The 91,805-nt window shown below is 57.9% G+C and carries 82 protein-coding genes, 3 tRNA genes and 1 other RNA gene (1 of these 86 running past the window's edge); 51 read left to right on the top strand and 35 right to left on the bottom strand.

What is annotated here, in order from left to right; genetic code table 11:
• Positions 1 to 578: TPM domain-containing protein (locus tag CS919_RS08520; RefSeq protein ID WP_200818367.1), on the bottom strand; the 578-nt coding region annotated here is incomplete at its 3' end.
• 51 nt (positions 579 to 629) lie between these two features.
• Between CS919_RS08520 and CS919_RS08515 the strand changes: the two genes are divergently transcribed.
• Positions 630 to 1,313 (top strand): YdcF family protein, encoded by a 684-nt coding sequence (locus CS919_RS08515; protein ID WP_099299052.1) that lies wholly within the window; start codon positions 630 to 632, stop codon positions 1,311 to 1,313.
• 4 nt (positions 1,314 to 1,317) lie between these two features.
• The gene (locus CS919_RS08510) at positions 1,318 to 2,601 is read left to right on the top strand and encodes a deoxyguanosinetriphosphate triphosphohydrolase (RefSeq protein ID WP_099299051.1); all 1,284 of its coding nucleotides are present in this window, start codon (positions 1,318 to 1,320) and stop codon (positions 2,599 to 2,601) included.
• A gap of 40 nt (positions 2,602 to 2,641) precedes the next feature.
• On the opposite strand, the gene CS919_RS08505 is transcribed toward CS919_RS08510, so the two are convergent.
• Together CS919_RS08505 and CS919_RS08500 are read right to left on the bottom strand one after the other, a co-directional pair.
• Positions 2,642 to 3,112 (bottom strand): guanyl-specific ribonuclease, encoded by a 471-nt coding sequence (locus CS919_RS08505; protein WP_099299050.1) that lies wholly within the window; start codon positions 3,110 to 3,112, stop codon positions 2,642 to 2,644.
• A gap of 51 nt (positions 3,113 to 3,163) precedes the next feature.
• A complete protein-coding gene (locus CS919_RS08500) occupies positions 3,164 to 4,960 on the bottom strand; it encodes a GMC oxidoreductase (RefSeq protein WP_099299049.1) in 1,797 nt (598 codons plus the stop codon).
• Between the two features lie 185 nt (positions 4,961 to 5,145).
• Here CS919_RS08500 and dnaG point away from each other — a divergent pair, with 185 nt between their 5' ends.
• Positions 5,146 to 7,164 (top strand): DNA primase, encoded by a 2,019-nt coding sequence (gene dnaG, locus CS919_RS08495; protein ID WP_099299048.1) that lies wholly within the window; start codon positions 5,146 to 5,148, stop codon positions 7,162 to 7,164.
• A gap of 62 nt (positions 7,165 to 7,226) precedes the next feature.
• On the opposite strand, the gene CS919_RS08490 is transcribed toward dnaG, so the two are convergent.
• Positions 7,227 to 7,559, bottom strand: coding sequence for a hypothetical protein (locus tag CS919_RS08490; protein WP_099299047.1), 333 nt, complete (start codon positions 7,557 to 7,559; stop codon positions 7,227 to 7,229).
• A gap of 155 nt (positions 7,560 to 7,714) precedes the next feature.
• Between CS919_RS08490 and CS919_RS08485 the strand changes: the two genes are divergently transcribed.
• The 5 genes from CS919_RS08485 (at position 7,715) to CS919_RS08465 (ending at position 13,644) form a co-directional block, all read left to right on the top strand.
• Positions 7,715 to 8,818: an S-(hydroxymethyl)mycothiol dehydrogenase gene (locus CS919_RS08485; RefSeq protein ID WP_099299046.1), complete on the top strand. Its 1,104-nt coding sequence runs from the start codon at positions 7,715 to 7,717 to the stop codon at positions 8,816 to 8,818.
• A 78-nt stretch (positions 8,819 to 8,896) separates the two neighbouring features.
• A complete protein-coding gene (locus tag CS919_RS08480; protein ID WP_099299075.1) occupies positions 8,897 to 9,532 on the top strand; it encodes an MBL fold metallo-hydrolase in 636 nt (211 codons plus the stop codon).
• 529 nt (positions 9,533 to 10,061) lie between these two features.
• Positions 10,062 to 12,569, top strand: a complete 2,508-nt coding sequence (locus CS919_RS08475) for a heavy metal translocating P-type ATPase (protein ID WP_234990875.1) — start codon at positions 10,062 to 10,064, stop codon at positions 12,567 to 12,569.
• Entirely contained in the window at positions 12,569 to 12,883 is a 315-nt protein-coding gene (locus tag CS919_RS08470; protein ID WP_099299044.1) for a metal-sensitive transcriptional regulator, read from the top strand. The genes CS919_RS08475 and CS919_RS08470 overlap by 1 nt, the downstream gene beginning before the upstream one ends.
• Before the next feature lie 59 nt (positions 12,884 to 12,942).
• Positions 12,943 to 13,644, top strand: a complete 702-nt coding sequence (locus tag CS919_RS08465) for a siderophore-interacting protein (protein WP_099299043.1) — start codon at positions 12,943 to 12,945, stop codon at positions 13,642 to 13,644.
• On the opposite strand, the gene CS919_RS08460 is transcribed toward CS919_RS08465, so the two are convergent.
• The 3 genes from CS919_RS08460 to CS919_RS08450 are packed head-to-tail and all read right to left on the bottom strand — an operon-like array spanning position 13,598 to position 16,419.
• Positions 13,598 to 15,040 carry an APC family permease gene (locus tag CS919_RS08460; protein ID WP_099299042.1) on the bottom strand — a complete coding sequence of 481 codons (1,443 nt, stop codon included), beginning with the start codon at positions 15,038 to 15,040 and terminating at the stop codon, positions 13,598 to 13,600. The two genes, CS919_RS08465 and CS919_RS08460, sit on opposite strands and share 47 nt — an antisense overlap.
• Positions 15,041 to 15,097: 57 nt before the next feature.
• Positions 15,098 to 15,862 (bottom strand): anti-sigma factor, encoded by a 765-nt coding sequence (locus CS919_RS08455; RefSeq protein ID WP_159460969.1) that lies wholly within the window; start codon positions 15,860 to 15,862, stop codon positions 15,098 to 15,100.
• Positions 15,859 to 16,419 (bottom strand): sigma-70 family RNA polymerase sigma factor, encoded by a 561-nt coding sequence (locus CS919_RS08450; protein ID WP_159460968.1) that lies wholly within the window; start codon positions 16,417 to 16,419, stop codon positions 15,859 to 15,861. The genes CS919_RS08455 and CS919_RS08450 overlap by 4 nt, the downstream gene beginning before the upstream one ends.
• A 220-nt stretch (positions 16,420 to 16,639) precedes the next feature.
• Here CS919_RS08450 and CS919_RS08445 point away from each other — a divergent pair, with 220 nt between their 5' ends.
• Positions 16,640 to 17,329 carry a fasciclin domain-containing protein gene (locus CS919_RS08445; protein WP_099299039.1) on the top strand — a complete coding sequence of 230 codons (690 nt, stop codon included), beginning with the start codon at positions 16,640 to 16,642 and terminating at the stop codon, positions 17,327 to 17,329.
• Between the two features lie 168 nt (positions 17,330 to 17,497).
• On the opposite strand, the gene CS919_RS08440 is transcribed toward CS919_RS08445, so the two are convergent.
• A tRNA-Asn gene (locus CS919_RS08440) sits at positions 17,498 to 17,570 on the bottom strand.
• 205 nt (positions 17,571 to 17,775) lie between these two features.
• Here CS919_RS08440 and CS919_RS08435 point away from each other — a divergent pair.
• From CS919_RS08435 to CS919_RS08370, 14 genes are all read left to right on the top strand, one after another.
• Positions 17,776 to 17,849, top strand: a tRNA-Ile gene (locus CS919_RS08435).
• A gap of 179 nt (positions 17,850 to 18,028) precedes the next feature.
• Positions 18,029 to 19,348: a glycosyltransferase family 4 protein gene (locus CS919_RS08430; RefSeq protein WP_099299038.1), complete on the top strand. Its 1,320-nt coding sequence runs from the start codon at positions 18,029 to 18,031 to the stop codon at positions 19,346 to 19,348.
• A complete protein-coding gene (locus CS919_RS08425) occupies positions 19,326 to 19,982 on the top strand; it encodes a hypothetical protein (protein WP_159460967.1) in 657 nt (218 codons plus the stop codon). The genes CS919_RS08430 and CS919_RS08425 overlap by 23 nt, the downstream gene beginning before the upstream one ends.
• Positions 19,983 to 22,100, top strand: coding sequence for a glycosyltransferase (locus CS919_RS08420; protein WP_099299036.1), 2,118 nt, complete (start codon positions 19,983 to 19,985; stop codon positions 22,098 to 22,100).
• 51 nt (positions 22,101 to 22,151) lie between these two features.
• Complete coding sequence (locus tag CS919_RS08415) at positions 22,152 to 23,117, top strand: ABC transporter permease (protein WP_099299035.1); 966 nt, start codon at positions 22,152 to 22,154, stop codon at positions 23,115 to 23,117.
• Between the two features lie 4 nt (positions 23,118 to 23,121).
• Positions 23,122 to 23,991 carry an ABC transporter ATP-binding protein gene (locus CS919_RS08410; RefSeq protein ID WP_099299034.1) on the top strand — a complete coding sequence of 290 codons (870 nt, stop codon included), beginning with the start codon at positions 23,122 to 23,124 and terminating at the stop codon, positions 23,989 to 23,991.
• Positions 23,988 to 25,133: a DUF6395 domain-containing protein gene (locus CS919_RS08405; protein WP_099299033.1), complete on the top strand. Its 1,146-nt coding sequence runs from the start codon at positions 23,988 to 23,990 to the stop codon at positions 25,131 to 25,133. Before CS919_RS08410 ends, CS919_RS08405 begins: the two co-directional genes overlap by 4 nt.
• Positions 25,134 to 25,148: 15 nt before the next feature.
• On the top strand, positions 25,149 to 26,408 hold the full coding sequence (gene wecC, locus CS919_RS08400; protein ID WP_099299032.1) for a UDP-N-acetyl-D-mannosamine dehydrogenase: 1,260 nt from the start codon (positions 25,149 to 25,151) through the stop codon (positions 26,406 to 26,408).
• A 469-nt stretch (positions 26,409 to 26,877) separates the two neighbouring features.
• Positions 26,878 to 28,911 carry a glycosyltransferase family 2 protein gene (locus CS919_RS08395; RefSeq protein ID WP_099299031.1) on the top strand — a complete coding sequence of 678 codons (2,034 nt, stop codon included), beginning with the start codon at positions 26,878 to 26,880 and terminating at the stop codon, positions 28,909 to 28,911.
• The gene (locus CS919_RS08390; protein WP_099299030.1) at positions 28,901 to 29,512 is read left to right on the top strand and encodes a hypothetical protein; all 612 of its coding nucleotides are present in this window, start codon (positions 28,901 to 28,903) and stop codon (positions 29,510 to 29,512) included. The genes CS919_RS08395 and CS919_RS08390 overlap by 11 nt, the downstream gene beginning before the upstream one ends.
• Before the next feature lie 41 nt (positions 29,513 to 29,553).
• Positions 29,554 to 30,492, top strand: a complete 939-nt coding sequence (locus tag CS919_RS08385) for an NAD-dependent epimerase/dehydratase family protein (protein WP_099299029.1) — start codon at positions 29,554 to 29,556, stop codon at positions 30,490 to 30,492.
• A gap of 112 nt (positions 30,493 to 30,604) precedes the next feature.
• The gene (locus tag CS919_RS11005) at positions 30,605 to 31,354 is read left to right on the top strand and encodes a CatB-related O-acetyltransferase (protein WP_099299028.1); all 750 of its coding nucleotides are present in this window, start codon (positions 30,605 to 30,607) and stop codon (positions 31,352 to 31,354) included.
• Positions 31,355 to 32,500, top strand: a complete 1,146-nt coding sequence (locus CS919_RS08375; RefSeq protein ID WP_099299027.1) for a hypothetical protein — start codon at positions 31,355 to 31,357, stop codon at positions 32,498 to 32,500.
• Between the two features lie 45 nt (positions 32,501 to 32,545).
• A complete protein-coding gene (locus CS919_RS08370) occupies positions 32,546 to 33,709 on the top strand; it encodes a nucleotide sugar dehydrogenase (protein WP_099299026.1) in 1,164 nt (387 codons plus the stop codon).
• Positions 33,710 to 34,225: 516 nt separating this feature from the next.
• On the opposite strand, the gene CS919_RS08365 is transcribed toward CS919_RS08370, so the two are convergent.
• The 10 genes from CS919_RS08365 to CS919_RS08325 form a co-directional block, all read right to left on the bottom strand.
• Complete coding sequence (locus CS919_RS08365) at positions 34,226 to 35,476, bottom strand: hypothetical protein (protein WP_143341777.1); 1,251 nt, start codon at positions 35,474 to 35,476, stop codon at positions 34,226 to 34,228.
• Positions 35,477 to 35,668: 192 nt separating this feature from the next.
• Positions 35,669 to 36,424, bottom strand: coding sequence for a glycosyltransferase family protein (locus tag CS919_RS08360; RefSeq protein WP_099299024.1), 756 nt, complete (start codon positions 36,422 to 36,424; stop codon positions 35,669 to 35,671).
• Positions 36,421 to 37,986 (bottom strand): hypothetical protein, encoded by a 1,566-nt coding sequence (locus tag CS919_RS08355; RefSeq protein WP_099299023.1) that lies wholly within the window; start codon positions 37,984 to 37,986, stop codon positions 36,421 to 36,423. The genes CS919_RS08360 and CS919_RS08355 overlap by 4 nt, the downstream gene beginning before the upstream one ends.
• Positions 37,987 to 38,361 (bottom strand): HAD family hydrolase, encoded by a 375-nt coding sequence (locus tag CS919_RS08350; RefSeq protein ID WP_099299022.1) that lies wholly within the window; start codon positions 38,359 to 38,361, stop codon positions 37,987 to 37,989.
• Between the two features lie 52 nt (positions 38,362 to 38,413).
• Positions 38,414 to 39,562, bottom strand: a complete 1,149-nt coding sequence (wecB, locus tag CS919_RS08345) for a non-hydrolyzing UDP-N-acetylglucosamine 2-epimerase (RefSeq protein ID WP_099299021.1) — start codon at positions 39,560 to 39,562, stop codon at positions 38,414 to 38,416.
• A gap of 123 nt (positions 39,563 to 39,685) precedes the next feature.
• Positions 39,686 to 40,555, bottom strand: a complete 870-nt coding sequence (locus CS919_RS08340) for a serine hydrolase domain-containing protein (RefSeq protein WP_099299074.1) — start codon at positions 40,553 to 40,555, stop codon at positions 39,686 to 39,688.
• Positions 40,556 to 40,679: 124 nt separating this feature from the next.
• The gene (locus CS919_RS08335; RefSeq protein WP_143341776.1) at positions 40,680 to 41,018 is read right to left on the bottom strand and encodes a hypothetical protein; all 339 of its coding nucleotides are present in this window, start codon (positions 41,016 to 41,018) and stop codon (positions 40,680 to 40,682) included.
• A gap of 98 nt (positions 41,019 to 41,116) precedes the next feature.
• Positions 41,117 to 41,626, bottom strand: coding sequence for an SDR family NAD(P)-dependent oxidoreductase (locus CS919_RS08330; RefSeq protein WP_268803795.1), 510 nt, complete (start codon positions 41,624 to 41,626; stop codon positions 41,117 to 41,119).
• The gene (locus CS919_RS10960; RefSeq protein ID WP_268803808.1) at positions 41,607 to 41,741 is read right to left on the bottom strand and encodes an SDR family NAD(P)-dependent oxidoreductase; all 135 of its coding nucleotides are present in this window, start codon (positions 41,739 to 41,741) and stop codon (positions 41,607 to 41,609) included. The genes CS919_RS08330 and CS919_RS10960 overlap by 20 nt, the downstream gene beginning before the upstream one ends.
• A gap of 113 nt (positions 41,742 to 41,854) precedes the next feature.
• Positions 41,855 to 42,253, bottom strand: coding sequence for an acyl carrier protein (locus CS919_RS08325; protein WP_099299019.1), 399 nt, complete (start codon positions 42,251 to 42,253; stop codon positions 41,855 to 41,857).
• A gap of 305 nt (positions 42,254 to 42,558) precedes the next feature.
• On the opposite strand from CS919_RS08325, the gene CS919_RS08320 reads away from it, so the two are divergent.
• On the top strand, positions 42,559 to 43,566 hold the full coding sequence (locus CS919_RS08320; protein ID WP_159460966.1) for an alpha/beta fold hydrolase: 1,008 nt from the start codon (positions 42,559 to 42,561) through the stop codon (positions 43,564 to 43,566).
• Positions 43,567 to 43,784: 218 nt separating this feature from the next.
• Here CS919_RS08320 and CS919_RS08315 read toward each other — a convergent pair whose 3' ends face one another.
• A complete protein-coding gene (locus CS919_RS08315) occupies positions 43,785 to 44,702 on the bottom strand; it encodes a pirin family protein (RefSeq protein ID WP_099299017.1) in 918 nt (305 codons plus the stop codon).
• A 113-nt stretch (positions 44,703 to 44,815) separates the two neighbouring features.
• Positions 44,816 to 47,611 (bottom strand): pyruvate dehydrogenase (acetyl-transferring), homodimeric type, encoded by a 2,796-nt coding sequence (aceE, locus tag CS919_RS08310; RefSeq protein ID WP_099299016.1) that lies wholly within the window; start codon positions 47,609 to 47,611, stop codon positions 44,816 to 44,818.
• A 416-nt stretch (positions 47,612 to 48,027) separates the two neighbouring features.
• Between aceE and CS919_RS08305 the strand changes: the two genes are divergently transcribed.
• From CS919_RS08305 to CS919_RS08295, 4 genes are all read left to right on the top strand, one after another.
• Positions 48,028 to 48,471, top strand: a complete 444-nt coding sequence (locus CS919_RS08305) for a DUF3052 domain-containing protein (RefSeq protein ID WP_099299015.1) — start codon at positions 48,028 to 48,030, stop codon at positions 48,469 to 48,471.
• 151 nt (positions 48,472 to 48,622) lie between these two features.
• Positions 48,623 to 48,695, top strand: a tRNA-Val gene (locus CS919_RS08300).
• Between the two features lie 59 nt (positions 48,696 to 48,754).
• Positions 48,755 to 48,937: a hypothetical protein gene (locus CS919_RS10660; RefSeq protein WP_143341775.1), complete on the top strand. Its 183-nt coding sequence runs from the start codon at positions 48,755 to 48,757 to the stop codon at positions 48,935 to 48,937.
• Positions 48,938 to 48,991: 54 nt separating this feature from the next.
• Positions 48,992 to 50,143: an SURF1 family cytochrome oxidase biogenesis protein gene (locus CS919_RS08295; RefSeq protein ID WP_099299014.1), complete on the top strand. Its 1,152-nt coding sequence runs from the start codon at positions 48,992 to 48,994 to the stop codon at positions 50,141 to 50,143.
• A 59-nt stretch (positions 50,144 to 50,202) separates the two neighbouring features.
• On the opposite strand, the gene CS919_RS08290 is transcribed toward CS919_RS08295, so the two are convergent.
• A complete protein-coding gene (locus CS919_RS08290; protein WP_099299013.1) occupies positions 50,203 to 50,712 on the bottom strand; it encodes a low molecular weight protein-tyrosine-phosphatase in 510 nt (169 codons plus the stop codon).
• 187 nt (positions 50,713 to 50,899) lie between these two features.
• Between CS919_RS08290 and CS919_RS08285 the strand changes: the two genes are divergently transcribed.
• The 8 genes from CS919_RS08285 (at position 50,900) to CS919_RS08250 (ending at position 57,139) form a co-directional block, all read left to right on the top strand.
• The gene (locus tag CS919_RS08285; RefSeq protein WP_268803793.1) at positions 50,900 to 52,069 is read left to right on the top strand and encodes a Nif3-like dinuclear metal center hexameric protein; all 1,170 of its coding nucleotides are present in this window, start codon (positions 50,900 to 50,902) and stop codon (positions 52,067 to 52,069) included.
• A 3-nt stretch (positions 52,070 to 52,072) separates the two neighbouring features.
• A complete protein-coding gene (locus tag CS919_RS08280; protein ID WP_099299012.1) occupies positions 52,073 to 52,795 on the top strand; it encodes a zinc ribbon domain-containing protein in 723 nt (240 codons plus the stop codon).
• An 87-nt stretch (positions 52,796 to 52,882) separates the two neighbouring features.
• A complete protein-coding gene (locus CS919_RS08275; protein ID WP_099299011.1) occupies positions 52,883 to 54,079 on the top strand; it encodes a bifunctional RNase H/acid phosphatase in 1,197 nt (398 codons plus the stop codon).
• Positions 54,080 to 54,142: 63 nt separating this feature from the next.
• Positions 54,143 to 54,567: RNase P RNA component class A (gene rnpB, locus CS919_RS08270), an RNA gene on the top strand.
• 73 nt (positions 54,568 to 54,640) lie between these two features.
• On the top strand, positions 54,641 to 56,125 hold the full coding sequence (locus CS919_RS08265) for an RNB domain-containing ribonuclease (protein WP_099299010.1): 1,485 nt from the start codon (positions 54,641 to 54,643) through the stop codon (positions 56,123 to 56,125).
• Positions 56,126 to 56,209: 84 nt separating this feature from the next.
• Positions 56,210 to 56,392 carry a hypothetical protein gene (locus CS919_RS08260; protein ID WP_099299009.1) on the top strand — a complete coding sequence of 61 codons (183 nt, stop codon included), beginning with the start codon at positions 56,210 to 56,212 and terminating at the stop codon, positions 56,390 to 56,392.
• Positions 56,358 to 56,768: a YidH family protein gene (locus CS919_RS08255; RefSeq protein WP_099299008.1), complete on the top strand. Its 411-nt coding sequence runs from the start codon at positions 56,358 to 56,360 to the stop codon at positions 56,766 to 56,768. Before CS919_RS08260 ends, CS919_RS08255 begins: the two co-directional genes overlap by 35 nt.
• Positions 56,768 to 57,139, top strand: coding sequence for a DUF202 domain-containing protein (locus CS919_RS08250; protein ID WP_099299007.1), 372 nt, complete (start codon positions 56,768 to 56,770; stop codon positions 57,137 to 57,139). Before CS919_RS08255 ends, CS919_RS08250 begins: the two co-directional genes overlap by 1 nt.
• A 52-nt stretch (positions 57,140 to 57,191) precedes the next feature.
• Here the strand turns inward: CS919_RS08250 and panB are convergent, their stop codons facing one another.
• Positions 57,192 to 58,052 carry a 3-methyl-2-oxobutanoate hydroxymethyltransferase gene (gene panB / locus CS919_RS08245; RefSeq protein ID WP_099299006.1) on the bottom strand — a complete coding sequence of 287 codons (861 nt, stop codon included), beginning with the start codon at positions 58,050 to 58,052 and terminating at the stop codon, positions 57,192 to 57,194.
• A 120-nt stretch (positions 58,053 to 58,172) separates the two neighbouring features.
• Between panB and glnA (CS919_RS08240) the strand changes: the two genes are divergently transcribed.
• The 4 genes from glnA (CS919_RS08240) (at position 58,173) to CS919_RS08225 (ending at position 65,161) form a co-directional block, all read left to right on the top strand.
• Entirely contained in the window at positions 58,173 to 59,513 is a 1,341-nt protein-coding gene (glnA, locus tag CS919_RS08240; protein ID WP_099299005.1) for a type I glutamate--ammonia ligase, read from the top strand.
• Between the two features lie 62 nt (positions 59,514 to 59,575).
• Entirely contained in the window at positions 59,576 to 62,836 is a 3,261-nt protein-coding gene (locus tag CS919_RS08235; RefSeq protein WP_099299004.1) for a bifunctional [glutamine synthetase] adenylyltransferase/[glutamine synthetase]-adenylyl-L-tyrosine phosphorylase, read from the top strand.
• Positions 62,837 to 62,960: 124 nt separating this feature from the next.
• Entirely contained in the window at positions 62,961 to 63,605 is a 645-nt protein-coding gene (locus CS919_RS08230; protein WP_099299003.1) for a hypothetical protein, read from the top strand.
• Positions 63,606 to 63,682: 77 nt separating this feature from the next.
• Positions 63,683 to 65,161, top strand: coding sequence for an MFS transporter (locus tag CS919_RS08225; RefSeq protein WP_234990874.1), 1,479 nt, complete (start codon positions 63,683 to 63,685; stop codon positions 65,159 to 65,161).
• On the opposite strand, the gene CS919_RS08220 is transcribed toward CS919_RS08225, so the two are convergent.
• A complete protein-coding gene (locus CS919_RS08220) occupies positions 65,082 to 66,377 on the bottom strand; it encodes a hypothetical protein (protein WP_099299002.1) in 1,296 nt (431 codons plus the stop codon). The two genes, CS919_RS08225 and CS919_RS08220, sit on opposite strands and share 80 nt — an antisense overlap.
• Positions 66,378 to 66,455: 78 nt before the next feature.
• Between CS919_RS08220 and CS919_RS08215 the strand changes: the two genes are divergently transcribed.
• The 4 genes from CS919_RS08215 (at position 66,456) to CS919_RS08200 (ending at position 70,613) form a co-directional block, all read left to right on the top strand.
• Positions 66,456 to 67,211 carry a fructosamine kinase family protein gene (locus tag CS919_RS08215; RefSeq protein ID WP_099299001.1) on the top strand — a complete coding sequence of 252 codons (756 nt, stop codon included), beginning with the start codon at positions 66,456 to 66,458 and terminating at the stop codon, positions 67,209 to 67,211.
• Between the two features lie 216 nt (positions 67,212 to 67,427).
• Positions 67,428 to 68,111, top strand: coding sequence for a lipocalin family protein (locus CS919_RS08210; RefSeq protein WP_370737756.1), 684 nt, complete (start codon positions 67,428 to 67,430; stop codon positions 68,109 to 68,111).
• Positions 68,112 to 68,194: 83 nt separating this feature from the next.
• A complete protein-coding gene (gene thrC, locus CS919_RS08205; protein WP_099299000.1) occupies positions 68,195 to 69,649 on the top strand; it encodes a threonine synthase in 1,455 nt (484 codons plus the stop codon).
• A 10-nt stretch (positions 69,650 to 69,659) separates the two neighbouring features.
• Complete coding sequence (locus tag CS919_RS08200; RefSeq protein WP_099298999.1) at positions 69,660 to 70,613, top strand: 2-dehydropantoate 2-reductase; 954 nt, start codon at positions 69,660 to 69,662, stop codon at positions 70,611 to 70,613.
• Between the two features lie 16 nt (positions 70,614 to 70,629).
• Here the strand turns inward: CS919_RS08200 and hchA are convergent, their stop codons facing one another.
• Positions 70,630 to 71,490 carry a glyoxalase III HchA gene (hchA, locus tag CS919_RS08195; protein WP_099299070.1) on the bottom strand — a complete coding sequence of 287 codons (861 nt, stop codon included), beginning with the start codon at positions 71,488 to 71,490 and terminating at the stop codon, positions 70,630 to 70,632.
• Between the two features lie 269 nt (positions 71,491 to 71,759).
• Entirely contained in the window at positions 71,760 to 73,196 is a 1,437-nt protein-coding gene (glnA, locus tag CS919_RS08190; protein ID WP_099298998.1) for a type I glutamate--ammonia ligase, read from the bottom strand.
• A gap of 437 nt (positions 73,197 to 73,633) precedes the next feature.
• Here glnA (CS919_RS08190) and CS919_RS08185 point away from each other — a divergent pair, with 437 nt between their 5' ends.
• On the top strand, positions 73,634 to 74,110 hold the full coding sequence (locus tag CS919_RS08185; protein ID WP_099298997.1) for an RDD family protein: 477 nt from the start codon (positions 73,634 to 73,636) through the stop codon (positions 74,108 to 74,110).
• A 12-nt stretch (positions 74,111 to 74,122) separates the two neighbouring features.
• On the opposite strand, the gene CS919_RS08180 is transcribed toward CS919_RS08185, so the two are convergent.
• The 5 genes from CS919_RS08180 to sucB form a co-directional block, all read right to left on the bottom strand.
• Positions 74,123 to 74,782, bottom strand: a complete 660-nt coding sequence (locus CS919_RS08180) for a LysE family translocator (protein ID WP_099298996.1) — start codon at positions 74,780 to 74,782, stop codon at positions 74,123 to 74,125.
• Positions 74,779 to 75,552, bottom strand: coding sequence for a DUF4191 domain-containing protein (locus CS919_RS08175; RefSeq protein ID WP_099298995.1), 774 nt, complete (start codon positions 75,550 to 75,552; stop codon positions 74,779 to 74,781). Before CS919_RS08175 ends, CS919_RS08180 begins: the two co-directional genes overlap by 4 nt.
• Before the next feature lie 99 nt (positions 75,553 to 75,651).
• A complete protein-coding gene (gene lipA, locus CS919_RS08170; protein WP_099299069.1) occupies positions 75,652 to 76,695 on the bottom strand; it encodes a lipoyl synthase in 1,044 nt (347 codons plus the stop codon).
• Positions 76,696 to 76,705: 10 nt separating this feature from the next.
• Positions 76,706 to 77,404 carry a lipoyl(octanoyl) transferase LipB gene (gene lipB, locus CS919_RS08165; protein WP_099298994.1) on the bottom strand — a complete coding sequence of 233 codons (699 nt, stop codon included), beginning with the start codon at positions 77,402 to 77,404 and terminating at the stop codon, positions 76,706 to 76,708.
• A gap of 72 nt (positions 77,405 to 77,476) precedes the next feature.
• Complete coding sequence (gene sucB, locus CS919_RS08160) at positions 77,477 to 79,762, bottom strand: 2-oxoglutarate dehydrogenase, E2 component, dihydrolipoamide succinyltransferase (RefSeq protein WP_099298993.1); 2,286 nt, start codon at positions 79,760 to 79,762, stop codon at positions 77,477 to 77,479.
• Between the two features lie 219 nt (positions 79,763 to 79,981).
• On the opposite strand from sucB, the gene CS919_RS08155 reads away from it, so the two are divergent.
• Positions 79,982 to 80,368, top strand: coding sequence for an oxidoreductase (locus CS919_RS08155; protein ID WP_099298992.1), 387 nt, complete (start codon positions 79,982 to 79,984; stop codon positions 80,366 to 80,368).
• A 53-nt stretch (positions 80,369 to 80,421) separates the two neighbouring features.
• Here the strand turns inward: CS919_RS08155 and CS919_RS08150 are convergent, their stop codons facing one another.
• A complete protein-coding gene (locus CS919_RS08150) occupies positions 80,422 to 81,966 on the bottom strand; it encodes a leucyl aminopeptidase (protein ID WP_200818366.1) in 1,545 nt (514 codons plus the stop codon).
• Positions 81,967 to 82,047: 81 nt separating this feature from the next.
• Here CS919_RS08150 and CS919_RS08145 point away from each other — a divergent pair, with 81 nt between their 5' ends.
• The gene (locus tag CS919_RS08145; RefSeq protein WP_099299068.1) at positions 82,048 to 83,166 is read left to right on the top strand and encodes a branched-chain amino acid aminotransferase; all 1,119 of its coding nucleotides are present in this window, start codon (positions 82,048 to 82,050) and stop codon (positions 83,164 to 83,166) included.
• An 18-nt stretch (positions 83,167 to 83,184) separates the two neighbouring features.
• Here the strand turns inward: CS919_RS08145 and CS919_RS08140 are convergent, their stop codons facing one another.
• Together CS919_RS08140 and CS919_RS08135 are read right to left on the bottom strand one after the other, a co-directional pair.
• On the bottom strand, positions 83,185 to 84,192 hold the full coding sequence (locus CS919_RS08140; RefSeq protein WP_099298990.1) for a nicotinate-nucleotide--dimethylbenzimidazole phosphoribosyltransferase: 1,008 nt from the start codon (positions 84,190 to 84,192) through the stop codon (positions 83,185 to 83,187).
• A gap of 3 nt (positions 84,193 to 84,195) precedes the next feature.
• Positions 84,196 to 84,963: a DUF3043 domain-containing protein gene (locus tag CS919_RS08135; protein WP_099298989.1), complete on the bottom strand. Its 768-nt coding sequence runs from the start codon at positions 84,961 to 84,963 to the stop codon at positions 84,196 to 84,198.
• A 221-nt stretch (positions 84,964 to 85,184) separates the two neighbouring features.
• On the opposite strand from CS919_RS08135, the gene CS919_RS08130 reads away from it, so the two are divergent.
• Positions 85,185 to 85,529 (top strand): HesB/IscA family protein, encoded by a 345-nt coding sequence (locus CS919_RS08130; protein WP_099298988.1) that lies wholly within the window; start codon positions 85,185 to 85,187, stop codon positions 85,527 to 85,529.
• Between the two features lie 174 nt (positions 85,530 to 85,703).
• Here CS919_RS08130 and asnB read toward each other — a convergent pair whose 3' ends face one another.
• Positions 85,704 to 87,641 (bottom strand): asparagine synthase (glutamine-hydrolyzing), encoded by a 1,938-nt coding sequence (asnB, locus tag CS919_RS08125; RefSeq protein WP_099298987.1) that lies wholly within the window; start codon positions 87,639 to 87,641, stop codon positions 85,704 to 85,706.
• Positions 87,642 to 87,902: 261 nt separating this feature from the next.
• Here asnB and ctaC point away from each other — a divergent pair, with 261 nt between their 5' ends.
• Both ctaC and ctaF read left to right on the top strand, forming a co-directional pair.
• A complete protein-coding gene (gene ctaC, locus CS919_RS08120) occupies positions 87,903 to 88,997 on the top strand; it encodes an aa3-type cytochrome oxidase subunit II (RefSeq protein ID WP_099298986.1) in 1,095 nt (364 codons plus the stop codon).
• 26 nt (positions 88,998 to 89,023) lie between these two features.
• Positions 89,024 to 89,455 carry an aa3-type cytochrome oxidase subunit IV gene (gene ctaF / locus CS919_RS08115; RefSeq protein WP_099298985.1) on the top strand — a complete coding sequence of 144 codons (432 nt, stop codon included), beginning with the start codon at positions 89,024 to 89,026 and terminating at the stop codon, positions 89,453 to 89,455.
• A gap of 330 nt (positions 89,456 to 89,785) precedes the next feature.
• Here the strand turns inward: ctaF and trpD are convergent, their stop codons facing one another.
• Entirely contained in the window at positions 89,786 to 90,898 is a 1,113-nt protein-coding gene (gene trpD, locus CS919_RS08110) for an anthranilate phosphoribosyltransferase (protein WP_099298984.1), read from the bottom strand.
• A 400-nt stretch (positions 90,899 to 91,298) separates the two neighbouring features.
• Here trpD and ctaE point away from each other — a divergent pair, with 400 nt between their 5' ends.
• Positions 91,299 to 91,805, top strand: the 5' portion of a protein-coding gene (ctaE, locus tag CS919_RS08105; RefSeq protein ID WP_099298983.1) for an aa3-type cytochrome oxidase subunit III. 105 nt of this gene lie beyond the right edge of the window; the window shows 507 of its 612 coding nt (coding positions 1-507); its start codon is at positions 91,299 to 91,301; its stop codon lies beyond the right edge, outside the window.

Below are 91,805 nucleotides of genomic sequence, written 5' to 3'. Positions count from 1 at the left end.
CCGATGCCCCCCACGCCCGCCGCGCCGAGCCACGCGACGGACGCTGGGTCCGTGGTTCCTGCGGCTTCGTCGGCGGCAGCCTTCGCGCCCCCTGTGTAGTCGGTCGACACAAACTTCTCACGAGCCTTCTCGTGGATCTTGTCTCGCAGATTGGTGGGCACGCTGCCGCCAGCGTTAAAGCCAATCTGGCGCTTGACCGTATCCACCACCAGGACCATCGTGTTGCCCGTGTTGTCCTGCTGGCGAAGCTGCTCGGCATACGCCTGGGCTTCTGTCGGCATCGATTCCACAAACACCAGGTAGAGCTTGATGTTGTTCTCCGAAATGCCCTTGTGCAGCAGATCCAGAATCTCCGAGCGGGCGGAAGAATCAATTACTCCGGACTCATCCACCAGCTGGCTATCCAGCGTCACGTCCGCATCCGCCGTACTGCTAGAAGTGGCAGTGGAGGAGGACTGTGCAGAGGCGACGGGCATGGCGTCGGGAAAAAGGAACAATCCTGCCGCACCGGGAACCGCCAGCAGACCTGCGATGGCGAGGGAGGCGGCGACGCGGGAGGAAGAATTCACGGGATTCATGCAGCCCACCTTAACGGAAATTTACCCCTCGTCCGGCTAGGCTCGTTACCCATGCAAGCAATCCATACTTTCGGCCGCGGGGTGGCCGCTACAGCCAGTTTCCTGTATCGCAGCTTTGTGTATGTGGTCCTTGGAACAGTGCTCGTGGCGGCCGTAATCGCGACGGCCACGGCGGCTCATGTGTGGGCGTATGCGCGCCAGGATGCGCACCCTGCATCGGACACGATTTTTGTGTTGGGAGCTGCCCAATATGACGGCGAGCCCTCGAAGTGGCTGCAGGCGCGCCTGGATCAGGCGGCGGATCTGTACGAGGAAGGCGTGGCGCCGACCATCGTGACGGTGGGTGGCAGCCAGGACGGCGACCGATACACGGAAGCGCAGGCAGGCAAGATGTACCTGGTGGATGAGCGGGGTGTTCCATCTGATGCCGTGGTGGAGATCAACGCGGGCGTGGATACGCTGACCTCGGCTGAGGCCTTTGGGCAGTTGGCTCAGGACAACGTCTGGCAGTCTTCAGTGGTGGTGACCGACCCAGGGCACTCGTTGCGAGCCACGCGCATGGTGGAGGATCAGGGCATCACGGCGGAAGGCTCGCCGACGCGCCAAGGGCCGTCTGTGTCTAGCCGCGCAGCGCAGGTCTCCAGCATTCTGCACGAGACAGGCGGGCTGCTGTTCTACGAAGGTGTGGAGCGCGAGCGGGATAACTTCCGCAGCTTCATCACGGATACTCTGTAAGCCTATGGTTCAGAGATATGCATATAGCGCGCATGAGCTGGAGCGCATGCTGCCGGTGGGGGACAAGACACTCGGGCTGGCGGGGACGGTACGCGACGGGCGGGATGACTTCGACCGCGATCGCGCCCGCGTGCTGCACAGCGCTGCGTTGCGCAGGCTGGCGGACAAGACCCAGGTGGTGGGCCCGGGCAGCGGCGATACTCCGCGCACGCGCCTGACGCACTCGCTGGAGGTCGCGCAGATTGCCCGCGGAATTGGCAAGACCTTGGGCGCGGATCCGGACCTCACGGAACTGGCGGGCTTGAGCCATGACATCGGCCACCCGCCGTATGGACACAACGGCGAGCGCGCGCTGGATGAGGCCGCGCAGAAGTGCGGCGGCTTTGAGGGCAACGCGCAGACGTTGCGTATTCTTACCCGTCTGGAGCCCAAAACTCTAGATGCCCAGGGCCGTTCCTATGGGCTGAATCTGACCCGCTCCAGCATCGATGCTGCGTGCAAGTACCCGTGGGGGCCGGTGGACGAATCCGGGGCTCGCCGGGTGAAGTACTCGGCGTACGCCGATGATCTGGAGGTGCTCAACTGGGCCCGCCAGGGAGCGCCTGCGGGCAAGAAGTGCCTGGAAGCGCAGGTCATGGATTGGGCCGATGACGTGGCCTATTCCGTCCACGACGTAGAAGATGGCATCCTGTCCGGCCGCATCACGCTGGACGTGCTGTGGGACTTGGTGGAGCTGGCCCAGCTGGCGGAAAAGGGCGCGCGCGTATTCGGCGGCACCCCGGAGGATCTGCTGGATGCCGCGGATCGCCTCCGCTGCATGGATTTGGTGGTCCGAGCGGCTGACTTCGGCGGCTCGTTGGCGGACCTCACCGCGCTGAAAGCTATGACCTCTGAGCTGGTTTCTCGCTTCGTCACCGCGTGCGTGTCCAGCACTCGCGCGGAGTTCGGTGATCAGCCCCTAGCGCGCTACGCCGCGGATCTGGTGATCCCGCCGCAGGTGCAGGCGGAAGTCACGCTGCTGAAGTCCGTGGCCGTGCTCTACGTCATGGACGAGCGCCAGCACATGGCCGATCAGGAGCGGCAGCGCGACCGCATCTTCCGCGTCACGGAGTACCTGTGGCAGGGAGGGGAGGGCGCGCTGGATCCGCTCTACCGCCAGTGGTTTGTGCAGGCAGACGACGATGTGGCGAAGTTGCGCGTGGTGATTGACCAGGTCGCATCGCTCACGGAGTCTCGCCTGGAGCGGTTGGACCGCACGGCCTTTGGGGTCAGCGCAGCGTGGGCCTAGGGGGCCACGAGCCCCCGACGAGGCGGGGAGTGCGGGAGGTCTAGCCCTCGGCGTCGGGGATAGAACAAAAACTTTCGAAGTGATCGCTGGTGTAGTACCACACATCCGGATCCGTCTCCGAGCCGCCGCCCAACACCAGACGGCGCTCACCGCGGTGGTTCAGGCCGGGCGTTTTCACCGTGTATTCGCGGTAGTAGCTGGATTTTTCCTTGGGCAGCAGGCCTTCGTAGTTGCCGAAGTGCTTGCCATCCGCGGCGCCGTCATCGGGTTCGGCGCCCACGAGGATGTCCTCGATCTGGTCCTGCGCTTCGACCGGCAAGGAATCGTAGGTGCAGCTTTCTTTTCCGACGCCAACCTCGTCATTTCCGCCCTGGTCCTGCTGCTGGGACGAGCGGTTGGAGTTATCCGAAGAACCGTCAACCGCCTGCGAACCGATCCAACCGGTGGCGGCGAGTGCCGCGATGGCAAGAGGGGTGAGGCGCTTGAGGTTCTTCGAATTCATGGGACTCATTCAACCATGAGCCCCGTCATTCGAGAATCCGGAGCCGAGTGATGCTCTGGACTATCCCTCTTGGTCGACAGATTGCTCAATTGAGTCCGAGTTATCGGTGCTTCGATTGATCGGGGTCAGGGGCAGGCGCAGCGCTGCCGGTGCGGAGGCCGGAACCACTGGGTTCTTTGGCTCCACTGGGGTGATGCGGGTGTAGCCCTCGGACTGAGCGGGACGAGGATCCTCATCGCCCTTGTTTGGCCACATCGCAGCGGCGCGTTCTGCACCGGCGGTGATGGATAGGGACGGGTTCACGCCCGGGTTCGCCGCGATGGATGCGCCATCGGTGACGAACATGGTGGGGTAACCCCACACGCGGTTGTATCCATCCACCACACCCTTTTCTGGATTGGAGCCGATTGGGGCGCCACCCAGGAAGTGAGCGGTCAGTGGGATGTTGAAGACCTCAGACCACACGCCACCGGCCAGGCCCTTGTGCATCAGGTTGGCCAGACGACGGGTTGCCTCGTTGCCTTCAGGGATCCAGTTCGGGTTCGGATCGCCCATGCCCTGGCGGGAGCGCAGCAGCAAGAACGGGCCGACCTTCTTCACAAAGGTGGTCAGCGAGTTATCGCGGGTCTGCATTACCAAGTTGATCACGGTGCGCTGAGACCAGTGGTTCAGCTTCACCAGGCGAGGGATGTTCCGCCATTGAATAAAGACCTGCTTGAGGAATTCCAGGGCACGTGGCTGCAGCTTATCGCCGTCCGTCATCAGGGTTTGCAGCAGAGCCATGGCATTCGAACCCTTGCCGTAACGAACGGGCTCGATGTGCGTATCTGGCGCTGGGTAATAGGAAGAGGTGATGGCCACGCCCTCGGAGTAATCCACGTTCGGATCAAAGGTGCCCCGCTGAGCACCCAGGAGTGCCTCAGAATTGGTGCGGGTCAACTTGCCCAGGGAGTCCGGCAGGTTTGGCAGGTTGCCCCTGTCCTTCTGACGGTGCAGCAGGGTCTGGGTACCCCAGGTGCCAGCGGCCATGATGACGTAGTCCGCGGTGAAGGTCTTGTTGCCGGCGTTCTTCTTGCCACGCAGGCGCTTGAACAAGTTGGTTGCGGCGTTATCGGTAGGAGTGGTCTCGACTTCCCAGGTTTCGCTGTTTTTCTTGATGGAGATCACGGTGCTGAGGTCATGCACCTCGGTACCAGCCTGCTCAGCGAGGTAGAGGTAGTTCTTCAGCAGGGTGTTCTTCGCGTTGTGGCGGCAGCCGGTCATGCACTCGCCACATTCGTGGCAGGCGGTGCGGTCTGGGCCCACGCCGCCGAAGTATGGGTCAGACACGGTCTCGCGGGGCTTGCCTTCCAGGCCCACTTTCTCGCCGAAGAAGACACCCACGGGTGCCATGCGGAACGTATCGCCCACGCCCATTTCCTCGGCCACGCGCTTGGAGACCTTGTCCGCGTTGGTCATGGTGGGGTTCTCCACCACACCGAGCATCTTCTGAGCTTGCTCGTAGTACGGGGTGAGCTCTTCTTCCCAGTCGGTGATATCGGACCACTGGCGGTCCTTGAAGTAGAAATCGCTGGGCTTGTACAACGTGTTGGCGTAGTTCAGGGAACCGCCGCCCACGCCAGCTCCGGCGAGGATCATGACGTTATTAAGCAGGTGGATGCGCTGGATGCCGAAGCAGCCAATCTGTGGCGCCCACAGGAAGTCCTTGAGATGCCAAGAGTTCTTGGCGAAGTCCTTGTCCTCGAAGCGTCGTCCAGCTTCCAGAACTCCTACCTTGTAGCCTTTTTCCGTCAGTCGCAGTGCAGAGACAGATCCGCCGAAGCCGGACCCAATGATCAAAACGTCATAGTGAATCATAGCTTTGACTTTAAAACAAAGACCTGCAAACTAATGCATTATTGGAAAATCCTCAGTCAGCGTGCGGGTTTGACGGTGCGGCTGGCTGAGGGCTGCTGGCGCGGAAGGCAGCGACAGCTCAGCCACAGCTCTGGCGACGGCTCTGGCGCAGATGCCGATTTTGCACCCTGCGCTAGCATGTTCCTATGGCTAAGGGTCGGATCCCCGAGGGGGACATCGCTGCGATTCGGGAGAGGACTCCCATCGAAGAGGTGGTGGGCGAGTATGTCCAGCTCAAGCCCGGTGGAGTGGATTCTCTCAAGGGTTTGAGCCCATTCAAGGATGAGAAGACCCCGTCCTTCCACGTCCGCCCAAACAAGGGCTACTTCCACTGCTTCTCTACCGGCGAGGGCGGGGACGTGTTCAGCTTCTTGATGAAGATGGAGCATGTGACCTTCCCTGAGGCCGTAGAGCAGTGCGCCGAGCGCATTGGTTACCGCATCAATTACGAGGGCGGCGGGCCAGCCAAGCGCGAGGAGCCGGGCACGCGCCAGCGCCTGGTGGCCGCCAACAAGGCCGCCTGCGAGTTCTACCAGCAGCAGTTCACCAGCGATATTCAAGGCGCAGACGTGGCCCGCGCGTTCCTCACGGATCGCGGATTCACTTCGGAGCAGGCGCAGCAGTTTGGCTGCGGATTCGCCCCCGCGGGCTGGGACACCCTGACCAAAGCCCTGCAGCGTCAAGGCTTCAACTTCAAAGAGCTGGAGGCCGCGGGTTTGTCTCGCATGGGGCAAAAGGGTCCCATCGACCGTTTCCACCGCCGTTTGCTGTGGCCCATCAAGAACGTGGCCGGCGACGTCATCGGGTTCGGTGCGCGCAAGTTGTTCGACGACGACAAGCTCGGCAAATACATCAACACCCCCGAGACCCTGCTGTACAAAAAGTCCAAGGTGCTCTTCGGTATTGACCATGCCAAGAAGCACATTGCCGCCTCTCACCAAGCTGTGGTGGTGGAGGGCTATACGGACGTTATGGCCATGCACGCCGCAGGTGTGACCACCGCAGTGGCTGCGTGTGGAACTGCCTTCGGTGGCGAGCACCTGCAGATGCTCCGACGGTTCATGCTGGACGATAAATTCTTCCGCGGGGAGATTATTTACACGTTCGACGGCGACGAAGCAGGACAAAAGGCCGCCATGCGCGCCTTCGAAGGTGATCAGCAGTTTGCTGGCCACAGCTACGTCACGGTCGCGCCGGGCGGCCAGGACCCGTGTGATGTCCGGATGGAGCGCGGCGACGCGGCGGTGCGGGAACTGGTGGCCTCGCGGATCCCGATGTTTGAATTCGTGATCCGGACACTGGCGGCCGAATACGACACGGCAAGCATTGACGGGCGAGTACACGCGATGCGGCGCATCGTCCCTGTTCTTGCTGGTATTCGAGACGAAGCGATGCGCGATGAGTACGCGCGCCAAGCCTCGGGATGGATCAGCTGGCCAGACCCGGACGAGCTGCTGGATCAAGTGCGGCGCGCAGCCCGGGAGGGGCAGAGCGCCAAGCCGCACTTGGAGCTGAAGCAGGGCGCTGCGCGCCGGGAGCGCGTCGCCCAGCAGGACAGTGAACCGCAGCAGGAAGCTGAGTACGGTGGCCCGGGCGTGGCGTCGGACCACATCCAGGGCAACCCACAACACGCCGCACCCCGGCTGCGGGCCGTGGAGGGAATGGACCGGCCGGATCCGAACAATGACCTGCTGCGGGCCCCGCGTGAGGTGCTCAAGCTGGCGCTGCAAGAACCACAGCTGGCGGGCACGATCTTTGACCTGATGCCGCCGGAGAGCTTCGGCCACCCCACGTATGTGGCGATCGCGCGCGGTATCGCGGAGGCAGGTGGCGCGGCGCAGAGCTCGGGCGGCGCGGAGTGGATTGACCTGGTGGCCTCGCACGTGCCGGATGCGATGGGCCGTGCCGTGGTCAGCGAGCTGGCGGTGGATGACGTGCAGTGCGAGACCAAGCGCCTGCCGTATTACGCGGACGCGATCATGGCTTACATGCAGGAGCGATGGGTAGGCAACGAGATCGCGGACATGAAGTCCCGAATGCAGCGCATGCGCGGTGACCTACAGGAAGCGGAGTTCCGCGGGGTGTTTGCGGACCTGATGGCGCTAGAAAAATACCGCCGATCGCTGCAGGAGCGCGCGGCGGCGTATGGAGAGTTCACGGACTAGCGTTTAGCTTGTCGCACGCTAGCCGGGCGCGCGAGACACGAGCGGACCTAGCGCTTGCTGACCTAGCGCTTTCGGGGGCGCTTGTTCTTCGCGCTGTCCTTCGCATTGCCTTTCGGCGTAATGCGGTCATTGGGGTGCTCGTAATCGGACTCCACGATGGTCACGCCCTCGTCCAGGCCCTGGCGGGTGGCGCGGTTGAGGTCTCGGATCTCGTGCATCCGCGGATCCGGGTCCAAGCGGTTGGCCACCGCCTTGCGGCCCGCGTGAACTGCCTTGCGGGTGATTTCTGAGTTCACTGCGGTCTCGTAGCCGCGACGGATCTGCTCGTAGCGACGGCGACCAGCCTTGGTGCCCAGCAGGTACCCGGCGGCTGCTCCGACGACTAACTGAATCATTGCTGCTCCTTTAAGTGAACTGTTGGCCGAACAATGTATGCCAGCATACGTGACGGGCTTCTGAGCGGCTCCGGAAAAGCGTGTAAGCATGGGGGAGACGTGATACACCGTGTGTACCCGTGAGTACACAGACAAGCAGGAGGCTTAAGACTCTCATGACTCAGACAGTGCAAGGCATCATCGCGCGGACCAAGGGCGAGCCAGTGGAGCTCACCGATATCGTCATCCCTGATCCCGGCGCCAATGACGTAGTGGTCAAGATCCAGGCCTGCGGCGTATGCCACACCGATATGGCCTACCGTGACGGCGGCATCTCTGATAACTACCCATTCCTTCTGGGCCACGAGGCCGCCGGAATCGTGGAGACCGTGGGCGAGGACGTCACCCACGTGGAGGTCGGCGATTACGTGGTGCTGAACTGGCGCGCGGTGTGCGGCGAGTGCCGTGCCTGCAAGAAGGGCCAGCCGAAGTACTGCTTCGATACCCACAACGCCTCCAAGGTCATGACCCTGGAGGACGGCACCGAGCTGGAGGCCGCGCTGGGCATCGGCGCGTTCGTGGAAAAGACGCTGGTCCACGAGGGTCAGTGCACCAAGGTGGATCCGGATGCTGATCCTGCCATGGCAGGCCTGCTGGGTTGCGGCGTGATGGCCGGACTGGGTGCGGCCGTGAACACCGGCGAGGTGCAGCGCGGCGAGTCCGTCGCCGTCATCGGCGTGGGTGGCGTGGGCATGGCCGCCATCGCCGGCGCCCGTTTGGCCGGTGCCACCACCGTGATCGCCATTGATATTTCCGACGCCAAGCTCGAGCGCGCCAAGAATGAATTCGGTGCCACCCACACCATCAACTCCAAGGACTTAAGCGATGACGAGTTGACGGAGAAGGTTCAGGAACTCACCGGTGGGTTCGGCGTGGACGTTGCCATTGAGTCCGTGGGTCAGCCTAAGACCTACCGCCAGGCGTTCTACATCCGCGACCTCGCGGGCCGCGTGGTGCTGGTGGGTGTGCCTACCCCAGACATGACTCTCGAGCTGCCCTTCTTGGACGTGTTCGGCCGCGGCGGATCCCTGAAGTCCTCCTGGTACGGCGACTGCCTGCCCGAGCGTGACTTCCCCATGTACGTGGACCTGTTCCAACAGGGTCGCTTCCCACTGGACAAGTTCGTGGATGACCGCGTGCAGCTGGGCGAGGTCCAGCAGGCCATGGAGGAGATGGAAAAGGGAGAAGTCCTGCGCAGCGTGGTGGAATTCAGCAAGTAAACGGGCTGCCCGCGGGTGCGGGGGCGAGTGTGGCGTCGGAAAGAAAAGAAGAGGAACAACATGGAAAACATGAAGACAATGTCCGAGACGGGCCTGCGGATCGACCGCGTGGTCACCAGCGGCGTGTTCGCGCTGGACGGTGGCGAATGGGACGTGGACAACAACATCTGGGTGGTGGGCAATGACGACGAATGCGTGATCATCGACGCTGCCCACGACGCCGCGCCGATCATCGACGCGGTGGGCAACCGCAACGTGCTGGGCGTGCTGTGCTCGCATGCGCACAATGACCACATCACGGTGGCGCCGGAGCTGGCGAAGGAATTGGACACGCACATCTTCGTGCACCCCGGCGACATGATGTTGTGGAACGAAACGCACCCCAACGTGGAGCCGTTCCACCTCAAGGACGGCGAAGATTTCCATATTGCGGGCACTGACCTGCAGATTATGAACACGCCGGGGCATTCGCCGGGCTCGTGCGCGTTCTACTTGCCGGAGGCGAAGGTGCTGTTCTCCGGCGATACGTTGTTCGCGGGCGGGCCGGGTGCGACAGGGCGGAGTTTCAGCGACTTCGACACGATCATCGACTCGATCCGCACCAGCCTGCTGACGCTGCCGGGCGAGACTGAGGTGTACACCGGTCACGGCGATGCGACGTCCATCGGTGCTGAGGCGCCGCACTTGGAGGAGTGGATCCGGCGCGGAGAGTAGGGGTTCTGCTGGGTTCGCTGGTGTTGGGGGCCGGTTCGTAAGCTGGGGGGACGAGCGGTTCGTGAGCTTCATACTTCTGGCGCGCTCTTTGGGGTTCGTGTGGTTTTTGAGGTTCGCGTGGGGCCGAGCTTCATACTTCTGTACCAATTCTTGATGGGGCGCGCCACATGCGTCACATTGTCCTGGGGAAACGTGAGGGCCGTTTAGAGTTTTGGTACAGAACTATGGTGGCCTTCAGTCTGCTGGCCGGTGAGTGGCTGGGTGGCGGAGTGAATGGAGTGAGTTTCAGGCTTTCCTACTATTTCTTGCCGGTGCCGTTCACATGCGTCACATTGTCCTGGGAAAACAGGTGGAGCGTTTTCAAGGAATAACAGGAAAACATGGTCAGTCATTTTTGGCCGCCCGGCAGAGTCTCGCGAGAGCACTGCGTGGGTTACCCGGGTCTCGCGAGAATCCCGCAAGGCCTGCGGGAGTCACCTAGGCTGGCCACCCCTAGATTTTTATACCCCCTAGGGGTATGGTTGAGGTCATGGCAACCTTAGATCTGGACATCACGGGCATGACGTGCGCCTCATGTGCCAACCGCATCGAGCGCAAGCTCAACAAAATGGACGGCGTCACCGCGTCCGTGAACTATGCGACGGAAAAGGCGCACATCGACGCCGAGCAGAGCGACGATAGCCACGGCTCGCTGGAACCGCAGCCCTTCATCGACGTGGTGGAGAAGCTGGGCTACCAGGCGTTTTGGAACGATCCGCTGCAGCGCCACGGGACTAGCGGAAGCAATGCGGGTAGCGCTGACTCGGTGGACAGCGCAGGCGCCGCGGGTAAGTCAGGTAGCGCCGAGTCGGCGGTCGCTGCGTCCTCTTCTTCCAGCTCGACGCCAACCTCCTCCCACACCAGCAGCTCACAATCGCCTGCGGGTCAGCCGTCCAGCCATACCGCCAGCCCGCAGCCGTCCAGCCCGCAGCCGTCCAGCCCGCAGCCGTCCAGCCAGCAGCCCGGTAACACCACCACTCAACAACACAACCAGCCCTCCCGCCAGGAGCTGGCCCAGCAGCAAGAGCTGACGTCGTTGCGCCAGCGCCTCATCGGCGCCGCTATCCTCGCGATCCCGGTGATCCTGCTGGCGATGATTCCGCCGCTGCAGTTCACCAACTGGCAGTGGCTTTCGCTGACCCTTGCGGCACCGGTGATCCTGTGGGCCGGTTGGCCGTTCCACAAGGCCACGTGGACCAACCTCAAGCACGGCAGCACCACTATGGACACGCTCATCACGGTGGGCACCATTGCGGCGTTCGCGTGGTCGCTGGTGGCGCTGTTCTTCGGCAGCGCCGGTGAGCCGGGCATGACGCACAGCTGGTCGCTCTTCCCGGAGCACTCTCATCCGCTGGGCCAGATCTACCTGGAGGTCGCTGCGGGCGTGATCTTGTTTGTGCTGGCCGGGCGCTACTTTGAGAAGCGTTCGAAGAAGCGCGCGGGCGAGGCCCTGCGGGCGCTGACCAGCATGGGCGCGAAGCAGGTCACCGTGCTCACCGAGGACAGTACCGAGCAGCGGATTGATGTGGATCAGCTGCAGGAGGGGCAGGTTTTCGTCGTCCGACCGGGCGAGAAGATCGCTACGGACGGCGAGGTTGTTGAGGGCAGCTCGGCGGTGGACGAATCGATGCTCACTGGCGAGTCCGTGCCCGTGGAGGTCAGCCCCGGCGATGAGGTGACCGGTGCGACGGTGAACTCCTCCGGCCGCCTGGTGGTGCGCGCCACCCGAGTGGGGCAGGACACGCAGCTGGCGCAGATGGCTCGGTTGGTGGAGGACGCGCAGTCCGGCAAGGCTGAAGTGCAGCGCCTGGCGGATCGCATCTCCGGGGTGTTTGTGCCGGTGGTCATTGGTCTGGCGATCTTGACCGTGGTGGGTTGGTTGGTGGCCACGGGCGATGTGTCCTTGGCGTTCAGCAGTGCGGTGGCGGTGCTGATCATCGCGTGCCCGTGCGCCCTTGGTTTGGCGACGCCAACAGCGCTCCTCGTGGGCACCGGCCGTGGAGCTCAGCTGGGCATCTTGATTCACGGCCCCGAGGTGCTGGAATCTGCTCGTGGTGTGGACACCGTGGTGCTGGATAAGACCGGCACGGTAACCGAGGGCAAGATGAGCGTCTCTGCTATTCGCGTAGCTGGCGAAGGTGCGGTTGCAGCGGATAAGCAGGCCGAGCTGTTGCGCGTGGCCGCGGCAGTGGAGCACAACTCCGAGCATCCCATTGGCCAGGCGGTAGTGGCCGCCGCGCAGGGTTTTGAGCACGAGGAGGCGCGGAACTTCTCTAGGGCGAAGGTCAGCGATTTCGAGAACATCGCTGGCCGGGGAGTGCAAGCGCGTGTCGATGGTCAGTTGGTGCAGGTGGGCCGCGGGTTTGTAAAGCCTGAGCGCGTCGAAGAGCTGTTGGATGGAGACGCCACGGGCACGCGTGTGCCGGTGATCATCGACGGTGAATTGGCTGGCGTGCTGGTGGTCTCGGACTCGTTGAAGCCATCCAGTGTGCAGGCGATCGCACAGCTGAAGGACATGGGCCTGGAACCCGTACTGCTGACCGGAGATTCCGAGCAGGTGGCAAAGGTTGTGGGCGCGGAGGTTGGCGTCGAAAAAATAATCGCCGGAGTGATGCCGGAAGATAAGGTCACCACGGTCAAGCGGCTGCAGCAGGAAGGTCGCGTGGTGGCGATGGTGGGCGATGGTGTCAACGATGCCGCAGCGCTGGCACAATCCGACCTGGGCATGGCGATGGGAACCGGCACGGATGCGGCGATCCAGGCTGCGGATATCACGCTGATGCGCAGCGATGTGGCGGCTGTAGTGGATGCGATCCGGTTGTCCCGCAGGACTCTGGGTACCATCAAGGGCAACCTGTTCTGGGCGTTTGCGTATAACGTGGCGGCGATTCCGCTGGCGGCGTTCGGACTGCTCAACCCGATGTTGGCGGGTGCTGCGATGGCACTGTCCAGCGTGTTTGTGGTGAGCAATAGTCTTCGATTGAAGGGATTTAAGTGATGAGTGACGCGCACGCCGAAGAATGCACCTGCTCCCACCACGGTTACCTCTCCGATAAGCAGCGTTATCTCGCGCGCTTGAAGCGGATTGAGGGGCAGGTGCGGGGGCTGCACCGGATGGTGGAGGAGGAGCAGTATTGCATCGATATCCTCACGCAGGTTTCGGCCTTGCAGTCTGCGCTCAAGGGTGTGAGCTTGGCGTTGCTGGATGATCACATGCAGCACTGCGTGTTGAATGCGGCGCAGGCAGGGGGAGAAGAGGCTGAGGTGAAGCTGGCGGAGGCATCTGAGGCTATTGCTCGGCTGGTGAAGTAGGGGGTTGTTTCATAGCTTAGCCTTGCCTAAGGCCCTGTTCCAGGGTAACTTATCCCGTTATGGCGCAACGCGGATTCGATAGCCTCGTTCTGAAGGCGATGAAAGCACCGGATTATGAACTCACGGTGCTCAGCACAGAGCGAGTCACCGAGCACTACCTCCGTCTAAGGTTTGAGGCCGGTGGCCTGTTTGATTCTCACCCACCGTTTCCCACTCAGTGGGTTCGTTTGTGGGTGCCCCTTGGTGGAAACAAGGAGCGGCAGCGGGGTTACACGTTGATTGACGCCAAGCCCGAGGATGATGAAGTCACCATCGAGTTTGCACTGCATGACGGACCTGCGGCGAACTGGGCACGCGACGCCCAGCCGGGGGACACCATCACAGCGACTGTCATGGGATCGAAATTTTTGGCGCCGTCTTCAGATCTGACTGAGCTACACCTGTTTGGTGATAAGGCTTCGTTGCCGGCGATCAATTCCATTCTCGATGCGCTTGGCGAGCGCACTATCAAGGTGTGGCTGCACGTGCAGGACGCATCGGATCGGGATTTGCCGGTCCGAGCAAGCGAGTCTACCCAGGTCACGTGGGTCGAAGGAGATGACGAGGCGCTGGTGGACCTAGCGAAGACGCTGGACATTTCGTTTGATGCTTACGTGTGGGTCTCTACTAAGGCACCGGCTACTCGCGCGCTTGGCAAGTACTTCAGGAATGAACTCAAGCTTCCGAAGGATCAGATCGCGGCACTCGCGTATTGGCGCTAGTTGGTGATTGCCGGAGCGTGCCTCGCCTAGCCGCGGTTTGCACGCCGTAAATCGCCAGACCCACCAGCGTCACCACCAGGCCCGCCACCAGCGACTGCCACGGCACGCTCACGGCCAGCGCGAGACAGCCGACCAGGCCCACAATGGGGACCAGCAGGAATGGCCGCTTTTGCTCCTTGGTGAGCGTCATCGCGCTGATATTGGCGATGGAGTAGTACAGCAGAACGCCGAAGCTGGAGAAGCCAATCACCGTCACCAGGTCCGTGAACAGTACGGCCGCGATAACCACCACGGCCACGGTCAGCTCCATCGCGCGGGGGACGTGTCGCTTGGGATCAACTGCCGCCAGCTGGTGGGGCAGGTGTCCATCCCGAGCCATCGCCAGGCCAGTGCGAGAGACACCCAGGATCATCGTCAGAAGACTACCCGTGGCTGCTACCACCGCCGTGATACTCACCAGCGTCATGAGCCAGTGCACGTCGGTAGCAAAGGCCAGCTCGCGCAGCGGCTGATCGGAGTTCGCCAGTCCGCTCATTCCCAGCATCCGGTTCAGCATGAACGCCACCGCGCCGTAGACCAGCAACGTGATGCCCAGGGCGATGGGGATTGCCCGCGGGATGGTCCGTGCCGGATTCTTCACTTCCTCACCGAGGGTGGCGATGCGCGCGTATCCCGCGAAGGCGAAAAACAGCAGTCCGGCGGCTTGCAGCACGCCGTAGAGGCCGGGATCTTGGGTGACGGTGTTGCCGGAAACGCCACGGGCTCCTGCAGGGTTAGCATTCGCTGCGGCGGCCTCGTTCAAAGGAACGTACATGGTCCATCCGGCGCTGTCTTGGCCCTTCGTGAACCACGCCACGGCCAGCACAACGATGAGCGAGACCAGCACAAACGCCACGATCAACCGAGTGGCCAGCGCGGACTTCTGAATTCCCCACAGGTTCAGCGCGGTGATGGCTACTACCACCAGCGCGGCAACGAGCCCTGCGTAGTTTCCGTGAGTGAAGGGGAAGAAGATGGGGATGAGGTAGTGGGCAACCGCAAGCGCCATGGCCGCGCAGGAGGCGGTCTTGCCCGTGATGAATGACCACCCCGCGAGGTAGCCCCACAGCCGGCCGAGTTGCCGCGTTCCGTAGACGTAGGTGCCGCCGCTGGCTGGGTGGACGGCGGCGAGGCGTGCGGTTGATGTTGCGTTGCAATATGCGACGCAAGCAGCCAGCGCCAATGCCACGAACAGCAAGCTGCCCGCCGCGGCGGCTGCGGGTGCAAAGGCAACGAACACACCAGCGCCGATCATTGATCCCAGACCGATGACGACAGCATCAAAGGTGCCGAGGCGACGAGCTAACGCGGGCTGTGCGGAGGATGGCTGCGCTTCATCGGTGTGTGAGGATTCCATGCGAGGTGACGTTACCGTGTGTAACTTGACCCCGCCGAACTTCTTATCGGGGTGAGTTTACTCCTGTGCCAGCGTGAAGCTGGCCACCTGGTTATCCGATGGGGTTGCGGAACCGCCTGAGGGTTCCACGGAGATCATGAGCCTGTCCGCTTGCTGTAATCCTTCCACTGTGGCTTCCATATGCGGTTTGATGTCACTGCGTTCCATCACTCCTGCAGATGTGGAACTGTTTTCCCCTACCAGCCACATTTGGTATGCGCTACCTGGTTCTGGGGCGGGTATATTCTCTAACCGCACAATGCCGCTATCCGTGTCGGTTGCTCGTTCGAGAGAGATTTCGCCGCCTGCCACATTGACTTCGGTGATGGTGGATTCGGTTTGAGCCTTGTCCTTGGAAGGCCAGAGATTTGTTTGCCATGCGAATGCACCCGCAATCAGGAGGACCGAGGCGGCAGCCACTCCGATTAATGCTGTGACAACCGATGCCGAAGGCCGGTTGTGCGCCGCGCCTGCCACAGGCTTGGCTTTGCTTCGGGCTCGGAGCGGTGTCACTGATACTGGTTGGGATTGTTCGTGGTCATCCAACTGAGAGAAAATAGCGGCTTTCAGTTCCGCTGGTGCAGGTTCGGCCACATTCTGCGCCAGATCACCGGCCGTTTTCTCATGCTGGGCAACCAAGACATCGAAGTCTGGGTGGGTGTTGCGTAGACGATGAACGATGGCAAGATCTTCTGGATCTACGGCATGCAGCGCGGTGAGTGCGGCCCACGTGTTGAGGTCAGCGTCATTGTCCGCAGATGGGTTTGGTTGGATGTTGCTCACGCTGACATGCACCTCCTGAGGGCCAGCATTCCATCACGAATGCGCGTTTTCACCGCGGAGAGCCCAGCACCCGTGCGCTGGGCGATCTCCTTTTGAGTAAGTCCAGAATAATAGGCGAGGAATACGCTTTCGCGTTGTAGTTCTGTCAAAGCATCAAGGCATAGGGATACCTCGGTGTTTTCCTCTTGACGTTCTACACCTTCCGTGACGGGTGGGGCAACCGTTGCGGCTTCTTTATTTCCGAATGTTTCCTGCCGGCGCCGGGACGCCTCATGGTTCCTCACGGCATCAACGGCCCTGCCGTGGGCGATTCGGGCGATCCATGACTTTACCGATCCACGATTGTGATCAAAGTGGGAAGCTTTTTGCCAGATTTCCAGCCAGACGTCCTGTGTAGTCTCTTGGGCAATCTCTCGGTTCATGGTGACTTTGAGGATGATGCCAAAGACGAGTGAGGAGAACGTGTCATAAAGCTCAGAGAATGCGTCTCTTTTGCCGAGTGAAGTCTCCGCAATGAGCTCTTCTGGCGGCCTGAGGGGTTGCGCGGTGCGGTCCATTGATGTCCTAGATGATGCTGCGTGGCGGGTTAATGCCCTTGCCATACGTTAGCAAAGGGTGCCGTGAGAACCGGTAAAAGACCAGATCGAGGGGATTTATGGATTGCTGAAAAAATTTTTCCACCTCGACCCAACCTTTGTCCCTTTGGCAACGAAACATGTAATGACGGCGGCAACGGGCTGCTGTAGGAACTTCAAAGAAGGATAGGGAGTATTTCTCATGAAGCGTGAACGCAACCGTGTTGGTTTGAAAGCAGCGAGCCTTGCTGGAGCAACAATCCTGTCACTGAGTTTGGTCGCATGTTCCTCAGATGACGCAGAAGAAACGATGTCCTCTGCCTCGGACACCATGACGTCCATGTCCGAGAGTGCTACCTCTGAAACTGCTACTTCTGAGGAAGCTGCAAACGACGAGGCTCCTTTCGGACCGGGTTGCCAGGCGTATGCGGAGGCGCATCCGGATGGCCCGGCATCGTTGGATGAACTGAAGAAGCAGAACATTGCGGAAGCTGTCGCCAACATTCCGGAGTTGAAGACCCTGACTGCAGCTCTGACCGGTGGACTCAACCCTGAGGTTGACTTGACCGATACGCTCCGAGATGGCGAGTGGACGGTTTTCGCTCCTACCGAGGAGGCTTTCGGGAAGCTGGACGCGGCGACCGTGGAGAAGTTAAAGCAGGATCCGGAGCTGCTGAAGAGCATCTTGACCTACCACGTGGTTGATGGCCAGGCTGCACCTTCTAAGGCAGTGGGCACCCACACCACTGTGAACGGTGCTGAGCTCACGGTTACCAAGGAGGGGGAAGACGTGCGCGTCAATGAAGCAGGCGTGCTCTGTGGTGGCATCCAGTTGGAAAACGCCGTGGTGTACATGGTGGATTCCGTGCTTATGCCTCCGATGGATAAATAGCAGCAGGGTAAATCCCCCTAGAATCCCCCGAGAGTCCTCACAGTAACCGTGAGGAGGTTCTCGGGGATTTTCCGCGGTTGGGGGAAGGCTTAACAGGAGTGAGGGCTGTAGCGAACCTAGCGAAAAGGCAAAACCACCACCCGATGCCGGCTGGCGGTTTTTGTGTTGCTCCCCCAACTGGGCTCGAACCAGTGACCCTTCGATTAACAGTCGAATGCTCTGCCAACTGAGCTATGGGGGAAAGCGCTGGGAAAGAGTCTCACGGGGAGGTTCTCTTTGCAACGAGACTATACTTTATATGCCACGCCACGATAGGTACAAATCGGCAGGTGGGAGGGCTTAGAGGGGGAAGTAGCGAGGCGGGTTTCGGCCAGCGACGTCGGGATGGATATACTTCTTGCAGGCCAATCGCGCGCCACTTTGTAAGAAAGCGTGTGCGGTTGCCGGGGGCTATAGCTCAGTCGGTTAGAGCCGCGGACTCATAATCCGCTGGTCGCGGGTTCGAGCCCCGCTGGCCCCACAAATTGGCTTTCTATTCTAGGAATAAGTGCTTTTGGCAGGCACTTGTAAAATGAGAATTTACTAAATCCCCACGTGAGGCGTTCAATATCCCCCAAATTGATAGGGGGATTTTCTAGTTGCTCAGAGAATTACATTCATTTCGCTTAAACTGTCTTAATTGGCATAGACAGGAGGAGCATGAGGATTCTCGTTTTGTCGCAATATTGGTACCCGGAAAACGGAGTACCGCAGCGACGATGGGCATGGCTTACTGAGGTGCTGACCTCCGCCGGTCACCAGGTTGAGGTGGTCGCTCCCTCTCCTCACTACAAGCAAGCTCTGTCCCTCCGAAGCTGGATTTCAGACACCTTCCGCCGTGCGAACCGTTTGGAGGAAGGCCCAAGCGGCGAGTTCATCAATCGCGTGAGTTATCTGCCTTTTGGTACGTCAATCACCGGCCGGTCGATTAATCAGGGATTTGTTGGAGTTGCCACTCTGCTCATGGCGATTGGAATGTTCCGCCTGAGGGGAGAACCTCGTCCGGATGTCATCATTGGCACAGTACCGGCTTTGCCTACGTCATGGATCACCATGCTTACCTCCAAGGCCATTGGCGTGCCTTATGTGATCGACATTCGCGATGTGTGGCCCGAATTGCTGAAAGAAAACAGGCGATGGAATCGTGCGGTTGGGTCCCGTTCGATGCGGGAAAAGATTCTCTCTAAGGGGCCTTTGCAGATAGTGATCTGGCTGGTGGAGCGTCTAATTCGTCGCTCTCTGAAGAAGTCCGCAGCGATTATTACCACGTCCGAACGCCATGCGAAACATCTTCATGGAGAAGTAGGAATTCATCACCCAATTGTCACTATTCGCAACGTGTTTCCTCCCAAGTCTAAGGCGGAGGAGCGAAAGCCACGATGTCTAGAGGAAAGGTCACTTCGGGTGGTTTACGCAGGCACTGTCGGCCTTGCACAGAACTTGAACAACGTCGTTAACGCATATCAATTGGCTATTGCGTCGGGGACGAGGATCGAGCTAAAGATCATTGGTGCAGGTGCAGCGTTTACTGCTCTCCGTGACCGAGTGAGGGAGGAAGAAATAGATATCGAAGTGATTGACCAACTCCCCAGCCATGAGCTCGGTGACTATTACCAATGGGCAGATACAGCATTGGTACATCTCACGGACTGGTCATCATTTGATATGGCCGTGCCGTCAAAGATTTTCGAGTTGGTTTCCAACGGTATTCATATCACGGCGGCTGTAGAGGGTGAAGCTGCTGAACTCATCCATAACCTGAATGCTGGGCAAATCGTTTCACCTGAAAAACCACAGGAACTGGCGCAGTTTTGGGGTGAGCTGCAAGCTGATTTAAGTAAATGCGAAGTCTCTGACGAAGGAAGAAAGTGGGTGGATTTAGAAAGGACCGTTCGAGCTCCGGAAATTCTTCTTAAGCTCCTTGCACCTTTCGATCCCAATGCGTTGAATCAATCTATTGGGCACAGGAAGCGAGCTTAAAACAATGGACAATGAGCACAAACCCAAGCTTGTTGAAATGATTGGAGCAAGACCGCTTCTTGTTGGGGCCAGTGAAATGTCAGATACGGTCATCCCAAGCGGTATTAGAGACTTTATTTGGTGTGATAGTGAGGCCTATCCGTCTTTGGCCAAAGGTAACGGTTCATGTCCTTTAGTGGTGTCTTGGCGATCATCCACTCAGTTAGCCCAACTGATTTCCCTTTCTGAGTACAAGGGCGCATGGGTGATTGCGGACTCCATGGAGAAAGTGGCGGATGTGTCTGCGCTTGACAGTGAAATTCGATTGAGCGCAGTGGACTCTCTCGAGAAAATCCCGTTCTTGTATCTGAAAAAAGACTCTGAAGCCGAAGAATTACCGAGCCGGGTGGTCTTGGAAGCAGTGGTCGCCACAGCGAGCGTAGAAAAGCGCCGACTGTTGAGCAGGCAGGGAGTTGTCGACGAGATCACTAAGAACATTGCCACCGAAAACTCTTCCGCAGCCAACCAGCGAGTAACGGATTCGCAACTTCGCCGCCGCATTAAGTCGCTGCTCAACGGCAGAGAGAAGCAATTTGCCGCGAGGCTCCCTCGGCCACTATTCCGGGTGGTACTCAAAGTATGGAAGGCGTTGTAGATGAACCACCTTCTTCAGAAAGATCGTCTGTACGCCCCGGGGATTTCGGTAATTATTCCCACGCACCAAGGGCGCGATCGTCTGCCTTCACTCCTCGAATCGGTGGAGGCGCAGTCCCTTTCAACTGAGAAGTTCGAACTGGTCTTTGTCATTAACGGGCCTGATGACAAGACCGGCGACTACCTTATACAGATCCGCAAGGAACGCCCAGAGCTCGTTCTTCGGATCGTCCGATCGCTCAAAAGCGGAGCGGGAGTGGCTCGCAATATCGGGCTGGCTACGGCAACCCGGGAGTTTGTGACTTTCGTAGACGATGATGATCTCATCGAGCCCGACTTTCTCAAGGATTTGTTGGAAGCATCTAGTCTGCGACACATTGCACTGGCACCAATGTGTGATCGGGTTGAAAAATCAGGAGAGCTTCAAATCAGCACGCTGTCTCAGCGCATTCAGGCAATGGCAGGCAAAGAGTTTGCTATCGATGCCGAGCCGTGGACGTTGGGTTTCAATGCCTGTAAGTCACTACCCACCGTAATTGCTAACCAATTGCGATACGACGAATCCTTGACCTCTGGTGAAGATGTTGCATATTTCGCAGGCCTGCTAACGTACCCCGGTCTCACGGTGCGTGCCCTGAAGGATTCAGGCAGCAACCGATATATTCGCACTATCCGGGAACAGTCTGTCTCTCGCAAGAGCGAATCATTCCAATTCAACGTGTCAGATCGGTTGGCCTGCATCGCCAGTATCCAAATGCATTCAACGAGTGGCAAAGCTGAGGCAGCCCAACGAAGTCTGTGTGCCGCTCAATTTGGATTTGTGCAGCATTACTGGGATGCGCACTCCGAAGAACACGAGACCATCCGTGATGCCATCGCTGCGGCCCACGTGAAGTGGGTGCCGTGGGAGCAACTGAACAAGGGGAAAGCTAGACGACTCGTATTTTCCTATTGCTTCCCACCGTATGCCGACACATCGGCCATGGTCGCTGCAAAACTCGTATTGCAACAAGCGGAGTACGTGGACGTGATATCCGCGGATATGTCCCGGGTGCGAAACGTGGACAGCTCACTACTGGACCTTGCTAGCCGGTGGATCGATAGTCGCATTGAGATTCAAACTCCTGCATCTTTCGCCAATTGGAGCTTGATCCTAGAGTTCGCAGAAAACGCTGCTAAACAGGCGGAGAATTTGACCAGGGCTAGAGCCAAGCCCTACGACTCGTTGTACTCACGTGTCATGTGGCCAGCATCCCATCTCGCGGCTTACCTGTATAAGCAGAAGAATCCGGACGTTCCATGGACTGCGGAGTTTTCGGATCCCATGCGGTTGGATGCCAATGCAAAAAAGCGCGACTGTGCGTTAACCTCGGACACACCGACCCTCGAGCTGTTAGCCGCTGCAGACGCAGAGAATCCGCATATGGACGTGGACAACGGATTCGATCTGATTGAGGCTCTTACCCTTATCCATGCCGATGAGGTCGTATTCACCAATGCGAATCAACGAGACGTGGTTCTCAACGCATATGGCAAGGATTTTTCCGAGCAGGTCTTTGCCAAGAGCGTGATTCGTCCGCAACCGGTACCCACGGCAGACATGTATTCAATAAAGCCTCCGGCCGTAACGTCGCCTCGTGAGACCGTCACTATTGGATACTTCGGCAACTTCTATCCCAACCGCGGTCTTGGAGAAGTCTTCGAAACTCTCGAGCGCAGTCAATTGACCACCAGTCGGTCAATTCACTTCCATATCTTCACTTCCAATGTGGAACAGGCCCAGGCGTTGGTTCCGGAACCGTTGCAGGGGATGGTCACTGTGTCGGCGGCGTTGCCGTACTTGTCGTTCCTGTCCACGTCTGCCGTGTTTGATGTTCTTTTCGTTGGCGACGCCATGACGGAAGGAACTTTCAGTACTAACCCGTTCTTGCCTTCGAAATATGCAGATTATCGGGGGAGCGGTGCTCGAATTTGGGCTCATGTCGAATCTGGGTCGCCATTGTCTATGGAGGATGTGGAATTGAAATCCACGATTGGCAACGCGAACGAGATTCAAGAAATTGTCGAGAGCTTGCTCGCACCTGTCAGCAGCGGGTTGAAGCGGGAAGCAAGCGAATGAGAATCCTTAGTTTGCGCTTAGCCGGGCCTACGGCGGGTATCGTCGCTCTACATGGAAAAGGAGCCGATCATCGGACGTCATAGATTCCCAGATTCTGACTCCGCAGAAGTTGAGGCTGACGTCGAAACTGGAGAGGCAGCGATATCGAAGGATTCGGAGGAATCTCGCAAGCTGATCCTTGTTGAAGCCGCGGGATTGAAGAAGCTCGGTGCTCAGCCTGGGCTCTTTAAGTACTTGGCGGAATTGATAGGACGTCGAGGCTTCATCCTCGCTGATGCCAGGTCCAAGGCGTTCAGGACAACAAGAAACTACCGCTTTTGGAAGTTCTGGATCATTGCCGGTCCATTGCTTGATGCCCTGATGTATGGAGCTCTGTTTGGTCTCTTGCTGAAAACGTCGCGAGGTGTAGACAACTTTGTAGGCTTCGTGATTCTGGGCATCACCTTTTTCAGTGTGATGGTGAAGATGCTCTCCGCGGGATCGGGACTCCTAGAAGCCAATAAGAATGTAATGAAGGCATTCTCGTTCCCTCGTGCATCCATCGTGCTTTCGCAAATTCTGCGCTATGTCTATGACACCATCCCGGCAATCGTCGTGGCTGTCATCGCCGCCATTGCTTTCCAATGGGACAAAGGTCTGAGTTGGACGATCCTTCTTACCGTGCCCATTTTCATCCTCATGTGCCTGTTTGGTGGTGGACTCATGTTCATCGCTGCTCGCGCCACATTCTTCCTCGCAGACATCCGTGCCATCATCGATATTTTCTCTCGAGCGTGGATGTTTGGCTCGGGAATTTTCTACGACATTTCGCGATTTGCGGAGAACCCGACTGTGTACAGCATCATGACCTTCAACCCTGCCTATCAGTTCATCCACGCAGCGCGCGAAGTGGTGATGAACCATTCCACGCTGACAATGCACACGTGGTTGGTTCTATCTGCGTGGGGATTTGGAACTTTTTGTGTTGGACTCATCTTCTTCTGGGGAGCCGAGGCGCGCTATGCACGTAGCAAGTAGACCAATGAGGAAAGAGGATGTAGTTACAGATCCGACTGTTGTGGTGGAATCAGTCACCAAACGCTACACAGTCAGAGATACCAGGGTAGACAATTCTAAGTCGTCGTTGTTTGGCAAGAACGCGACAATGCAGGTCGAATCGGTCAAGAACGTTTCGCTGGTGGCGAGTGCCGGCGAATCTATCGGGCTCATTGGAAAGAATGGTTCAGGTAAATCGTCTCTCTTGAAGTTGATTGCTGGGGGAGAATCTCCAACTGAAGGGCGTCTACTTGTTCGATCTCAGCCTACGTTCTTGGGTGTCTCGCCGGCTCTGCAGGTGTACTTGACAGGCGAGCAAAATATTTATCTTGGTTGTTTGGCTATTGGAATGTCCAAAGCCGAAGCCCAAGAGGCAGTACCGAAGATCGCAGAGTGGGCGGAAATTGGCGACGCTATTAAGCGGCCGATGAACACATATTCGGCAGGTCAGGGCGCCAGGCTCATCTTCGCGATTTCCACGGCAATCGATCCAGAGATCCTCTTGATCGATGAGGCCTTATCCACGGGTGACGCTAGCTTTGCAAAGAAGGCAGAACGAAGGATGAAGGAACTTCTGGACGGTGCTGGAAACCTCTTCCTCGTCTCGCACAGCACGGGACAAATCGAGAAGAATTGTGAGCGCGCAATCTGGCTTGATGAAGGATCAGTGATTGCGGATGGCAAGGCAGCGGACGTCTGTAGCCTCTATTCGAAGTGGTCATCCTACTGTGCCGACAATTCTAAGAAGGATTCTGACGTGATGCTCGCTGAGATCGCGGCAGACTACCGAGCTCCAAGAATCCAGGTCGGTAGCTTCCAAATTGGGGAGAAGAATTCGGAAGGACTGTTCACATGAGGGAAGTTTCGTTTGAAAATCTGCTCCGCACCGAGCATGAGATTCGCCTAGATGTAGTGATCGGAACACAAAAAGAACCACTATGGTTTGAGTTCTCTGAGCCAGCGCCACTATCCAACTCAAATCTAGCCCACGCACTAGCTGCGATCGTGGGAACACATTTTGATCACATCAGATTTGATTTTCCGATTGCTAGTCAAGATCAGAAGCATATCGCACAGTGGACCAAGTCACGGGTGCACACCGTTGGGCATCTACAGGATCGTCAGCTGCCGCAGCTAGAAAATTCCGCGGTGCTGAACTTTAGTGGAGGCTTCGATTCACTATCTGCGCTGGCCTTACTTCCCGACGATACCGAACTGGTGTCCCTGGATTTTGGGGGCAGGTTCTCTCGAGAACGTGAATTCTTCCGGCTCTTTGATCCAAAAATCGTGTCGACTAATCTCGCGCAAACAAGTTTGAGGCGCTTTTCATGGTCTTTTATGGGAATTGGCCCGTTGCTCTACCGGGATTCACTGAAGTCCCGCTACTTCGCTTTTGGATCGATCTATGAAGCATCCGGTTTCAAGCTCAATGAGCCCTTAAAGAACAACTTTACGTTTCCCGCGTTCAGCGGGGTCGGCTATGAATCAGCAATGCCAGTTGCAGGCATCAGCGAGATCGGAACTGCACAAATCATACTGAATGAGAGCCCAGAAATTGTAGAACAATCTCTTCGTTCGCTAGCTAGTCCCGGAGAAGAAAAATACTTTAGAAAGATCGCGATTGTCCAAACAGTGGCGGATCGTTTAGCAATTGATGTAACGGTACCGTCGATGGACTTCGAACAGAAGGTGCATTACGAATTCGGTGAAAATTTTGCTGTGGATGTTACTGCACTTTATTTTGCGTCGGTAGGAAGATCTGATTTTGCAAAACGCCTCGTCACTCGCATCCCGGATGATATTCTGAGCCGCGCTACGGAAGCTGACACGTCTTTCTTGTTGAAGGCCAACCCTCATTTCTACTCAGCGTATCCCAATGCATTGAGAACTCCGTTGGAAACGGGACTTCACCTTGCGGGTATTGAATGGTATGAACAAGAAGACTTTGAGCATCTAGAGAACTTTAAGAAAATGCTAGCACGCCATTACGAATTCTAGAAAGAGTATGATTCTATGAGACCGTACGACTTTAAAAGCGTAAGTGTCATCGGTATGGGATATATAGGTCTCCCTACTGCTGCGTTTCTGGCATCCGCAGGTATTGACACAATTGGAGTTGATATTGATTCGTCAAAAATAGATGACATCAACAATGGAATCGTTCCCTTTGTGGAGCCTGACTTTGATGAATTCTTCTCTAAGGTTTTAAGAGCAGGGACGTTGAAGGCTCAAACTACTGTGCCTGATACGGACGCGTATGTTATTGCAGTTCCGACCCCGCTGACTGACCAGCATGGTGTCGATTTGAGGTATGTGAAGTCTGCGGTCGAAGCTATCGCCCCGGTCGTGCAACCAGGAAATCTCATAGTCTTAGAGTCCACTTCTCCTCCGGGGACGACGTTAAAGATTAGGGAGATGCTCTCAGACATTTGTCGGGGCTTTGGCCGTGGGCCTGATCTCATTGATGAGATTCTGGTTGCGCACTGTCCTGAGCGTGTGCTCCCGGGAAAAATCATGAAAGAGATGAAGGAAAACGACAGGGTAGTCGGGGGCATTAATCCTCAAAGTGCTGAAGCTGCACGAGCGCTATATTCTAGATTCTGCAGCGGTGAGATTATGCTTACAGATTCTAAAACTGCTGAAATGGTGAAGTTAGTTGAAAATTCCTTTCGGGATGTAAACATTGCTTTCGCAAACGAGCTTTCGTTAATCTGCGAAAGCCTCAATGTGAATGTGTGGAAGCTTATAGAGATGGCGAATCATCACCCAAGAGTGAAAATCCTAACTCCAGGCCCTGGAGTAGGAGGGCATTGTATTGCCGTTGATCCTTGGTTCTTGGTGGAGGCTGTGCCATCTCAAGCTAGATTGATACGAACCGCCAGAGAAGTCAATGATGCGAAGCCAGGACAGGTCGTCGCGAAAATCTCTCAACTTATTGAAAACCACGGAGTCCTAAGCATTGGGCTACTTGGGCTAGCTTTTAAGGCTGACATTGATGATTTGCGTGAATCGCCTTCTGTTTCTATTGCGCAGGCGGCTGCCACATTGCACCCTAATGTAGATTTTCTAATTTCAGAGCCTTACATCGAACAGTTGCCGGAAGAGCTCCGACAGCTCCCCAATGTATTTTTACGTGATACAGATGAAGTTATTAACAGTGTGGAAGCTGCGGTCTTGCTGGTAGATCATCAGGAGTTCAAAGACTCGACTCGAATTAAAGCTTTTAGCAAGTCATGGGTGGATACTAGAGGAATATTTGAACATTGGAATTAGGGTGGTGACTAGTTGGTGTCAGTTGCCCAACGGTGCGCGGCTTGACCGGTTATGCTGGGCTGAAGTCCAGTCTCAAAGTAGGTAGGCGGAAGATGATTATACAAAAAGCTTTTTCAATACCCGGTTCAAATAGAACCCTTAGTCTTTTATTCTCTGCAACAGCTGAGATTGATAGTAAACAGTACTGCTTTACGTTCTACAATGTATCGAATGCCGGCGAACGCCTGTCAGAAGACGTAACGAACCTTCCGTGGTCAGAGAGCCTCAAATCGCACTATCTATATAGTCAACAAACTGATGGCCAGTGGACTAAACTGTCGGATTTTTACTGGAACTCTTCCGAGCCATTGGTTGTCGGCGTTGAACGATGGGCAGACAGTGAAAGCAGCTCGAAGATTTCTGATTTTTGTTTGTCTTTTGAATTGAGCGGAAAAGTTCACAATCACGCGACCGTGTGGGGGGAAGTTTTATGAGCGCAAAAATTTCAGTAGTCATTGGCTTCAGGGATTGGGGTCTACTGCGCCTCACTCTAGCCGTCCAAAGCATACAGAGATCATTCGGAGCCGTACCAGGCGAAGTCATAATTTCAGACTATGGTTCAACTGAACCGTCTCCAAATAGGGAACTAGCCGAAACCCTGGGTGCTAAGTATGTTTTCACAGAAAATGATGGTCCATGGTCAAGGTCAAGGGCTCTCAATGCAGGTTTTGCTGTGGCCGAAGGCGATTTCTACGTATCGACAGATGCGGACATGTACTTTTCACCTAAGTCTTTTGACCGTATTTACGAAATCGCCAAGTCAGGTCCAGAAAGTGCCTACTTCCTGCAGTGCTGGGATCTACCCGAGTCAATGGACGATGTGTGGGTAGACGAACACCGTGAAGCGTGGGATGAAATGCTCGCCGAGAGTAGGTTGCGCCCACGCTGGGGTATGGGCGGGATGATGGCCATCTCTCGTGATGGATTCGAATCCATCCGTGGATTTGACGAGCGGTTACACACCTATGGTGGCGAAGATTTGGACTTCGCACAGCGAGCTCGCAGAGCAGGCTACCGCACACAATGGATCGATGATTCAGATGTGCGGATGTACCACATGTGGCATCCGCATTCTCTGAAGGTTGGTGTACAAACCCCAGAAGCGAAAGCAGCAGTTGAATATAATCGACAGGTTGTATACAAGGACAAGACCTTTGTGCGGAATTTTGGGGAATGGGTGCATAGGGGAGACCAGCGAAGTCCGTTGGTTACTGTAGCCATTAGCACTATGAATCGTGCGGATATCATTTCCGAAAGCATTCGGTCGGTATTGGCGCAGACGGTTCAAGACTTCGAGATCGTTGTCGTTGATGATGGGGGAGATGACAACCTGAAGGAAGTGATTGATGCTTTCGGTGATTCCAGAATTCGATACTTTTGGCAGGAGAACACAGGAATTTCCGGCGCCAGAAACAGAATTCTAGATGAGTCGCGAGGCGTATACACTGCCGTCTTAGATGATGACGACCTCATGCACCCACGACGTCTTGAATGGCATCTTCAAGGTTTGTCCGAAGGTCTGTCAGGAAATGTGGGCTCGTTCGTAAATTTTGACGACGAAGATGGAACGCTTGCACTTCATAACTCTATGGTCCCTACGGTGCATAATGCGTTTAAGGATGGCACTGCACCAGGTCACGGTACGTGGTTTGTCAAAACTGATGCTTTGAGGAAGTTCCGGTATGACGAGAGTCTGAGTAGCGGCGTCGATAACAACCTGATGTTGCGGATGCTTAGGGCAGGTATCAAGTTGGGGCATGTCGGAAGGCCGGTGTTGCTAAGGAGAATGCACGGCAGACAAGTCACTGCGACGGACTCTACTAATCAGTCGACATCGGCGAAAGAGTCGCTGACCTTCCTCACGCGACGGCTTGGCTCCTATCACCGAAAGAAGCTTGAGGAGAAACAAAAGAGCGAAGGCGCCTATCCTAGGGATATTCTCAATCCTGAACAGATGATGGCTGAAGCTAAGCCTTATTTGCCGGATCGTTTGACTTCCCGAGATCTAGTTTTGAACAGGGATCTAGTTCCTGACGAAGTTGAATGGGATGGGGAAAAGCATGTATATGGTGTTGAAGTCCAAGGCTACGGAAGCAGAGGCACGTGCCTAGTGCGGAATGCGTCTTATAGTGATCTGACAAAGGCTGTTGAATTGAGAGCACTGCTAGAGGCAAGGCTTCCTGACGAGGATATTGTGGAATCGCCGGTTGACTGGATTGCTGACAGCATAGGCATCGTATCCAAAGTTGAGGATTCAGCCGATTTGTTGATGAAGTACTTCGTCTTCTCCGATGATTCATTGGAAGGTTTCGACACTCTTGAAGTCAAACTTCATGGAAGTGAAGAGGCCGAGTCTTGGCGCCTAGCGATAGTGAACCTCGGAGAAGTTCCAAAAATACAGGAACAGAGTTCCAACTGCATCATTGTTGGTAGCGAAAGGTGGACACCCGGAAATGATAATTAAGAGAGTATCTAATCTTTCAAATCAGATCGTTTTTGAGGTGGAGCGCACCGAATACGATGCTTTTCCACCGGTTGCAGAATTCATACTTGAAGATGCGCCTACTGCCAGAAATCCAGAACGAGAGGCAGTTGCCCAAGCATTGATGTTTGGAAGGTGGACAGGCGGGGAAATGCATTTCGCATGGAAAGCTGGACCGAATACCATCAATGCCATTAGGCGATTTTTGGAGCCATTGCCCACCTACCTTTCTCCAATCGAGTACTATCCAAAGGCTCTTCCCATTGGCAAGAGATCAGCAAACTTAGTGGAAGGCTGGCCGAGTGTGTTGCCTGGCACTATTGCAGTACTTCCGCTAGATAAGTTCAATGGTGTAATCGCAACTCATGACTCTCTCGCAGTCAGTACGAATGGCTTTCTTTTCAAAATTTCTGATCAAGATATTCGCCCTTCTTTGGCGGTAGCAGTCTTGTTCGCTGAGGAGTTCGGAATTGACTCTATTACTCTGCCATACCCGGTCGAACAGGAAGAGTTTAGAAAACTTCGAGACCTCCTCCTTTCCGTCCGAATGGGTTTGAATCCTTTTTCGGAAAATAGGCAGTAAGAATTACCAATATAATTCGCCAACTGAAAGGTAAAATCGCAATGAAATGCCTGGTGACTGGTGGAGCTGGCTTTATCGGCTCACATTTAGTAGATCTACTGCTTGATAATGGTCATGAGGTGGTTGTCTTGGACAACTTCTCAAGCGGTTCGGAAGCAAATCTCGAATCAGCCCTAGAGAGTGGGCGTACAGAGGTGATCCGGGCAGATATCACAGACGCTGATTTGGAGAAGATTTTCAAGAACCTCAATCCTGAAGTCGTCTTTCATCTTGCAGCTCAGATTGATGTTCGCAAGTCGGTACAAGATCCGCTGTGGGACGCCCAGATGAATATTCTCTCCACAATTCGACTCGCACAAGCTGCCGTTGCTGCTGGTGTACGTAAAGTTGTGTTCACTTCGTCTGGTGGTGCAATCTACGGAAAGACAGCGGAGCTTCCGATATCTGAGAAGGTTCTGCCAGACCCGAAGTCTCCGTATGCAGCAAGTAAGTATGCTGCAGAAATCTATCTGAACGTTTTTTCCGAGCTGTATGGTTTGCAGGTCACACACATAGCGCCATCAAATGTCTACGGTCCGCGGCAAAACCCCCATGGAGAAGCAGGTGTTGTCGCTATCTTCTCTCAGGCACTACTAGATGGTAACCCTACTCGGGTTTTCGGTGATGGAAGCAACACCCGAGATTATGTATATGTCAAAGACGTAGCTCAAGCATTTTTCCTCGCCGCTGGGAAGCTCGGGAACGGTGAGCGTTTCAATATCGGCACTTCTAAGCAAACAAGCGATCGCGAACTTCATGACCTGGTTGCCTGTGTAGTCGGAACTGACCAGACTCCTTTGCTTGAGCCACCCAGGCTTGGCGATCTTAAAAATTCCGCATTATCTTACGAGAAGGCTAGGGAATCCCTTGGATGGGTTCCGAAATATAACCTTAGAGACGGTCTAATTGAAACCGTTACATATTTCAAACAAAAGGGCTAATCGATATTCATTTGAAACTTCCTTTAGGTTCCGAAGGAAATTAAAACGATAGTAGTGTGTTAGCTCATATTGAGTTTGGCGGAAACCAATCTCTAACCTCTTAGGAAACATTATGGCAACTAGCAAGATTACCGCAGAGTTAGCAAGTATGCTGGAGTCGTCGAGAATCTTCCTAGAATGGAAAAACGATAACTCATCGAGAGTGGGAGAGACTTTAACCTATGTAGATAGCTGTAAAGTAGAGCCGTATACGGGTTTTCACAAGGGGTTAAATCTGTGCACAATGGGTTCTTTTTCCTATTCCCATTCGATTGTCAACCCGTACTTAAATATTGGTCGGTATTGCAGTATTTCTTGGGGGCTAAACGTGGTCGGTCCGCGTCACCCGCTTGAATGGTTGAGCACCTCTAATATTTCGTTCGACTCGGCAGCCAACACGGTTAGGTCTTTCCAGGAAGATGCAGAAACTGCTGGATTCCTTAAGGGCGACCCAAGGAAGAAAGAAAAAGGCTATCCACAGATAGGAAGTGACGTATGTATCGGTCATAATGTTTCGATTAATCGAGGTGTAACTGTCGGAGACGGTGCGGTAGTTGCCGCTCATTCCGTGGTGACAAAAGATGTTCCGCCGTTTGCGGTAGTTGGTGGCAACCCGGCGAAAATAATACGATTGCGATTCAGCAGCTCGTTGATTGAACGTATAATGGAGCGGAAGTGGTGGGAAATTAAGCCGACCCTACTGACTAAGATTAACCTTTCGGATCCCTCCATAGCGATAAGTCAAGTAGAGGATATCTGGGACAAGGATAACTTATATCAACCGAGGTTATTTGAGCCTGCAAAAGAAATCAAGGAGGCCTGAGTGACTAATATTTTGACCATTAGAGACGTAGAGTACTCCCATGATGACATTTTGTCTTTCAGGGTTACCTCCGATCAATTCGATGATGTTATTTGGTTTGGTATACCCACGTTGACAAAGCCTCATGACGATCTAATCGCACTCGCGGCTGGTTGCATATTTGGAAATTTTTATGATCGAGTCGATTTTTTGCATCCAGTGTCCCCAAGTGTGCGGGTTGCTTTAGAGAAGATAACAGGTGCGACGTGGAATGCACCCATAGGCGCCCCGATGCCAATTGTGTCTCGCTCTGAAACAATTTTGAACTTCAGTGGCGGCTTTGATTCGCTTGCGGCCTTAGCTTGTCTTGGAGACGAGACCACTTTGGTATCCATGGATTTCGGCAGTCGTTTCGCGAGAGAGGTCGATTTCTTCGAACGATTTGACCCCTTGGTTGTTCGCACGAATGCGCGCGAATTCGCAAAAGCTTGGACTTTCATGGGCGTGGGCTCAATCTTGCTTTCCTCGACACTTGCCGCTGGTTATATTTCCTTCGGTTCTATTTTCGAGGCGTCCCCTTGGAATTTTATCTCACGTTCGGGTGGGCATTCAGCACATCCGATATTTCGAGCATCCGGTATGGAAGTGGTCAATCCTGTGGTAGGTTTGTCTGAATTCGGCAGTGCATTTATTGCCGCCAAGAGGTTTCCTGGCTCTATATCTGGTTCTCTCGAATCTCTTGCGGATCCACATACCGAAAAATTTATGCGCAAGACGCTAATCGTAAAAGCTCTTCAAGAATTGTTCGATTTAGATGTGCCCCTCCCCAAAGTTTTACCTACTCTAGCTAAGCCTGTTGGCTATGGATCAAATCTCGCAGTTGATTATCTGGCTCCAGGTTTCGTGCATTTTAGTCCTGTTGCCTATGAAAATTGGGTCGACGTCCCCTCGCCGGTGCTTGACCTAATCGACGGTATCGATCCAGAATTTTACTGGTTTGATAACACAGAGTCTTTTACCCCCGTGCGACCTCAGATGGCGTCAAATATTTATTCGAATAAGCTAGAGCTTGGAATGATGCCATTTCGATATCGGCATTGGGCTGAACTTCAAAAAGTGACGGGCTTGATGAAGGTATTTCATAAGTTTCCGGGCCCAGTTGTTTAAAAGAGACTTGGTTTACCTCGGTTCATAAGAGATGGGACTTTTTAATTGAAAATTACAGTTATTGGGCTCGGCTACGTGGGTCTTGCGAATTCACTTCTCTTGGCACCACTTCATGAAGTTCACTCGGTAGACCTCGATGAGAATCGCGTTGAAACTATCGCACGACGGGAAAGCCCCCTCGTCGACGCAGAGATTGAGTCGCGTCTGGCAGATCCAGGAGTGAATATTGGTCCGACTACGGATCTTGCTTCAGCCCTCCCGGGCAGTGACTTTGCAGTCATCGCTACTCCCACCAACTACGACGAGGTCTCCAATTACTTTGATACTTCGTCGGTGGAAAAAGTTCTGGAGCAGATCAACGAGATCGATCCATCCGTTACGGCGGTTATCAAGTCCACTATCCCCGTCGGGTTCACTCAATCTATTCGTGCTCGTTTCCCTGACCTGACGATTCACTTCTCCCCAGAGTTTCTTCGCGAGGGGCGAGCGTTGCATGACAATCTCTATCCAAGCCGCGTCATCGTCTCGAACGAGACTCCCGAGGGAGAGCAATTCGCAGAACTACTTGCGCGCTCCGCAATGGATGAAGATGTAGAAGTGATTCTTTGTCGGTCTACTGAAGCCGAAGCCGTCAAGCTCTTCTCCAATACTTACTTAGCCATGCGAGTGGCTTTCTTCAATGAGCTCGATAGTTTTGCCATCGCTAGGGGCCTTGACGCAAGCTCAATTCTTCGGGGTGTCAGTGGAGACCCGCGCATTGGTAACTACTACAACAATCCCAGCTTTGGTTACGGCGGGTACTGCCTGCCAAAGGACACCAAGCAGCTGCTCGCCAACTACAAAGACGACATTCCACAGTCTTTGATTTCAGCGACTATTGAGTCGAACACTCATCGTAAAAAGTTTGTCGCTAAGAAAATTAAGGATCTCCGCCCGGAGGTTGTAGGCATATTCAAGCTTGCAATGAAGATGGGCTCGGACAATTCTCGCGAGTCCGCTATTTTTGACGTCATCCGTTCTCTCAAGGAAGACGGTGTGCGGGTTGTAGTGTTCGAACCTGCAGCGGACGTTAGCGATGAAGTTGAGCAGATCGACGACCTGAAGCGCTTCAAAAAGGTTTCCGATGTCATCGTTTGCAATCGCTATGCGTCAGAGCTAGACGATGTCAACGACAAAGTGTGGACTCGTGACGCGTTCGGTCGTGATTAAACGCTAATTTCTTATTTTGCGCAGTCTGACTCCAGATGGATCAATTGTCTATAGCTCACAATAGGATGTTGTATTCCTTCAAAAACCGGAAAGCTCTGCTCGAATACGAAGGATAATTGTAAGAATGGCAAAAGCATAAAAGCAACAGTGATCGTGATTAGTGTAGAATGCCGTTGCGCGAAATAACTACTCACAAAAAACCTGCCAACAGGGCGAAGATAGCTTCCATCTTCATGTAAAAATAATGCAGAAGATATCACCTTTCTGATAAAGATTGCCAAATTGGCCCCCTACCGAGCACGTCTATACAGATAATAGAAGTAGATCGACTGACATCTGAGGCTAGATCATAAGCAGAGTTTCACACAGCTTAAGTGAAAACGAGGAACAAAGTGAATGCCATACGTTTAATCATAGATCGAAAATGGTCTAAACCATTGCGGGAAAAAACGCGGGCAACGCGATTGAATGGGCCCGTGGCAAGGGGCTCGAAAATACGAACATATATCCAGATCATTAGGGTTTCAGATGAGGTGAAAGCACGCTTAAATCTGAGATACGCTCATTACCTAAATAACCTCGATGCGTAAAGTGCATTCCCTCGGGGCGCAAACCGTCCAACCACATCTCCAGACCGATATTAGAATGGCCTAATAACGCCGGACTGGACATAAGTAATTGGCGTGTTCTTACTGATCTTGAGTCCATATTGCCAGCTGACAGAATATTAAGCATGTATGAAGTCTTGCCGTAGACTACCTGATCACCAGCGCCGAACCCCCAAGATTCAAATTTCCAGTTAGGGGATTCTGTATAGACCGAGTCTTCGGATCGACTTAGACAGGATAGATCGAGAGGAGCACCGCACTGAAGACGTAAGTCCGGCCGGAGTTTTACGATATAATCGAAGTTGGATGTGAAGTAGTCGTTTCCCAGCTTATTGACCCAAAATGAATTATGGTGGTACATCTTTTGATGGTTATTCATGGCAAGATAAGTTGGATGTTGGTCATTCTCGACATTGATATTCGATGAGGGAATGAAAGGCGCGAGGTTCCGAATGCAACTCAGTATGTCTTTTGAGTTCTTAAGGTTTTCGGCCTCCATCAGTTGACTCAATTCAGATAATTCTTCATCAGTCATATTCTCGGCCACGGCTTTCGCCTGGCTCTCAAATATTCGAGGAATCCGCGCCCGATCGAGCTTTATTGTCCCCGGCCTATCCCAGGTACTTAGGAAGTAGTCCACGTGTGGAAAATCAAAAAGATCGACGATTTTGGGCAAACCTTTTTCCATCGCTCGTAGTTGCCCTGCGATAATAATCGCCACTCGTGGAGATGACGGTGTCTCTGGAGCTGATTTTGACTTGACTACCAGGTGGTGAACGCGCTGCGAAAGGGTCCGCTTCAATAAGGTTTGCTTTGAAGAAAACGCATTGATGTTATGAACTAGCGATCTTAGAACGTGAACTTCTCTTATCGGGGTGAAGGTCGCCACAGAATGAGCGAAAGCCAAAATGAATGAAATTGATCCATACTTCGCTATCGACTGTACCTTATGATCATCTTCGATAACCATGTGGGTTATCTGCTCATTAAGAAACAGCAAGCAGGACTCACTGTAGTCAAAGTATTGAAAATATTGTACAAAATGATGAAAGTTCTGTATCCACCATTGGGGATGGAGGTATGCCGAGTTCGCAACATAATAGGAATTCGTCATTTCCTTAAGATTGGGCGTAATCTGCGAAACAACGTTAGTGTCCATTTCACTAATTATAAGGGGTACTGTTGCGCGTGTATGCGGCGCCAGATGCCGATTCATTATGCGCATTAGATCGGTGTATAGCGTACTGTTAGTCAAGACATCTACGGAATTGGAGGACTGGACCCTTTTCTGAAAGAACGCTTCTAATTCTTGAACTGCAGCTGAGTTAACCATAATCTCTTCTTCAATGCACTACTGTTGGGGTGATATCTGATTTGAGAATCCAGGCCAGCCCAACGCGTTTAAAGATTCATACTCCATCGGCGTACCACAAAAGACGTTAAATTCACGTGGTTGTAGCCGATACCGTATTTGGTGGCCTTTCGCTATGAGGCAATTATATAGCGGCGCAACATATAATTCGGCATTTAACGGCGACGTCTCACCTCGAGCACAAATAAACGCCTCTACAAAAATACTACAGCTTCTGAAGTAGTAGAATCCATTACTGCAATAATCTGATATGCGTTCCTTTTCCGTTGTTTTTAATACTGTGTTGGATGGGCCCGGTTCGATAAACGACCAGTGGTCGCCCTCTCCCTGGAAAACGTCGATGACTCCTGCATCAGAGTCTGATAGGTCGGGCATTTCGAAACTTGGCAAGAAGCTGTCTGCATTAAAAATAGCGAGTGGTATAGAAGACTCTTCCAAACATAGCGCTTTGAGAGCTTTGTATACGGTGTCTGCTTGGCCTCGCGTCTCTTGATCAAATTCCAATATTTCGTACTTAGCAATTCTTGAGCGCTGTAGAGCTTTCTGTACAGCCGTTTTCCCTTTGAAGTCTCGCCTTACTACAAATACAAAAGTCTCTATATCAAAGTATGGCTCAAAAGATTGCAGCACCCAATCGAGAACGGTTTTGCCCGCCAGCGGAAGTTCATATTTAGGTATCTTATATCCCGCATCGAAAAATCTACTTGATCGTCCCATCATTGGAATGATAATCATTTTGTGAGTCCTCTATAATTTACATAAAGTCGCATTGCATTACCTAACATTGCGGCTTGTCGCTCTGGCTTGTCGGCGTGTAACGGAAGCATAGAAAGAAATAGCAGTATTATCTGTGGTATAGTGTCTACATATTTCAACTCTCCATCAAGGAGACTTTGCTCGAGATACATATTACCGACCGCTTCGTGCCATTTGCTTACTCCAAGCTTCAGATCGTAACGGTTGTTTTTATAATCCGCTTGAACTTCAAAGTTGTCCGCAATGATTAGATCATACAAACCGTATATTGAGTGGCCAAACTTGGCGATATCGTAGGCGATATCCTCTTTGTTGAAGTCGTCTTCTAGAATTCCCCTCGGGTCGAATAAGCGTAGACGTCCATTCCTTGAGTCTAGGACAATGTTGCTGAAGCATGCATCACCGTGAAGAATCCCAGGTATAGGAGGAGTTTGAAGCGCCTCTTCAATCAACTCCTGAGTTATTTTTCTAAGGCTGGGTAACTTTATTCCCTGAAATACAATTCCCTTATCCACATCTATTTCATTTTGTTCGCTGAATTGATGAAGGCGCTGCCAGGTCTTTTTGTTTATCAAGTAGTCGCGCTTCTGTGGATCTATTTCTTGTCGTGCTGGTCCATTTTCGTGTGCTTCCATAAGATAAGTTTTGAACATGCTTAATATACGCGTCCATGTTGACATCGGGTTGCGCCCGTGGACGAATAGCTCATTGAGTGGGGTCATTGGTAGGTATTCCACTCGATATGAACCTAGTTCGCTGGAGTATCCGTAGTAAGCCGGCGTATATTTTTTCATTGCGTTCGGAAGTTTCTCGAACCATTTCGCTTCAGACATGATTTTTTCCGTTTGCTTGCCTCCTTTCGATACCTCTCCATTGCGAATTGTCAGATCATTAAATGATCGTTGCGTTGTAAAAGCTTCTCTTGATCGGAAGTATGTGTTCAAGTGGCCACAGTCGCTCCAACTTGAGATCACCTGGTAATTTGGTTCGTCCGGTCGGAAATAGTCAAGTACCGCACTGATAAAATCAGTTCTATTCAGCGCTAAGCTTCTAACTAATTTTTTGGTGTTTGTAAAGCAGTAGAACCCACACCATATTGGTTCTTGGGTGTATTCTTCGGTGGATAAAGTGATATCGGCGTGTTGCCAGATGTAGTCGTCGGTAGTTGAACTTATTCCTATGATGTTCTCGTTTTCTGGAAACATATTCATGTAAGTGTCGCCATAAAGAACCCGAAGCGTATCTCCAAGGCTGGTGGCTACGTTGAGAAAATAAAGTACCGATTCGGCCAAGCTTAGATCTTCAGGTACTCGAACAACTTCTATTTCGTTTTTATTGAGAACGTCTTCGTGAAGCATGGACAACTCAAAGGTTTCGGGAACGGTTATAGCTACCGTCTCATTTGGAAATTGGTTCCTAATTCTTTCGGTTTGCCATGATACTAGCGGTTTGTTTCCTAAGGGAAGGAAAGCTGGCGGAATCATTCCGAATTCTGCCCGTAATTCTTGTTCTATGTAGCTTCCGGATAGAATGACGAACATTTAGGCCTCGCTGGTGTTTATGAGAGCTTGGATCTCACTGTAGCTCAAATTTTTAAACTCGTTGGGTCGGATTGCTTTATCGTCGATGTAAAATCCGTCTCGACCGTTCCATGGTTTTCCAGTCCATATTTCATCGTAGGGTACGTTGTTTTTATTTAGCCACTCAATTAATATCGGCAGAGTCTTGGCGTTGATTTTTCCGATGTTTCCTTCATGGGTTCGCATGTTCCGAGCAGTGTATAGTACGATTTCGAATCCGTCGTCCTTGTAATTATGGAGCTGCTCTACAAGCTCTACGTCTACGCTCGCGTCCTGGTAGTTTCCGTCTGCTGTAAATGATATCGTATTATCTACATCTACTACGATTCGTTTCATTTTCTATCTGCCGTTCTGTAATCTTTAACTCTTGGTGTTCTAGGGTAATTAATTAGTTGTTGAAAAAGTCGGGAAGTCTATCTCCCACTCCGAGTAGCTCGGCAATTGCGGCGATGGTCCGCTCGCTTGCTCTTCCGTCGCCGTAGGGATTCACGGCATTGCCCATTGCTACGTATGCGGCGCGGTTTTCGATTAGTAGGCTTGCCTCCGCAACAATTCGTGACTGGTTCGTACCGACGAGTTTAACTGTTCCTGCGGCGATCGCTTCCGGTCTTTCAGTATTGTTTCGCATTACTAGCACTGGCTTGCCCAACGACGGAGCTTCTTCCTGGACTCCGCCAGAGTCTGTGAGTACAAGGGAAGACCGAGACAGTAAGGAAACAAATTGGTCATAGGGAAGTGGATCGGTCACGATGACGTTGTCCAAGTTCTCCACCTTCGGCATAACCACATTGCGAACCAGTGGATTGAGGTGCAACGGAAGCGCGAAGTACACGGAGGGATATTTCACCGCTAGATCGTGTACAGCAGTCCCGATTTCAGTCATGACGTTGAGATTCTCACGACGATGAGTTGTCACTAGAACCACTCGGTCCCGAGTGTTTGCTAGTGCTTCGAGTCGTTCGTCTTGGAAACTCGAGGTCCATCTGGCTGCTTCCACTAGGGCATCGATGACTGTATTTCCAGTGATTGCAATATCGTCGGAATGGAAGTTTTCTCTCCGGAGATTATCTTTAGCGGCACTTGTAGGCGCTAAATGAAGAGATGCTAATTGTGCAACAACTCGACGATTAGCTTCTTCTGGAAAAGGGTTGAAAATACTTCCAGATCGTAAACCTGCCTCTAGATGAACGACCTTGACGCCCTTGTGAAATGCGGCGTGTGCTGCGGCCATTGCTGTGGAAGTATCGCCTTGCACGATGATGGCATCGGGATCTTCCGCAGTGATGATTTCGTCGAGTCCGAGCATGCAACGAGATACGAGCTCATTAAGGCTTTGGCCGTGCTTCATTAGTTTCAGGTCATAGTCAGGATTGATATCAAACATCGAGTTGACCTGCGCCAACATCTCTTTATGCTGGCCAGTCGAAACTATTGTGGAGCGAAAACGGTCATCGAGTGCTAACCCCTTGATGACGGGAGCAACCTTGATTGCTTCAGGCCTGGTGCCGTAAACCGTCATGACCTTGGGGCGATGCATATGGCGTCCTACTCCGATTCATTCAAAATAAAGTACTAAGGCATGTAAAGTAGATACGTACTCATGGCAATGTAAAAACTACTTTAATTACAACGTTTTGTTTCGTATCAGCTTGCAACCAATTTACTTCATCTGTTCACTCATCGTCGCCCATAGAGAATTATTGAATTCCCCCCATCGCCGCTTAGCCCAGTCACCAAAATCCCTATCAGTCAGTACTATGGCAGCCCGTCTCGTGGGACGGTGAATCCACAAAAAGGTGCCTGACTGGCCGAAATGGCCAGCGGTGTCGTCTGGCATCTCGCTACCGATCCAATGGGGATCCTTGCCCCCGTGCAACGAAAAGCCCAACCCCCACGTACAAGGATTGTGACGGCCATAACCCGGAACGATGCCGGCCAGGTCCGGGTATTGGGGCGTTAACGCCTCTTCTAGCGTCTGCTCGCTGAGCAACTGTGGCTGTAGGAACTCCTGCGCCAGCACCGTCAGCGCATCCACGGAAGCGCTGAATCCGTGGCCGGCGGAACCCTCCACCGTAATCTCGATGCCCAAAGGCTGGCACAGGCCCTCGTGGACATAATCTGCAAAGGCGATGTCCGTGGTCTTTTCTAAGGCCTCCGCGAGAACCTCGTAGCCCGCCGAGGAATAGATGCGCTTGGTGCGCGGAGGCTTCTCGGGCTCCCTGTCTCTAAACCCAATTCCCGAGGCATGGGAGAGAAGCTCGCGATAGGTAGGGCTGGCGTCGAACGAAGGAAGAAGAGAAGAAGGAATATGATCATCGAGGGCAAACGCGCCCTCTTCCACGGCCAACAATACGGCGTAGCCAGTGATCAGCTTGCTGACGCTGGCCAGCGGGAACACCTGGGAGGTGTCGCCGATGGTCGCGACGTTGGGGGAGGAGCCCGACTGAGCATCGGGCGTGGTGATAGCGGCGGCCGCGACTGAATCGACAGGCCATTCCTCGGTGGACTTGAGAACTTCAAAAATGCGCATAATAGACGCGAGTGTAATGGTGAACCGAGGGGCACACAGGGGAACCGTGGTGGCGGCATGCACAAGCCCTTGCAGTCGCGGCGTGAACTGCGAGAGCAAGGGCTTTCAGTAGGAGTGGCGCAAGCTAGCTCGGCGAAGGCGTGAGCAGCAGCTCGATGAGCTCTTCCTTGATCAGCTTGGAGACCTCGGCCCACTCCCACTCACCCGCGTTAAATGCGGTGAACGCGTCGCTCAGGGTAATGCGCTCCTGAGCTTCCGGAGAATCGGACCAACCGAAGCCTAGGAAATGCCAGAAGTTATTGAGGGTCCGAGAGGTCTCAACAGGGCTGCGCGTGATCTCTGATGGCTGGCCGGTCAGTGGTCCATACGTATCGGTCTCAGCGAAAGCGGGAGAAGCGCCAGACATGGCAACGGCAGAAGCGATGCTGAGAGAAACTAAGGTGTTACTTATGATTTTCTTCATGAAGCTAAATGGAACATGAAGTGCGCAGTTTTGGGAGTTGAACTACCTCAACGTGGGCGATGGGAGCTGACCCAGTGCCCCCACACGTTAGAGCTGTACTAGAACTTCACCTTGCGCTTGGTGGTCAGCTTCGCATTGACAAAGCGCGCCATCACAGCAGGGGAGAAGTGGGACAGTGCGAACATGATCTTGGTCTGCAGTCCCACCGGCGTGTGCACCCGAGCAACCTTGCCGCGTGGCCGCTCCACCACGTCAGCCACCTCGGCGGCTACGTCGTCCGCAGTCAAACGAATACCCAAACGATCCGTGCCATCCGTGCGCACGTTATCCAACATGCCCGTCTTCACATACAGCGGCCAAATGGATTCCACCGTGATGCCGGATTCCTCCCACTCCAAATTCAACGCCTCGGTGACGCCGCGCACTCCGAACTTCGTCGCGGAATAGGTCGCCATATCCGGCGTGCCATAAATAGCGGAAGCTGAGCACATGCTCACGATCTTCGCGCCCGACTGCAAGTGCGGAAACGCCGCGCGGCAACCGTAGAGCACGCCCTTGAGGTTCACATCCACCGTCGCGGAATCCTTCTCAAAGGACCCCTCCTTCATGAACGCCCCTCCGTAAAAGAATGCCAGCGTTATTCACCAGCACATCAATCTGGCCCACATTCGCCTCAAAATCCGCGATGCCAGCCTCCCAATCCTCCGGCTTGGTCACATCCATCACGCCGGTGTGCAGTGCCTCGTGCGGATGATCCTTGAGGTCGTAAGCCCCAACCCGCCAGCCGACAGCGCAGAGAATAGGGAAACGGCTAGCGGAAGGCCGCTGAAAAACAGCTACTTAACCCGCTTTTCCACTAGCTTAACCAACTGACCCACATTCCCGATGCCATTAATGGCCTCATCCTCCACCTGGATATCGAACTCCTCCTCCAGGCGCACCGCGATATCCACCAACGTCAAAGAATCCACACCCAAGTCATCATTGAGAGAAGACTTCCGGGTGATCTCCTCCCGCTCCACCCCAGTGGCATCCTCCACGATCCCCATCACGCGATTCTCCACAAAATCAGCAGACACGCCATCCCCAGCACCCTTGGAGGAAGTCTTGGTGGAGCTGGAGTGTGGCGTCGAACCAACATCAGAGCCCGCATCAGACCCGGCCGCAGAACCCCCCAGTGCCGCTGCCAACTTCTGCTTCTGCTGCTCAGAGATGCCTGCCGTGTTTTCTGCCATGTGGGGAACCCTTCCTGATGTGGGCCAAGTGTGAGCGTGGTGAGATGGGCGCACACGCGGCCTCGCGAACGCAAAGCAATCGGATCTAGTCTATTGAACCGAGCCTACGATAAGTAAAGCGCTCCCGGAAGGTTCAGGAACTACTCAGGTTTCTTGCGCAAGGGGTGGTGGGAATGCGCAGGTGGGGAGGGGGTGTGAGGTTTATGCGGAGATGGGGCGGTTTATTGCTTTCGCGCTGGAGGCGAGGACTAGGCTATCAGAAATACACCTAAATAGAACTGTCCACTGGGTATTTTAGGAACGACGTGAGCCTTCTCAGCCCCCTTTTCGGCACCACCCGCTTCGTCGTCCGCCGCGCCGCACATCGCCTCGCCCGCCGTGTCCCCGAAGTCCCCGAGTTGCGCGACGTGGTTGCCAGCCATGTCCATTTTCCTCCCGACGCCAAACTCGTCACCAAGGAAATCCTCTCCGCCCGCCAAGACGAGGGCGCCGAACAGCTCACCGTGGTTTTCGCCCACGGCTTTACCCTGTCCTCCCGCTCCTGGGTGTTTCAGGCTGAGCATCTGCGCGAGATTCCTAACCTGCGGATGCTACTTCCAGATCTGCGCGGCCACGGCGAAAGCACCGGGCCCGCCGAAACGTACACGGTAGACACCACCGCCAGGGACATGCTGGAAATCATCGGGCATCTCGCGCCCAGCGGCCCCTTGCTCCTGGTGGGGCACTCGCTGGGAGTGCAAACCGTGCTGAGCATGATGCGCCAAGCGGACTCTGAGTTTGTGGCTCGGGTGCGGGGGATTGCGCTGGTCAATGGGGCAATCGATAGTTTCGCTTCGGCGGGCGTGACGCAAATTCTGCGGTCCCTGCCCGTGCGGTTGATGCGCAAGGACGGGCAGCGCTACCCGCGTGTGGCCGCCCGGGTGAAGGGGAGCGTGGACTGGGTGCTGGAGCCGTTCATCGCCAGCTTCGTTTATCACGGCGCGTTGGAAGAAGGGGAGTCTGCGCGGTTCGATGTGGTGGAGTACCACGCCGAGGAAATAGACCGATGCACGATGACGACGGTGCTGGGTTACATGGATGACCTCATCAACCACGATGAAACCGAGGCGGCTCCCACACTGGCGGACATCCCCGGAGTGGTGATGGTGGGGCAGAAGGACAACGTCACGCCCGCTTCGCAGACGCGCGCGATCGTGGAAGAGTGGCCGAAGGCGAGGCTGCGGGACATTCCCGAGACCGGGCACATGCTGCCGGTGGAGGCGCCGGAGATTGTGAACGAGGAGCTGGCTGCGCTGATCGCGCGGGTGCGATAGGACTGGCTGTACGTCCTCTGTGCCGGTTTTCAACCGCGTGCTAACTGGCACGTGTTGCCGGCCAGAATTCACAATTTTTCCCAAACTGCTCAGGGCACTTCCTATTTCCCCAGGTGGGTGTGACGGATGTGATTAGCGATCGTGAGTTGGGGAAAGATTGTGAATCTTCGGCGCGGATCGCGGTGTGGCGGCGCAGATTTCACTTTTGGAAACGCTCTCTAGCGCTGCGTGCGACGTTCTTTTGCTGAGTAATTCATTCGCCACACCATGATTACGGCATCTTCTGTGGAGGTGAAGGTTACTGTTGATTGATCAGAGCCAAGGACTTCTGCGCGGAGAACATCGCCTTCGCGCAGTTCCCACGTTCTATCGTCACTGGTCTCGACGGAATTGACTTCGCTGTTCTCGTTGCTGTCACCGTTACTGTTCCCGCCACCGTCACGGTCGCCGCTGTTGCCGCTGTCGCTCGAGCGATCACCATCGCCTGAGTTGCTTATGGTTGCCGTTACTGAGCCGGAGGCCAAGAAAATGTGGGAGTAGCGGGAAAGGTTCAACTGCGAGGTGGCCTGCGTGCTCAAATAGCTGATATCCAAACGCGCTCCAGCTGAACCGATGTGCAACGGAGCGGATGCTTCATCGTGCTCGCTGCCCGCGGCCACATTGAAGAATTCTCCCCTGGCCTTACTGTGCTCGATGCTTGCCGAGAAGTCAGCTTCGCCATGGCGAGGATCGGTGTTTTCCTCATCGGGTGGTAGCCACATTTGAATTACGTGCAACCGCGAAAGAGATGTATATCCCGCTGCGTTGACTTCGCTATGACTAAAGCCGCGACCTGCACTAATGGCCTGCGCATGGCCACTATGGAGGATGATGTCTTTGCCGCCGGAATCGCGGTGACGGAGAGCCCCATCGAGCACCCATGTGACGATTTCCGCGTTGTCATGCTGGTGCATATCGAAGCCCTCGCCGGGCGAGACGATGTCGTCATTATGGATCATCAACAGTCCCCACGAGTTGTCGATCAGGTCGAAATTGCCCGCGGCGGGGAAGGACTGCCGAGAGTCAACGGCGGAATCCTTCCATCGCTGGCGGTCTGAGGAAGGAATGAGTGTTGCGATAGCTGATGTAGTTGACATGTCACCTATTGTACTGCGAGCGTGTCTGCTTGGCTAGCGGGTTGAGCTAGCGGGAAAGATGAGGCCGCCCACAGCCGAAAGCCAGGGCGGCCCACACCAGAAACTAGGCCGAACTACTCGTGAGGATCCAGCACTGCCGTCGGATCGGTAATCTCAAAACGCTCCGCGGCCAGCGCTGCCACGTCCCGGTCAATCTTGCCCTCGCGCGCCAAGCCCAACAGCACGGCGACCACCACGGACTCGGCGTCTATGTTGAAGAAACGTCGCGCCGCCTCGCGGGTGTCCGAGAAGCCGAAGCCATCCGCGCCCAGCACCACGTACTCGCCCGGCACCCACTTACGCAGCTGCTCCGGAACGGCCGTGGCGAAGTCGCTGACCGCCACCTTCGGCCCTTCCACGTCAGCCAACACGGAAGCAACATATGGCGTCCGCGGCTCAGCCGAAGGATCCCGCAGCTGCTCCAGCTCCGCCGCCTGCCCATCGCGCGCCAGCTCATTCCAGCTGGTCACGGAATAGATCGCAGCATTGACGTTGTAATCCTTGGCCAGGATCTGCTTCGCCTCGATGGCAGCCTCCATGCCCACGCCTGAGGCCAGGATTGCTGCGGTGTGCTCGGCGGCTTTGGCATCTCCCACATCGCCAGCGGAATCCACACCGCTGCCCACCAACTTATCCGCAGGGGAGTAGAGGTAAATGCCCTTGAGCAGGCCCTCCACGTCCAGGTTTTCCGGCTGCGGTGGCTGGTGCACCGGCTCGTTATAGACGGTCAGGTAGAAGATGACGTTGTCTCCGCGGTCCTCGCCGTACATCCTGTCGATGCCTTCGCGGATGATGTGCGCCACCTCGTAGGCAAATGCAGGATCGTAGGTCACCACGGCTGGGTTGGTGGAGGCCAGCACCGGCGAATGGCCATCCATGTGCTGCAAGCCCTCGCCCGTCAGCGTGGTGCGGCCGGCCGTCGCGCCGATCAAGAAACCGCGTGCCATCTGATCGCCCGCAGCCCAGACGGAATCGCCCACGCGCTGGAAGCCGAACATGGAGTAGAAGATGTACAGCGGAATCATCGCCTCACCGTGGGTCGCGTAGCTAGTACCCGCCGCAATGAACGACGCCATCGATCCTGCCTCGCTAATACCCTCATGCAGGATCTGGCCGTCCTTGGCCTCGATGTACGTCAGCATCTGATCATGATCCACCGGCGTGTAGTGCTGACCGTGCGTGTTGTAGATCTTCAACATCGGGAACCAGGAATCCAGGCCGAACGTGCGCGCCTCATCCGGAATGATCGGCACCAGGCGCTTCTTGATCTCCTCATCGCGCATCAAATCCTTAAACACGCGCACCAGCGCCATCGTGGTGGCGACCTTCTGCTTGCCGGAACCCTTCAGCGCGCTCTTTATATTTTCGATGCCAGGGACCGTCAAAGGCGAGTACGTACTGCGACGCTCCGGCAAGAAACCGCCCAGCTCCTTGCGGCGCTCAAGCATGTACTGGATTTCCTCCGAATCCTCACCCGGGTTGTAGTACGGCGGCAGGTACGGATCCTTCTCCAGCTCCTCATCCGAGATAGGGATGGACTGCTTATCGCGGAAAGATTTGAGATCCTCTAGCGTGAGCTTCTTCATCTGGTGCGTGGCATTCCGGCCCTCGAAGTTGTGGCCTAGGCCGTAGCCCTTAATGGTGTGCGCGAGGATCACCGTGGGCTGGTCCTTGGTTTCCATGGCCCGGGCGTATGCCGCGTAGATCTTGCGGTAATCGTGGCCACCGCGGCGCAAGTGCCAGATCTCCTCATCCGTCATGTCCTCCACCAGCTTGGCGGTGCGAGGATCGCGATTAAAGAAGAACTCACGGACGTAGGCGCCGTCATTGGCCTTGAAGGTCTGGTAATCACCATCCGAGGTGTGGTTCATGACGTCCACCAAGGCACCTTCGGTGTCCTTCTTCAGTAGCTCATCCCACTCGCGACCCCACACCACCTTGATGACATTCCATCCGGCGCCGCGGAAGAAGCTCTCCAGCTCCTGGATGATCTTCGTATTGCCGCGCACGGGGCCATCCAAGCGCTGCAGGTTGCAGTTGATGACGAACGTGAGGTTGTCCAAGTTATTCAGCGCGGCCATCTGGATCAGGCCACGAGACTCCGGCTCATCCATCTCGCCATCGCCGAGGAACGCCCACACATGCTGCTGGGACGTGTCCTTTAAGCCGCGGTCATGCAGGTAGCGATTGAAACGCGCCTGATAGATCGCATCCATCGGGCCCAAGCCCATGGACACCGTGGGGAACTCCCAGAACTCCGGCATGCCATGTGGGTGCGGATAAGAAGGCAGGCCAATGCCCGGCTTGGAGGCCTCCTGGCGGAACGCATCCAATTGCTCCTCCGTCAGGCGCCCCTCCAGATAAGCGCGGGCGTACATACCAGGGGAGGCATGGCCCTGGAAGAAAATCTGGTCTCCGCCGCCAGCGTGGTCCTTGCCGCGGAAGAAGTGGTTCAGACCCACCTCGTACAAGGGGGCGGCGGAGGCATACGTAGAAATATGGCCACCCACACCAATGCCAGGGCGCTGAGCCCGGTGAACCATGACGGCGGCGTTCCACCGGATCCACCGGCGATAGCGCCACTCGATATCCTCATCGCCCGGGAACTCCGGCTCCATCGAGGTAGGGATGGTGTTCACATAATCCGTGGACAACAAAGGAGGAAGAGGCACCCGGTTGGCAGTGGCACGCTCCAGCAGACGCAACATCAAGTAGCGACCACGATCCGGACCCGCGGCCTCCAAGAGCCCGTCCAGCGAGTCCATCCACTCCTGAGTCTCTTCCGGATCAGAATCCCGGAGGTAGGAAGCCACGCCATCGCGGATCTTCGGGAAGTTGCTATCACTGAATTGAGGGGTGTCCTGTGCCATGTGATGGCCCTCCTTATACGGATGAAAGGTAGGTGGTTAGCGGTATTGCCCTTTGGTGAGCGAAATGCTGCAATATGCTGGTCAGCGTTCGATGGCCTAATTGCTGTTCGAGCTAACGAGTAGGACATGTTTGCTGCCAATAGTTGTGGCACCCACATTACGCCAGGGCCAAGACACTTGGTGGGGCAAAGCGAGGATCAGTTCCCAACAGAAACCCTCCCAACTGGAGAACAAACCGGCACGTCGACAAAGCGAAACACCATTGCGGAACAAGGAATTATGTTAGGTTGCACACAGAGCAAGGCCGTGTGAAGTCTGGCGTCGATTTGCCACCGCAGCATTAACGCGTAAACATCTAGGACGTGACTACACACAAAACGGCGACCATCACCGCAAATGAAAGGCAAGAAACACCAGTGGGCAACGCTTCGGGTACCGCTCCCGAGAAGGATCGAGACCAAGAAACTCCCGATTGGGCGGATCTACTGTGCGTCACTGCAGACGATGTCATCCAGGAAATCGGATGGGACGAGGATGCTGATTCCAGCATCAGTGAAGCGCTAGAGGACCTCATCGGCAGCCCGCTGCTGGAAGAGGGCACGGACGAGCTGGTGGACGTAGTTCTGCTGTGGTTCCGTGAAGAAGATGGCGACGTTGTTGATGGGTTGGTTGATGCCACCCGCAGCCTCGGTGAGGACGGACGTATTTGGTTGTTGACGCCAGCAGCCGGCACTCCAGGGACCATCGAGCCGGGAGTGATTGCGGAGTCCGCTCAGCTGGCAGGGCTGGTGCAGACCAGCTCCGAGCGCTTGGGTGACTGGCAGGGCGCGTGCTTGGTGACGTCCGGCACGAAGCGCTAGTTAGTTTTGCGCGCTGAGCTGGGGGCTGGTTGGCTGAACTTGCGCCCCGGTTTGCTGTTAATCGCGTGAGTGAAATGCTCGTTGAGCTGGGGTTTTCTTAAAAGTTAATGAGCGTGCTACTCTAATCAGCGCTGCCGAATACGGCATGTGCGCGCCTTTAGCTCAGCTGGGAGAGCAGCTGGTTTACACCCAGCAGGTCGGCGGTTCGAGCCCGTCAGGGCGCACGGTACCCAGAAGTTTGGGAAGTCCCGCTTGCGAGAGATCGTGAGCGGGACTTTTTGCTGTGTCTACCGGATTGCTGGGCGAGGGGGTGCTTGTGGCCGAAGACCGCCATCTCATTAGTTCACATGCATGGAGCTGGTGGTTTATTGGAGTGATGGCGGTGAACCTCGTGATTGTCGTCGGAATAAATTGGTACTTCAACAACAAGAGGAAGCAACAACAGCCCACCACCGCGCCCCACTAACCACCTACTCAACGAATCGGAGCTGTCCTAGGCGGCTGATAAGTTGGGGGTGTGATGAATGAACCGAAACGGCGACAAGGGTGGAAAGCCTTCCTGACCCCCGGCTGGGTACTCACAGCCGTGCTGGTGCTGACTTTCACCTACTTCGCGTTCACATTCCTCGGCCCTTGGCAGCTGAACAAGGGCGAGCAGAAGAGCGCCTTCAACCATCGCCTCGAAGCCGCGATGCAGTACGATCCCGTGCCCGCCGCCGAGGTACTCCCGCGCGACGGCTCCTCCGCCGGGCTGGAGAAGGAATGGACTCACGTCCAGCTGCAAGGTCGCTTCATCACCGACGCCGAGGTGTTGCTGCGCAACCGGCCCGTATCGAGTTCGCCGGCGTTTCAGATCCTCACCCCTTTTCAGACCGAAGCCGGCCAGACGATACTCGTCAACCGCGGATGGGTCCCACCGGTGGAAGGTGCCGATGTGCCGGAGATCCCGAATCCGCCGACAGGGGAGGTGACCGTGACTGGGTATGTCCGTATGAGCGAGGCCAAGCCGAATACGCCACCCACTCAGTCGCAGGGGTTCACGCAGGTCATGGGTATCCACACTGAGACCATCGGGGAGGAAGTGGAGCCAGAGCTGGAGGCTGCTGGTGCGTTGTCCAGTGGGCAGGAGACTCCGCTGGTGGAGGAGTACATTCAGTTGGACGAGGTGTCCGTGGATGCGATGAATGAGCAGGATTCCTCAGACGCCACCATTAACGCCATTCCGCTGCCGCAGTTGGATAACGGCCCGCACCTTTCGTATGGCATTCAGTGGATCACCTTCGGCATCGCGGCCCCTGCGGCGTTGATCTGGTTTGGCTACTCGGAGATCCGCGAGCGGCGTCGGGAAAGGCAGGAGATTGCCGAGGCCGAGACGGCGAAGGGAGTGATCGGTGCTGGCGTAAACCCTGGTGGTGCAGATTCCACTGGCGCAGAAGCGGGTGAAGCGGAGCGGGAAGCTGCTGGCAGGGTACAAGAGCAAGTCTCCGCTAAGCGTGAGCAGAACAATCAAGCCCCTGGCACAACCGAGCTGAACAATTCCAAGAAGAGTAAATCCAGCGTCGAGCAAGCCGTGGAGGAGAACAGCGCCGAGCGCAAGCTCGCCGATCGTTACGGCGGAACCCGCTCCCGCTTCGAGGAGCGCCGCTCCCAAAAGCGCGGCGAGCGCTTCTAACCCCCGCTTTGAAACAGGCCAAGGTAGCTACACCAGCCTAGCCCCCACAGACAGCGCAGCTACTTACCCAGCAGCTCGCGCATAACCCCCGGCACGGCAGCCTCGATCTGCTCCGCGGCCTCGGTAAACGCAGCCTCATCCTCGTAGTACGGATCCGCCACCTCGGGGGCCTCCATCGAGTGCAGGCCTTCGGGATGAGCTTCGGGATTGAAGGATTTGGCGTCGAACGCACGGAACAAGAAAATACGATTCGCATCCACGCCAAGATCCCGCAACCCACGCACATGGCCGCGATCCATCGCCAGGAACACATCCGCGTCCTCGTGTTCTGGGCCGAACTGTGCGGCGATGTGCTGCGAGCCGTCGTAGCCTTGCCGCTTCATCTCGGCGATGGCGCGCTCGTCGGCGTGCTGGCCAATGTGATAGCCCGCCAGCCCGCAGGAATTGACGGTCACGTCGCCAATCCCGGCATCCTGAAGCGCCGCATTGAGCATCACGTCACCCATCGGCGAGCGGCAGATATTGCCCGTGCACACCACCGTGATCTTTCGAATCTGCTGCTCAGCCATAGTTTGCCCCTTCCTTCGTGGTCTGTGTCCCTTGCGCAGCCTACCCGAGTGCCCGGTGGCGCTCCCGTGTCCTCCTTTTCTTCTGAGCGCCAACCTCGTCCCCACGTGCGCTCCCCGCGTTGTCTCGCGAATGGCTAGGGTGGACGGGGATTGTGGGAACTGAATAATTCAAGGTCAGGAGTGATCCGTGCCAGCCAATAACAGCACCGCGACCGTGGGGGACGTCATCCGCGTGATGGAGCGTGCCTACCCGCCGTATTTGGCGGAATCGTGGGACGCCGTGGGTTTGATCTGCGGCGACCCCGCCGAATCTGTGGAATCGGTGGTGTTCGCGCTGGATTGCACGGACGCAGTGGCAGACGATGCGATTGCGCGGGGCGCGGACATGCTGATCGTGCACCATCCGCTGCTGATGCGCGGGGTGAATTCCGTGGCGGCGAATACGCCGAAAGGGCGGATTGTGCACAAGCTGATTCGCGCTGGTGTGGCTCTGTTTGCGGCGCACACGAATGCGGATTCCGCGCGGCCGGGTGTCAATGACAAGTTGGCGGAGCTGCTGGGCGTGACTCCTGGGGCGCCGCTACGGCCGATCGTGGATGAGCTGGATAAGTGGGGATTCACGGTGCCCGCAGAGAGCGCGGAGGCTGTGAAGGACGCGGTGTTCGCGGCCGGTGCAGGAACGGTGGGGGATTACACCGAGGCTGGTTTCGAATTCGCGGTGACGGGCCAGTTCCGCCCGGGCGAGGGCGCGGATCCCCATATCGGTTCGCGCGGCGAGCTGGAGCGCGTGCAGGAACTGCGCGTGGAATTTGTGGCCCCGCGACGCGCCCGGGAATCCGTGCGGGCGGCGCTGGTGAAGGCGCACCCTTATGAGGAGCCCGCGCTGGACGTGGTGGAAACGCACTCCGGCACTCGCGAACTGGGCGAAAAAGACTTGGGCATCGGGCGCGTGGGTGAGTTGGATCAGCCGATGACGCTGCGCGAGTTCACTGAGCGCGTGCGCACCACGCTGCCCGCCACCACCTGGGGAGTGCGCGCCGCGGGTGATCCCGAGGCGATGATCCGTAAGGTGGCTGTGGCAAGCGGGGCAGGGGATAGCTTCCTCGGCACCGTGGCGAAGATGGACGTCGACTGTTTTGTGACCTCCGACCTGCGCCATCATCCCGTGGACGAGCACCTGCGCGCCGGTGGCTGCGCCGTCATTGACACCGCCCACTGGGCTAGCGAATTCCCGTGGTGCAACCAAGCCGCTGAGGTGGTGGCACGCGGACTAGAGGCCGAGTCAATCCCCGTTGATACGCACGTACTGGACATCAGGACCGACCCGTGGACAATCCACGGACAGGGAGACGAGTAAACCATGCATTGCTCTACAGACGACCGACGCCAGTTGGAAACCCTGCTGGCCAGCAACCAAGAACTGTCCGTCCTGCAAGCGCGCCTGGATACCCTCGACGAGCGCGAGAAGCTGGAACACCTCAAAGCCGAGCAGATCAAGGCGCGCAATGAGCAGGTGCGCAACCGCGCGGCGGGCAACGAACACCGCACGGACGTGTTCCGCCTGCGCCAGGAAGTGGCCAAGCTCAAAGAGCGCGAGCGCGATGATCGCGCCACGCTGAGCACCGCGACCGACCGCGAGCAGCGCAGGGACCTCAAGCACGATCTCAGCACCACCTTGGCCAAGCTGGAGGATTTCGAAGATCGCCTGGAGCGGGCAATCCGCACCGCGGAGTTCTTCGACGGCAACGAGTCCGAGCAGCCCGATGCCTACCAGGCCAAAATCCGCGAAGCGGAAGACAACGTGCAGCGCGCGGAGAATGCCCTGCGCGCGGACATGGACGCCGCTACCGCTCGCGTTCAATCCGCCCGAGAGAACCTGGATGACAAAGTGCTGGCAGCCTACGACCGCGGAGTGGAAGAGCAGGGAATTGGCGCTGCGTGGCTCAAAGGGCGCATGTGTCAAGGCTGCTTCATGGAGCTGGACCCAGCCTCGCTGAAATCCATCCAACGCACGCCCGCAGACGAACTTCCGCAGTGCCCGGAATGTAACGTGTTACTGCTGGTGTACCGCGAAGACGAGTAATTTTTGCGTTACCCGTTGAGCGCCCATCGAGCATTCACACACGGGACACCCACGAAACACAGCACTTAAGGAAAGGCGATAGGCACAATGCGACTTCGGTTGGAAGCTGACGGCGGTTCACGAGGCAACCCCGGACTCGCAGGCGCGGGCTCCAGCATCGTCGACCCCGCCTCGGCCATCGCAGGGCATAAGACCGAGCTGGCCTGTCAGTGGGAATACATCGCCAAGGCTACCAATAACGTCGCCGAGTACCACGGCGTGGTTAACGGCCTGATGCTGGCCAAGACCGTCGCCGAGCGTGCCGGGCACTCCCCATCCGAGACCACCGTGGACGTGTTCCTGGATTCCAAGTTGATTGTCGAGCAGATGAGCGGCCGATGGAAGATCAAGCACCCAGACATGAAGCCCCTGGCCCAGCAGGCCAAGGAACTAGAGCGCGAGTTCGCATCCGTGAACTACACCTGGGTGCCGCGCGCGCAGAATAAGCGCGCGGATGAGCTGGCCAATCGCGCCATGGATGACAAAGAATCCGGCATCTACTTTGCAGAGCCCGAGGAGCAGGACGAGACACCTGCGCAGGCTTCAGGGGACAAGGCTGTGGGGGAGGAGGTTGGCGTCGAGAAGGAAGAAAACACAAAGGAAACCTCCGCCGACTGGCACGGCGGCACCCAGCCCGCACGCTTCCTCCTGCTGCGCCACGGCGAGACCGAAATGAGCGTGTCCAAGCAATTCTCCGGCCTCTCCGACCCAGCGCTGACGGCCAAGGGCGAGTGGCAGGCGCGCCGGGCGGCCGAGTACGTGGGCGCGCGCGGAAATATCGCCTCCGTGCTCAGCTCGCCGCTGGGCCGAGCGCAACAAACCGCACGCGCCGTCGCAGATGCGCTGGGCACAGACGTGGTCACCGATGACGGCCTCATCGAGATGGACTTCGGCGACTGGGAAGGCAAGACGTTCACCGAGGTGCGCGCCGAATACCCCGATCAGCACAAGAGTTTCTTTTTCGATGCCAACTCCTGCACCCCAGACGGGGAATGCATGGAAGATGTCTACGAGCGGATCCAGGGGGTCATGGACAGGTTGGCCAGTGATTACGCCGGGCAGAACGTGGTACTGGTCAGCCACGTCACCCCGATCAAGGCCATCCTCCGCTACGCGCTGGGCGTAGACGCGACGATGTTCCGCACCCTGCACCTGGACCTGGCGGGACTGTCCATCGTGGAGTTCTACGGCGAGGGAAAAACTGTGGTGCGGCGTGTCAATGACACGCACTACCTCGAGGGCTAAAACCGAGACGGCACTCACGGGTTTTCGGTGATGGGCCAGCGCGCAGGTAGAGTAAGCACCTGCCGAGAAGACCGGGTGGTCGCGGCGAGCTGGAACCAATCCCACGCTGGGATGAGGCCGCACGTCGAGGAAAGTCCGGACTCCACAGAGCACGGTGGTTGCTAACGGCAACCCAGGGTGACCTGCGGGACAGTGCCACAGAAAACAAACCGCCCGCTTCGCGGGTAAGGGTGAAAAGGTGCGGTAAGAGCGCACCAGCACGCCAGGTGACTGGGGTGGCTAGGTAAACCCCACCGGGAGCAAGGTCAAGTAGTTGCACGGCTCGTTCCGTGCGGCTGAGTTCCAGAGCTGCTCGCTTGCTGATGAACAGGTAGACCGCTTGAGGTGCCCAGCAATGGTGCGCCCAGATGGATGGCCGCCTCGCGCTGAGGACACCTTCGGGTGGAATGAGCGTAGGACAAAATCCGGCTCATAGGTCTTCTCGGCGTTCAAAACTTCTTTCGCGTACAGTTCTGCGCTCGGCGCAGCGCGCATGTGGCTTAGTTGTGCCACTCTGGAGCAATGAAACTATTCGCCGCCGAACTGGACTTCCGCGCAATCGCTCGGGAATTCGTCCTGCCAGAGACCTTCCCTGAACAGCTCCACTCTGAGGCCATCCTGGCCACGGATAGGTACCCGGAGGGCAGACGTGACCTGCGCGAGGTGGAGTTTGTCACGATCGATCCGCCCAGCTCCATGGACTTAGATCAAGCGGTGCATGTCGAATCTTGGCAGGCAGACGGTGTTGTGGACAGTGGTGCTGCGGACAGCGGTGCTGGTGCTGCAGGCAACGCAGGTTCCGTCGCGCCGGGCTGGCGCGTACGTTATGCCATCGCGGATGTCGGGGCTTTCGTGGAACCAGATTCCGCCCTAGAGCAGGAATCCATCCGCCGTGGGCAAACGATGTATCTTCCCGATGATCCCGTACGCCTGCACCCCGCGGAGCTCTCAGAAGGCAGTGCATCGCTACTTCCGGATCAGGACCGGCCCGCCGTGGTGTGGGACATCAACGTGGACGCCGATGGAGAAATCCATGATTTCACCGTCTACCGCGCAACCGTCCGCAGCCGCGCGAAGCTGAACTACGAAGGCGTGGAAGCTGACCGCCTGGCAGGCACGCTGCATCCCTCGATCGCGCTGTTGCCGGAGCTGGGCGAAGCTCGGCAGCGCTCGGACCTGCGACGGGACGCGGTGAACCTGCGCTTGCCTTCGATCTCCGTGGAAAAGAGCGACGATGAGCAGGCTGAATACCAGTTGGTCATCGAACCGCGCCAACTGATGAATGACTACAACGCGGAACTGTCCCTGCTGGCGGGCATGTGTGCAGGCCAGATGATGGTCAAATCAGGCAAAGGCATCCTCCGCACTCTGCCGCCAGCCAGCCCCAAGGACATCGCCAAGTTTGACTCCGCTGCCAAAGCGCTCGGCTTTGAACGTGGCAACAAGAGCGTTGGCCAGCTCCTGGCCAGCATCGATGCCTCCACTCCACAGGGAATGGCCTTGATGCGCGACGCCCAGAGATTGCTGCGTGGAGCTAGCTATGTGGCGTTTGGGATTGCTGGCGTCGAAAACGAAAACGAAACGTCCATCCACGCCGGAATTGGCGGCCACTACGCCCACGTCACCGCGCCGCTACGCAGGCTGAGCGACCGATTCGCCACGGAAATTTGCCTGGCCATCGCCGAGGAACGCGAGGTGCCAGCGTGGGTGGCCGAGCGCGCGGATGAGGTCATCGAGGCGATGAAGCGCAGCACGCAGCTGGCCAACCAGGTGGACCGAGCATGCATGGGCCTGACCGAAGCGGTGGTTCTGCAGCCGTGGGTGGGGCAGAACTTCTCCGCCGCAGTGATGCATAGCAGTGACAAGGGCGCTGATATTTTCGTCAGCGAGCCGCCCGTGATTGCGGACTGCCAAGGGAATCCGGAGGAGGCCTCCCAGACGGCGGTCACCCTGATTACCGCAGATCCGGAGACCCGGACCGTGGAGTTCGCCTGGCCCGCGGACTAGGTGCGGGACTTGGGATTAACTAAGTGTGGGAGGGGCGGGGGACTAGCCACGCGAGAGCCCGCACAACTGTGGTAGGAAAGTTCTATGACCGATAGATGGTACTTTGACACCGAAACCGGCGAAGTTACTCAGGGCCAGGTTGGCGGCTGGGAATCCCGCATGGGCCCGTACGACACCCGTGAAGAGGCTGCTCACGCCCTCGAAACCGCACGTAAGCGCAACGAAGAGGCAGATGCCTACGATCGCAATGAGCTCGGCGAGGACTAAACCGGCCAAGCCTTCCCGCTCGTGGCTAGCGCGCACGCTGCTGCCCACGGGCTCTGAACCTGACCCTCGCTTCACCCTCGCCAATGAGCGCACGTTCCTCGCCTGGATACGTACCTCGTTGGCGTTTTTAGCGGGCGGGATCGCTCTTGAGGCCTTCCGTTTGCCCAACGTCCCCAGCTGGCTGTGGAGCGGCGCGGCAATATTAGTACTGCTGGTGGGCATGTTCATTGCCCTGGGTGCGGCGGTGCGTTGGGTGCGGGTGGAACGCGCGATGCGGGAATCCCGCGCGTTGCCAGTGCCGGGCATCGTGCCGTTTCTCTCCGGCGTGGCAGTGATGGCCACCGTCACCGTGCTCGTGGTGGTGCTGGCCTACTAATGGCTGATTCTCGTTCTCCCTCTCCGGCCGATCCGTCCAGGGACATCTCCCTGCACAGCGACCCGGGCCTGCAGCCCGAGCGCACCACGCTGGCCTGGACCCGCACCGTGGTGGCGATGCTAGTGGTGGGCGCGGTGATGCTCCGATGGGCGCACTTGTATGGCTCGGCCGTGATACTGGTAGCTGGGGCGTTGTGTGCGCTGGCCATCTTTATCGTGGCGACGCAAAGGCGGCGCTACCAGGGTGGATGCCGAGGAATTGTCCGGGGGAGAGCTGACCCGAATGTTGGATCCGTGGTGGCCTTGACGGGATCCTTGCTGCTGCTCGGTGCCGCCGGGCTGGTGTTCGTGCTGGCGGACGCGCTGGGATAGCAGATTTTTTTGGGGGACTAGCTGTCTTGGACTCGCGCTGGGTTGGCCAGCGCTAGCTGTTGAAGGTGTGTTCCTCGGCCGGGAATGTGCCTTCTTGGACTTCTTTCTTATACGCCGCAGCGGCGCGGGTGAGTACCTCGCCCACGTTGCCCCACTGCTTGGCGAACTTGGGGCGGTGCCCATCCTCTGGGAATGCGACCATGTCATGCCACACCAGAACCTGGCCATCACAATCCGCACCCGCGCCGATGCCAATGGTGGGCACGGGACATTCTGCGGTGACGCGCTTGGCGACGTCGGACGGAACCATCTCCATTAACACGATGTCCGCGCCGGCCTCCACCACGGCCTGCATATCCGCGATCAACTGCTCGGAGCCAGCCCCGCGCCCCTGCACCTTGAAGCCGCCCAAGTTGTTGACCGACTGCGGGGTAAAGCCAATGTGCGCGCACACCGGAATGCCCGCGTCCTTGATGGCCTTGATCCGTGGCGCGATACGCACACCGCCCTCGAGCTTCACGCAGTGCGCGCCCGAGCGGTGCAAAATCTCCGTGGAACTGCGCACGGCCTGCTCATCAGAGGCCTCGTAGCTGCCGAACGGCAAATCCACCATCACGAAAGCCTTATCCGCACCGCGCACCACTGCAGCGGCGAGGTAGCACATCTCATCCATAGAAATATGAGAGGTGGTGGGGTAGCCAAATACCACGTTGGCAGCGGAATCGCCGACCAGCAGCACCTCCACGCCTGCGGCGGCAAACGCCTTGGCGGTGGAGTAATCGTAGGCGGTCAGCATGGCAAAAGGAGAGTCCGAACCCTTGCGAGCCTGCAGGTCCGTCAAACGAACCTGCTTGGTGGGCACCATGTACCCGACGGGCGAATTATCAGAACGGTCAGCCGTGTTCTCAACCATGCATTCATAGTGCCAGAACCGCGGACACGTCACGGAATTGAGGCCAACCAACCCCATTCATCAGCCCGGCAGATGGCAAGTCCGCCCGCGTTGTCGCGGGACTCTCTACAATGGAAAACCATGAATCGCCAGCAGGAATTTGTGTTGCGGACCATCGAAGAGCGAAACATCGGTTTCGTCCGCCTGTGGTTTACGGATGTCCAAGGCTTCCTCAAGTCTGTGGCCGTGGCTCCCGCAGAGTTGGAAGGTGCCTTTGAAGAGGGAATTGGCTTCGATGGCTCGGCCATCGAAGGCTTCTCCCGCGTCGCAGAATCAGACACCATCGCCAGGCCAGATCCCAGCACGTTCCAAATCCTGCCGTTCCAGTCAGACCGCGATGGTAGCCTATCTGCCCGCATGTTCTGCGATATCACCATGCCGGATGGCCAACCGTCATGGTCGGATCCGCGGCAAGTTTTGCGTCGACAGATGAACACCGCCGCAGAAATGGGCTTCACCTGCTACGTTCACCCGGAAATCGAGTTCTTCCTGGTGCAATCCATCGAAACCGACGGGCAGCCACCGGTGCCCACGGATACGGGCGGGTACTTCGATCAAGCTGTCACAGACGAGGCCCCACACTTCCGCGCGGATGCCATCAATACCCTGGAGCGCATGGGCATCTCCGTGGAGTTCTCCCACCACGAAAACGCCCCCGGCCAGCAGGAAATCGACCTGCGCTTCGCGGACGCCCTGTCCATGGCTGATAACGTAATGAGCTTCCGCTACATCATTAAGCAGGTGGCCCTGCGCAACGGCGTGCGCGCTACGTTCATGCCCAAGCCGTTCCAGGAATACGCGGGTTCGGCGATGCACACGCACATGTCGCTGTTTGAAGGCGATGAAAACGCCTTCCACGATCCGGATGACGAAACCCGTCTGTCCCTGACCGGCAAGTCATTCATCGCGGGCATCCTGCATCACGCCTCAGAGATCTCCGCGGTCACCAATCAGTGGGTCAACTCCTACAAGCGCATTTCCACTGGTGACGAGGCTCCTCGTTCGGCCGCGTGGGGTGCTGCGAACCGCTCCGCGATGGTCCGTGTGCCGATGTACACGCAGAACAAGTCCGCCTCCCGTCGCGTGGAAATCCGCACCCCGGATTCCGCCTGCAACCCGTACCTCTCCTACGCCGTGCTGCTGGCCGCTGGGCTGAAGGGCATTAAGGAAGGCTACGAATTGGCAGCGGCCGCCGAGGGCGATATTGCGCTGATGACCGCTCGCGAGCGCCGCGCTGCCGGATTCAAGGACCTGCCGCAGGACCTGAGCTACGCCCTGCGCGAAATGGAAAACTCCGAGCTGGTGGCCGATGCCCTGGGCGAGCACGTCTACGAATACTTCCTGCGCAACAAGTGGCGCGAGTGGAACAACTACCAGTTGCAGATCACTCCGTGGGAGCTCAAGAACAACCTTGAGTTCTAGCCCCTTCGTCTTCGGGTATCCCCCCGTGTCAGTACAGCGTTTAGTTTGTGAAAGGCTCCAGCATGGATCGTCCACGGTCGTCCCGCGCCAGAATTCCCTCCGCGAAGACTCTGGGCCTGACCAGACCGCGTGCGCAAGACGATCTCAACGACCTCGGGTGGAATACCGAGGAGCACGTGGGGCTGCTGCGCACTCTGGGCGCCGCTGGCAATCCTGACCTGGCCTTGAATAACCTCGTGCGGCTGGTGGAAGCCCTGCGCGAGCGCGAGGATAATGACCAGTTGGCCGCCGTTTCTTCCTTGCCGTCCGTGGGTAAGGATGTGCCTTTTTCCGACGCCACCGCGGACACACTCATGGCCGCGCTCAAGGATGATGCCGAGTTGCGTCGGCGAGTGATTTCCCTATTCGGCGCATCCAGCCTGCTGGGAGACCACATTGTGGCTCACCCCGAGGAGTGGGTGAGCCTGTCTCTCCCTCTGCCAACTGCGGGCGAGATGACGGACACGATGCTGGACAGCGTGGGCGCTGTGCGGGTCGACGAAGTCTTGGCCATGGATGAATTCGCCGAGTTCAAGGACGATAACGGCGAGAAGGCCGTGGAACCTGCGGGGGAGAAGTCCCGCACGTATCGCGCTCGCATCATCGGGCATGAGGCGGACGTGGCGATGCGCGATGCCTACCGCACGCTGCTGGCGCGCATTGCCGCCATCGATTGCAATGGCACGTTCATCGTCAACCGGGATGACGAGCCAGACCGGCTGCCGTTTGTGACCCTGGGGCAGCGTTTGGCTGATGCTGCTGATGCTGCGCTGACCGCAGCGCTGGCCGTGGCGTGTACCACTGTGTACGGAGGTCCGGACGATGAGGACCGCAAACCACCGGCGCGCTTGGCCGTGCTGGCGATGGGCAAGTGTGGCGCCCGCGAGTTGAACTACATCTCTGACGTGGACGTGATCTTTGTGGCCGAGCCCGCCGATTCCCGCGCCACGCGCTGGGCCGGCGAGTTCATCAACATCGGCACGCGCGTGTTCTTCGAGGTGGACGCGGCCTTGCGCCCCGAAGGTAAGCAGGGCGCGCTGGTGCGCACCTTGAGTTCCCACAAGAAGTACTACGACCGGTGGGCCAGCACCTGGGAGTTCCAGGCGCTGCTCAAGGCCCGGGCCATGACGGGCGACGTAGCGCTGGGCGAGAAGTACGTGGAGACGCTGGCGCCGCTGGTGTGGAGCGCCTCCGAGCGGGAAGATTTTGTCTCCGACGTCCAGGCAATGCGCCGCCGAGTCATTGAAAACGTCCCGGATAGCATCCGTGCCCGCGAGCTCAAGCTGGGTCCTGGTGGCCTGCGCGACGTGGAGTTCGCCGTGCAGCTGCTGCAGATGGTGCACGGACGCACGGACGAATCCCTGCGCGTGCGCCCGACCGTCGCCGCGCTGAAGGCCTTGATGAAGGAAGGCTATGTGGGTCGCGATGACGGCCAAAAGCTCATCGCCTCCTATGAGTACATGCGCCTGCTGGAGCATCGGCTGCAGCTGCAGCGCCTCAAGCGCACGCACACCTTGCCGCCCAAGGATGAGCTGGAGGCTCTGACCTGGCTGGCGCGCACCTCCGGGCATCTTCCGCAGGGCATGAATACCTACGCTGAGCAGCTGGAAGACGACGTACGCCGGGTGGGCGTGCAGATCCACCAGCTGCACTCCAAGCTGTTCTACCGCCCATTGCTGACCAGCGTGGCGGCCATGAGCGAGGACACCATCCGCCTGACGCCAGACGCGGCCAAGCGCCAGCTGGCCGCCCTGGGATACGAGAACCCCAACCGCGCCTACGAGCACCTGTCCGCCCTGGCCGCAGGGTCTTCCCGTAAGCAGAAGTTGCAGGCCATCATTTTGCCGACGCTGTTGGAGTGGCTCGCCCCGACCGTTGATCCCGACGCCGGGCTGCTGGCCTACCGTCGCCTCTCCGATGCAGCCTCGGAGAAGCAGTGGTTCCTGCGGCTCCTACGCGACGAAAACGTGGTGGGCCAGCGACTGATGTTCTTGCTGGGCACGTCGCCATACTTGGCGGAACTATTGCTGAACAGCATCGATACCGTCAAATTGCTATCTGACGGTGCCACGGGGCCTAAGCTGATCAAGCGCGACGCGGCCGTAGTAACGCACTCGCTGGTGGCCGCCGCGGCTCGCCACTGCGACCCAGACAAGGCTATCGCGGTGGCTCGCTCGCTGCGGCGCGCCGAGCTGGCACGCGTGGCTGCCGCGGATTTGCTGGGCTTCATGGATATTCAGGATGTGTGCCTGTCCCTGTCCCTGGTTTGGGATGCCGTGCTGGAGGCCGCTTTGCAAGCGGAAATCCGTGCCTGGGAGGACAAGCATGATCAGAACGCGCCCGCCCGGATCAGCGTGATTGGCATGGGCAGGCTCGGCGGAGCCGAGCTGGGATACGGCTCGGACGCGGACGTGATGTTCGTGGCCGAACCCGTGCGCGAAGAGGCGGAAAACTTGTCCGATGAGGAGTTTGACGTCGGAAAAGAGGATGCGGACTCCACAACGAACAAGGCCATGAAGTGGGCGGCCATGATCTGCGACTCCATCCGCACGCGCCTGGGACGGCCCTCCCAGGATCCGCCGTTGGAAGTGGACTTGGACTTGCGGCCTGAGGGGCGCAACGGTGCGATTGTCCGGACGATGGAATCCTACGAGCGCTACTACCAGCAGTGGGGCGAGACCTGGGAGATGCAGGCGCTGCTGCGGGCCACGTGGATTGCCGGTGACAAGGACTTGGGCATCAGCTTCCTACGCATGATCGATAAGTTCCGCTACCCAGAAGGTGGCGCTACTGACGAGCAGGTGCGAGAAGTGCGCCGCATCAAGGCGCGCGTGGATGCTGAGCGGCTTCCGCGGGGCGCGGACCGCAATACCCACACCAAGTTGGGGCGTGGCGCGCTGACGGACGTGGAGTGGACCGTTCAGCTACTGACCATGCAAAACGGGCAGGTCAGTGAAGGGTTGCGCAACACTTCCACTTTGGCCGCGCTGCAGGAGATGGCCGCAGCAGAGCTGATTAGCGAGGCGGACGCGGAAGTATTGCGCGAAGCGTGGATCACCGCGACGAAGGCTCGTAACGGCATCGTGCTGGTAAAGGGCAAGCGCAAGGATCAGCTGCCGACCTTCGGCAAGCCGTTGGCGCAGGTGGCTGCAGCATCGAACTGGGATCCCACGGAATCGCAGGAATTCCTGGATGACTATTTGAAGAAGACCAGGCGTGCGCGCAAGGTGGTGGATAAGATCTTCTGGGGTGAAGACGTGGTCCACGACTATCGTGATGACTAGCCTTCTGTGCGGAAATAAGGCTATACTAACCTGCATTCGGTTCCGTGGATCACGCTCAAGAATCTGCACAATGATTGTGCACGGCCGATCCCGCACAACAACGATGAATGGAGGTGCCGCACACATGAGTGCAGTGGAAGAGTCCCCGCGCCACATCGACGTGGCACCGCTGGTCATCGAAACCGCTGGCACTGTCCGCGAAGTCCTGCACCGCTCACCCCTGTGGGAACGCATCACCGACGGCTCCATGCCCTTCGCCGGGCGCGCATCCTATTTGGAACAACACTGGGAAGGACTGCGCGTGCTCCTCGGTGCTGTAGAGCAGCTTGAGGCACGGACCAACGGTGTGGCAGAGATGCGAGACACCCTGCGGGAGACCACGGACAAGATGGGTAGTGCGTTGGACCGCTCGCACGCTACAGCCCGCTGGCGCGAGCACCACGTGACCATGCCCTCCATGCTGCAGTTCCGCCGTAGAGTCACGGAGATCACCGAAGCGGATGACGTGGTCAGCCTGTTTGCCCACTGCGCGGTACGTCTCGCGGCAGTCGGAGCTTGCCCCGTGCCCAGCACCACCGGCGCAAGTATTCCCCGCATCACCGTGGTCCGCACGGAGGAGCAGGAAGAGCTGTTTGCCGAAGAACTTTCCGCCGCGCTGATCGGGCTGCTGGCTCACGGAAGCGACGTGTGCCGCGCCTACCAAGGCCAAGAGCGCGCCCGCACCTGTGCAACCACCGCCGCGATGATCCGTAACGCACTGCGTGGTTAATCAGAGTAAGGCCTAGTCAGGCGCCTGTTTTCACCCCACTCCGGACACTGTCTCGCTGAGGAGTAAGGTGCTTTAAGGTGAGCACGCAGCCAGAGAACACTCCAGGAGAAAACAAGGCTGGCGTCGAAAAGAAGACGGCCAGCCACACCACCAACGTCTCTACGCACCCGGCCAAGAAGGCCGCACAAAGGGCAGCGCAGAAGGCGTTAAGCACGCGCGGACTGATCATCTGGCTGACCGCGGTTCTGCTGTACACGATGGCGGTCACGGGCAGGACGTCTTTCGGCGTGGCCAGCGTGGAGGCGATCGAGCAGTATCATATCGACGCCACACGCCTGGCAGTCTTCGCTTCCCTCCAGCTGGGTGCCTACTCTCTGTCCCAGATCCCCGTGGGGCTGATGGTGGACAAGTTCGGCCCACGCAAGTTGCTGATCGCCGGTGCGCTGGTGATGGGAGTGGGGCAAGTCATCCTCGCATTCGGATCCAGTTACCCGGTTGCGCTGTTCGCACGGGTGCTCGTGGGCATGGGTGATGCCACGGCGTTCTCCTCGCTGATGCGGCTGATCCCCGCATGGATCCCGATGCGCCTGGCGCCGATGCTGAGCCAGCTATCCGGAGCACTGGGGCAGTTCGGGCAATTCCTCTCGGCGGTCCCGTTCCTGGCCCTGTTGCACGCAACCAGCTGGACCACGGCGTTCTTCTCCTTGGGTGCCATGGGGCTGCTACTGGCGCTGATGGCGGCCGTGCTGATACAGGATTCGCCCGCTGCGAAGGAGACTGCGAAGGAGATTGCGCGGAGTGACGAGGATCTCGGTGAGGAGTTCGGCGAGGAGCTCAGTGAAGAAATTCGTGAGCCGGAGCAGCAGCCGAAGCTTTCTCTGACTCACACTCTGCGGGAAGTCCTCACCAATCCCACGTGTTGGCACGGCTTCTTTGTGCACTGGACTGGTCTGGGCACACTGGTGGCCTTCACGATGCTCTGGGGCGTGCCCATCTTGACCATCGGTATGGGGCAGAGCAGCGGATACGCCGGTTTAGCTCTGACCTTGGCCACGGTGGCAACGGTGTTGGCCGGTCCTTTCGTGGGCATGCTCTCCTCGCGCATGGGGCGCAAGCGTTGGATCGCCACTGTTTCCGGAAGCAGCGTCACCATTGCTTGTTGGATCCTACTGTTCCTCCCTGTAGATCCACGTGGCGCTGCATTCGGGCTGGCGTTTGCCATCGTCATGGGCACGATGGCGCCGGTATCCAACCTCGCATTCGATTCCGTCCGCGAACAGGTGGATCGCTCGATCTTGGCCACCGGCACCGGCTTGGCCAACATGGGCGGATGGACCGCAGGCATCATCATCGCCCAAACTACGGGACTGGTGCTCAGCTGGGCTGCGCCTGATGAAGACTATGCGTGGGCTGATTTCCGCCTCGCAACAATCGCCGCTGTCGCCGTGTGGATCTGTGGCGTGATCGGAATTGTGGCTACGCGCCCACGGACGTCCGCGCGCTCGGCACGGCCGATTTCAGCGTTGCGGCGGCAGAAGTTTTCCGCAGCGTCGTAAACAGAGCCACCGCCACGGAGAAGGTCATCAGCACCATCGCCAGATTGCGCACCGTGAGCACCAAGATGGGCCATCCGCTGGAATTATGCAGGATGGACTCGTAGGTCAACGGGTAGATCACGGTGGTCAGCGCAGCCACGATCAGCGTGCTGATGCGCAACGTGCGCATCGACGTGGCTGTGCACAGGATCGAGGCCACCGCCACCAGCGGTCCCACCCACGCGATGTACTGCGGACTGAACACCTTATTGCTCACGATCAGCAAACACACCAGCAACAAAGCGAACAACACCGCAGACTGCCGAGTCCACCCACCGCGCAGGAAACGCCACAGGGCAAAGCCCAGCGCGAAAACCAGCATGCCCACCAGCACTACGCTGGCGCAGGTCATCGCGATATCCGCGCCCGGTCCGGCAATCTCAAAGCTCTTCGACGAAGCATAAGACACGTCCCAGCGGTTGTCGTCGAACAAACGGGCCACCATCAACGGGGTGGCGAACACGGACTCGATCTGCAACCCGCGAACGTCCTGGTAAGTGATGGGGGACAGCAGACGGTCCGGACCCCACACCACCACCGTGACCAGCGCCAAGGCCACCAGCGAGATGATATAGGAGATCAGCCGCACCCACGTGGAGCGAGACTTCGCGTGGCCCACCAAAGCGGAAGCCAGCACGCCCGGCCACAGCTTCGCCAGCGTGGCGTAGGCCAGAATCAAACTGGAGAGGCGAGGGTAAGTGATCAGCAGAGCCATGGTCAGTCCCACGGCCACGCCGGAATACAAGTCCAGACGCGTCAACAAGATGGGTCCCGCCGCGCCGCTGAATAACACCCAGAACCAGGCGGCGTGGAACTCGCTGTCTGTGTTGCGCTCGTGGTGAGCCGAGCCCCAACGCAGAATGAACCACAGGTACGCGCCGGAAATGAGCACGCAGACCAGCGAAAATAGGAACAGGAATGCGGATTCGTTGTCCTGGGTGATCAGGTCCAATAGGCGCAGTGGCCACACTCCCGCGTCTGGATACTCGCCCAATGGAACTGCTCCGCTGGGACTGTAAATAGAGCTGGGTCCAGGGGCGTGATCTGCGTGGCGGTTGATGCCGTGAAAGTAGTAGCGCACGTCCTCGGTGGTGGTCTTGCGCACCGAAACGAGAGCCAGCATCAGGCCGTTGATCACGGCCCAGCACGCCCATATCACCTTCACACTTTTCAGCACGCAGATGATCCTAACCGAACCAGCACCCTAGCCCGGCCATCGAGGGGCGGAGCGTTGCGGTCAGGCACACTGGGAACCATGTCCGTTTACATCAAGCACAACCCCGGCCGGTCTGGAGAGTGGGAAGCAGCGGGACTGCGCTGGCTCGCCGAATGCGCCAGTGGCACCTCTCTGCGTGTGGTGGAAGTTCTTGCCCGTGAGGGCGACGAACTGCACCTAGAACGCATCACCTCCGGCCAGCCCACCCGCGAAGCTGCGGAGAAGTTCGGCAGGGGACTGGCGCGCATGCACGCCACAGGAGCTGAAGCTTTCGGCATGGGCCCCGACGGATGGGAAGGCGATGGCTACCAGGGGCCCAATGACGATCTCCTCGCGCTTCCTCTGAGCCCCACGCGCAGCTGGGGACAGTTCTACGCGGCTGTGTTGGAGGAGCTTGCGGAAGGGGCGTTCTCGGCGTCGAACAAAAAGGACATCGAGGAACTGCTGCGGCGACTGCGCAACGGTGATTTTGATGAAACGGCCACGCCTGCGCCGCTGCACGGCGATCTGTGGAGCGGCAACGTCATGTGGACTACTGAGTGTGATGTGGCACTGATCGACCCGGCCGCGCACACGGGGCACCCGGAGACGGACCTGGCGGCGCTGCAGATCTTCGGCACGCCGCACCTGGAGACGATCCTGGGTGCGTACGCCGAACAGGCCGGGTTGGACGCGGGCTGGCGCGATCGCGAACCATTGCACGAACTGCAGCTGCTGTTCCTGCACGTGCGGCTATTTGGCGGTGCCTACGAGGACCAAGCGATGGCCGCGGTGCGCGCGAGCCTCCGGCTGTAGCGGACACGTCAACACCGAGGCACTCCCAGGCCATAGCCTGGCCGTCAAGACCTGGCTAATGAGGTGCGGAGCGGTGTCGGAAGCTGCCTTAGTTTCCATTAATGAAATAGGTACTCTGGGTTCAGACGTTGCTGTCACTTGCAATGGCTGTTTTTAGAGCCCGTACGTTTCGGGCTCAACCCGAAACGAATACTCCCCCGAGATTAGGAATTAGCTATGCGATTCAAGCGCGTTACTGCAATGGTTTTTGCAGGCTCCCTTCTAGTTGGAATGACCGCCCCTCAAGCCATGGCCCAGTCAAATGGCGAAGACATTTTTAACGGTGGCCGTGGATCCAGTGTGTCCCAGCTGCCTTCGCTTCCTGAAGGCTCCGCCATCGGCTCCATCGGTGGGGACGAACTAACCCAGATCGGGCAGTTGGATCCAGAGCAGTACGCAGGTTCGTGGTATCAGGTGGCCGCGGTCCCACAGCCTTATACTCTGCAGTGCTTGTCCAACACGAAGGCTAAGTATGAAGTCATTGATGATGCCACCATCTCCGTGAAGAATTCCTGTACCACCTTATTTGGAACCACGTCGGACATCACCGGTAAGGCTCAGGTCACCGATCCAGAGACGAATGCCTCTCTGCGTGTGGCGTTTGATGGCATCCCTGGACAGTCCCTCGAAGGTGAAACGAACTACCGGGTCACTTACCTTAGTGAGGATTATGACCTCGCCATCGTCGGAGACCCGCAGCGTCGATCGGGTTTCGTTCTGAGCCGCACTCCCAATCTGAGCGGTGCGGACTGGGATCTGGTCAAGACCATGGTCACCGATCGTGGCTGGTGGGACTGCGCATTCTTTACCACTCCCCAAGAAGGCGGAGAGGGTCTCGCACTGCCGCTGTGCGCCAAGTAGGAGTTTTCTCCTCTGAAGGTACGGGTGCGAAAACGGCGGGCGTATGGCCCGTTCACGCGTGCGACCGGCTACGATGAACAACCGTGGACTACATTTCAACGCGCGATGCCTCCCGTACCCCAGCGACATTCACCGACATCCTGCTCGGTGGACTAGCGCCGGATGGCGGCCTGTACTTGCCCGCCGAATACCCACAGCTGGACGATGCCACTTTGACCCAATGGCGTGGCCTGGTGGACCAGCAGGGTGGGTACGCCAAGCTGGCTGCCGAGGTGCTCAAGCTCTTTATCGACGACATCCCCGCCGAAGATATTGAAGGCATCGCCACCCGCGCGTACACCACCGAAAAGTTCGCGAGCGAGGACATCGTTCCCGTGACGCGCCTGACCGGTGACCTGTACATCGGCCACTTGTCCGAGGGGCCGACCGCGGCTTTCAAGGACATGGCCATGCAGCTGCTGGGCGAGCTGTTCGAATACGAGCTGGCGCGCCGGGGCGAGACGCTGAACATCCTAGGCGCGACCAGCGGCGATACGGGTTCTTCCGCCGAATACGCGATGCGCGGGCGCGATGGCATCCGCGTGTTCATGCTCACCCCAGCCGGGCGCATGACCCCGTTCCAGCAGGCGCAGATGTTCGGCCTCGATGACCCGAACATCTTTAACATCGCCCTGGACGGCGTGTTCGACGATTGCCAGGACGTGGTCAAGGGCGTCAGCGCTGATGCGGACTTCAAGCGCGATAACCGCATCGGCGCGGTGAATTCCATTAACTGGGCGCGTTTGATGGCGCAGATCGTGTACTACGTGTCCTGCTGGATCCGAGTGACGGAATCCAACGAGCAGAAGGTCAGCTTCTCCGTGCCCACGGGTAACTTCGGCGATATTTGTGCTGGTCACATCGCACGTTCCATGGGACTGCCCATCGACAAGCTGATCGTGGCTACCAATGAGAATGACGTGTTGGACGAGTTCTTCCGCACTGGCCACTACCGCGTGCGCAGCTCGGCGGAAACGCACGAGACCTCCAGCCCCTCCATGGACATCTCCCGTGCCTCCAACTTCGAGCGCTTCGTCTTCGACCTGCTGGGCCGCGACGGCGCTCGCATCGCCGACTTGTTCGGCACCCAGGTCAAGCAAGGTGGATTCAGCCTGAACGAGGATGCGGCGTTTACGGATACCGCCGAGAAGTTCGGATTCCTTTCCGCGACCAGCTCGCACGCGGATCGCGTGGCGACCATAGCGGAGTGCTACAAGGACTTGGGCGTACTCATGGACCCACACACCGCCGATGGTGTGAAGGCCGCTCGCGAGTGGGCAGACACGGTGGATTCACCGATCGTCTGCTTGGAGACCGCGCTGCCCGTGAAGTTCGCGGACACCATCAAGGAAGCCCTGGGCACCGAGCCCGAGGTTCCCGAGCGTTTCCGCGACATCATGAACGCCGACCGTCACGTGGTAGATCTGCCCAATGACGCGGACAAGGTCAAGGAGTTCATCCTCGAGGCCATTGCGGAAACCCCGGAGATCGCTAACTAGGCTGGCACCCATGAAGATCGGATTTCTTGGTGCAGGTGCAGTGGGCGGCTACTTCGGTGGACTGATGGCACAAGCGGGGCAGGACGTGGGGTTCGTGGCCCGCGGTGAGACCTTGGAGGTGCTGCGTTCCACGGGGTTGACGTTGATTGATCCCGACGACAACACCACCACAATTCCCGTTACTTCCGCCGAGTCTTTCTCTGAACTGCGCGAAGCACTGGGCGGTTTGGACGTGGTGATCGTGGCGACGAAGGCGCTGCCGGGAAACGAGACCTTCCCGGATGTCGAGGGTATCCCGGTAGTCACCACGCACAACTCCGTGGAGGTGCCGTATCTTGCGGCGGAGCGCTTCGGGGAAAACAACGTTCTGCCAGGGGTTATTCGCGGCTACCTCACGCACTTGGGTCCGGCGAAGATTAAGCTGCACCCGGGGCCGCTGAGCCTGAACGTGGGAACGTTTGTGGGTGGTTCTGTTGGTGAAGGTGCTGCCGACGGCTCGACTACTGACCGAGCCGCTGCCGTCGCCCGTGAGCTGACCGAGCACCTGCACGCTGCAGATATTGGTGGCAAGTGCTTGGACGACATCTTCGTGGACGTGTGGAGCAAGGCGCTGTTTGTCACCACCACCGGTGAGCTCGGCGCGCTGGCCAATCAACCGCTGGGATACCTGCGCACTGAGCTGCGCGGATCTTTGGAGCAGCTCATGCGCGAGGTGGAGGCCGTCGCCCGTGGGAGCAACGTGGCGCTGCCGGAGAACATCGTGAAGAAAACGCTCGGTTTTGTGGACCAGCAGATCCCCGAGGCCACTAGCTCCATGCAGCGGGACATCACCGCGGGCAAGCCCAATGAGATCGACGCTCAAGTGGGTGCCATTATCCGGATGGGGCAGAAGGCTTGCGTCGAAACACCACTACATGATCTGGTCTACGGCGCGCTCCAAGGCCGCCTCGCCGCGACCAGCTAATCTCCGCAGCTAATCGCTATTCGCCGAACTTCTCCAGCAGAGCCAGCGCGGATTCCTTACCCAGTTGGTGGGCGGCCAAAGGGCTGTCACCTGTGAGCAGGTTGCGATCGCGCGTGGTGGCGCCGGTCATGTCGTCGTTCTTAACGACCACGCCTGCTTCCTGCAACGTCTCACCCAACTTCCATGGCATCTCGCCCGGCAGGTAGCCGATATCGATGTTGGCGCCAAAGTCCAAGGCATCGGGGAACGCGACGATCTCATAGCCCGCGAACACGTTCTTTTCGGAGTTGGTGCCGGCAGCCAAGAGAGCCGCTGGGCCGTGGCACAGGGTGATGACCAGACGATCGTTATCCACGAAGTACTGCAAGGCCTCACCGAGCTCCGTGCTGAAGGGGATGTAGTTCATGGCACCGTGTCCGCCCGGGATGAAGATAGCCGCGTAGTTATCGAGGCCATCTGCCAGCACCGCAGAAAGCTTCTGAGGGCTCCGGAAGGCTTCTTCGGTCTGCTTCCATGTCTCGGCGATAGCCTCGTCCTTGTCTGGGTAGGCCCACCATTCGAACTTGCCTGGATTACCGGAAACGGTAGCCACATCAATGCCGTAGCCCGCCTGCTGCATGTGATGGATGGGAAGCAGAGTCTCCACGGGGTGGTTGCCGGTGGAGAAGAACCTTCCGTTCTTCATCTGCATGTAGCGCTCATCGGTAGCGATGACGAGCACCTTCCACCGGCCGCCCTGGTATTTCTGATCTGTCGCGAGTCCGTCGAAGTCCGTCTTGTCCGCAGTGTACTGAGACAGCGAGTAAGGGGAAGGGAAGAAGGCATTTGCTTCTGCCGGGTCGGCGGTGGGCTGGCGATTGTCTGCAGGGTCCGTCATGGTTTCTGTCACGCTGACCTTTCTGAGGAAAGTTCGGTTGTGTTCACATTTGCTGCGCTGCGGCAGAGTTTTGCCGCATACACACCCACTGTAACGCCGGAGTGGCCAAGTTTATTGCGCACTGTTGTAAGTGGGTTGTTTGCGTGCGATTACCCGCGAGCCTGCACCCGCAATCCGCCCGCGCGCGCATAAAGGCCAGTGGAAACGATGTTTCCACTGGCCTTTATCTGCTTTCTAGCCAGCCAACTAGCTAGCTAGCGCACTGCGGTTTAGCAGTCGTAGTACATCTCGAACTCCTGCGGGGTTGGGCGCAGGCGGTTCGGGGAGATCTCAGCATCGTACTTGTAGCCGATGTATGCGTCGATCAGGTCGTCGGTGAACACGCCACCCTCGGTGAGGAACTCGTGATCTTCTTCCAGTGCCTTCAGGGATGCCTCGAGGGAGGTTGGTGCCTGAGGGATGGACTTTGCTTCCTCTGGAGGCAGCTCGTAGAGGTCCTTGTCCACTGGAGCGTGTGGCTCGATGCGGTTCTTGATACCGTCCAGACCGGCCAGCATCATGGCAGCGAAGCCGAAGTATGGGTTGCCGGATGGGTCCGGAGCGCGGAACTCCAGGCGCTTGGCCTTCGGGTTGGAGCCGGTGATTGGGATACGCACGGCTGCGGAGCGGTTGCGCTGGGAGTAAACGAGGTTGATTGGAGCCTCGAAGCCTGGCACCAGGCGGTGGTAGGAGTTCAGGGTTGGGTTGGTGAACGCCAACACTGCGCCTGCGTGCTCCAGGATGCCGCCGATGTAGTAGCGAGCCATGTCGGAGAGTCCGGCGTAGCCGTTCTCGTCGTGGAACAGTGGCTTGCCGTCCTTCCACAGGGACTGGTGGGCGTGCATGCCGGAGCCGTTGTCGCCTGCCAGTGGCTTTGGCATGAAGGTGGCGGATACGCCGTTCTGCCATGCGGTGTTCTTGATGATGTACTTGAAGGACTGCAGGTCATCAGCTGCGTGCAGCAGCGTGTTGAACTTGTAGTTGATCTCCTGCTGGCCGCCGGTGCCTACCTCATGGTGTGCACGCTCCAGGTCGAAGCCCGCGTTGCCCAGGTTGCGGCACATTTCGTCGCGCAGATCCTGGTAGTGGTCGTATGGGGCGGTAGGGAAGTAGCCGCCTTTTGGACGGGTCTTGTAGCCCAGGTTTGGGGTGCCGTCGAGGTCGGTTTCGGCACCGCGGTTCCACCAGCCCTCTTCGGACTCAACCTCGTAGAAGGCCTGGTTCATCTCGGTGGAGTAGCGAACGTTGTTGAAGAGGTAAAACTCTGCCTCTGCACCGAAGAAGCAGGTGTCGGCGATTCCGGTGGAGTTCAGGTACTGCTCTGCCTTGCGGGCAACATTGCGTGGGTCGCGGGAGAATGGCTCGCGGGTGAAGGGGTCGTGGACGAAGAACTTCATGTTCAGCGTCTTGGCCTTGCGGAATGGATCGATTTTCGCGGTAGCGAGATCCGGGAGCAGGTTCATGTCGGACTCTTCGATGGAGGTGAATCCACGGATGGAAGAGCCGTCGAAGGCCATTCCGTCCTCGATTGCATCTTCGTCGAATGCGTGAGCGGCGATGGTGAAGTGCTGCTCTTGGCCTGGCACATCGGTGAAGCGGATGTCGACGAATTCAACGTCGTTGTCCTTGATGTACTTAACGACTTCTTCAGGAGTCTTGAATGACACTGTCTTAATTCCGTTCCTTGCGGTGGGATACTTTGCTACGAGTCGAGCCGAAAGCGGAGGTTCGGCGTCTCATTGGATCTAGTCTAGGGAACTTACGTTTCTCTATGGTCAACCCAATGTTTCGCCTTTGTTAACTTGTTGCCGTCTCACTTGCGATCTTGGCAGAGCGCGGCTCGACTTTTGGCCATATCTCACGCCAAACTTTCGCAGTTGCGAATCGTCGTACGCGAAACACTAGGTACAACCTTATAAGTTTTTCGTGAGTTCTGTGAGTGGGAGGGTGCCCTCGCTCACATGTGGCGCGCGATGTGGTGTGCATCGTTGTGTTTTTTCCTGACGCCAAGCTCGCCCTTAATCCCACCCCACACCATCCTTTTGCGGGGAGGAGGGCCTAAAATTAGGCAGAAGTTCTGCCTGCGATTAGTGTCTAAATCATCATGAATGAGAAGCGCTCTTGGCTGGAAGGCCCGCTGGTACCGGGCGAAAACGAGGATCCCACTAATCTCTCTGCCTACGCGGGCGAGAACTTGGGACTGCCCCAAAGTGGACCCGGTTCCCTGTCGGGATTGTTCCCGCGCATGGCCGCGCTGCTCATCGACTGGCTGCTCTGTTACGCCATGGCGGCATTCATCAATACGATGACGGACTCGTTGGGGGATAACGCGTTCCTCACGTTGGGGCTGTTTGTTCTTCTGCGCATCGTGACTGTCTGCCTGTTCGCCCAATCTCCGGGCCACGCGATCATGGGCATCGGCGTGGCGCGCGTGGATGAGCCGAACCAGCGCGTGGGCATTGTCCGCGCCGCATTCCGTGCGTTCCTCACCATTTTCTTGCTGCCACCGGTGATTCAGGACACCGACGGCCGCGGTATGCATGATCGCGCCACCGGCACCGCAGTCATCCGTACTCGCTAACTTTTACGTGCGCTAGTGCAGCGCCGAGCCGCCCACAATCAGAAGCGTCGCGCCGGCGATGCTGAAGAAAACACCTGCCGCGAGGTCGATATATGGCCCAGCTCCGAGGAGTTTGCGCCGCATAGTGGAGGTGGACACGGACAGAGCAATGGTGGAGAAAATCACCAGAGACTCCATCACCACGGCCACCACGATCAGCGCCACGGTCCACCACGGTGCGCCCACCGGCAGGATCGGCGCCATGATGGCGCTGAAGTAAAGAATTACCTTCGGGTTGGACAGGTTAGTGGCAAAGCCCTGCGCAAACGCCGCCCGGACAGACCCCAGTTGTGAGCTGACGTCGATGTCTGAGTGGACGCTGGCATGGTGTCGGCGCCAAGAAAACTCGTGCCACCCCGCACGCACCAAGGACTGGGCCATGAACAGCAACCACAGCCCGCCTGCCACCTGAATCCAGCCCAACAGCCATGGGTAACGGCCCAGCAGGGTCGCCGCGCCCAGGGCCGTGAGCAGCACCCAGCCCGTCAGGCACAGGTGAGAGCCCAGCACCGCCGCAATAGCATGACGCCGCGAACGGGAAGCCAGCCGCAGCACCAAAAACAAATCTGGCCCCGGCGTGAGAATCCCGCCGAGGTTCAGCAGTAATAAGGTGCCGAGGAGTTGCCAGATCAACCGCGCTTACCGCGATTAGCAGCGCGGCGCGCACGGCGGTTCATGCCCGCCACCTGGCCGCCCTTTGGCAGAGGACCCTTCGGCATCGCATTGGCAGGATTGTTCAAGCGCGTGATGGAAGAGATCTTGTGCTCGAGGCCATCGACCTCATTCTTCTTGATGTTGCGCGGAAGCCGCATCAGGTGGTTCTGCAGCTTCTTGACGGGCACCTGGCCTTCTTCGTCACCCACCACCACGTCATAAATCGGGGTCTTGCCCACGATGCGCGCCAAACGACGACGCTCCTGCGCCATCATCGGCTTCAAACGGTGCGGCGTGCCCTCGCCCACGAGCACCACACCGGGGGTGCCCACCACGCGGTGCACCGCGTCCATGTGGGAGTTCGTGGCCACGCCCGTTTCCGTCTTCCATTTCATCCCGACGCCATCGCGCAGGTTGGACAGAGCCCATGCTGCGGCACCGGCTTCTCCCTCGATCTGGTCATACACACCAGCCTGGAGACGACGGGTGAAGATGAACAGAGCCGCTGCCACACCCAGGATGATGCCGACGATGAGGTTCAGCCACCACCAGCCGAAAACGAGGGAGAGTAGCAGCAGAAGGATCACGGGGATCAGGAACGCCAGCAGCATGTACGGGATGAGCTTGTTATCCCGCTTGCGCTGCAGCTGGAATGCCTGCCACATCTGGGAACGGGTTTCTTTGCCCCGTGCCCGCTTCGCGGCCTTTTCGGCCTTCTTATTTTCCTTCTCGCGGATATCCTTCGCCATGCAATTAACAATAGGCCATGGGCGAGACAGTGAAAAAGGCCAGGGTCGGCGATTCCCTGGCCTTCGTGCTGGCCGCAGCAACTACGGCCGAAAATTCAACTATCGCGCAGCGACAGGAGTTTCCTTGGACGCGCCGTACCTATTCAGCAGGCTGGATGCCTCCTGGGAGGTGGTGCCGTCCAGCGTCTTTTCCAAGTGGCTGAGGTTCTCCGGGATCTGCTCGCCGCGGGCCTGCTTGGCCTGAGCGTACAGACGGCCCGCGCGGTAGGAAGAACGCACCAACGGGCCGGACATGACGGCGTTGATGCCGGCATTGTAGGCGGCCTCGGAGTGCTCCAAGAACTCCTCCGGCTTGACCCAACGCTCAATGGGGTGGTGCATCGCGGTGGGGCGCAGGTACTGGGTGATCGTCAGGATATCCGTGCCGGCTTCAGCCAAGTCAGCGATGGTGCTGCGGACCTCCTCGGCGGTCTCGCCCATGCCCAGGATCAGGTTGGACTTGGTCACCAGGCCGTAATCGTGGGCGGCCTTGATGACTTCGAGGGAGCGCTCGTAGCGGAACGCCGGGCGGATGCGCTTGAAGATGCGGGGAACCGTCTCCAGGTTGTGCGCGAACACCTCGGGCTGGGAATCGAAGACGATCTTCAGCAAGTCCGGCTTGCCGGAGAAGTCAGGCGTGAGATTCTCCACACCGGTGTGCGGGTTGATCTCGTGGATCTTGCGCACCACTTCCGCATACAGCCATGCGCCTTCGTCATCCAGGTCATCGCGCGTCACGCCGGTGATCGTGGCGTAGTTCAACCCCATCTCCGCGATGGACTCCGCCACACGACGTGGCTCATCGCGATCCAGAGGGGATGGGCGGCCAGACTTGATCTGGCAGAAGTCACAACGGCGTGAACAGGTATCGCCACCGATGAGGAAGGACGCCTCGCGGTCCTCCCAACACTCGTGGATGTTCGGACATCCTGCTTCCTGGCACACCGTGTGCAGGCCAGCGCCAGACACTCGGTTCTTCATGTCCCGGTACTCGGGCCCCATCTTCGCTGTCGTACGAATCCACCGAGGTTTTGCCTCGATTGGGGTCTGAGAGTTCTTTGCTTCAATGCGAAGCATCCGTCGTCCATCAGCACTCACACTCATGGGCACCACCCTACGCTCCAGGCACAGGAAGGTCACCGTTGAGTGCATCGATAATGTTGCGTTCCAAGTCCTTTTCCACTTGCTCCACCGTGACCTCGCGGCCCAGCTCTGCGCTCAAGGACGTCACACCCGCATCGGAGATGCCACACGGCACGATGTTCTCGTAGTACTCAAACGTGTTATTGCAGTTCAGCGATACTCCGTGCATCGTCACGCCACGGGTGATGCGGATACCGATGGCCGCGATCTTGCGTGCGGGCTTGAGCTCGCCGTCCACCACTCCCGCAGAAAGCCACACGCCCGAACGGCCTTCCACGCGACCCACGCCGTGAACACCAGCAGCCTCGCACGTAGCGATGAGAGCCTGCTCCATGCGTCGAACGTAATCAACCACGTCCACGGGATCGGCCAGCTGGATGATTGGGTAGGCCACCAACTGACCTGGCCCATGCCACGTGATGCGGCCGCCGCGGTCAACATCCACCACCGGAAGGCCGTTGGTGGGGCGATCCTTCGGCTCCGTGCGCTTGCCTGCCGTGTAGGTGGAGGGATGCTGCAGCATCAGCACGGTATCGGCGATCTCGCCGTCCGCGCGCTGCTTGGCCAGCTCCGCCTGCTTGGTCCAGGTCTCGGAATAATCGACCTCGCCGAGATAAGAAACGTCAATGCCCTCCGCGGAATTGCGGATACTACCGTGCTGGAATCCCATGCAATCGATAGTACCGCCGCCCGCGGAGGGCACTGGAGAAAAGGCTAGAAAGAACTAGCCTGTGGAGCGCGCTTAGAGTTCGAGATCAGCCTCGAAATCGCCGGTCTCCAGGCGGTCACGGACCGTGGAGAGGAAGCGACCAGCGTCAGCGCCGTCGATGACCTGGTGATCGTAGGTCATTGGCAGCAGCACCATGTGGCGGATAGCGATGGCAGCGGCGCCATCCTCCGTCAGCACGATCGGACGCTGCACGATAGCGCCGGTGCCCACCATTGCAGCCTGTGGCGGAACCAGGATTGGGGTATCCGTCAAGGCGCCTTCGGAACCAATGTTCGTGATGGTGAACGTGCCACCGGTCAGGTCGGTTGGCTTGAGCTTCTTGTTGCGGGCGCGATCGGCGATGTCGACGATGGCCTTGGCCAGCTCCGGCAAGCTCAGATCCTGCGCATCGTGGATGACAGGGGAGAGCAGGCCAGCCTCGGTGTCCACCGCGATGCCCAGGTTGACCTGGCCGTGGTAGGTCATTTCCTTGGACTGCGCATCGTAGGATGCGTTGACGTTTGGATGATCCACCAGAGCCTCCACCATCGCCTTGGCGAAGAACGGCAGGTAGGTCAGCTTCACGCCGTGCTTGTCCTGGAATGCTTCCTTGGACTTGCTGCGCAGCTCCGCCACGCGAGTCATGTCGACCTCGTGCACCTGGGTGAGCTGAGCAGTGGACTGCAGGGACTCCAGAGTCGTGGCAGCCGTGATCTCGCGGATGCGGTTGACGCGCTGGGTGGTGCCGCGCAGTTCAGCCTTCTTGGCATCCACCTTGAAGGTGGAGTTGCGGGAAGCCGGTGCCTCGGACTTGCCGGACTGGGCCTCACCAGCGGATTCGCCGTTGGCTGCAGCCAGAACGTCCTGCTTGCGGATGCGGCCGCCCACACCCGTGCCGGAGACCTGAGACAGATCCACGCCATGCTTGTCCGCCAGCTTGCGCACCAGTGGAGTGACGTACGGCAGGGAATCGGAGCCAGGCTGGCTGTCGGCGGAGGAGCTGGACTTCGCTTCGGAACTGTTGTTCTTCTTTTCGTCCTCCTGTGCTACTTCCTTGGCCTTTTCTGCAGCCTTCTCGCGAGCATCTTCCTTCTTCGCCTCGCCGGACTTTTCTTCGGAAGAGGACTCCTTGATCTCGGTGGACTCGTCTGGAACGGACTCTTCGGTCTCGTCAGACTGCTCGGTCTTCTTGTCTGCGTCGGTCTCGGCCTTCTTGGACTCAGTCTTCTTGGAGTCAGACTTCTTGTCCTCGGACTTGGATGCCTTAGCGGAGCCGTCGCCGATGCGGGCGATGACATCGCCCACGTCGACGGTGTCGTCTTCGTTGGCCAGGATCTCAACCAAGGTGCCTGCCACTGGGGAAGGGATCTCGGTATCGACCTTGTCGGTGGAGACCTCGAGCAGTGGCTCGTCGACCTCGACCTTGTCGCCTGGCTGCTTCAGCCACTGGGTGATGGTGCCCTCGGTGACAGACTCGCCGAGCTCTGGCATGACCACGTCTTCAGCCTCGCCGGAGCCACCCTCGGAGCTGGAGTCAGCGGAATCGGAGTCAGAGGAAGATTCCTGTTCGTCAGCGTCATCGTTCGACTCTGCTTGTTCTTCAGACTTGGCTGGCTCTTCAGACTGAGCTGGCTCCTCGGCCTTCTCTTCCTTCTTTTCAGCCTTGTCCTCGGACTTGGAGGCTTTGGCGGAGCCGTCGCCGATGCGGGCGATGACATCGCCCACGTCGACGGTGTCGTCTTCGTTGGCCAGGATCTCAACCAAGGTGCCTGCCACTGGGGAAGGGATCTCGGTATCGACCTTGTCGGTGGAGACCTCGAGCAGTGGCTCATCGACCTCGACCTTGTCGCCTGGCTGCTTCAGCCACTGGGTGATGGTGCCCTCGGTGACAGACTCGCCGAGTTCTGGCATGACCACGTCTTCGCCCTCGCCGGAGTCGGACTCGGGAGCCTCAGCCTCAGCAGTGTCGTCTTCGGAAGTTTCTTCGTCCTCGTCGGCGGACTCCGCCTCGGCAGCTTCCTCGGAGGAATCCTCATCGTCGTCAGAGTCAGAGTCGTCGCTGGAATCCGAACCGGCCTCGTCCTCATCGCCAATCTTGGCGATCACGGCACCCACGTCCACGGTGTCATCCTCATCGGCGATGATCTCCAGCAGAACACCGGCCACAGGGGATGGGATTTCGGTATCCACCTTGTCCGTGGAGACTTCCAGCAAAGGCTCATCGACCTCGACCTTGTCACCAACTTGCTTGAGCCACTGGGTCACAGTGCCTTCTGTTACGGACTCGCCCAGTTCGGGCATTTCGACGGAATGCGCCATGGTCTTGAAGCTCCTCGTGCTTACGCGAAAATCAGCAGTGGTCGTATCTGATTGAAATACTACATAAGTGTACGCCCGCCGCTTTTTCGATTCAGGACAGCTTGCGTTTCTTTTCGACGCAAAACTCACCCCATTTTTCGCAAAATCCCGAATTGCTCACAGTCAGCTGCCAGGCGAACTCGTGGAGAAGCGCGAACCGGCTCGGATAGACTGAATCTCGTGTTTAATCTTTTCGGCCGTTCCAGGAAGTCCAATCTGAGGCCACCCCGCGCCCCGGGGGATACTGTGCGCGCGAAAGACCTTGCTTACCTGCAGAAATGGTCAGCTTCTCGCGCTGGCGTGGAGGGCTTCGTGGAGCCGGAGACCATTGTTAACGAGATGTCCGTGGTCTTCGTAGACGGCACGGGAGAGTGGACTCGGCGCAGGATCGGCGGACCCAAGGGGATCGACGCGGTTTTTCAGGGCACCGGAGTTCCGCTTTATTTCGCTGAGGAAACTGGTTACCCCCAGCGCATGAGAGATCGTATAGAAAAAGATCGAATTGTGCGCGAGCGCCTCAAGCAGAGGGAGCGTCGCGCCCGGCTGGAGCAAGAGCGCGAGCGCTAGCTTCGCAGCCCCAACTTGGCCTGCATTACTTGACTCGCATTTCTTGGCTCGCGTTACTTAGCCAAGTCTTCCAACACCGCGATGATGGTGCGCACAGGAACGCCCGTAGCCCGCTTCGGCGTGTAGCCGTAGGCAGAGCCGGTGTTGTACGCAGGGCCCGCCACGTCGATGTGCACCCACTCCACGCCTTCGGAGACGAAGTTGGATAGGTAGTGGCCGGCCACGGACATGCCGCCGAAGCGCGAGTTGGAGATGTTGCGCAGATCCGCCACATCGCTCTTCAGCGCCTCGCCGAGCTCGGTGGGCAGTGGCATTGGCCAGCCGTTTTCACCAACTTCCTGGCTGAGTACCGTCACGCGATCGCGGAACGCTGCCGAACCCATGATGCCTGGGGTGCGATCGCCCAGCGCCACCATCTGTGCTCCGGTGAGCGTGGCGGTCTCGATCAAGTAGTCCGGCTCATCTTCGCAGGCGCGGGCGATGGCATCGGCCAGAATCAAGCGACCCTCCGCGTCTGTGTTGAGAACCTCGGTGGTCAGGCCCCCGTAGTGACGCAAGATATCGCCCGGGCGGGTGGCCGTGCCAGAAGGCATGTTCTCGGCGATGGGGATCGTCGCGGTGACCTGGGTGTTGATCTGCAGCTTCGCCGCCGCCAGCGTGGCCGCGATAACCGCTGCGGAGCCGCCCATGTCCATGATCATGTCCCACATCTTCGCGCCTGGCTTCAGAGAAATTCCGCCCGTATCGAACGTGATTCCCTTGCCCACCAGCGCAACCTTGGACAGATCTGAGTTGGCGTCGGAAGGAGAATACGTCACCCGAACCAAACGGGGAGGGTACTGCGAACCCTTGCCCACGCCCACGATGCCGCCGAAGCCCTGATCTTCCAGCTGCTTCTCGTCGAGGATCTCCACCTCGAGCCCCGCAGCAGTGGCCTCGGCACGAATGATTTCCGCATAGCGGGCAGGATAGAGGTCATTAGCGGGAGCGTTGACCAGATCGCGGGCAAACGCCACAGACTCGGCAATCGCTGTCACACGCGCCAGTGCGTCCTGGTCTGGCTCGGAAACCAGCGCCACGACCTTTCCGATGGTCTCCTTGGCCTCTGCTTTCTGGCCGGAGTAGGCGTACGCGCCCAGCGCATGGCCCAGCAGTGCTGCCTCCGGATCGAAGATGCCCAAGCTGGAGACCGCGGTCTCTGCCTTGCCCACGCGCCGCGACGCCGCACCCGCCGCCTGTCGGATGTCCTCGTCGGACAGGTCCTCCGCGTTCCCCAGCCCCACAGCCAGGATCCGGGTGATCTCCGGAGAATTGTCCTCTTGTTCCGACGCCAAGATTTCGCCCGGCAAGAACGTCATCTCGCCGACAGTTCCTTGCGCACCCACGGAGGTGAGCCACTTCCATAGCTCAATTTCCTGCTCGGAGGTCAGCACGGAAGCCGGGCCTCCAGCGAGCTCCAGGCCGTTTTCGCCCTGGAAGGCGGGAACGATGAATACATCGATGCTGCCATCGATGTCCGACCAGCTACCCACCATCCGCAGCTCTGGGAGGGTGCCGCGGGAGACGAGGGTGAAATCGGTGGACGAGGTGTCAGCCATGAAAATCCTTTTCTTAGAAAAGTTGCGTACTCAAACCCCTAGGCTACATCTACTCAGAGACACTGGAGTATGGTCTTGTCCATGAATACTGTGCCTGCAACGCCTGACTCCTTCACCATCGAGCGGACGGAAAACCCCACGTCTTCCGAGCGAATTGCGGATATCCTGACCAACCCAGGTTTCGGCAACCACTTCACGGATCACATGGTGGTTATTGATTGGAACGAGTCCGAGGGTTGGCACAACGCCCGCGTGCAGCCGTATCAGAACTTCCAGATGGATCCCGCGTCCATGGTGTTCCACTACGGGCAGGCCATCTTCGAGGGAATTAAGGCATACCGTCAGCAGGACGATTCCGTGGTGACTTTCCGCCCTGATCAGAACGCGGCGCGCATGCAGTCCTCCGCGCAGCGCCTAGCGATGCCGGAGCTGCCAGAGGAGCTGTTTATCGAGTCCCTGCGCCAGCTGGTGAAGATCGACAAGCAGTGGGTTCCCGCTGCAGGCGGCGAAGAGTCCCTGTACCTGCGTCCTTTCATGATCAGCACGCAGGTGAGCCTGGGCGTGCACCCGGCCAACGCTTATACCTTCGCTGTGATCGCCTCCCCGGCTGGCGCGTACTTCTCCGGCGGAATCAACCCGGTCAGCGTCTGGCTGTCCAAGGATTACGTGCGTGCCGCACCAGGAGGCACGGGTGCGGCGAAGTTCGCAGGCAACTACGCGGCCTCTCTGCTAGCTCAGCAGCAGGCAGAGAAGAAGGGCTGCGACCAGGTGGTGTGGTTGGACGCGACCGAGCACAAGTACGTCGAGGAGATGGGCGGCATGAACCTTGCATTCGTGTTCGGTTCTGGTTCGGATGCCCGCATCGTCACGCCGGAACTCTCCGGCTCCCTGCTGCCAGGTGTCACGCGTGCCTCGCTGCTCAACGTGGCCGCGGATCTGGGCTTTGACGTGGAAGAGCGCAAGATTTCCACTGACGAGTGGGAAGCAGCGGCAGAATCCGGCGCACTCACCGAAGTATTCGCCTGCGGAACCGCTGCCGTGGTGACCCCAGTGGGCACCGTCAAGCACGAAGTTGGCGAGTTCAAGGTTGCCGGTGGCAAGACCGGGGAGGTGACCATGCGCTTGCGTGAGCACCTGACGGGAATCCAGCGCGGAGCCGTAGAAGATTCCCACGGCTGGCTCTACAAGCTGGTCGACTAATTTCCGTCTATCCGGCAGCTAGCCGGAGAACACCTCGGCCGCGTACCGCACCAGCGACACGGCCAGCAGAGCGCCGGTGCCCTGGCCAGCGGAGATGCCGGCATCCAAGACAGGGGACAGGCGCAGAGCACGCAAGGCTGGGGTAATCGCGGGCTCGTTGCCCTTGGACGCGACGACCCACCAGTCGGAGGATCCCGGGGCAATCATCTGCGCGCACAGCGCGGCGGCAAGCACGCCCACGCCATCGATCAGCACGGGAGTGCGGCGCACTGCAGCCTGCGCCAACAGGCCAGTCAGCACGGCCAGATCAGCACCTCCAACGCGCCGCAGCACCTGCAACGCGTCCGCTCGGTCATCCCGCACGCGGTACATCGCGTCCCGGATGATGGCCGTCTTCGTCCGCCACGCCATATCGCCAATACCGGAACCCCAGCCCACAACCTTGACCGGTTCAATGCCACACAGCGACCCGATGACTGTCGCCGCCACCGTGGTCAATCCACGGGCTGCATCGCCGACAGCCAGCAACTGCGTGCCCTGATCCGCTTCCGCATCGGCCAGATCCATGCCCTTTTGCAAGTTCTCCGCCAGCTGAGCGGCAGTCATGGCATCCTCATGGTCGATTTCTCCGCTGGGCACGGAGGAGTTGGTGTCGACTAACTTCACATCCACATTCAACGACCGTGCCGTGGACGCGACGGGGGAGGCGCCGGACTCGATGGCCTCGGTGACCTGGGAAGAAAACTCTGCGTGGAGAGTGGAGATCTCCGGGTGGGCGGCGGCGATGCCGTGCTCGCCGGTCACGATGATCAGGCGGGTGGAGTTGGCGCTGGAAGTATTACCGGGCGATTCACCGGAAGGACGGCCAGAGCACGCCGCCATCCACGCCCCCAGTTGCTCCAACCGGCCCAAGCGGCCCGCAGGCAGCGCGTAACCCGCGGGCAACTCGGCGCGCCGGGTAGTGGCTCGCTCTCGACGCGCAGCATCGGGGGCGATGATGGCGGGAAACTCCGGGAGATCGCTCATTGTCTAAACAGTATCGCCCACGTTCTTCTGCGGCGCAGGCGTGCGCATACGACGGATCATCGTGGCACGGGTGAAGGCGTAAATACCCAGCGAGAACTTGGAATGCGGATTGTTGGGGAAACGCTCGTTAACCAGGCGATTAACCTTGCGTCCCAACCACAGACCCTCGGCGATCATGATCACGAAGATCACCACCATCACGATGGAAGACAAGTTGGCGATGGCAGGATTGCGCGTGCCCAGCAGCATGATGATGATCACGATGAACGTCATCGGCAGGAAGAAGTTCATGATGTAGCGGTGCGCATCCACCCAATCGCGCACAAAGCGCTTCTCCGAGCCCTTATCGCGATCCATCAAGTAGTTCTCATCGCCGGCCATCATGCGCTCGTTGGCCTTGCGGCGATTCCGGGCGGCCTCGTCGCGCTCGCGTTGCTTCATGGCCTTGTACTCGTCCTTGGACATGGAGTTCTTCAACTCCTTGCGGCGCTCTCGAGCTTCCTTCGAGGTAGAAGGCGCATCGAAGGCCGTACGACGCACACCCACCTCGCGCTCCACCTCGTTGCGCTTCGGCGTGGGGCGACCCTTCTTCGGGGTAAACGCCTTGCTCTGTCCAGCCTGCTCATCGGCTTCCGTGCCTGGTGCGCTGTACGTAGCACCAGCAGGGGAGGCGGACTCACCCGTGCGCTTCGACGAAGAATCGACAGGGGACTGATCTACTGATGCGGAAGCCACGTCAGCACCGGCTTCGGCATCCTTTTTCCACGGCATTTTCACGCCCTTAAGGTTAGGGGACGAGGTTTGGTGGGGCAAAGTTGGTGCCGGTTAACTACGCACTGAACTCCGTGCCGCACTCGCCAAAAACTCCGTAAGAACTCCGCAAGTACCCCCGCAAGAACTTCACGGACTTGCCGAAGCGGGAACAAATTGTTGTCTCGCCTTGTTGTGGGGAGTAGTTTGGCTCATATCAGCAATCTTTACTAGGAGGAACCATGACTGCTCCCGAGAAGGTCACCGGTGTTGAACTGACCACCGAAGCAGCCGATAAGGCACGCGCCCTGCTGGCACAGGAGGGTCGCGATGACCTCGCCCTGCGTATTGCAGTGCAGCCAGGTGGCTGCGCAGGCCTGCGCTACCAGCTGTTTTTCGATGACCGCACCCTCGATGGAGACCTGGTGGATGACTACGACGGCGTCCAGCTGCGCGTAGACAAGATGTCCTCCCCATACCTGATGGGCGCAAAGATCGACTTTGCAGACACCATCGAGTCCCAAGGCTTCACCATCGACAACCCCAACGCTGGCGGATCCTGCGCCTGCGGCGATTCCTTCTCCTGATCAACTCTCAGGCGCCCCATCACCCTCCCGGGTGGTGGGGATGAGTTGTTGATTTTTTGATCGACGCCAACGCGCCCGCCGTTCGTTTTCACGAACGGCGGGCGCGTTGTTTATGTCAGGAGTCTGGCGTCGGGCAAAAAGACCGCGAGCCCGCCCCACCGAGGGGGAGGGGACTTAGAGCTGCACGGGGTAATCGCGCTGGTCGATCTGCGGATCGATGCGCTTCTCCACGAAAATGCCGTGCCAGATCATGAACGCGATGATGGTCCACAGGCGGCGGGAGTGATCCGGACCGGAGCCGGTGTTCATCGCTACGTGGTGTTCATCCAGCATCTTCAGGACTTCCGCCTTATTGATGAGGTAATCGGTCTCAGAAGCCTCAATGTTCTCGCGAGCCCAACCGTAGAGCTCGTCACCGGCCAGCCAGTGGCGCATCGGCACGGGGAAGCCCAGCTTCTTGCGGTGCAAAACGTGCGCGGGAACGATGCGCTCCATCGCCTTACGCAGCGCGTACTTGGTCGTATCGTGGCTGATCTTCATGTCCACCGGCAGCGTCTCTGCGGCCTCGAAGACAACCTTGTCCAAGAAAGGAACGCGCAGCTCCAGCGAATTAGCCATGGTGATCTTGTCTGCCTTGACTAGGATGTCTCCACGCATCCAGGTGAACAGATCCAGGTGCTGCATGCGCGCCACGGGATCCATTTCCTGGGACTTCGCGTAGATCGGCGCGGTGACCTCGCGGTGATCCCACTCCGGGCGGATGTGGCGCAGCACGCGCTCTAACTGCTGGTAGTTAAAGGAACGGGCGTTGCCGTAGTAGCGGTCCTCCATGCGCATCGTGCCGCGCTGCAGGAGAGACTTGCCACGCATGCCCTCGGGGAGAGCGTCGCCCAGCTTGCCCAGCACCCGGTTGATCGGGGAAGGGATGTTCTCAAACGGCGCGAGGCTCAGCGGCTCCTTGTAAATGGTGTAGCCGCCGAAGAGCTCATCGGCGCCCTCACCGGAAAGCACCACCTTGACGTGCTTACGAGCTTCCGCGGCCACGAAGTAGAGAGGAACCAGGGAAGGATCAGCCACGGGGTCATCCAGGTACCAGATGATCTTGGGCACAGCCGCGGCGTACTCCTCCGGGCTGACCACCTTCACGATGTGCTCAGCACCGATGGCAGCTGCGGATTCGGCAGCCACGTCCACCTCGGAATAACCCTCGCGCTCGAAGCCCGTGGTGAAGGTCAGCAGGTCTGGATTGTGGCGCTTGGCCAGCGTGGCGATCGCGGTGGAATCGATACCACCGGACAGGAAGCTGCCCACCGTCACATCGGCGCGCATGTGCTTGGCGACAGAATCCTCCAGCGCCTCCGCAATCTTCTGGAACACCTTGTCCTCATCGCCGGCAGCCACCTTGCGCACCGGGAAGCGCGGCTCAAACCAGCGACTTTCCTGTGGCACCTGGCCCGGCTTGATCACGGCGTAGCTGCCGGATTCCAGGCGACGGATGGACTTGTGCAGGCTCTCTGGCTCCGGCACGTACTGCAGATCGGTGTAGTGCGCCAGCGCCCGCAGATCCAGCTCCGTGTCCAGGCCGAGTGCGTCTGCCATGGAAAGAATGCACTTCTTTTCCGACGCAAACACCGTGCCTGCTGCGGTAGTGGCAACGTACATGGGCTTGATGCCGAACTGGTCGCGCGCGATGAATAGCTGCTGTTCGCTCGCATCCCAAATGCCGAAGGCGAACATTCCGCGCAGGTGATTGACTATATCCTTGCCCCAGTGGTGGAAGCCCACCACAATGGTCTCGCCGTCGCCTTCAGTATTAAAGGTGTAGCCAGCGGCCTGAAGCTCCTCGCGGAGCTCTACGTAGTTGTAGATCTCACCGTTGAACGCCAAGGAGTAGCGGTTGGCCTGGCCTTCTGGGGCCCACTGCAACGGCTGGTGCGAGTGGGCGATGTCAATGATGGACAAGCGGTTGAAGCCGAAGACAACGCTGTCATCGCTCCACGTCCCGCTGTCATCAGGGCCGCGGTGGTGCATGCACGGCAGCGCCTGTTCGACGGCCGAAACATACTGGGAAGCCGAACCATCGGCCGAAATAAAACCAAGCAATCCACACATGGCTGCTGACTTTACGCGCTGGCTGTCCCGCCGAGCCACTTGCCACGCGGGGGACCATGCACCCTTTGTGGGGGGAGAATGTGGTGGAGTCACACCCGAATAGGGAACGCACCCTGTGGGGATGGTGGCAAAGCGCTGCACATGGTCTAATGTTTCTGTTTGAACCGGTCTAGAACTTGAAGGCAATCTGCGAACTGCAGGTGGGTTGCTAATGACGTGAGTGATAGACCAAATGACGTGTTACGAGGAAGGCAAACTCGCGTGGAACAGCGAAAAGTGCATGGAATGACTCGCCGCCTGGGCTTGGCTGGCTTGCTTGGAGCAAGCGGAATTGCTCTGGCTGGCTGCTCTGTCGCTCCGCCGGAAAACGGATTCTTCCATGCCCTGCGCATGGGATGGCCAGAGGGCATCACTCCTGAGTCCCAGGAGATCGGCAATTTCTGGGTATGGACCTGGGTTGCTGCATGGACCATCGGCATCATCATGTGGGTGCTGATGTTCGTCGCGATCTTCCGCGACTCTGACCGCGCGTGGAAGCGCCGTGGAAACAAAGAAGAGTTCCCACGCCAGACCGGCTACAACGTTCCTCTGGAACTTGTGCTGACCACCCTTCCTATCCTGATCATCATGGGACTGTTCTTCTTCAACGTTCCCGTGCAGGACAAGGCAACTGCCTTGGACAAGGACCCAAAGGTCACCGTGGACGTCACCGCATTCCAGTGGAACTGGAAGTTCGGCTACGGCGCCATCGATGGCGAGCTGTCCCCAAGCGGCCGTGAGTACAACGGTGTGGACGAAGAAGCTCAGAAGGCAGCCGATGCCTCTAAGGACGAGCTGCAGGACGGTCAGGAGACCGGCCCAATCCACGGCAACTCCCGTGAGAACCTGAGCTACCTGAACTACGACAAGATCGAGACCGTCGGTACCACCGAGGAGATCCCAGTTCTGGTTCTTCCTTCCCGCACTCCACTGGAGTTCAACGTCGCATCCTCTGACGTTATCCACTCTTTCTGGATCCCAGAGTTCCTCTTCAAGCGCGATGCTTTCCCACACCCAGAAGCTAACCGCTCCGAGCGTCGCTTCCAGGTGGAAGAGATCACCGAAGAAGGCGCATTCGTGGGCCGCTGTGCAGAAATGTGTGGTACCTACCACGCAATGATGAACTTCGAGATCCGCGTGGTTTCCCCAGAGAAGTTCACTGACTATGTTCGCTACCGCGAAGAGAACCCAGAGGCTCCAAACTCTGAGGCACTGGAAGCTATTGGCGAGAAGCCGTACGCAGTAACCACCAGCCCATTCGTTACCGACCGTCAGGGCACCCGCGACGCGGGTTCCGACATCGACCGCAACGCCTAAACGATCAAGAGAAAGAGGAATAGATCATGGCTGCAGGCGCAAAACTCTTTTATGCTATCGCGACGTTCTTCGGTGTCGTGACCATCGTCTACATGGTTGCAACATCCTTGGTGAAGGATTCCGGATCCTTGCAGGGACTCGAGTGGGCTGGTGGAACGGGACTGTTCATGGCCTTCCTTCTGGCCCTGATGCTCGGCGTGTACTTGCACCTCACCGAGAGCAAGTCTGACATCGGACCTGCCGACTGGGAAGAAGCAGAGATTGTTGACGGCGCTGGCGTGCTGGGATTCTTCTCCGCTAGCTCCATCTGGCCATTCGTTATGACCGTGGCCATCACGATCATGGCTTACGGCCTGGCCTTCTTCCACCTGTGGCTGGTTGCCTTCGGCGCAGTTGTGCTGATCTGGGCTGGAACCATGCTGAACCTGCAGTACGGTCTGCCTCCGGAGAAGCACTAAGGCTTCGCGCTTGAGCTTGAGCGATGTTGTTTAGTTCTGCGGCTTGAGCTTTGCGCCGGAACGCCCCTACCTTCCGCTTGGTTTTAGAAGAGCCCCACAGTTTTCACTGTGGGGCTCTTCTTTTTGGCTCGGTGCACAATGATCCCCCGGAAGTGCCACGCGACATTCTGCGACCTGGAAAACCTAAAGTAGGTGGCACTTCCGGGGGATCATTGTGCAAACGCAGCGCGGACCGTGCCCGGCGATAGTGCAAGGGGAGAGTGCGCGCTGGGTTAGCGCCAGCCGACGAGGCGAACGCTCGCACCGGCAGACGAATCCCGCAAGAACTAGCTAGCCGATGAGCTGCTGCAGCTTTTCCTTAGCGGCTCCGGATTCCAGCGTCTGGCGCGCCACGTTCACGTAGTGCTTGATCGTCTCATCCAGGCCTTGTTCCTCCCAACCATGCACGGTGGCTAGGGCGGCAGCAGCATTGATCAAGACCGCGTCCTTGATTGCGCCCTCAAGTTGGTTATCGAAAAGCTGGCGGGCGATCTGCGCGTTGTATTCAGCATCGCCGCCCTTGATGTCTGCGAGAGGGTAGAAGTCTAAGCCCATCTCCCGAGGGTTGATCACGGCTTCTCCGGTCCTGCCGGTGGAATCAACCGTCACCACTTCGGTTGGAGCGGAGACAGAGATCTCATCCATCCCGTCCATGGAACGCACCACCAGCACGCGCGAACCCTGGTGAGAAAACGCGCCACCCACGATCGGCATCATGTCACGGAAAGCACAGCCAATTAGCCCGAAATTCGGGGAAGCGGGGTTGGTCATCGGGCCGAGCAGGTTGAAGATCGTCGAGACACCCAGCTCGCCGCGGACCGGCCCCGCGAACTTCATGGCCGGGTGGTAGCTCTTGGCAAAGAGGAAAGCGAAATTATTATTCTTGGCGTCGTCGACAACACTCGAGGGGGAACGCTCGATGTCGTAACCCAAAGACTCCAACATGTCCGCCCCACCACACTTGCTGGACGCCTTGCGGTTACCGTGCTTGACCACGGGGACACCGCAGGCTGCCACGAGGATGCCGGCCATGGTGGAGATGTTGACGGTGTTATGGCCGTCGCCGCCAGTTCCGACGATGTCCACGCGTTGCGGCACCTCGGAGAAGTCCACCGGAGTGGCGAAGCTGCGCATAGTTTCAGCGGCTGCGGCGAGCTCCGCTGCGGTGATGCCCTTGACGCGCAGGCCGAAGGCGAACGCGGCGATCTGAGAATCTGTGGCGGAACCATTCATGATCTGCTGCATGGCCCATTCCACCTGGGACTCGCTGAGTTCGTCCCGGTTACCCAAGCGATCCAGCACGCCGGGCCACGTGAAGAAGCTCTCTGGCAACTGGTTGGCCTCAAGGTGCTTGCCCTTGGTTCCGGAGACGGCAGAGGTGCTGCTGGCCTGGGGTGCGTGCATCAGATCTTCTTCCTCACCGCCAGCGGCGGTCAGATAGGGGACAGGGGCAGCGCTTACGTGCGCTGCATTGATCTATCGTATCCCTGCTGTGTGAGTGGGTGAGTTGCGGGGCGATCCGGTTGCTCTTTTGCCGTTTCGACGCCAAGGGCTGGCGTGGTTCCCACGGCGGGGGAGTGTGCCCACTTCCGGGGGTGTATGCGTGGCTTCGAGTTTGCAAACTATGCGGGTGACCTGTTGGTTTAGCGCGCGTCGGATGCGGGGGCGGAAAAGTTCCCAACAACCCCCTAACGGGGTAGATTGCCAGCTAAACCCAAGCATTTACCTGCGGGTTTTCAGAAAGCTTCAAGAAACACTGCAGAGGGAATCGACTAACGGCTCAGGAGAGTCCATACTGATATGCGTGACGAGCGCAGTTGAAAACCCAGGTATGGCAGCACCACATCGTGTTGCGACGCTGAATCGACCAAACATGGTCAGCGTCGGCACGATCGTGTTCCTGTCTCAAGAATTGATGTTTTTCGCTGGCCTGTTCGCGATGTACTTCGTGTCCAAGGCCAACTCTGGAGGCGATTGGCCTTCGCACCCTACTGAATTGAATGTGCCGTTCGCGGCAGCAATCACCGTGATTCTGGTTTCTTCCTCTTTCACGGCTCAGTGGGGCGTGTTTGCCGCTGAGCGAGGTGATGTCTTCGCACTACGCAGGTGGTATGCACTATCTGCTCTGCTGGGCACCGTCTTCCTCATCGGACAGGGCTACGAGTACTTCCACTTGGTGGAGCACGGAACCACGATCTCCAGTTCGGTATACGGATCGGTGTTCTACATCACCACCGGATTCCACGGAGCTCACGTGCTGGCCGGTGTGCTGGCATTCGTAGTTGTCCTGCTTCGTACTTTTAAGTCGAAG

Source organism: Corynebacterium dentalis, from assembly GCF_900232865.1.
Classification (GTDB): Bacteria; Actinomycetota; Actinomycetes; order Mycobacteriales; family Mycobacteriaceae; genus Corynebacterium; species Corynebacterium dentalis.
The sequence above is the reverse complement of the archived record's forward strand: the minus strand, read 5'-3'. Positions and strand labels throughout refer to the sequence as shown.

What these genes read in the sequence shown, in the direction of transcription:
- CS919_RS08515 (WP_099299052.1), top strand. Translation starts at nt 630, where the DNA reads ATGCAAGCAATCCATACTTTCGGCCGCGGGGTGGCCGCTACAGCCAGT.
- CS919_RS08510 (WP_099299051.1), top strand. Translation starts at nt 1,318, where the DNA reads ATGGTTCAGAGATATGCATATAGCGCGCATGAGCTGGAGCGCATGCTG.
- CS919_RS08505 (WP_099299050.1), bottom strand. Translation starts at nt 3,112, where the DNA reads ATGAGTCCCATGAATTCGAAGAACCTCAAGCGCCTCACCCCTCTTGCC.
- CS919_RS08500 (WP_099299049.1), bottom strand. Translation starts at nt 4,960, where the DNA reads ATGATTCACTATGACGTTTTGATCATTGGGTCCGGCTTCGGCGGATCT.
- dnaG (WP_099299048.1), top strand. Translation starts at nt 5,146, where the DNA reads ATGGCTAAGGGTCGGATCCCCGAGGGGGACATCGCTGCGATTCGGGAG.
- CS919_RS08490 (WP_099299047.1), bottom strand. Translation starts at nt 7,559, where the DNA reads ATGATTCAGTTAGTCGTCGGAGCAGCCGCCGGGTACCTGCTGGGCACC.
- CS919_RS08485 (WP_099299046.1), top strand. Translation starts at nt 7,715, where the DNA reads ATGACTCAGACAGTGCAAGGCATCATCGCGCGGACCAAGGGCGAGCCA.
- CS919_RS08480 (WP_099299075.1), top strand. Translation starts at nt 8,897, where the DNA reads ATGTCCGAGACGGGCCTGCGGATCGACCGCGTGGTCACCAGCGGCGTG.
- CS919_RS08475 (WP_234990875.1), top strand. Translation starts at nt 10,062, where the DNA reads ATGGCAACCTTAGATCTGGACATCACGGGCATGACGTGCGCCTCATGT.
- CS919_RS08470 (WP_099299044.1), top strand. Translation starts at nt 12,569, where the DNA reads ATGAGTGACGCGCACGCCGAAGAATGCACCTGCTCCCACCACGGTTAC.
- CS919_RS08465 (WP_099299043.1), top strand. Translation starts at nt 12,943, where the DNA reads ATGGCGCAACGCGGATTCGATAGCCTCGTTCTGAAGGCGATGAAAGCA.
- CS919_RS08460 (WP_099299042.1), bottom strand. Translation starts at nt 15,040, where the DNA reads ATGGAATCCTCACACACCGATGAAGCGCAGCCATCCTCCGCACAGCCC.
- CS919_RS08450 (WP_159460968.1), bottom strand. Translation starts at nt 16,419, where the DNA reads ATGGACCGCACCGCGCAACCCCTCAGGCCGCCAGAAGAGCTCATTGCG.
- CS919_RS08445 (WP_099299039.1), top strand. Translation starts at nt 16,640, where the DNA reads ATGAAGCGTGAACGCAACCGTGTTGGTTTGAAAGCAGCGAGCCTTGCT.
- CS919_RS08430 (WP_099299038.1), top strand. Translation starts at nt 18,029, where the DNA reads ATGAGGATTCTCGTTTTGTCGCAATATTGGTACCCGGAAAACGGAGTA.
- CS919_RS08420 (WP_099299036.1), top strand. Translation starts at nt 19,983, where the DNA reads ATGAACCACCTTCTTCAGAAAGATCGTCTGTACGCCCCGGGGATTTCG.
- CS919_RS08415 (WP_099299035.1), top strand. Translation starts at nt 22,152, where the DNA reads ATGGAAAAGGAGCCGATCATCGGACGTCATAGATTCCCAGATTCTGAC.
- CS919_RS08410 (WP_099299034.1), top strand. Translation starts at nt 23,122, where the DNA reads ATGAGGAAAGAGGATGTAGTTACAGATCCGACTGTTGTGGTGGAATCA.
- CS919_RS08405 (WP_099299033.1), top strand. Translation starts at nt 23,988, where the DNA reads ATGAGGGAAGTTTCGTTTGAAAATCTGCTCCGCACCGAGCATGAGATT.
- wecC (WP_099299032.1), top strand. Translation starts at nt 25,149, where the DNA reads ATGAGACCGTACGACTTTAAAAGCGTAAGTGTCATCGGTATGGGATAT.
- CS919_RS08395 (WP_099299031.1), top strand. Translation starts at nt 26,878, where the DNA reads ATGAGCGCAAAAATTTCAGTAGTCATTGGCTTCAGGGATTGGGGTCTA.
- CS919_RS08390 (WP_099299030.1), top strand. Translation starts at nt 28,901, where the DNA reads ATGATAATTAAGAGAGTATCTAATCTTTCAAATCAGATCGTTTTTGAG.
- CS919_RS08385 (WP_099299029.1), top strand. Translation starts at nt 29,554, where the DNA reads ATGAAATGCCTGGTGACTGGTGGAGCTGGCTTTATCGGCTCACATTTA.
- CS919_RS11005 (WP_099299028.1), top strand. Translation starts at nt 30,605, where the DNA reads ATGGCAACTAGCAAGATTACCGCAGAGTTAGCAAGTATGCTGGAGTCG.
- CS919_RS08365 (WP_143341777.1), bottom strand. Translation starts at nt 35,476, where the DNA reads ATGGACACTAACGTTGTTTCGCAGATTACGCCCAATCTTAAGGAAATG.
- CS919_RS08360 (WP_099299024.1), bottom strand. Translation starts at nt 36,424, where the DNA reads ATGATTATCATTCCAATGATGGGACGATCAAGTAGATTTTTCGATGCG.
- CS919_RS08355 (WP_099299023.1), bottom strand. Translation starts at nt 37,986, where the DNA reads ATGTTCGTCATTCTATCCGGAAGCTACATAGAACAAGAATTACGGGCA.
- CS919_RS08350 (WP_099299022.1), bottom strand. Translation starts at nt 38,361, where the DNA reads ATGAAACGAATCGTAGTAGATGTAGATAATACGATATCATTTACAGCA.
- wecB (WP_099299021.1), bottom strand. Translation starts at nt 39,562, where the DNA reads ATGCATCGCCCCAAGGTCATGACGGTTTACGGCACCAGGCCTGAAGCA.
- CS919_RS08340 (WP_099299074.1), bottom strand. Translation starts at nt 40,555, where the DNA reads ATGCGCATTTTTGAAGTTCTCAAGTCCACCGAGGAATGGCCTGTCGAT.
- CS919_RS08335 (WP_143341776.1), bottom strand. Translation starts at nt 41,018, where the DNA reads ATGAAGAAAATCATAAGTAACACCTTAGTTTCTCTCAGCATCGCTTCT.
- CS919_RS08330 (WP_268803795.1), bottom strand. Translation starts at nt 41,626, where the DNA reads ATGAAGGAGGGGTCCTTTGAGAAGGATTCCGCGACGGTGGATGTGAAC.
- CS919_RS10960 (WP_268803808.1), bottom strand. Translation starts at nt 41,741, where the DNA reads ATGGATGTGACCAAGCCGGAGGATTGGGAGGCTGGCATCGCGGATTTT.
- CS919_RS08325 (WP_099299019.1), bottom strand. Translation starts at nt 42,253, where the DNA reads ATGGCAGAAAACACGGCAGGCATCTCTGAGCAGCAGAAGCAGAAGTTG.
- CS919_RS08315 (WP_099299017.1), bottom strand. Translation starts at nt 44,702, where the DNA reads ATGTCAACTACATCAGCTATCGCAACACTCATTCCTTCCTCAGACCGC.
- aceE (WP_099299016.1), bottom strand. Translation starts at nt 47,611, where the DNA reads ATGGCACAGGACACCCCTCAATTCAGTGATAGCAACTTCCCGAAGATC.
- CS919_RS08295 (WP_099299014.1), top strand. Translation starts at nt 48,992, where the DNA reads ATGAATGAACCGAAACGGCGACAAGGGTGGAAAGCCTTCCTGACCCCC.
- CS919_RS08290 (WP_099299013.1), bottom strand. Translation starts at nt 50,712, where the DNA reads ATGGCTGAGCAGCAGATTCGAAAGATCACGGTGGTGTGCACGGGCAAT.
- CS919_RS08280 (WP_099299012.1), top strand. Translation starts at nt 52,073, where the DNA reads ATGCATTGCTCTACAGACGACCGACGCCAGTTGGAAACCCTGCTGGCC.
- CS919_RS08275 (WP_099299011.1), top strand. Translation starts at nt 52,883, where the DNA reads ATGCGACTTCGGTTGGAAGCTGACGGCGGTTCACGAGGCAACCCCGGA.
- CS919_RS08265 (WP_099299010.1), top strand. Translation starts at nt 54,641, where the DNA reads ATGAAACTATTCGCCGCCGAACTGGACTTCCGCGCAATCGCTCGGGAA.
- CS919_RS08260 (WP_099299009.1), top strand. Translation starts at nt 56,210, where the DNA reads ATGACCGATAGATGGTACTTTGACACCGAAACCGGCGAAGTTACTCAG.
- CS919_RS08255 (WP_099299008.1), top strand. Translation starts at nt 56,358, where the DNA reads ATGCCTACGATCGCAATGAGCTCGGCGAGGACTAAACCGGCCAAGCCT.
- CS919_RS08250 (WP_099299007.1), top strand. Translation starts at nt 56,768, where the DNA reads ATGGCTGATTCTCGTTCTCCCTCTCCGGCCGATCCGTCCAGGGACATC.
- panB (WP_099299006.1), bottom strand. Translation starts at nt 58,052, where the DNA reads ATGGTTGAGAACACGGCTGACCGTTCTGATAATTCGCCCGTCGGGTAC.
- glnA (WP_099299005.1), top strand. Translation starts at nt 58,173, where the DNA reads ATGAATCGCCAGCAGGAATTTGTGTTGCGGACCATCGAAGAGCGAAAC.
- CS919_RS08235 (WP_099299004.1), top strand. Translation starts at nt 59,576, where the DNA reads ATGGATCGTCCACGGTCGTCCCGCGCCAGAATTCCCTCCGCGAAGACT.
- CS919_RS08230 (WP_099299003.1), top strand. Translation starts at nt 62,961, where the DNA reads ATGAGTGCAGTGGAAGAGTCCCCGCGCCACATCGACGTGGCACCGCTG.
- CS919_RS08215 (WP_099299001.1), top strand. Translation starts at nt 66,456, where the DNA reads ATGTCCGTTTACATCAAGCACAACCCCGGCCGGTCTGGAGAGTGGGAA.
- CS919_RS08210 (WP_370737756.1), top strand. Translation starts at nt 67,428, where the DNA reads ATGCGATTCAAGCGCGTTACTGCAATGGTTTTTGCAGGCTCCCTTCTA.
- CS919_RS08200 (WP_099298999.1), top strand. Translation starts at nt 69,660, where the DNA reads ATGAAGATCGGATTTCTTGGTGCAGGTGCAGTGGGCGGCTACTTCGGT.
- hchA (WP_099299070.1), bottom strand. Translation starts at nt 71,490, where the DNA reads ATGACGGACCCTGCAGACAATCGCCAGCCCACCGCCGACCCGGCAGAA.
- CS919_RS08185 (WP_099298997.1), top strand. Translation starts at nt 73,634, where the DNA reads ATGAATGAGAAGCGCTCTTGGCTGGAAGGCCCGCTGGTACCGGGCGAA.
- CS919_RS08175 (WP_099298995.1), bottom strand. Translation starts at nt 75,552, where the DNA reads ATGGCGAAGGATATCCGCGAGAAGGAAAATAAGAAGGCCGAAAAGGCC.
- lipA (WP_099299069.1), bottom strand. Translation starts at nt 76,695, where the DNA reads ATGAGTGTGAGTGCTGATGGACGACGGATGCTTCGCATTGAAGCAAAG.
- lipB (WP_099298994.1), bottom strand. Translation starts at nt 77,404, where the DNA reads ATGGGATTCCAGCACGGTAGTATCCGCAATTCCGCGGAGGGCATTGAC.
- sucB (WP_099298993.1), bottom strand. Translation starts at nt 79,762, where the DNA reads ATGGCGCATTCCGTCGAAATGCCCGAACTGGGCGAGTCCGTAACAGAA.
- CS919_RS08150 (WP_200818366.1), bottom strand. Translation starts at nt 81,966, where the DNA reads ATGGCTGACACCTCGTCCACCGATTTCACCCTCGTCTCCCGCGGCACC.
- CS919_RS08145 (WP_099299068.1), top strand. Translation starts at nt 82,048, where the DNA reads ATGAATACTGTGCCTGCAACGCCTGACTCCTTCACCATCGAGCGGACG.
- CS919_RS08140 (WP_099298990.1), bottom strand. Translation starts at nt 84,192, where the DNA reads ATGAGCGATCTCCCGGAGTTTCCCGCCATCATCGCCCCCGATGCTGCG.
- CS919_RS08135 (WP_099298989.1), bottom strand. Translation starts at nt 84,963, where the DNA reads ATGCCGTGGAAAAAGGATGCCGAAGCCGGTGCTGACGTGGCTTCCGCA.
- CS919_RS08130 (WP_099298988.1), top strand. Translation starts at nt 85,185, where the DNA reads ATGACTGCTCCCGAGAAGGTCACCGGTGTTGAACTGACCACCGAAGCA.
- asnB (WP_099298987.1), bottom strand. Translation starts at nt 87,641, where the DNA reads ATGTGTGGATTGCTTGGTTTTATTTCGGCCGATGGTTCGGCTTCCCAG.
- ctaF (WP_099298985.1), top strand. Translation starts at nt 89,024, where the DNA reads ATGGCTGCAGGCGCAAAACTCTTTTATGCTATCGCGACGTTCTTCGGT.
- trpD (WP_099298984.1), bottom strand. Translation starts at nt 90,898, where the DNA reads ATGCACGCACCCCAGGCCAGCAGCACCTCTGCCGTCTCCGGAACCAAG.